At 67.8% G+C, this 107881-nt stretch carries 117 protein-coding genes and 2 pseudogenes (1 of these 119 cut by a window edge); 69 read left to right on the forward strand and 50 right to left on the reverse strand.

What is annotated here, in order from left to right:
- Nucleotides 1–1283, forward strand: the 3' portion of a protein-coding gene (locus AB0M15_RS38065) for a phospholipase D-like domain-containing protein (protein ID WP_363830642.1). 229 nt of this gene lie to the left of the window's left edge; the window shows 1283 of its 1512 coding nt (coding positions 230–1512); the start codon falls outside the window, past its left edge; the stop codon is at nt 1281–1283.
- A 30-nt stretch (nt 1284–1313) separates the two neighbouring features.
- Nucleotides 1314–2258 (forward strand): aminoglycoside phosphotransferase family protein, encoded by a 945-nt coding sequence (locus tag AB0M15_RS38070; RefSeq protein ID WP_363830645.1) that lies wholly within the window; start codon nt 1314–1316, stop codon nt 2256–2258.
- Nucleotides 2259–2432: 174 nt separating this feature from the next.
- Here the strand turns inward: AB0M15_RS38070 and AB0M15_RS38075 are convergent.
- Nucleotides 2433–3107, reverse strand: a pseudogene (locus AB0M15_RS38075) (NmrA/HSCARG family protein); the annotation flags it as partial.
- Between the two features lie 76 nt (nt 3108–3183).
- Nucleotides 3184–3897 carry a nucleotidyltransferase domain-containing protein gene (locus tag AB0M15_RS38080; protein WP_363830648.1) on the reverse strand — a complete coding sequence of 238 codons (714 nt, stop codon included), beginning with the start codon at nt 3895–3897 and terminating at the stop codon, nt 3184–3186.
- Nucleotides 3898–4038: 141 nt separating this feature from the next.
- On the opposite strand from AB0M15_RS38080, the gene AB0M15_RS38085 reads away from it, so the two are divergent.
- Nucleotides 4039–6063 carry a copper-translocating P-type ATPase gene (locus tag AB0M15_RS38085; RefSeq protein WP_363830651.1) on the forward strand — a complete coding sequence of 675 codons (2025 nt, stop codon included), beginning with the start codon at nt 4039–4041 and terminating at the stop codon, nt 6061–6063.
- On the opposite strand, the gene AB0M15_RS38090 is transcribed toward AB0M15_RS38085, so the two are convergent.
- Entirely contained in the window at nt 6058–6576 is a 519-nt protein-coding gene (locus tag AB0M15_RS38090) for a DinB family protein (protein ID WP_363830654.1), read from the reverse strand. The two genes, AB0M15_RS38085 and AB0M15_RS38090, sit on opposite strands and share 6 nt — an antisense overlap.
- A gap of 33 nt (nt 6577–6609) precedes the next feature.
- On the reverse strand, nt 6610–7320 hold the full coding sequence (locus AB0M15_RS38095) for a DinB family protein (protein ID WP_363830657.1): 711 nt from the start codon (nt 7318–7320) through the stop codon (nt 6610–6612).
- Nucleotides 7321–7427: 107 nt separating this feature from the next.
- Between AB0M15_RS38095 and AB0M15_RS38100 the strand changes: the two genes are divergently transcribed.
- Nucleotides 7428–7802, forward strand: a complete 375-nt coding sequence (locus AB0M15_RS38100) for a PH domain-containing protein (protein ID WP_363830661.1) — start codon at nt 7428–7430, stop codon at nt 7800–7802.
- Between the two features lie 46 nt (nt 7803–7848).
- On the opposite strand, the gene AB0M15_RS38105 is transcribed toward AB0M15_RS38100, so the two are convergent.
- Nucleotides 7849–8847, reverse strand: a complete 999-nt coding sequence (locus AB0M15_RS38105) for a zinc-dependent alcohol dehydrogenase family protein (protein WP_363830665.1) — start codon at nt 8845–8847, stop codon at nt 7849–7851.
- 64 nt (nt 8848–8911) lie between these two features.
- Here AB0M15_RS38105 and AB0M15_RS38110 point away from each other — a divergent pair, with 64 nt between their 5' ends.
- The gene (locus AB0M15_RS38110; RefSeq protein ID WP_363830668.1) at nt 8912–9214 is read left to right on the forward strand and encodes a helix-turn-helix transcriptional regulator; all 303 of its coding nucleotides are present in this window, start codon (nt 8912–8914) and stop codon (nt 9212–9214) included.
- Here AB0M15_RS38110 and AB0M15_RS38115 read toward each other — a convergent pair.
- Nucleotides 9211–10176, reverse strand: a complete 966-nt coding sequence (locus tag AB0M15_RS38115) for an alpha/beta hydrolase (protein ID WP_363830672.1) — start codon at nt 10174–10176, stop codon at nt 9211–9213. The two genes, AB0M15_RS38110 and AB0M15_RS38115, sit on opposite strands and share 4 nt — an antisense overlap.
- Before the next feature lie 127 nt (nt 10177–10303).
- Between AB0M15_RS38115 and AB0M15_RS38120 the strand changes: the two genes are divergently transcribed.
- The 5 genes from AB0M15_RS38120 to AB0M15_RS38140 all read left to right on the forward strand — a co-directional run bounded on the left by AB0M15_RS38120 (nt 10304) and on the right by AB0M15_RS38140 (nt 15165).
- Nucleotides 10304–12325: a hypothetical protein gene (locus AB0M15_RS38120; RefSeq protein WP_363830677.1), complete on the forward strand. Its 2022-nt coding sequence runs from the start codon at nt 10304–10306 to the stop codon at nt 12323–12325.
- On the forward strand, nt 12298–13092 hold the full coding sequence (locus tag AB0M15_RS38125) for an FtsX-like permease family protein (protein WP_363830680.1): 795 nt from the start codon (nt 12298–12300) through the stop codon (nt 13090–13092). Before AB0M15_RS38120 ends, AB0M15_RS38125 begins: the two co-directional genes overlap by 28 nt.
- Before the next feature lie 5 nt (nt 13093–13097).
- Nucleotides 13098–13781 (forward strand): ABC transporter ATP-binding protein, encoded by a 684-nt coding sequence (locus AB0M15_RS38130; RefSeq protein WP_363830684.1) that lies wholly within the window; start codon nt 13098–13100, stop codon nt 13779–13781.
- 446 nt (nt 13782–14227) lie between these two features.
- On the forward strand, nt 14228–14851 hold the full coding sequence (locus AB0M15_RS38135; RefSeq protein WP_363830687.1) for a histidine phosphatase family protein: 624 nt from the start codon (nt 14228–14230) through the stop codon (nt 14849–14851).
- Nucleotides 14848–15165: a nucleoside triphosphate pyrophosphohydrolase gene (locus AB0M15_RS38140; protein WP_363830690.1), complete on the forward strand. Its 318-nt coding sequence runs from the start codon at nt 14848–14850 to the stop codon at nt 15163–15165. Before AB0M15_RS38135 ends, AB0M15_RS38140 begins: the two co-directional genes overlap by 4 nt.
- Before the next feature lie 11 nt (nt 15166–15176).
- On the opposite strand, the gene AB0M15_RS38145 is transcribed toward AB0M15_RS38140, so the two are convergent.
- Together AB0M15_RS38145 and AB0M15_RS38150 are read right to left on the reverse strand one after the other, a co-directional pair.
- Complete coding sequence (locus AB0M15_RS38145) at nt 15177–15629, reverse strand: hypothetical protein (protein ID WP_363830693.1); 453 nt, start codon at nt 15627–15629, stop codon at nt 15177–15179.
- 28 nt (nt 15630–15657) lie between these two features.
- Nucleotides 15658–15963, reverse strand: a complete 306-nt coding sequence (locus AB0M15_RS38150; protein WP_363830696.1) for a hypothetical protein — start codon at nt 15961–15963, stop codon at nt 15658–15660.
- Between the two features lie 81 nt (nt 15964–16044).
- Here AB0M15_RS38150 and AB0M15_RS38155 point away from each other — a divergent pair, with 81 nt between their 5' ends.
- Both AB0M15_RS38155 and AB0M15_RS38160 read left to right on the forward strand, forming a co-directional pair.
- A complete protein-coding gene (locus AB0M15_RS38155; RefSeq protein WP_363830698.1) occupies nt 16045–16575 on the forward strand; it encodes a DinB family protein in 531 nt (176 codons plus the stop codon).
- 31 nt (nt 16576–16606) lie between these two features.
- Nucleotides 16607–17503 (forward strand): phosphotransferase, encoded by an 897-nt coding sequence (locus AB0M15_RS38160; RefSeq protein WP_363830702.1) that lies wholly within the window; start codon nt 16607–16609, stop codon nt 17501–17503.
- Here the strand turns inward: AB0M15_RS38160 and AB0M15_RS38165 are convergent.
- From AB0M15_RS38165 to AB0M15_RS38185, 5 genes are all read right to left on the reverse strand, one after another.
- On the reverse strand, nt 17500–18516 hold the full coding sequence (locus AB0M15_RS38165) for a protein phosphatase 2C domain-containing protein (RefSeq protein WP_363830705.1): 1017 nt from the start codon (nt 18514–18516) through the stop codon (nt 17500–17502). The genes AB0M15_RS38160 and AB0M15_RS38165 overlap by 4 nt on opposite strands.
- Complete coding sequence (locus AB0M15_RS38170) at nt 18513–19193, reverse strand: VWA domain-containing protein (RefSeq protein ID WP_363830709.1); 681 nt, start codon at nt 19191–19193, stop codon at nt 18513–18515. Before AB0M15_RS38170 ends, AB0M15_RS38165 begins: the two co-directional genes overlap by 4 nt.
- A gap of 13 nt (nt 19194–19206) precedes the next feature.
- Complete coding sequence (locus AB0M15_RS38175; protein WP_363830712.1) at nt 19207–20601, reverse strand: phosphotransferase; 1395 nt, start codon at nt 20599–20601, stop codon at nt 19207–19209.
- 10 nt (nt 20602–20611) lie between these two features.
- Complete coding sequence (locus AB0M15_RS38180; RefSeq protein WP_363830715.1) at nt 20612–20965, reverse strand: hypothetical protein; 354 nt, start codon at nt 20963–20965, stop codon at nt 20612–20614.
- 165 nt (nt 20966–21130) lie between these two features.
- A complete protein-coding gene (locus AB0M15_RS38185; protein ID WP_363830718.1) occupies nt 21131–21508 on the reverse strand; it encodes a YciI family protein in 378 nt (125 codons plus the stop codon).
- A gap of 170 nt (nt 21509–21678) precedes the next feature.
- On the opposite strand from AB0M15_RS38185, the gene AB0M15_RS38190 reads away from it, so the two are divergent.
- Nucleotides 21679–21879: a hypothetical protein gene (locus AB0M15_RS38190; RefSeq protein WP_363830721.1), complete on the forward strand. Its 201-nt coding sequence runs from the start codon at nt 21679–21681 to the stop codon at nt 21877–21879.
- 54 nt (nt 21880–21933) lie between these two features.
- Here AB0M15_RS38190 and msrA read toward each other — a convergent pair whose 3' ends face one another.
- A complete protein-coding gene (gene msrA, locus AB0M15_RS38195) occupies nt 21934–22578 on the reverse strand; it encodes a peptide-methionine (S)-S-oxide reductase MsrA (protein ID WP_363830725.1) in 645 nt (214 codons plus the stop codon).
- An 87-nt stretch (nt 22579–22665) separates the two neighbouring features.
- Entirely contained in the window at nt 22666–24105 is a 1440-nt protein-coding gene (locus AB0M15_RS38200) for a PLP-dependent aminotransferase family protein (protein ID WP_363830728.1), read from the reverse strand.
- Between the two features lie 62 nt (nt 24106–24167).
- Between AB0M15_RS38200 and AB0M15_RS38205 the strand changes: the two genes are divergently transcribed.
- Nucleotides 24168–24857, forward strand: coding sequence for a hypothetical protein (locus AB0M15_RS38205; RefSeq protein WP_363830731.1), 690 nt, complete (start codon nt 24168–24170; stop codon nt 24855–24857).
- A 185-nt stretch (nt 24858–25042) separates the two neighbouring features.
- On the opposite strand, the gene AB0M15_RS38210 is transcribed toward AB0M15_RS38205, so the two are convergent.
- Nucleotides 25043–25300 carry an MMPL family transporter gene (locus tag AB0M15_RS38210; protein WP_363831010.1) on the reverse strand — a complete coding sequence of 86 codons (258 nt, stop codon included), beginning with the start codon at nt 25298–25300 and terminating at the stop codon, nt 25043–25045.
- A gap of 88 nt (nt 25301–25388) precedes the next feature.
- Between AB0M15_RS38210 and AB0M15_RS38215 the strand changes: the two genes are divergently transcribed.
- Nucleotides 25389–25973 carry a helix-turn-helix domain-containing protein gene (locus AB0M15_RS38215; protein WP_363830734.1) on the forward strand — a complete coding sequence of 195 codons (585 nt, stop codon included), beginning with the start codon at nt 25389–25391 and terminating at the stop codon, nt 25971–25973.
- A gap of 16 nt (nt 25974–25989) precedes the next feature.
- Here the strand turns inward: AB0M15_RS38215 and AB0M15_RS38220 are convergent, their stop codons facing one another.
- Nucleotides 25990–27051 (reverse strand): hypothetical protein, encoded by a 1062-nt coding sequence (locus tag AB0M15_RS38220; protein WP_363830737.1) that lies wholly within the window; start codon nt 27049–27051, stop codon nt 25990–25992.
- Between the two features lie 8 nt (nt 27052–27059).
- On the reverse strand, nt 27060–27641 hold the full coding sequence (locus tag AB0M15_RS38225; protein ID WP_363830740.1) for a hypothetical protein: 582 nt from the start codon (nt 27639–27641) through the stop codon (nt 27060–27062).
- Nucleotides 27642–27794: 153 nt separating this feature from the next.
- On the opposite strand from AB0M15_RS38225, the gene AB0M15_RS38230 reads away from it, so the two are divergent.
- From AB0M15_RS38230 to AB0M15_RS38240, 3 genes are read left to right on the forward strand one after another with little or no spacing between them, the layout of a single operon-like run.
- Nucleotides 27795–28949: a cystathionine gamma-synthase gene (locus AB0M15_RS38230; protein WP_363830743.1), complete on the forward strand. Its 1155-nt coding sequence runs from the start codon at nt 27795–27797 to the stop codon at nt 28947–28949.
- Nucleotides 28946–30316, forward strand: coding sequence for a glutamate mutase L (locus AB0M15_RS38235; RefSeq protein ID WP_363830746.1), 1371 nt, complete (start codon nt 28946–28948; stop codon nt 30314–30316). The genes AB0M15_RS38230 and AB0M15_RS38235 overlap by 4 nt, the downstream gene beginning before the upstream one ends.
- Nucleotides 30317–30347: 31 nt before the next feature.
- Nucleotides 30348–31619: an AI-2E family transporter gene (locus tag AB0M15_RS38240; RefSeq protein WP_363830749.1), complete on the forward strand. Its 1272-nt coding sequence runs from the start codon at nt 30348–30350 to the stop codon at nt 31617–31619.
- Here AB0M15_RS38240 and AB0M15_RS38245 read toward each other — a convergent pair.
- From AB0M15_RS38245 to AB0M15_RS38255, 3 genes and pseudogenes are all read right to left on the reverse strand, one after another.
- Nucleotides 31612–31956 (reverse strand): annotated as a pseudogene (locus AB0M15_RS38245) (hemerythrin domain-containing protein); the annotation flags it as partial. The gene AB0M15_RS38240 and the pseudogene AB0M15_RS38245 overlap by 8 nt on opposite strands.
- 78 nt (nt 31957–32034) lie before the next feature.
- Complete coding sequence (locus tag AB0M15_RS38250; protein ID WP_363830752.1) at nt 32035–33636, reverse strand: MDR family MFS transporter; 1602 nt, start codon at nt 33634–33636, stop codon at nt 32035–32037.
- Nucleotides 33633–34172, reverse strand: a complete 540-nt coding sequence (locus AB0M15_RS38255) for a MarR family transcriptional regulator (RefSeq protein ID WP_363830755.1) — start codon at nt 34170–34172, stop codon at nt 33633–33635. The genes AB0M15_RS38250 and AB0M15_RS38255 overlap by 4 nt, the downstream gene beginning before the upstream one ends.
- Before the next feature lie 151 nt (nt 34173–34323).
- Between AB0M15_RS38255 and AB0M15_RS38260 the strand changes: the two genes are divergently transcribed.
- Complete coding sequence (locus AB0M15_RS38260; RefSeq protein ID WP_363830758.1) at nt 34324–35076, forward strand: SDR family oxidoreductase; 753 nt, start codon at nt 34324–34326, stop codon at nt 35074–35076.
- 6 nt (nt 35077–35082) lie between these two features.
- Here the strand turns inward: AB0M15_RS38260 and AB0M15_RS38265 are convergent, their stop codons facing one another.
- Complete coding sequence (locus tag AB0M15_RS38265) at nt 35083–36990, reverse strand: alpha/beta fold hydrolase (RefSeq protein WP_363830761.1); 1908 nt, start codon at nt 36988–36990, stop codon at nt 35083–35085.
- A gap of 129 nt (nt 36991–37119) precedes the next feature.
- Here AB0M15_RS38265 and AB0M15_RS38270 point away from each other — a divergent pair, with 129 nt between their 5' ends.
- Genes AB0M15_RS38270 through AB0M15_RS38295 form a run of 6 tightly spaced genes read left to right on the forward strand, consistent with a single transcriptional unit; the run spans nt 37120 to nt 42426 of the window.
- Nucleotides 37120–37482, forward strand: a complete 363-nt coding sequence (locus AB0M15_RS38270; protein ID WP_363830764.1) for a response regulator transcription factor — start codon at nt 37120–37122, stop codon at nt 37480–37482.
- Nucleotides 37479–39194, forward strand: coding sequence for a histidine kinase (locus AB0M15_RS38275; RefSeq protein ID WP_363830767.1), 1716 nt, complete (start codon nt 37479–37481; stop codon nt 39192–39194). Before AB0M15_RS38270 ends, AB0M15_RS38275 begins: the two co-directional genes overlap by 4 nt.
- Nucleotides 39182–39838: a response regulator transcription factor gene (locus AB0M15_RS38280; RefSeq protein ID WP_363830770.1), complete on the forward strand. Its 657-nt coding sequence runs from the start codon at nt 39182–39184 to the stop codon at nt 39836–39838. The genes AB0M15_RS38275 and AB0M15_RS38280 overlap by 13 nt, the downstream gene beginning before the upstream one ends.
- Before the next feature lie 50 nt (nt 39839–39888).
- On the forward strand, nt 39889–40836 hold the full coding sequence (locus AB0M15_RS38285) for an ABC transporter ATP-binding protein (RefSeq protein ID WP_363830774.1): 948 nt from the start codon (nt 39889–39891) through the stop codon (nt 40834–40836).
- A gap of 1 nt (nt 40837) precedes the next feature.
- The gene (locus tag AB0M15_RS38290) at nt 40838–41623 is read left to right on the forward strand and encodes an ABC transporter permease (protein WP_363830778.1); all 786 of its coding nucleotides are present in this window, start codon (nt 40838–40840) and stop codon (nt 41621–41623) included.
- Nucleotides 41623–42426 (forward strand): ABC transporter permease, encoded by an 804-nt coding sequence (locus AB0M15_RS38295; RefSeq protein WP_363830782.1) that lies wholly within the window; start codon nt 41623–41625, stop codon nt 42424–42426. Before AB0M15_RS38290 ends, AB0M15_RS38295 begins: the two co-directional genes overlap by 1 nt.
- Here the strand turns inward: AB0M15_RS38295 and dhaL are convergent.
- Both dhaL and AB0M15_RS38305 read right to left on the reverse strand, forming a co-directional pair.
- Nucleotides 42419–43051, reverse strand: coding sequence for a dihydroxyacetone kinase subunit DhaL (gene dhaL, locus AB0M15_RS38300; RefSeq protein WP_363830785.1), 633 nt, complete (start codon nt 43049–43051; stop codon nt 42419–42421). The genes AB0M15_RS38295 and dhaL overlap by 8 nt on opposite strands.
- Nucleotides 43048–43782: an MIP/aquaporin family protein gene (locus AB0M15_RS38305; RefSeq protein WP_363830788.1), complete on the reverse strand. Its 735-nt coding sequence runs from the start codon at nt 43780–43782 to the stop codon at nt 43048–43050. The genes dhaL and AB0M15_RS38305 overlap by 4 nt, the downstream gene beginning before the upstream one ends.
- Before the next feature lie 135 nt (nt 43783–43917).
- Here AB0M15_RS38305 and AB0M15_RS38310 point away from each other — a divergent pair, with 135 nt between their 5' ends.
- On the forward strand, nt 43918–44670 hold the full coding sequence (locus tag AB0M15_RS38310; protein WP_363830792.1) for an IclR family transcriptional regulator: 753 nt from the start codon (nt 43918–43920) through the stop codon (nt 44668–44670).
- A gap of 97 nt (nt 44671–44767) precedes the next feature.
- Nucleotides 44768–46432: a dihydroxyacetone kinase family protein gene (locus AB0M15_RS38315; protein WP_363830795.1), complete on the forward strand. Its 1665-nt coding sequence runs from the start codon at nt 44768–44770 to the stop codon at nt 46430–46432.
- Here the strand turns inward: AB0M15_RS38315 and AB0M15_RS38320 are convergent.
- Nucleotides 46425–47702 (reverse strand): aminoglycoside phosphotransferase family protein, encoded by a 1278-nt coding sequence (locus AB0M15_RS38320; protein ID WP_363830798.1) that lies wholly within the window; start codon nt 47700–47702, stop codon nt 46425–46427. The genes AB0M15_RS38315 and AB0M15_RS38320 overlap by 8 nt on opposite strands.
- Nucleotides 47703–47839: 137 nt before the next feature.
- Between AB0M15_RS38320 and AB0M15_RS38325 the strand changes: the two genes are divergently transcribed.
- Genes AB0M15_RS38325 through AB0M15_RS38345 form a run of 5 tightly spaced genes read left to right on the forward strand, consistent with a single transcriptional unit; the run spans nt 47840 to nt 52881 of the window.
- Complete coding sequence (locus tag AB0M15_RS38325; protein WP_363830800.1) at nt 47840–48610, forward strand: hypothetical protein; 771 nt, start codon at nt 47840–47842, stop codon at nt 48608–48610.
- A 37-nt stretch (nt 48611–48647) separates the two neighbouring features.
- Nucleotides 48648–49853, forward strand: coding sequence for a threonine ammonia-lyase (ilvA, locus tag AB0M15_RS38330; protein ID WP_363830803.1), 1206 nt, complete (start codon nt 48648–48650; stop codon nt 49851–49853).
- 12 nt (nt 49854–49865) lie between these two features.
- Nucleotides 49866–51203 (forward strand): extracellular solute-binding protein, encoded by a 1338-nt coding sequence (locus AB0M15_RS38335; protein ID WP_363830806.1) that lies wholly within the window; start codon nt 49866–49868, stop codon nt 51201–51203.
- The gene (locus AB0M15_RS38340) at nt 51200–52078 is read left to right on the forward strand and encodes a sugar ABC transporter permease (protein WP_363830810.1); all 879 of its coding nucleotides are present in this window, start codon (nt 51200–51202) and stop codon (nt 52076–52078) included. The genes AB0M15_RS38335 and AB0M15_RS38340 overlap by 4 nt, the downstream gene beginning before the upstream one ends.
- A complete protein-coding gene (locus tag AB0M15_RS38345; RefSeq protein ID WP_363830813.1) occupies nt 52075–52881 on the forward strand; it encodes a carbohydrate ABC transporter permease in 807 nt (268 codons plus the stop codon). The genes AB0M15_RS38340 and AB0M15_RS38345 overlap by 4 nt, the downstream gene beginning before the upstream one ends.
- A gap of 14 nt (nt 52882–52895) precedes the next feature.
- Here the strand turns inward: AB0M15_RS38345 and AB0M15_RS38350 are convergent, their stop codons facing one another.
- Nucleotides 52896–53321 (reverse strand): MarR family transcriptional regulator, encoded by a 426-nt coding sequence (locus AB0M15_RS38350; RefSeq protein WP_363830816.1) that lies wholly within the window; start codon nt 53319–53321, stop codon nt 52896–52898.
- A gap of 88 nt (nt 53322–53409) precedes the next feature.
- Here AB0M15_RS38350 and AB0M15_RS38355 point away from each other — a divergent pair, with 88 nt between their 5' ends.
- The 3 genes from AB0M15_RS38355 to AB0M15_RS38365 all read left to right on the forward strand — a co-directional run bounded on the left by AB0M15_RS38355 (nt 53410) and on the right by AB0M15_RS38365 (nt 58279).
- Nucleotides 53410–54912, forward strand: coding sequence for an MFS transporter (locus AB0M15_RS38355; RefSeq protein ID WP_363830819.1), 1503 nt, complete (start codon nt 53410–53412; stop codon nt 54910–54912).
- Nucleotides 54913–55023: 111 nt separating this feature from the next.
- Entirely contained in the window at nt 55024–57102 is a 2079-nt protein-coding gene (locus AB0M15_RS38360; RefSeq protein ID WP_363830822.1) for a serine/threonine-protein kinase, read from the forward strand.
- A gap of 91 nt (nt 57103–57193) precedes the next feature.
- Nucleotides 57194–58279: a hypothetical protein gene (locus tag AB0M15_RS38365; protein ID WP_363830827.1), complete on the forward strand. Its 1086-nt coding sequence runs from the start codon at nt 57194–57196 to the stop codon at nt 58277–58279.
- A gap of 44 nt (nt 58280–58323) precedes the next feature.
- Here AB0M15_RS38365 and AB0M15_RS38370 read toward each other — a convergent pair whose 3' ends face one another.
- Nucleotides 58324–59565, reverse strand: a complete 1242-nt coding sequence (locus AB0M15_RS38370) for an MFS transporter (RefSeq protein WP_363830830.1) — start codon at nt 59563–59565, stop codon at nt 58324–58326.
- A 157-nt stretch (nt 59566–59722) separates the two neighbouring features.
- Here AB0M15_RS38370 and AB0M15_RS38375 point away from each other — a divergent pair, with 157 nt between their 5' ends.
- Nucleotides 59723–60745, forward strand: a complete 1023-nt coding sequence (locus AB0M15_RS38375; RefSeq protein ID WP_363830834.1) for an ATP-binding cassette domain-containing protein — start codon at nt 59723–59725, stop codon at nt 60743–60745.
- Nucleotides 60742–61581, forward strand: a complete 840-nt coding sequence (locus AB0M15_RS38380) for an ABC transporter permease (protein WP_363830838.1) — start codon at nt 60742–60744, stop codon at nt 61579–61581. Before AB0M15_RS38375 ends, AB0M15_RS38380 begins: the two co-directional genes overlap by 4 nt.
- 99 nt (nt 61582–61680) lie before the next feature.
- Here AB0M15_RS38380 and greA read toward each other — a convergent pair whose 3' ends face one another.
- Nucleotides 61681–62193 carry a transcription elongation factor GreA gene (gene greA, locus AB0M15_RS38385; RefSeq protein ID WP_343982280.1) on the reverse strand — a complete coding sequence of 171 codons (513 nt, stop codon included), beginning with the start codon at nt 62191–62193 and terminating at the stop codon, nt 61681–61683.
- A 190-nt stretch (nt 62194–62383) separates the two neighbouring features.
- On the reverse strand, nt 62384–62872 hold the full coding sequence (locus AB0M15_RS38390) for a DUF4307 domain-containing protein (protein WP_363830842.1): 489 nt from the start codon (nt 62870–62872) through the stop codon (nt 62384–62386).
- Nucleotides 62873–62907: 35 nt separating this feature from the next.
- On the opposite strand from AB0M15_RS38390, the gene mca reads away from it, so the two are divergent.
- From mca to AB0M15_RS38405, 3 genes are all read left to right on the forward strand, one after another.
- Nucleotides 62908–63771, forward strand: a complete 864-nt coding sequence (gene mca / locus AB0M15_RS38395) for a mycothiol conjugate amidase Mca (RefSeq protein WP_363830845.1) — start codon at nt 62908–62910, stop codon at nt 63769–63771.
- A gap of 40 nt (nt 63772–63811) precedes the next feature.
- On the forward strand, nt 63812–64105 hold the full coding sequence (locus AB0M15_RS38400; RefSeq protein WP_363830849.1) for a hypothetical protein: 294 nt from the start codon (nt 63812–63814) through the stop codon (nt 64103–64105).
- A gap of 233 nt (nt 64106–64338) precedes the next feature.
- Nucleotides 64339–65379, forward strand: a complete 1041-nt coding sequence (locus tag AB0M15_RS38405; RefSeq protein WP_363830852.1) for a CopD family protein — start codon at nt 64339–64341, stop codon at nt 65377–65379.
- A gap of 12 nt (nt 65380–65391) precedes the next feature.
- Here the strand turns inward: AB0M15_RS38405 and AB0M15_RS38410 are convergent, their stop codons facing one another.
- On the reverse strand, nt 65392–65928 hold the full coding sequence (locus tag AB0M15_RS38410) for a Uma2 family endonuclease (protein ID WP_363830855.1): 537 nt from the start codon (nt 65926–65928) through the stop codon (nt 65392–65394).
- 17 nt (nt 65929–65945) lie between these two features.
- On the opposite strand from AB0M15_RS38410, the gene AB0M15_RS38415 reads away from it, so the two are divergent.
- From AB0M15_RS38415 to AB0M15_RS38430, 4 genes are all read left to right on the forward strand, one after another.
- Complete coding sequence (locus tag AB0M15_RS38415) at nt 65946–67955, forward strand: thioredoxin domain-containing protein (RefSeq protein ID WP_363830858.1); 2010 nt, start codon at nt 65946–65948, stop codon at nt 67953–67955.
- A gap of 223 nt (nt 67956–68178) precedes the next feature.
- Nucleotides 68179–70242, forward strand: a complete 2064-nt coding sequence (locus AB0M15_RS38420; protein WP_363830860.1) for a M4 family metallopeptidase — start codon at nt 68179–68181, stop codon at nt 70240–70242.
- A gap of 176 nt (nt 70243–70418) precedes the next feature.
- Nucleotides 70419–72008, forward strand: coding sequence for a M4 family metallopeptidase (locus AB0M15_RS38425; RefSeq protein ID WP_363830863.1), 1590 nt, complete (start codon nt 70419–70421; stop codon nt 72006–72008).
- Nucleotides 72009–72083: 75 nt separating this feature from the next.
- Nucleotides 72084–73514, forward strand: coding sequence for a M28 family peptidase (locus tag AB0M15_RS38430; protein ID WP_363830866.1), 1431 nt, complete (start codon nt 72084–72086; stop codon nt 73512–73514).
- A 1-nt stretch (nt 73515) separates the two neighbouring features.
- Here AB0M15_RS38430 and AB0M15_RS38435 read toward each other — a convergent pair whose 3' ends face one another.
- Nucleotides 73516–74019: a hypothetical protein gene (locus AB0M15_RS38435; protein WP_363830869.1), complete on the reverse strand. Its 504-nt coding sequence runs from the start codon at nt 74017–74019 to the stop codon at nt 73516–73518.
- Nucleotides 74020–74063: 44 nt separating this feature from the next.
- Between AB0M15_RS38435 and AB0M15_RS38440 the strand changes: the two genes are divergently transcribed.
- On the forward strand, nt 74064–74534 hold the full coding sequence (locus AB0M15_RS38440; RefSeq protein ID WP_363830872.1) for a nitroreductase family deazaflavin-dependent oxidoreductase: 471 nt from the start codon (nt 74064–74066) through the stop codon (nt 74532–74534).
- Here AB0M15_RS38440 and AB0M15_RS38445 read toward each other — a convergent pair.
- Complete coding sequence (locus AB0M15_RS38445; RefSeq protein WP_363830875.1) at nt 74527–75711, reverse strand: phosphotransferase; 1185 nt, start codon at nt 75709–75711, stop codon at nt 74527–74529. The genes AB0M15_RS38440 and AB0M15_RS38445 overlap by 8 nt on opposite strands.
- A gap of 118 nt (nt 75712–75829) precedes the next feature.
- On the opposite strand from AB0M15_RS38445, the gene AB0M15_RS38450 reads away from it, so the two are divergent.
- Nucleotides 75830–76315 (forward strand): MarR family winged helix-turn-helix transcriptional regulator, encoded by a 486-nt coding sequence (locus tag AB0M15_RS38450; protein WP_363830879.1) that lies wholly within the window; start codon nt 75830–75832, stop codon nt 76313–76315.
- Here the strand turns inward: AB0M15_RS38450 and AB0M15_RS38455 are convergent.
- Complete coding sequence (locus AB0M15_RS38455) at nt 76312–77022, reverse strand: hemolysin III family protein (RefSeq protein WP_363830883.1); 711 nt, start codon at nt 77020–77022, stop codon at nt 76312–76314. The genes AB0M15_RS38450 and AB0M15_RS38455 overlap by 4 nt on opposite strands.
- 222 nt (nt 77023–77244) lie before the next feature.
- Here AB0M15_RS38455 and AB0M15_RS38460 point away from each other — a divergent pair, with 222 nt between their 5' ends.
- A complete protein-coding gene (locus AB0M15_RS38460; protein WP_363830886.1) occupies nt 77245–78024 on the forward strand; it encodes an isoprenyl transferase in 780 nt (259 codons plus the stop codon).
- Here AB0M15_RS38460 and AB0M15_RS38465 read toward each other — a convergent pair.
- On the reverse strand, nt 77981–79066 hold the full coding sequence (locus tag AB0M15_RS38465) for an NYN domain-containing protein (protein ID WP_363830889.1): 1086 nt from the start codon (nt 79064–79066) through the stop codon (nt 77981–77983). The genes AB0M15_RS38460 and AB0M15_RS38465 overlap by 44 nt on opposite strands.
- A gap of 399 nt (nt 79067–79465) precedes the next feature.
- On the opposite strand from AB0M15_RS38465, the gene AB0M15_RS38470 reads away from it, so the two are divergent.
- From AB0M15_RS38470 to AB0M15_RS38515, 10 genes are all read left to right on the forward strand, one after another.
- On the forward strand, nt 79466–80800 hold the full coding sequence (locus AB0M15_RS38470; protein WP_328328195.1) for a PhoH family protein: 1335 nt from the start codon (nt 79466–79468) through the stop codon (nt 80798–80800).
- Between the two features lie 161 nt (nt 80801–80961).
- On the forward strand, nt 80962–81660 hold the full coding sequence (locus AB0M15_RS38475; protein ID WP_363830894.1) for a hypothetical protein: 699 nt from the start codon (nt 80962–80964) through the stop codon (nt 81658–81660).
- Nucleotides 81661–81668: 8 nt separating this feature from the next.
- Nucleotides 81669–82313 carry a hypothetical protein gene (locus AB0M15_RS38480; protein WP_363830896.1) on the forward strand — a complete coding sequence of 215 codons (645 nt, stop codon included), beginning with the start codon at nt 81669–81671 and terminating at the stop codon, nt 82311–82313.
- A gap of 20 nt (nt 82314–82333) precedes the next feature.
- Complete coding sequence (locus tag AB0M15_RS38485) at nt 82334–83737, forward strand: class II fumarate hydratase (RefSeq protein ID WP_363830899.1); 1404 nt, start codon at nt 82334–82336, stop codon at nt 83735–83737.
- Nucleotides 83734–84423, forward strand: coding sequence for a DUF402 domain-containing protein (locus AB0M15_RS38490; RefSeq protein WP_363830902.1), 690 nt, complete (start codon nt 83734–83736; stop codon nt 84421–84423). Before AB0M15_RS38485 ends, AB0M15_RS38490 begins: the two co-directional genes overlap by 4 nt.
- 383 nt (nt 84424–84806) lie before the next feature.
- Entirely contained in the window at nt 84807–84971 is a 165-nt protein-coding gene (locus tag AB0M15_RS38495) for a hypothetical protein (RefSeq protein ID WP_363830906.1), read from the forward strand.
- 14 nt (nt 84972–84985) lie between these two features.
- The gene (locus AB0M15_RS38500; protein WP_363830909.1) at nt 84986–85354 is read left to right on the forward strand and encodes a hypothetical protein; all 369 of its coding nucleotides are present in this window, start codon (nt 84986–84988) and stop codon (nt 85352–85354) included.
- Nucleotides 85355–85429: 75 nt separating this feature from the next.
- Entirely contained in the window at nt 85430–86461 is a 1032-nt protein-coding gene (locus tag AB0M15_RS38505; RefSeq protein WP_363830911.1) for a hypothetical protein, read from the forward strand.
- Between the two features lie 48 nt (nt 86462–86509).
- A complete protein-coding gene (locus AB0M15_RS38510; protein ID WP_363830914.1) occupies nt 86510–86971 on the forward strand; it encodes a hypothetical protein in 462 nt (153 codons plus the stop codon).
- A gap of 72 nt (nt 86972–87043) precedes the next feature.
- Nucleotides 87044–87208 carry a hypothetical protein gene (locus tag AB0M15_RS38515; protein WP_363830917.1) on the forward strand — a complete coding sequence of 55 codons (165 nt, stop codon included), beginning with the start codon at nt 87044–87046 and terminating at the stop codon, nt 87206–87208.
- 28 nt (nt 87209–87236) lie between these two features.
- Here the strand turns inward: AB0M15_RS38515 and AB0M15_RS38520 are convergent, their stop codons facing one another.
- On the reverse strand, nt 87237–87449 hold the full coding sequence (locus AB0M15_RS38520; RefSeq protein WP_363830920.1) for a hypothetical protein: 213 nt from the start codon (nt 87447–87449) through the stop codon (nt 87237–87239).
- 1 nt (nt 87450) lies between these two features.
- Nucleotides 87451–89121: a fumarate hydratase gene (locus AB0M15_RS38525; RefSeq protein WP_363830923.1), complete on the reverse strand. Its 1671-nt coding sequence runs from the start codon at nt 89119–89121 to the stop codon at nt 87451–87453.
- A gap of 254 nt (nt 89122–89375) precedes the next feature.
- Here AB0M15_RS38525 and AB0M15_RS38530 point away from each other — a divergent pair, with 254 nt between their 5' ends.
- The 3 genes from AB0M15_RS38530 to AB0M15_RS38540 all read left to right on the forward strand — a co-directional run bounded on the left by AB0M15_RS38530 (nt 89376) and on the right by AB0M15_RS38540 (nt 90820).
- Nucleotides 89376–90080, forward strand: a complete 705-nt coding sequence (locus tag AB0M15_RS38530; protein WP_363830926.1) for a DUF1707 domain-containing protein — start codon at nt 89376–89378, stop codon at nt 90078–90080.
- 204 nt (nt 90081–90284) lie between these two features.
- The gene (locus AB0M15_RS38535; protein WP_363830929.1) at nt 90285–90692 is read left to right on the forward strand and encodes a type II toxin-antitoxin system RelE/ParE family toxin; all 408 of its coding nucleotides are present in this window, start codon (nt 90285–90287) and stop codon (nt 90690–90692) included.
- On the forward strand, nt 90638–90820 hold the full coding sequence (locus AB0M15_RS38540; protein ID WP_363830932.1) for a helix-turn-helix transcriptional regulator: 183 nt from the start codon (nt 90638–90640) through the stop codon (nt 90818–90820). Before AB0M15_RS38535 ends, AB0M15_RS38540 begins: the two co-directional genes overlap by 55 nt.
- A 42-nt stretch (nt 90821–90862) precedes the next feature.
- Here the strand turns inward: AB0M15_RS38540 and AB0M15_RS38545 are convergent, their stop codons facing one another.
- From AB0M15_RS38545 to glpX, 3 genes are all read right to left on the reverse strand, one after another.
- Nucleotides 90863–91207, reverse strand: a complete 345-nt coding sequence (locus AB0M15_RS38545) for a hypothetical protein (RefSeq protein ID WP_363830935.1) — start codon at nt 91205–91207, stop codon at nt 90863–90865.
- Between the two features lie 158 nt (nt 91208–91365).
- Nucleotides 91366–92316, reverse strand: coding sequence for a carbohydrate kinase (locus AB0M15_RS38550; protein ID WP_363830939.1), 951 nt, complete (start codon nt 92314–92316; stop codon nt 91366–91368).
- On the reverse strand, nt 92313–93344 hold the full coding sequence (glpX, locus tag AB0M15_RS38555; protein ID WP_363830943.1) for a class II fructose-bisphosphatase: 1032 nt from the start codon (nt 93342–93344) through the stop codon (nt 92313–92315). Before glpX ends, AB0M15_RS38550 begins: the two co-directional genes overlap by 4 nt.
- A 62-nt stretch (nt 93345–93406) precedes the next feature.
- Between glpX and AB0M15_RS38560 the strand changes: the two genes are divergently transcribed.
- Nucleotides 93407–94024, forward strand: a complete 618-nt coding sequence (locus AB0M15_RS38560; RefSeq protein WP_363830946.1) for a DUF4245 domain-containing protein — start codon at nt 93407–93409, stop codon at nt 94022–94024.
- 120 nt (nt 94025–94144) lie between these two features.
- Nucleotides 94145–94819 carry a nucleotidyltransferase family protein gene (locus tag AB0M15_RS38565; RefSeq protein ID WP_363830949.1) on the forward strand — a complete coding sequence of 225 codons (675 nt, stop codon included), beginning with the start codon at nt 94145–94147 and terminating at the stop codon, nt 94817–94819.
- Here the strand turns inward: AB0M15_RS38565 and AB0M15_RS38570 are convergent.
- Nucleotides 94816–95136, reverse strand: a complete 321-nt coding sequence (locus AB0M15_RS38570; RefSeq protein WP_363830952.1) for a multidrug efflux SMR transporter — start codon at nt 95134–95136, stop codon at nt 94816–94818. The two genes, AB0M15_RS38565 and AB0M15_RS38570, sit on opposite strands and share 4 nt — an antisense overlap.
- Complete coding sequence (locus AB0M15_RS38575) at nt 95136–95735, reverse strand: flavodoxin family protein (protein WP_363830955.1); 600 nt, start codon at nt 95733–95735, stop codon at nt 95136–95138. The genes AB0M15_RS38570 and AB0M15_RS38575 overlap by 1 nt, the downstream gene beginning before the upstream one ends.
- Before the next feature lie 92 nt (nt 95736–95827).
- Between AB0M15_RS38575 and AB0M15_RS38580 the strand changes: the two genes are divergently transcribed.
- Nucleotides 95828–96403, forward strand: coding sequence for a helix-turn-helix domain-containing protein (locus tag AB0M15_RS38580; protein WP_363830958.1), 576 nt, complete (start codon nt 95828–95830; stop codon nt 96401–96403).
- Here the strand turns inward: AB0M15_RS38580 and AB0M15_RS38585 are convergent.
- Together AB0M15_RS38585 and xseA are read right to left on the reverse strand one after the other, a co-directional pair.
- Complete coding sequence (locus AB0M15_RS38585) at nt 96400–96630, reverse strand: exodeoxyribonuclease VII small subunit (protein ID WP_363830961.1); 231 nt, start codon at nt 96628–96630, stop codon at nt 96400–96402. The two genes, AB0M15_RS38580 and AB0M15_RS38585, sit on opposite strands and share 4 nt — an antisense overlap.
- Complete coding sequence (xseA, locus tag AB0M15_RS38590) at nt 96627–97841, reverse strand: exodeoxyribonuclease VII large subunit (protein WP_363830964.1); 1215 nt, start codon at nt 97839–97841, stop codon at nt 96627–96629. The genes AB0M15_RS38585 and xseA overlap by 4 nt, the downstream gene beginning before the upstream one ends.
- 59 nt (nt 97842–97900) lie before the next feature.
- Between xseA and AB0M15_RS38595 the strand changes: the two genes are divergently transcribed.
- From AB0M15_RS38595 to AB0M15_RS38615, 5 genes are all read left to right on the forward strand, one after another.
- Complete coding sequence (locus tag AB0M15_RS38595) at nt 97901–98407, forward strand: HAD domain-containing protein (protein WP_363830967.1); 507 nt, start codon at nt 97901–97903, stop codon at nt 98405–98407.
- Nucleotides 98408–98628: 221 nt separating this feature from the next.
- On the forward strand, nt 98629–99036 hold the full coding sequence (locus AB0M15_RS38600) for a hypothetical protein (protein WP_363830970.1): 408 nt from the start codon (nt 98629–98631) through the stop codon (nt 99034–99036).
- Between the two features lie 10 nt (nt 99037–99046).
- A complete protein-coding gene (locus tag AB0M15_RS38605) occupies nt 99047–100252 on the forward strand; it encodes a sensor histidine kinase (RefSeq protein WP_363830973.1) in 1206 nt (401 codons plus the stop codon).
- On the forward strand, nt 100249–100884 hold the full coding sequence (locus AB0M15_RS38610; protein ID WP_363830977.1) for a response regulator transcription factor: 636 nt from the start codon (nt 100249–100251) through the stop codon (nt 100882–100884). Before AB0M15_RS38605 ends, AB0M15_RS38610 begins: the two co-directional genes overlap by 4 nt.
- Before the next feature lie 42 nt (nt 100885–100926).
- Nucleotides 100927–101958, forward strand: coding sequence for a 4-hydroxy-3-methylbut-2-enyl diphosphate reductase (locus AB0M15_RS38615; RefSeq protein ID WP_363830980.1), 1032 nt, complete (start codon nt 100927–100929; stop codon nt 101956–101958).
- Here AB0M15_RS38615 and AB0M15_RS38620 read toward each other — a convergent pair.
- The 3 genes from AB0M15_RS38620 to AB0M15_RS38630 form a co-directional block, all read right to left on the reverse strand.
- Nucleotides 101955–102584, reverse strand: a complete 630-nt coding sequence (locus AB0M15_RS38620) for a hypothetical protein (protein ID WP_363830985.1) — start codon at nt 102582–102584, stop codon at nt 101955–101957. The genes AB0M15_RS38615 and AB0M15_RS38620 overlap by 4 nt on opposite strands.
- Nucleotides 102574–103143 carry a SigE family RNA polymerase sigma factor gene (locus AB0M15_RS38625; protein ID WP_363830988.1) on the reverse strand — a complete coding sequence of 190 codons (570 nt, stop codon included), beginning with the start codon at nt 103141–103143 and terminating at the stop codon, nt 102574–102576. The genes AB0M15_RS38620 and AB0M15_RS38625 overlap by 11 nt, the downstream gene beginning before the upstream one ends.
- Before the next feature lie 78 nt (nt 103144–103221).
- Complete coding sequence (locus tag AB0M15_RS38630) at nt 103222–103620, reverse strand: helix-turn-helix domain-containing protein (protein ID WP_363830991.1); 399 nt, start codon at nt 103618–103620, stop codon at nt 103222–103224.
- 87 nt (nt 103621–103707) lie between these two features.
- On the opposite strand from AB0M15_RS38630, the gene AB0M15_RS38635 reads away from it, so the two are divergent.
- Complete coding sequence (locus AB0M15_RS38635) at nt 103708–104316, forward strand: NAD(P)H-binding protein (protein WP_363830994.1); 609 nt, start codon at nt 103708–103710, stop codon at nt 104314–104316.
- A gap of 5 nt (nt 104317–104321) precedes the next feature.
- Here AB0M15_RS38635 and AB0M15_RS38640 read toward each other — a convergent pair whose 3' ends face one another.
- The 4 genes from AB0M15_RS38640 to AB0M15_RS38655 form a co-directional block, all read right to left on the reverse strand.
- Entirely contained in the window at nt 104322–105437 is a 1116-nt protein-coding gene (locus AB0M15_RS38640; protein WP_363830997.1) for an aromatic ring-hydroxylating dioxygenase subunit alpha, read from the reverse strand.
- Between the two features lie 7 nt (nt 105438–105444).
- A complete protein-coding gene (locus AB0M15_RS38645; RefSeq protein WP_363831000.1) occupies nt 105445–105882 on the reverse strand; it encodes an SRPBCC domain-containing protein in 438 nt (145 codons plus the stop codon).
- Entirely contained in the window at nt 105879–106205 is a 327-nt protein-coding gene (locus AB0M15_RS38650; RefSeq protein ID WP_363831003.1) for a metalloregulator ArsR/SmtB family transcription factor, read from the reverse strand. The genes AB0M15_RS38645 and AB0M15_RS38650 overlap by 4 nt, the downstream gene beginning before the upstream one ends.
- Nucleotides 106206–106316: 111 nt before the next feature.
- Nucleotides 106317–107507 (reverse strand): glycoside hydrolase family 64 protein, encoded by a 1191-nt coding sequence (locus AB0M15_RS38655; protein ID WP_363831006.1) that lies wholly within the window; start codon nt 107505–107507, stop codon nt 106317–106319.
- Between the last annotated feature and the right edge of the window lie 374 nt (nt 107508–107881).

Here is a 107881-nt window from a genome sequence, read left to right on the forward strand (position 1 = left end):
TGCTCTGCGATCTGGCGAAGTCCGGGGTCGAGGTCCGGGGGTTGTTGTGGCGGTCGCACTCGGATCATGTGCAGTTCAATGCTCAGGAGAACCAGCGGCTTGGCACCGAGCTGAATGAGGCCGGGGCTGAGGTGTTGCTGGATCAGCGGGTGCGGCGGCTGGCTTCGCACCACCAGAAGCTGTTCGTGATCCGTCATCGGGGTGCGGCGGCGAAGGATGTCGCGTATGTGGGTGGGATCGATCTGAGTCACCAGCGGCGCGATGACGCTCAGCATCTGGGTGATCCGCAGCAGGCGCCGATGGATCCCCGGTACGGGAAGCAGACGCCCTGGCACGACGCGACGCTCGAGCTTCGCGGGCCGGTGGTCGGGGACGTACTGCGTACTTTCGTCGAGCGCTGGGACGATCCGCACCCGCTCGATCGGCGTACGCCGTACCGGATGTTCGTGCAGCGGAAGGCGGAGATGCCGCGGCATCCGTCGAAGCTGCCGGAGAGGTTTCCGGATCCGCCGGCGGCCGGGCCGCACGCGGTCCAGGTGTTGCGGACGTTCGGGCACAAGCATCCGCCGTTCCGGTTTGCGCCGAAGGGGGAGTACAGCATCGCGCGGGCTTATCGGAAGGCGTTCGGGCGGGCGCGGCGGCTGATCTATCTGGAGGACCAATACCTGTGGTCGTCGGTGGTGGCCGAGGGCTTGTGTGAGGCGCTGGAGCGGTCGCCGGAATTGCGGGTGATCGCGGTCGTGCCGCGGTACCCGGATGCGGACGGGCGGATCAGCGGACCGCCGGCGCGGTACGGGCAACTGCAGGCGCTCGACCTGTTGCACTCCGTGGCGCCGGATCGGTTCGCCGTGTACGACCTGGAGAACGCGGCCGGTACGCCGATCTACGTGCACGCGAAGGTCTGCGTGGTGGATGACGAGTGGTTGACGTGTGGGTCGGACAACTTCAACCGGCGCTCGTGGACGAATGACAGCGAGCTGACGTGTGCCGTGGTCGGCGACGGGCTGGCGCGGTCGGTACGGGCCGAGCTGTGGTCGGAGCATCTGGGGGTCGAGCCCGAACTTGACCCGGTAAAGGGTTTTGAGCAGTGGCGGGAGGCGGCGCAGGCGTTGGACTCCTGGCACGCGGGTGGAGAGGCTGGGCCGCGGCCGGCGGGGCAGCTTCGGCGGCATGATCCGGTGCCGGTCGGGCGGCTGGCGAGGGTGTGGGCGCGACCGCTCTACGACCATGTCTACGACCCGGACGGGCGGCCGCGGCGGATGCGGCGGCGAAACTCGTTCTGAGATTCGCGCCGGCTGGGCTTGGATGACGGTATGGGCCGGATGCATGCGAACGAGGCGTTGATCGACGGCGAGCTGGTACTGCGACTGGTGGCGGGCCAGTTCCCGCAGTGGGTCGGCTTGCCGGTCGCCGAGATCCCGTCGAGCGGGACGGTCAATGCGATGTACCGGCTGGGGGATTCGCTGACTGTGCGGTTGCCGCGGATCGCGGGTGGGGTGTCTGACATCGAGAAGGAGTTCGAGTGGTTGACCAGGCTCGCGCCGTTGCTGCCGGTGCGGATCCCGACGCCGGTCGCGTTGGGGGAGCCGGCTGACGGGTACCCATGGCCCTGGCTGGTGCAGGAGTGGATTCCGGGGGCCATCGCGGTTGCTGGGGAGGTACGGGATCCGGTCGGGCTGGCCGGGGATCTGGCTTCCTTTGTGCGTGCGTTCCGGGCGATCGAGATTCCTGACGGGCCGGCGGCGTACCGGGGCGGGGCGTTGTCGTCGCAGGACGAGGAGACGCGGAAGGCGCTCTTGCAGCTCGATGGGTGGATCGATACGGCGACCGCGTCGGCTGCTTGGGAGTCTGCGTTGGCTGCGGCCCCGGCGAACTCGCCGTGCTGGGTGCATGCCGATCTGATGCCGTCCAACCTGTTGGTGACCGATGGCGGAAGGCTGGCGGCGGTGCTCGACTTCGCCACCGCGGGGATCGGTGATCCGGCCTGCGACCTGATCCCGGCGTGGAATCTGCTTCCTGCGGTTGGACGCGCTGCCTACCGCGAGGCACTGGGTGTTGACGACGAGGCGTGGGTACGCGGTCGCGGCCGGGCGTTGTCGATGGCTCTGATCCAACTCCCGTACTACCGCGACACGAACCCAGGCATCGCCGCCAACGCCCAACACGTGATCGACGAGGTCCTCGCCGACTTCAGCGCGCGATGTGGCTGTCAGCCACTTGGTGAAGTCGAGCAGTTCGGGCAGGAGATTCCGGGTTGAGGCTGGAGTTCGTTCGGCGCAGTACTCGGTGTTGAAGAGGCGCTTGTAGAGCATCGTGTTCGCGCCGTCCTCGCCGGCGAATCCCCAACTGCGCAAGGTGTCCGGCGGCAGATCGACGTACCGGACGGGTTCGCCGAAGGCGGTGCTCATCGCGGCCGCCATTTCGGCCGGGGTGAGTTGGTCGCCGGAGACTCGGAGTACTTCGCCGTCGTTCGGGCCGCGGTCGAAGATCACCTGCACGATCCGCCCGATGTCGTCGACCGCGATGCCCGGCAGCCGCGCGTCGCCGAGCGGGAGAGGGTAGGTCAGTACGCCGTCCGCGTTGCGCTGGAGGGAGCGGGGATCCATCAGGTTCTCCCAGTAGTACGGCAGGACCAGGTACGTCGTCGCGACGCCGGAGGACGCGAAGAAGCGATCCGCGTCGGCCTTGGCGTCGCAGTGCGGGACCTTGTAGCGGTCGAGCAGCGTCGGGATCCGGTCGTCGTCCAGCGGCACGCGACGGCGGGTGTCGTCCAGGGTCGACCAGATCGCGTGGTCGACGCCTGCCCGGCCGACGGCTTCGGCGAGGTTGCGGCCGTGCCGGGTCTCGCGAGCAGGGTCGAGGTGTTCCCAGAAATTGGTGACGCAGAAGGCCAGTTGGGCACCGTCGAACGCCTTGACCAGGCTGTCGGGATCGTCGAGGTCGGCGGCGACCACCTCCGCGCCTTGGCTGCGGAGCCGGGTCGCTGCCTCGCTGTCCGGGTGGCGGGTCACCGCGCGGACGGAGTACCGGTCCTGGTCGAGCAATGCTTTGACGACGGCGCCGCCTTGGGCTCCGGTCGCACCGATCACTGTGGCTAGTTGGTTCATGCTTCGACGATCGCCGCGGCCGACGGGTCCTGTCGTCGGTAGGTTCTGCCCAGATCAGCCTTCGGGGTTGCCTGGATTAGTCGCCGGATAGGCGATAGCCGTCGAAGAGGCGGCCGCCGTAGAGGTTGAGGATGGTGTCGGTGGTGGCGATCAGCGCTTTCGGGTCGCCGGTGGTGGCGGCGCGGACAGCTGCGGGTAGGGCCGTTGCGTAGTCGGTGGTCTGGGTTGCGTCGTAGTTGGCCAGTTCGCGGAGGAGGCCCTTGCCGGTGCCGCTCCAGTGGCCGGCGCCGGTCAAGAGGAGAGTGGCGGCGTCCTGCCAGAGGACGGAGGCGACGACGGTCCGAACGTCGTTGCTGTCGGCACCGATCAGGTCTTCGAGCAGATCGGTGATCTTGTACCTGAGCATGTCGATGTCCTGGGGCGGCAGGGGCGGTGGGCCGGCCAGGAGTTGGGCGTTGCCGCCGGCTTGGAACGCGGCGCCGGAGCCGTCGGTGTCGAGCAGGATGATCGTCTCGCCGATCAGGCGCATCATCGACGGTTGGCGGCGCTGGCGGTCCTTTTCGCAGTAGTGGTCGAGGGATTCCTCGGTGTGGACGAAGAGTTCGACCGGCCAGTCGGCGTACCGGAGGGATTCGCGCAGGGGCGCGGGCGGGCCGGGCAGGAGGACGGTGACGTCGAGGTCCGAGGTCGCGGTCGCGGTGCCTCGGGCAACACTTCCGCCGAGCCAGGCGGCGCGTGCCTGTGGGTAACGCTCGTTGACCAGTTGCCGGGCTATCTCTACCGCTTCCATCCGGTCAGTCTCGCGGGTGGTGGGGGTGGATCTCCAGCCAATTTGCCGTGAGCGGGAATAGGCCGGTGGGGTGGTGGGTTGCCGCGTTCATACCCCATGGGGGTATGGTTGAGAGGTGCTGGAGAACCGATGGAGGTCAAGATGAGCCACGAGCACGCGGGGCAGCATGAGCACGGCGGGCACGCCGGGCATGGGGATCATGCGGCGCAGTTCAAGGATCGGTTCTGGGTCAGTCTGGGGCTGGCTGTGCCGGTGGTGTTCTTCAGTGAGATGTTCGCGGACCTGCTGGGCTACAACCGGCCGGACTTCGCGGGATCGGAGCTGATCGCGCCGATCGTCGGCACGGTCATCTTCCTGTACGGCGGGCAGCCGTTCCTGCGGGGTGGATGGAGCGAGATCAGGTCCCGGCAGCCGGGGATGATGTTGCTGATCTCGATGGCGATCTCGGTCGCGTTCGTGGCGTCGTGGGTGACGACGCTCGGGATCGGTGGGTTCGACCTGGACTTCTGGTGGGAGCTCGCGCTGCTGATCGTGATCATGCTGCTCGGGCACTGGCTGGAGATGCGGGCGCTCGGCGCCGCCTCCGGTGCGCTCGACGCGCTGGCCGCGCTGCTGCCCGACACCGCCGAGAAGGTCACCGCCGACGGCGTGGTCGAAGTTGCCCTGAGCAACCTCTCCGAGGGTGACGTCGTCCTGGTCCGCTCCGGCGGCCGGGTGCCCGCCGACGGGCAGGTGGTGGACGGCCAGGCCGAGGTCGACGAATCGATGATCACCGGCGAATCCCGCCCGGTACCACGCGCCGTCGGCGACCAGGTCGTCGCCGGTACGGTCGCCACCGACAGCGCCCTGCGGGTCGAGATCACCGCCGTCGGCGAAAACACCGCCCTGGCAGGCATTCAGCGTCTGGTCGCCGAAGCGCAAGCGTCCTCGTCCCGAGCTCAGGCGCTCGCCGATCGCGCGGCCGCGTTCCTGTTCTACTTCGCCTCCAGCGCAGGCGTCATCACCTTCCTGGTCTGGAGCCTGCTGGGCAAGGTGGACGAGGCGGTCACCCGGACCGTCACGGTGCTGGTGATCGCCTGCCCGCACGCCCTCGGGCTCGCCATCCCGCTGGTGATCGCGATCTCGACCGAGCGCGCGGCGAAGGCCGGCGTCCTGGTCAAGAATCGGTTGGCGCTGGAGCGGATGCGGACGATCGACGTGGTCCTGTTCGACAAGACCGGGACGCTGACCAAGGGTGAGCCGGCTGTCACGGGCGTCGCGACGGTCTCCGTTGCTGACAACGAGTTGCTGGCGATTGCGGCGGCGGTCGAGTCGGATAGTGAGCACCCGTTGGCGAAGGCGATCGTGCGGGCGGCAGCGGAGGCTGGTGCGGAGAGCTTGAAGGCGTCCGATTTCAGGTCGCTGACCGGGCGTGGGGTCGAGGCGGTTGTCGACGGCGCTCACGTATCGGTCGGCGGGCCGGCTTTGCTGCGCGAGTCCGGAGTACAGGTTCCTCCTGAGTTGGATGCGGCGATCGGCGAGTGGAAGGCGCGTGGGGCGGCGGTTCTGCAGGTGGTTCGGGATGGTCAGGTGCTGGGGGCGGTCGCGTTGGAGGATGAGGTCCGGCACGAGTCGCGGCAGGCTGTCGATGCGCTCCACAAGCGTGGGGTGAAGGTCGCGATGATCACTGGGGACGCGCATCAGGTGGCCGACGCGGTGGCGGCTGAGTTGGGGATCGACGAGGTGTTCTCGGAGGTACTGCCGCATGACAAGGACGCCAAGGTGGCTGAGTTGCAGGCGCGCGGGTTGAAGGTGGCGATGGTCGGTGACGGCGTGAACGATGCGCCGGCGCTGGCTCGGGCCGAGGTCGGGATCGCGATCGGCGCCGGTACGGATGTCGCGATCGAGTCGGCGGGCGTCGTGCTGGCTGCTGACGATCCGCGGGCGGTGTTGTCGGTGATCGACCTGTCGAAGGCGAGCTACCGGAAGATGTGGCAGAACCTGGTCTGGGCGACCGGATACAACATCATCGCGGTACCGCTGGCGGCCGGAGTCCTGGCCTTCGCCGGGATCGTCCTGTCGCCCGCGGCAGGCGCGGTACTGATGTCGCTGTCGACGATCGTCGTCGCGCTCAACGCCCAGCTGCTGCGTCGCTTGAACCTGTCGCCCGACCGGCTGGCGTCATAGCGGGTCCTGGCCCAGGGCGGTCCTCCCGTCGATCAGCTCGCGGGCGGCGTCGAGGTGGCCGAGGTGGCGGGCGGTCTCCTCGATCAGGTGCAGCACGATGAAACGCAGGTCGGTGATCTGGCTGGTGTCCCCCTGGCCGTGATCACCGACCGGCGGCGTGTCCCAGGGGACCGTCGCCAGTACTTCGTTCGCGCGGGCGATCTGATCGCGATAGAACCCGAAGACCGCCTCGGGGGAGCGCCCGCTGGTGAACGCGTCGTCGTCGCCCGAGTCGCCCGAGTTGTCCGCGTCAGCCGGGTCGTCCGGCCAGGGCAGCGGATCCGCAGCGCCCAGCGCGACCTGCTGGAACCAGTGCCGCTCGGCGCCCCCGAGATGCTCGATCATCCCGAGCACCGTCCACCCCGACGGCAGCACGGACCTCGTGAGCTGCTCAGTGCTGAGTCCTTCGACAACCTCGAACACCCGGGCTCGTTGCGCTTCCAGAAACGAATGCAGTAGCTGGTCCATGCCCATAGGTCGAAGCATGCCGGACCCGATCGACATTTCTCAGCGGGCGGCGAGGACGGCCAGGTCGCGTTCGGCGTACAGGCGGTGCATGTACTCCTCGTTGAGGAGGAGCAGCAGGACCTCGCGCACCGGGTAGCTGATCGGCCGGGGCCAGCCTTGGGATGTGCTGATCGGTGTGGTGTCGCCGGCTAGTTGCTCGTCGGTGAGTTGGTCGACGTACTGGCGGAGGCCGGCCATTCGGTCCTCGCGGAGGGCCAGCGCTTCGTCGAGGGACGGGCGGGCGGCGCGGTCGCGCGGGATGCCGGGGGTGTCGGCCATCTCGTCCCAGGGCAGGTCCAGTGGGTGCCAAGGGGTGGGGTCGCCGAGGATCACGCGGCGGATCCAGGCGTCGGTGGCGAAGGAGAGGTGGCGAAGCGTCTCGATGAACGACCACTCGCCGTCGACGCTCTCGTGCAACAGCTCCGGTGGGAGAGCCCGCGCCTTGGCAACGGTCTCGCCCCAGCGTTGCTCGAGCAGCTCCCAGGCGGCGCGTACCCCGTCGGAGTCGGTCGGGCGCATCTTGGGCCGGTCGGGGTCGCGCCGATCGAGCTCGGCCTCGATCAGCCCTGCGACCTCGACTCCGTTGACGGTCAGGTTCTGGATGTCGCCAGTGATCTCGACGTCGCAGAGCTCCGCGCCGATCAGCCGCACCTTGCGCAGGAAGGCTCCGCGCAGCTGAACGTCCTCCAGCACCAAAGCATCCTCGGTCATACCTCGCACGTTAGAGCACGACCCGGACAATCCCCGTCCGCGAATCAGTGCGAGACGCCACCGCGAGGTGAGCGAAGTACAAGACCCGCCTGTGATTGCCTGGCGGGATGATCGACTTCTCGAACGGTTCTGTTTTCAAGCTCAGTCCGGCCGCGACCGGCGACCTCGGTCCGATGGTGGCTCCCTTGCTGATCCCAGGCGAACAGCTGGTGTCGTGCTTCAAGGCGGTCCGGGACTTCGTCGTGTTCACCGACAAGCGTCTGATCGCCGTGAACGTGCAGGGGATGACCGGACGGAAGCGGGACTTCACCTCGCTGCCCTACAAGAAGATCCAGGCGTTTTCGGTCGAGACCGCCGGCACCTTCGACCTTGACGCCGAGCTGGACCTGTGGTTCAGCGGGCTGGGCAAGGTTCGCCTCGAGTTCAAGGGGACCTCGGACATCCGGCAGCTCGGCCAGATGATCGCGAGCTATGTGCTCTGAGTGCATTGCGTCTGCAAGGCACTCGCGGGCGGCGTAGCTGACCAGATCAGTGCGAGACGGTGACGACTAGTTTGCCGATGTGGGTGTTGGATTCGAGGTGTTCGTGGGCCTCGATGATGTTGTCGAGGGTGAAGAGGCGGTCGACGGTGGGTTTGAAGGCGCCGGTGCGGAGGCCGCTGGTGACGAAGGCTGTTGCGCGGCGTAGGCGTTCCGGGTTTCGGGTGATCTCGTGGACGGTGTAGGTGCGGAGGTTGAGAGCCGGCATGCCGAGGTCGAAGCCCGGGTACGGCGTTGGGTGGCCGCTGGCTGCTCCCCAGAGGAAGAGGGTGCCGTCGGGGGCGACGGCTCGGGCCAGGTCGGTGACTCCGGGGCCGGCCACGGCGTCGAAGATGTACTCGGCGCCGCGGTGGTTTGTGAGGTTGAGGATGCGGTTCGCGACATCGTCCTCGGTGGAGACGATGACCTCGGCGGCGCCTTCGTCGAGGAGGCGTTGGCGTTTGGGGGTGGTTCGGGTGATGGCGATGGGGGTTGCGCCTAGGCGGTTGGCGGTGTGGATTGCGGCTAGGCCGACGCTGCTGGAGGCGGCGTTGATGACCACGACGTCGCCGGGGCGGACGTGGGCGATCTCGACCATGGCGCCATAGGCGGTCAGATAGGGCATCCAGACGGCCGCGCCCGACACGGCGTCGTCGGAGTCGGGGCGGGGGATGAGGGCGGTGACGGGGGCCAGTGCGCGTTCGGCGTACAGGGGGTAGTCGTTCTGGGAGAAGTTGGGGATGACGCTGACCGGTTGGCCGACGGTGAAGCCGGTGACGCCGGGGCCGAGTGCTTCGATCACGCCCGCCGCCTCGCTGCCGAGGCCGGCCGGGAACTGCTTGACCGACTCGATGTAGTTGCCGCTGCGGAACAGGATGTCCGCGCGGTTGAGGCCGATCGCGTCGATCCTCAGCAGCACCTCGCCGGTGCCCGGCTCGCCCGGGTCGAGGTCGTGCAGGCGTAGAACGTCCGCCCCGCCTGTTTCATGGAACCGCACGGTCATCGTCATGCGCTCACTCAACCTCGAAGTATGACTACTGTCAAACTATGGCGAGTGTCGTACTATCAGGCTCATGGCACGTGCGCCGCAGCATCCCGAGGTGTCCGAGTTCGAGCTTCAGCAGGTGCTGGAGGCGATCGTCGACCCGGTCCGCCGGAGCATCGTCCAGCAGCTCGACGCCGCGGGGCACGACATCAAGTGCGGTGACTTCGACATCGCGGTGCACAAGTCGACGGCGACGCATCACTTCAAGGTGCTGCGCGAGGCGGGACTGATCCGGCAGTACTACGTCGGCACGTCCCGCCTCAACGCACTTCGTCGCGACGATCTCGACAAGGCCTTCCCAGGGCTGTTGGACGCCTTGGCCGTCGGCTAGCCGAGGAAGGCGGTCAGCTCGCTGATCACGGCCTGCGGGTTCTCCTCGGCGAGGAAGTGCCCGGTGCCGGGGACCTTGTGGACCCGTACGTCGGTGCCCTGGCCGGACCAGACGGCCAGGTTGGACTCGTAGCTGTACTCCGAGGTCAGCCCGAGGAACGGCGCGGTGATCTTGCCGTAGCCGGCGAAGTCGACGACGTCCTGATGGAAGCCCTGGTACCACGCGTTGCCGGCCCGGATCGCGTCCGGACCGGCGTACGCGTGGGCGTAGACCCGCCGGGACAGCTCGTCGATGGCGGACGGGTCGGGCGGGAAAGCGTCCATGAAGTAGTCGACGATGTGCCGCGACCGGCCGGTGATCAGCTTCTCGGGCAGACTCTGCACCTGGTTGAACGCGAACCACCACAGGCTGAAGCCCTGCCCGGGGCGGACCAGCAGCGGCAGGTCGTACAGCGACGGGTCGGGGTGGCCGACATCCATCAGTACGAGCTTGCGGGTCGCCGCACGGTGGTTGACGGCGAAGCTGTGCGCGACCATCGCGCCGATGTCGTGTCCGGCGATGTTGACCGAGTCGTAGCCGAGGTGGCGGACCAGCGCATGGACATCGGCTGCCATCGTCTTCTTGTCGTAGCCGTCGGCGGGCTTGGCTGATCCGCCCATGCCGCGCAGGTCGACGGCGATCACCGTGTAGCGCTTCGCCAGTGCGGGCAGGATTTTGTTGAACGACCACCAGGTCTGCGGCCAGCCGGGCAGCAGTACCAGCGGTTCACCGTGACCGCCGATGACGTAGTGCTGGCCTTTCGCGTACTTGCTCCGCAGCCCCAGCTTGCGGGCCAGCGCAGCATCCGACGGTACGCCGCCGCCTGCGCTAGTTGCTTGTGCCGTGGTCGCCGACCCGGTGACACCAGCAGCCACAGCCGCCCCGGCCCCCAGCGCGAGCAACCGCCTCCGGTCCATGTCCATCTCGCCCACCCCTCACCAGGCAGCACCGCGGATCGACGCCGCCGTGCAGGCACAGTAGATGCCCTATGGGTCAGGTGACCTGGTGTGGCGGCATGATGCGAGCTGGGTAGCCGGCCGGGGAGGCTTGATGTTGGGGTTTGTGCTTGCTCAGTTGAGGGGGCGGCTTCGGCGTACCGTCGCGTTGCTGGTGGCGGTGATGGCGGCGACGAGTGGGTTCGTGGTGCTGAGCGGGGCGGCTGAGACGTCGCAGTTGCGGACGACGGGGACGGTGGAGGCCAACTACCGGTCGGCGTACGACGTACTGGTGCGGCCGAAGGGTGCTCGGTCCGAGCTCGAGCAGGAACGCAACCTGGTACGGCCGAACTACTTGTCGGGCGTTTTCGGCGGGATCACGACGGCGCAGCTGGATCAGGTCCGAGCGGTGCGGAACGTCGAGGTCGCGGCGCCGATCGCGATGCTCGGCTTCACCTACGCCATGGTGGAACAGTCGGTGGATCTCACCGATCAGGTCGATCCGGCGGCGGAGCAGCAGGTGTTCCGGCTGACGCCGTCGTGGATCGCGGACCGTGGCCTCACGGTGATCGATGACGCACCGCAGTACGTCTATCTGAGCCGGAACGCCTTGTATCGCGAGAAGATCATCGTCGGGCTGCAGCCGCCGGGCCCGGTCTTCGCCAACGGGACCGCGCTGCCGCGCTCGCCTTTCGTCAACTGTGGTTTCAGCGTTCTCGAGGTCTCCGCGGCCGGCCGGCAGACGCCGCTGTGCGCGGACGCGATGATCGTCGAGAACGCGAACGGCACCACCCCGCTGGAGCGGACCGGGCTGATGATCTGGCAACGGTCCACGAACGGCCGGTACTCCGATGTGCTCGCCCTGCCGCGGACCAGTACCGACCGGCTGGTGGTGAAGGTCAGCTGGAAGGTGATGATGCTGGCCGCGGCGATCGACCCACCGGCCGAGGCCGCGCTGGTCGGGCTGGACAAAGCGATGATCGGCGGCCGGTACCTGTCGGCCCGGGACCAGCCGGCGGTGGCCGGCCAGAATCATCCCAAGCAGGGCATCGATGATCGCTACCTGAGTGTGCCGACGATGATGGCGGACAAGTCGTACGTCGACGAGCAGGTCCAGGTCGGTGTCGAGCGGCTCGCGCCTGGCGCGGCGTCTGCCCTGGTGGGACACGAGTACGCCGACGCGCTACCGCTGCTCGCCCGCACGTCGGGTACGCCGGTTGGTGCTCCGATCCGATCCAGTGCTGCGCCGGATCTGAGCAGGACGCAGGCGCGTCTCTCGGAGCCGTACCGGCCGGGCGCACCGGCGTACCGGGTGGACTCGGCTGGGCGGCTGACACCGCAGGCGATCGCGATTGACCCGCACACCTGGACGAGTGACGGAGCTCAGTACGACCAACCGCCGGCGTTCGTCTTCGACACCGGGTTCCGGCCGCTCGGGCCATCGAACACGCCACAGTTGATCGGGATGTCCCTGCCCATCGGCGACGTGGTCGGTCGCTTCGACCCGGGCCGGCTGGCGGGCTTCTCCCCGTTGTCGGAGGTGCCGCTCGAGACCTATCAAGCACCGGGGCTCGAAGGAGCGGACGAGCGGTCCCGGAAACTGCTGGGCGATCGGCCGCTGCTGCCGACCAGCAGTCCGACCGGGTACCTGTCGACGCCACCGCTCATCCTGACCAATCTTGCGGCACTCGACCGGATCCCGCTGGCCGACTCGTTCGCACCGCTGAGCGCGATCCGGGTTCGGGTGGCGGGCGTCGGCGGGATGGATGAGTTGAGTCAGGAGCGGGTTCGTTTGGTGGCGGCTGACATCGCTGCTGCGACGGGGCTTGATGTCGACATCACGATCGGATCTTCGCCGTCGCTGCAGGCCGTGACGTTGCCGGCGGGGAAGTACGGGCGTCCGGAGCTCGCGCTGGTCGAGAAGTGGTCGCGGAAGGGGGTGGCGGTGACGATCCTCGCGGCGGCGGATCGGAAGAGCTTGCTGCTTTCCGTGCTGATTCTTGCCGAATGTGCTGTGTTTCTTGGGAATGCGGTGGCTGCGTCTGTGCGGTCGCGGCGGCGGGAGCTGGCAGTATGGCCTGTCTTGGCTGGCCTCCGGGGCGGTTGGCCGTGGGGCTGCTGGGTGAGGTGGCGGTGATCGGGTTGGCGGGTGGAGTGCTGGCTGCCGCTCTCTCGACGCCGCTTGCGCAGTTGGCCGGGCTTGCTGTGCCTTGGTGGCGGGCGGCGTTGGCTGTGCCGATCGGGCTTGGGCTGGCGCTGGTCGCGGCGGCTCTGCCTACGCTGTCGGCGATCCGGGCGACTCCGGCTGAGGCGGTCATGCCTGCTGTTCGGTCTGTACGCCGGGGTCGGCATCATCGGACTGTGTTTGGGACTGCGCTTTCGAACTTGGCGCGGGTGCCGATGCGTTCGCTGCTTGCTGTTTTGGCTTTGACTGTTGGGGTTGCGGCGGTGACGTTGCTGGCGGCGGTGCTTGTCGTCTACCGCAATCAGGTCGTCGGCTCGATGCTTGGCGACGCGGTCACGTTGCAGGTCAGGCCGGTGGATCTGGCGGCTACTGCTGCGACGGTGTTGCTTGGGGTTGTTGCTGTGGCTGATGTTCTTTATCTCAATGTGCGCGAGCGGGCGGGGGAGATCGCTGCGTTGTGGGCGGCGGGGTGGACTGACTCGGCGTTGCTGCGGTTGGTCGTTTACGAGGGGCTCGGGATCGGGGTGGGTGGTGCGGTCGTTGGGGCGGGGTTGGGGTTGATGGGTGTCGGGTTGTTTGTCGGTGGCGTCTCGGCGGGGTTGGTTGCCGTCGCGGCGGCGACCGCGGGTGGGGCGGTTCTGTTGGCTGGGTTGTGTGCGGTCGTACCGGCCCTGTTGCTGCGGCGGCTACCGCTGGCCGCGTTGCTGGCTGAGGAGTGAACGCTGTGGATGATGCCGTTCCTGGTGGTTCGGTGGTGGAGGTCAGTGGGCTCGTGAAGGGGTTCGGCGCGGGGACCAATCGGCTGGTGGCGGTCGATGAGGTGTCGGTGCGGATCGAGCCGGGGAGTGTGGTCGCTTTGACTGGGCCGAGTGGGTCGGGGAAGTCGACGTTGCTGCATTTGATCGGCGCGATCGAACACGCCGACGGCGGGTCGGTACAGGTGGACGGCTCCGAGGTGACGACGCTTGGGAGGCGTGGGCTTGCGGCGTACCGGCGGTCTGTTGGTTTCGTCTTCCAGCGCTATCACTTGCTGCCTGCTCTGACCGCGGAGGACAACGTCGCTGCGCCTCTCCTGCCTTTCCGCGTCGACTTCGACAAGCGAGCCCGCGCTCGCGAACTGCTGGACGTCGTAGGCATCGGCGACCGCCGCACCGCCCTGCCGTCCCAGCTTTCCGGCGGCCAACAACAACGCGTCGCCATCGCCCGCGCCCTCGTCGCCAGCCCGCGCCTCCTATTGGCCGACGAACCAACCGGCAACCTCGACTCAGCCCGCACCACCGAAATCATCGACCTGCTCTTAGCTCTCCGCGACTCCCGAGGCATGACAGTCATCATCGCCACCCACGAACCCGACGTCGCCACCCGCTGCGACCGAGTAATCCACCTCCAAGACGGCCGAATCCAATAACCCCACGCGCCCGCCGCCGCTCGCTCCTTCGTCGCTTCCGCTCTGGGTGCTCCCGCCCACCCGTGCAGGCGCTCCTGCGTCGCGCGGTGCGACCACGACGGTGGTCGGTCTGATGCGGTGGACGCCAAGTCGTTGGGTTCAACCCGCCGGTGTGCTCGCGCCCTCACCGGACTCGCATCCGCGCCCGGCTCGCATCCGCGCCGGCTGGCCTCGACGCAGGGCTCGCGCCCGCGCTGGGCTCCCGTCCACGCTGGGCTCGCGTCCGCGCCGGGCTCGCGTCCGGCGTCGGCCGGGGTCAGCTTGATGCGTTAGCCGTGCTTGTTCGACGTCGATCTCGTCCTGGCGTGCTTGTGTCGAAACACAGAGTCAACCAGCTCTGCGTTCTCGTCGTCTGGTCGTGTGAGGATCGATGGAGCGATCCTCGTACCCAGCTGGAGGAGATCGGAATGGCTGCTACTCGGTATCTGTATCTTGCTCGGCATGGGGAGGCGGTGGCAGATCAGAGTGGGTTGACGGGGAAGGGGCGTCGGCAGGCGGAGTTGCTTGGGAAGCGGCTGCGGGACGTGCCGTTCTCGGGGTTTCATCACAGTCCGTTGGCCCGGGCGGTGGAGACGGCTGGGGTGGTTGGTGGGCAGTTGCGGGCGGGGGTTCCGCCGGAGGTTTCGCAGGCGGCCGGCGACTACCTGCCGGCGGCGCCCGCGGCTGGCGAAGTACCGGCTGAGTACGCCGACTTTGTGCGCAACGTGCTGGCGCAGTTCACGCCTGATGAGCTGCAGGACGGCCCTCCGCTGGCACGCCAGGCACTTGATCTCTTCACTGGTCCGGCCGACGGGCCTGAGGATCAGCATGAGCTGCTCATCACTCACAACTTCCTGGTCGGGTACCTCGTCACCCAGGCCTTGGGTGCACCCGGCTGGCGTTGGCTCACCCTCAACCATTGCAACGCCGCCCTCACCGTCCTCCGCTACAGCCCCGGTCGCCCGGCCACAGCCCTTATCTACAACGACATGCGCCACCTCCCCGCGACCCACCGCTGGACCGGCTTCCCCAAGCCGGAGCCGGGTATATGAGCGCCGACGGCAAGCTGGTCAGAGATCGCATCCCGGACCTCATCCGCGCCAACGGCGAAGACCCGATCACGTACGTCGCCGCGCCGGCCGAGTACCGCCAACGACTCCGCGACAAGCTGCTCGAAGAGGTCGACGAGTTCCTGACCGCCGACTCCACCGCAGCTGTCGAGGAACTGGCGGACGTACTGGAAGTCGTCTACGCCCTGGCCGCCGACCTCGGCACCGACCGCCCAACGCTGGAACAGATCCGCGAAGCCAAAGCAACAGAAAGAGGTGCCTTCACCAACCGCTTGATATGGCTCGGCTCCCGCTGACCTGATCGCGGCTAACCCCGTTCCGGCAGGATGAGCTGGTCGCCGTCGTACCAGCCGACTGAGTCGACCTGGGTCAGGACGCCAGGCCATCTCTCGAGGAAGGTGATGACCTGGTTGGCGGCGCCCACCGATTCGTCGTACCGGGACGGCAGTATCTGCAGGCCCACCACAGCAGTCGCGCTAGCCAGGTGCGACTCCACTGTCGCGCGTGCTGTGGGCAAGCCATCGTGGTCGTCCAGGAACTCAACTAGCTCGGATAGCTCCTCGCGTACATCCTCCCCGAGCGTCAGGTCCGCAGCCAGCACGGTTGCCCCGTCCGCATCGTGCACCTGGAAATCCGGCCAGCCGGCGTCGTCCGTCGAAACGACGACAAGCCCGTCACCTTGCTCGCCAACAAAGCTCACGAGGTCAGCGAAAGGCGGATTCGGCCAGCTGCCGATGACAGCACGCATGTAGAGAGCCATGTCGCGCATGATGCCAGCTGGCTATGGGCTATCGGTTGGCTTTCCAGGATTGCCAGCGGGGGCGGAGGTCGGGGAGGAGGGCTCTCAGGTACGCCTCGGCCTCTGCGTCGGTGGTCAGTGGCAGGGGTAGTTGGACTGCGTAGGTGCCCCAGCGGCCGTTCGGGTCGGGGGCGATCAGTTCTTTGAAGTACGAGGGCGATCCGGTCTCCCAGACCAGTGTTCCGACGCTTTTGTCGGGGGCTGTCACCCAGGCGTCTCCGCAGTCGTCGTAGCTCACGTACATGCCCATGGTGAAGCCGTCGGCCGCCGCCTCCGGATACCCGTACTCGTCCACGAGCGCAATGTATCGAGGATCTGGCTGAACTGGATGGAGTAGAGGTCAGAAGCTGACCGCTACCGTCCCTAGGGTGGAGGTATGACTACGAAGGAGCGGATCGTGACCGGTGAGCGGGACGACATTCTGGACTTTCTCGGTAAGCATCGGTACTTCCTGCGGCACACCGCCGAGGGGCTGACCGACGAGCAGGCGAACACCCGCAGTACGGTCAGCGAGTTGACCGTCGGTGGGTTGATCAAGCACGTGACGGCGGTCGAGCAGAACTGGGCCGACTTCGCGCGGAACGGTGGTGGCAAGGAGGTACCGGCGGAGGTCGAGTTCACGCCGGAGATGATCGCCGAGTGGGAGAACCAGTTCCGGCTGGCCGAGGGGCAGACGCTGGCCGACGTACTGGCCGAGTACGAGAAGGTCGCGGCTGCCACGGACGATCTCGTCCGCACCCTCGACCTCAACGCCAGCTACGAACTCCCGGCCGCACCCTGGCAGCCGCCGGGTGTCTTCTGGACGGTCCGCCGCGTCTTCCTCCACATCACCGCCGAAACCGCCCAACACGCCGGCCACGCCGACATCATCCGCGAAACCATCGACGGCCAGAAAACGATGGGCTGAAAGGCCTCTCCCGGCAGTAGCCTCGGCGAGCATGAGGTGGTTGGAGTCGCCTGTGATGCTCGCTGAGGCGTTGAGGGAGGTCGCGCCCGGGTTGGCGGAGTACCCGATCGCGGTGCGCGAATCACGGGATGAGGGCGACCCGGTGTGGTGGTCGGCGAGTGCGGTCGTGGGTGATCAGTACGTCGTGAAGTACGCGTGGCCGGAAGTAGCGGCGCTCCGGCTGGCGCATGAGATCGCGATGCTGGATGCCTTGGCGATTCCGTATCTGCCGGAGGTCGTTGCCAAGAGCGCCGATCCGGTGCTCTTGGTGACCAGGTTGGTGCCGGGACGAGCGTTGTTCGATGTGGTGGACTCGCTCGACCTGGATCAGGCCGGTCGGCAGCTCGCCCGGTTCTTGAGTGAGCTGCACGGTTCGGTAGGTCGGGTTGGCGATCTTCCTCCGGCGTCGCTGCAACCAGTTTCGGCGGACGTACTGCGTGCGCGGTTCGGGAAGTGGGTTCGCCCGGAGCAGCGGCCTACTGTCATTCGGTGGTGCGACTGGGCGGACGAAGTACTGGCGACACCGGGGCCGAGCGTGCTGGTGCATGGCGATCTGCACGGCGGCAATCAGATCTGGGAGGACGGCCAACTCCGCGCAGTGGTCGACTTCGAGACTGCGGGCCTCGCGGAGGCGGAGTACGACCTGCGTTGCTTGCCTGGTACGGGACCGAGCGTAGAGCTACTGACCGCCACCCGGCGCCACTACGACCAGATCACCGGCCGCGAGCTGTCTATGGCGCGAGTGATGGCCTGGCACCTCCGTACCATCCTCAGCGACGCCCTCTGGCGCAGCGAAGCCGGCGTCCCCCTACCGGATCACCGAACCCCGCCTGCCTGGATTGACGACCTAACCGAACGCTTCACAGCCCTCGGCATCAACCCGCTCTAGTCAGGGACGACCTTGTGATCTGCGGACGTGCCGTCAGCTGGGTCATCTGCGGTATCTGTGCAGGGCTGCTCGTCAGTCGGGCGGTCGGTGGTCGTGTCGGCGGGAGTCCACACGACTACCGCGGTTCGGTCGTCGTGGGAGCCTTGGCGGCGGTAGCGGAGGGTGTTGGCCATGGCGTAGGGGCCTAGGGGGAGGCGCCATTCGTGGGCGAGCCAATCGCGGAGTTTGGCGGAGTTGCGGAGGTCTGTTGCCAGGCCGTCGGTGGTTAAGACGATCTGGGTGTCGCCGCTGGTGTGGGTCTCCTCGGGTACGGGGGCGTGGGTGCTCGGTAGCTGGGCGGGCACGATGTTCAGGGCTGCTTCGTCGTGGTGGAACAGTTCGGTGAAGGAACCGTCGGCGGTCAGGGCGAACGCGGAGACGTCGCCGACGCGCGCGATGTCGATGGTGTCCTCGGTGAAGACGGCGACGGCTCCTACGAAGGAGATGTCGTCGTTGTGGAGGCCGTAGGTGTCCTCTGCGGTTGCGCCGGTTTGGGCGGCTGCCTGGACGAGGTACTCCGTTGCGGTGCAGTCCGTCGTACCGGCGAGCGTCGTCACCTGCTCGCAGAAGATCCGGGCTCCGACCTGCGACGCCGGGCGCGAGCCGAGGCCGTCGACGATCGCCACGACCAGCCGGCCGGTGGGTGTGAGGACGAAGTCGTACGAGTCTTGGCGCGGCTCGCCCTTGATGAGATGGGCGGTGCCGGCCTGGGATGCCGCCGCGACATGGAAGGGGCCGACGCTCAGGCCGTCGAGAGCCACCGTCGGCGTGCGATGGGTCACCCCGACTCGGACGTGGAGCGGGGGGAGCGGTCGCACCTTGCCGATGACCGGTGCGGACGTGGGTAGGTCAGAGGGTTCAGGCTCAGGGTCGGGCGGCGCCGGCGATTCTGTCGCCTCGATCGACGGCGCGATGTCCGGTTGATCCAGCGGTTCGGGCGCCGACTCGATCCGCTCGTCCTGGCCGGCGGTCACAGCGACATCTTCGGTAGCGGCGTGAAGAGGTCGCTCGGCGCGTCGATGTGCAGGCCGTCGGCCTGGTTCGGATCGTGGAAGCTTCGCGAGGTGGTACGGATGCTGCTGATCAGCGCGTTGATGATCTCCTTGACCGCGGCGGCCGGGTTGACGTCCTTCGACATGAAGGCGAAGCGGGTCGCGATCTCCTGCAGGGTCTCCTTCCTGGCGTCGCCCAGACCGAAGGAGACCACCTCCGGGGCGAGCTTCCAGTTCGGGTCCTTCAACTCCGCCAAAGCCTGCCGGTAGTCCTCCCGGGCGATGTGCTCACCGTCGCTCATGAAGAACACCACCGGCCGGTAGAACGGCGTCCCCTTCGGCAGTGAGCGCAGACCGCTGTCGATCGCCGACTTGGCCTCGCGGAAGCCGGCCGCGAAGTTCGTGCCGCTCTCGACCATGACCTCGGGGATACTCGCCTCTGCCAGATCGCAGAGCGGCACGACGGTCCGGGCGACGTCCGAGAACGTCACCAGCGCGACCCGCGCGATCTCGCCGACGGTCGGATCCGAGAGCATCGCCTTCTGGACCTCGGGCATGGCGGCGTTCAGGGCCTCGATCGGTCCGCCCGCCATGGACGCGCTGACGTCCACGAGCAGGAAGATCGGAAAGATTGTGTAGGACTCCGAGTTTTCATTCATGGTGTTCTCTTTCTCAAACGGTCGACAAATAGCTCAGGACGAAGAGCGCCGCGAATCCGCCGTAGACCCCGAGGCTGATCCGTGCTCGCGTCACTCCGGGGTACCGGGAATCGACCCGCATCAGTTGCAGGAGCCCGATGACGCAATAGACCAGCGCCACCGGCGAAGCCAGCAAAACCGCGAGCACACCCTTCAGGTACCAGGCCACTCCGCCGGCCAGAGCTCGTCTGGCCACGCCGCCGGTGGGACCGGAGACGACTTCGTACTGGCCGTAGTAAGGGCCAGTAGCGACCGGGCGTTGGTACGGGGAGGGTGGCGGCGCCGGCGACCAAGGCCGGGGAGTGACCGGTGGTGGTGACCACGGCTGAGGCTGCGTCGGAGTTGGCTGCGGAGGACGTGGCGCGGGCTGAGGTGGCGGCTGCCGGACCGGGGGAGTCGGTGGCGCCGGATCCCAGGTGGTCTTCGGCAACGGGACGAACGGGGTCGGCTTCGACTTGGGCTTCGTGATGGCGTCGATTGCTCGCAGCGCCTTCAGGTCGAAGTTCCCACCCGGCACATAGGCACGGAGCAACGCATCGACCCACTCCTTGGGCTGCGGCCGAACACCAGGATCCAGCGGTGACAGGCCGCGCCGGATGAGGGCGGCGACCTCTTTGTCGAGCTGGGCCGGGATGTTGCCGGGTTCCGGCCAGGTACCGTCGGCAGCCCGGTCGAGGCGGCCCGGGGTGAGCAGCAGGCCGCGGTACATCGCTAGCGCGAGGCAGTACCGGTCGCTGTAGTGGTCGTGCGCCTTGATCGCCCTGGTCACCACCCGCGGATCGGTCCAGCCGGCCGCCGCGACGCCGACCTGGGGTGGCGGATCCCGCAGCACCATTCCGTCGCAGTCGATCAGGTACATGATCGGTTCCGGGGTCAGCGTCCAGGCGAGGTTCTTGGCGTTGAGATCGCCGTGGACGAGCTGCTGCGCGTCGACGAACGCCAGGATCTCGGCCATCCGGAGCAGCAGCGCCATCCGTTCCTTGGCCTGCGGCGGCCGGGCCCGGGACATGATCAGGAAGTCGAGGGTGCGGACGTTGCCCAGGTCGGCGTTGAACAACTCGCCGGGGATCGCGGGCAGTACGACGGCGCTGACAGCGCCGGACCGGTCGAGTACGTAGTCGACCGGCCAGTTCACCGAGGACTCCGGGGTGTCGCCGGGGCGCTTCCCGCGGGTGACCAGTACCTCTCGGCCCACCTTCACCAGCGGATCGAGTTGCGCCAGGCTCGGCGCCTTGGCCGGGTTGAAGTAGCGCTTGAAGACGAAGCGCGGATCGTCGGTACGGTGGATCGAACCCACCCCGCCCTTGGCCAAGGTGTCCTGGTTCACCGTGTATGCGCCGAACTGGCCGCGTTCCAGGTCGAATCCCATCGCCCGCTCCTCAGCTGCTGCCGGTCGTCGATACGGACTTGATCTCGCCGGTCACCGGGCCGCGGTTGCCGCAGGTCGGGCAGTTGAAGTCCGGCCAGCTGTTGTCCCAGCAGCCCATGCTCTGGCAGCCGCCACACTGGACGAAGCTGTCGGCCCCGCAGCTCGGACAGCCGGTGTACGTCGACGCGCAGGCGAACCCACCCGACTGTGTACGCCGTTCAGCAGCAACCGGATTGCTCTCAGGCCGCTGCCGCGACGCCCCGACGAGCACCCACTGCTCGCCCATCCGCTCGAACCTGGCCACGCCGGGATGGCGGGTCGAGCTGCAGGTGAAGCTCACGAAGAACGGCTGTTCGCTCACCATTCGCCCCACCCCGACCGCGCGCGAAACTCCTCCATCTGCACCCCTCCACGCCCCTGAACGTCCGCCGCGCCGCAGGACAGCTACAGCCGCGAGCACGACCTCGACGTCGTACACCTGTCACTGACGGACAGGCGTACGACGTCTGGGGTAAGCGGGGTCGGGTTTTCAGAAGATGTGGATCTGGCGGAGCTCGATGGTTTCGCCGGGACCTGCGAAGGTCTGGGCTACGGCGTCGGCGCGTTCCGGGGTGTCGACGTCGATGAGGAAGAAGCCGGCCAGGTGTTCCTTCGCCTCGGAGTACGGGCCGTCGGTGACGACCGGGCGGCGACCCGAGTAGCGATAGAGACGGGACTTGGCCGGATCGCCCAGCGCCTCGCCGCCGAGCAGTTCGCCACTGGCCTGAAGGTCGCCCAGGAGTTTCTCGAACTCCGAGTTCAACCGCTCACGCTCGGCCTTCGGAAGGGCCTGATGCTCGGCCACGGTATCGCCGGTCGGATGGCCCCACGGCTGCGGGTTGGAGTGGATCAGTACGACGTACTTCATCAGACATCCCTAACGTCGGAGCAGCCGCCGATCGGCCCTCTCGAAGCTACATCGAGACCGACCCCCAACTCTCGACATTTCGCGGAGCCCCGTCTGCCGAGACCTGGATCGACGCCGGCATCCTGGCGATACTTGGCCAGCCGGTCGTGTCTCAGGTGGAGGTGGTTGGCGTGTCCTCGGATCAGGACGCACGAAGCCCGCTCGCCGACGAGAACGGCCGGGTGGTGCTCGATGAAGACGGAAACCCAGTGATGATCCCGGTCGCTCCGCCTGATGGCGGCGTCGGCGTCCTGCCGCCTGGTGCAACCCGCCGAACCGTGCAGAACCCGGACGGTTCGGTGACCGAAGAGGTCACCATCGCCTTCGACTAGCCAGCAATACAAGTCGGTCCCGAGGATTCCTCGGGACCGACCTCACTTCATCCGCTATGCGTCGGCGGGGAACTTGGCGCCGGTGTTGCTGTGGCAGCGGTAGCCGTTGGGGTTTTTGGCCAGGTACTGCTGGTGGTAGCCCTCGGCGTAGTAGTGGGAGTTGAGGGGGGCGATCTCGGTGGTGATGTCGCCGTAGCCGAGGGGCTTGATGACCGGGGCGTAGAGGTCGCGGGTGCGTTCTGCCTCGGCCTTCTGGGCATCGGTGGTGTAGTAGATCGCTGAGCGGTACTGGGAGCCGAGGTCGTTGCCCTGGCGCATGCCCTGTGTCGGGTCGTGGGTCTCCCAGAAGACCTTCAGTAGGTTGGTGAAGGTGGTCTTGGTGGGGTCGTAGACCACGCGGACCGCCTCGGTCTGGCCGGTGCGGCCGGAGCAGACCTCTTCGTACGTCGGGTTGGGGGTGTAGCCGCCGGCGTAGCCGACCGCGGTCGTGTAGACCCCGGGCTGCTGCCAGAAGATCTCCTCGGTACCCCAGAAACAACCGGTGCCGAACCAGACTTCCTCGAAACCCTCGGGAGCGGGTGCGGTCTGCGGCGTACCGAGCACGATGTTGTCCGCCGGTACGGCGAAGGTGGGCTCTGGGCGGCCGGGCAGCGCGCGCTCGGGCTCGACCAGGGCTGTGTTGCGGTTGAAGAACGACATCTCACGCCTCTCGCAGAGTGACTCTCATAGTGTCTCAACGCGACGCCGGGAGTGAACCTTCCCCGGTCCGATTACGGGGCGTTTACGTCAAGCGATCATCGCGGCGGCACGCCGGAGCGGTGGTCCCGCCGTCAATGACTCGTACGACGCCGCCAACCGCGAAACAGCGTCACGGAGCGTATCCGGATCCAGCGTGTACGGCAGCCGCAAGAACGACTCCAACCCACCATCCGGCGAGAACCGCGACCCAGCCACCAGCAGTACTCCGTTCCGCTGGGCCACCCCCACCAGGCTCGACCCCACCGGCTCGGGCAGCTCGCACCACATCGACAGCCCACCCCCGGGCAAGGTGAACCGCCAGGACGGCAGCTCGGTACGAAGCGCCGAGGCGAGCGTGTCCCGCCGCAGCGCCAACGCGGCCCGCCGCTCGGGGAGTACCGACCTGTACGAACGCAGCAGCCGAGTCACGACCAGCTGCTCGAGCACCGGCGCCCCCAGGTCCAGCGACGCCCGCGCATCGAGGATCCGGGCGACCAGCGTCTCCGGCACCCGCAGCCACCCGATCCGCAGACCGCCCCAGAACGACTTGCTCACCGACCCCAGCGTGATCACCCCCTGCGGATCGAACGACGCGAACGGCGGCGGCATCTCCTGCCCGTCCAGCGGCAGCTCGTACAGCGTCTCGTCGATGATCGCGGTCGTCCTGGCCCGCGCGAACGCCCGGGCAAGCCGTTGCCGATCCGCCGCAGACATCAACCGCCCGGTCGGATTCTGGAAGTCCACCACCATCCACGCGGCCCGCGGCGCCGACTGCCGAATCGTTGCCTCCAGCAACGGAAGGTCCCAGCCGTCAGGACCCATCGGTACGCCGACCACCCGGCACCCACTCCGCCGGATCGTGTCGACCGAGTTGGGATGCGTCGGGCTCTCGGTCAGCACCCGGTCGCCGATCTGCGTCATCGCCCGGATCGCGATCGCGGTCGCGGCCAGCGCACCGGCCGTCACGATGATCTGGTCCGCCGTCGTCGGCAGCCCGCGGGCCCGGTACGACGCGGCGATCTCCTCCCGCAACTCGGGCAGTCCCTGCGGGTGGTACCCGGGCGTCGTCAGGTGCAGCGGCAGATCCTCGACAGCCTCGGCGACCGCGCTGTTGATCCCCGGTACGGACGGCGAGGCCGCGCAAGTGAAGTCGTAGAGCCCGACCGTGTCGATCCACGGCGCGTGATGGCGCCCGAGCTCCGGCTCGACCTTCGACGGCAGCGAGGTGACGCTCCCCGAACCCCGCCTGCTCACCAGATAGCCGCGGTCGCGCAGTTCCCGGTACGCCGAAGCGACAGTCGTCCGGCTCACCCCCAGCGCGTCGGTCAGTTCGCGCTCCGACGGCACCCGCGCGCCGGGCATGATCCGCCCGTCCGCGATCAGCAACCGCAGCCGCTCGGCCAGGCTCCGGTACGCCGGTCCAGAGTCGTCCGACCAGGTACCGAGCAGGCCGGCCAGAGTGCTTGCGGGGAGCTGTTGCCCTGTCATGCAGTCCACTATTGCCCAAGTGGCTATCGAACACCAAGCCAATCGGCCGCAAACTGGTTCCTGTGACCGCCACTTCGGAAGCCCCTGCCGCCAAACCAGTCCGAGGCCGCCAGCTGGCCGCGCTGAACCCGATCGAGCAACTCAAGGCCGGTCACCTCCCGCGCCGCCTGGTCCAGCTGTACCTCGGGCTGCTCCTGTACGGCGGTTCGATGGGCCTGATGGTCCAGGGCAACCTCGGCCTCGACCCTTGGGACGTCCTGCACTCCGGCCTCACCAAGCACGTCAACCTCAGCTTCGGCACGATCGCGATCGTGGTCAGCTTCATCGTGTTGCTGGCCTGGATCCCGCTGCGGCAGTGGCCCGGTCTCGGCACGATCAGCAACGCCATCGTGATCGGCCTGGCCGTCGACCTGACCATCGCTCTGGTGGATCGGCCGGACCAGCTGTGGCTGCGGATCCTGTTCATGGTGGCCGGCATCGTGGTGAACGCCCTGGCGGGTGCGCTCTACATCGGCGCCCAGCTCGGCCCCGGCCCGCGCGACGGCATGATGACCGGACTTGTCCGGCGTACAGGGAAGAGCGTGCGGCTGGTCCGGACGAGCATCGAGGTCACCGTGCTCGCGGTCGGCTGGCTGCTCGGTGGCGTGGTCGGCATCGGGACCGTCGCCTATGCGCTGGCGATCGGACCGCTGGTCCACATCCTGCTTCCGCTCTTCACGGTCAAGCTCAAGACCGAAGCAGCGGCGAAGTAAGCTGCGGCTGCCGGACCAGGGGCCCGGCAGCCGCACACCACAGGACCCCTCAGCCTGTGGAGCCCACTGTCTCGAGAGTGCGATCCTCGGTCCTCTCGGTCGGTACGTCTTTGAGCCGGCGTGGCGAGGATCAGCTTCGCGTGAATCGGTACCGCGTTCGGCCTCCTCGCGTAGTCGCGCGATCATCAGGATGTCGTAGTCGGTGCCGATGGCAACGACAAAGAGGTCAGCACCACCGCGAGCATCAGGACCAGCGGCGACAGCAGGCTGCGCAGCAGGAGGGCCAGGATGATCGCGATCAGCCCGCCCGCGACGGGGAAGATGACCTTGAGATCGCGGCTGTTCGCGTCGCGGATGTCGGTGTAGCTCGCACTGACTCCGCCGAGCAGGGTCGTCGTGTTGGCCGGCTTTTCGGCGTACGACGTGAGGGTGGCGGGGCTCAGCGGCGTACCGTCCGTGCTCTTGACGCGACCACCCTGGCGGCGAGGCTACCTGCCGCATGGTAGGTAAGAGAAGTGAGAGGGTGGTCACGTGCAGCATGAGAGCGGAGCGCGCGACAGGGCTCGCGACACCAAGGCGGAGATCCACCGGGCGGCGCTCGAGCTGTTCTCGAGCCGCGGCTACGAGAAGACCAGCCTGCGGGAGATCGCCGAACAGGTCGGCATCACCAAGGCGTCGCTGTACTACCACTACTCGTCGAAACAGGATCTCCTGCAGGCGATCATCGGTACCTTCTTCGACGACATCAAAACCGTCTTCGCGCAGGTCGGCGAGCAGCCGTGGTCGCCGGAGCGCGAGCGCGAACTGCTCGCTGCGTACCTCGACGTCGTCATCAAGCACCGCAGCACCGGCCCGACCGTACTGCGCGACATCACCGCCGTACTGGCCGCCTTCGACGACCAGTTGGACGACCTCATCGCCCAGAGCCGCGCCTTCCAACTCTGGCTGGCCGGCCCCGACCCAACCCCCACCGACCGAGTGCTGGCGGCTGCTGCGGTCGAGGTGGTCGGCGCGGTCCTCTCAACCGGCCTGGACGAGCGCGACGTCTCGGACGCCGAACTGAAATCCATCCTCCTCGACGCAGCCGCCGCGGTGCTCTCCCGCAAAACCAACTGACAACGCGCGGGCGGGTCTAGCGTTCTTGGCCTTCGGGTTTGCGGTGTTTGTTGTGGGCGGGGACGGCTTCGCCTTGGCCGGCGGTTGCTTGTTGGGCCGCAGTTTTGGGGGCTACGGCGCCGTTGGCGGGGGCTATGCCGTCGAAGGCGGCGGCTGCTTCTGGTGCGCGGTGGCGGCCGGTGCCGGTTTCAGCCGCCTGGGCAGTCGCTTCGGGGGCTTGGGCGGTTGCTTCAGGCGTTGGCATGGTGTTGTTGAGGCCGGCGTGGACGGCCTTGGCTTGGGCGGCCTTGTCGGCGGCCAGGTTCGCAGGTTGCGGAGCATTCTGGGCCGCGGCGGTCGGGGCGGTCTGGGCGGGGGCACTGCGGCCGGTGGGGTTTTGGCGGCGTTCGTTGTAGTCGGCGCGGAACTTCTCTGCCTTGGCGATCGCGCCGTTCGCGCCGTCGCGGACCGCGTTCTTCCAGCGGGAGGCTGTGTTCACCGCGTTCGCGACTCGCTGGCCCGCGGATTGGCGGGGTGCGGCAGCGGCGGTGGCGGCGATGGATGCGGCAATGCGCGCCTGCGTTTGGTGGTGTTGCGCGGCCCGGTTGATGCCTGCGCGCACAGGTGCGTCCAGTTGGGCGATCGAGAGGTCGGCCAGGTCCCGTTTGCTGACCCGGGAGTGGCCGATGCCTTGCCGGACGGCCGGGTCGATCCGCTTCACCTCGCTCTTGGCCTGGGCGTAGGCCATCTGGAGGGTCTGCTTGCCGTGGCGGATGTCCTTGCGGTTCTGATTCCAGTTCGAGAGTTGCTTGAACGGGTTGCGGGTGCGCTGGGACGCCGGAGACGTCGCCTGGACCTGGGCCGCGGCGTGCGCGTTGAGTTGCTGGGCGAAGCGCTCGTGGTTCGAGCCGTACAGGCCGTTGATGTTGGCGTGGGCCAGGTGCTTGAGGTCCTGGCTGTTCATCTTCGAACGGCCGACGGCGGCCAGCACGGCCGGGTCCATCCGCTTCACGTCGCGTTGCGCCTGGGCGTACGCGGCCTTGAGCGTCCGGGTGCCTCGCCGGGTCATCCGGCGCGGGGACGGGTTCGAGAGGCTCATCGGAGCTCCTAGTCGATGTAGACGGCGTAGTTGACCCCGACCGCAGTCACCAGGGGATCCTTACCCGGCCTGGTGCTGTACAGCCGGTACTGCGCTCCCGGCCGCACCCAGACCGCCAGATGCCGGAAGCCCGCACCGGCGCCCGGCTCCCACTCGTCGTCGAAGCCCTCGGCGCTGTCGTCGTTGACGTAGTCGGGCAGACCCCAGTGCTTGATCGCCAACGTGAGGTGATCCGGCCAATGCTCATCCAGCCCGGCCTCGGCCGCGGCCAGGTCGTCGGGACCGATCTCGTACGCCGACCAGCCGCTGTCCGGACAGTCCGGGAAGGCCAGCCCGGCGAAGACGACCATCGTGATGCCGCGGCCGGTGGTGAATCCCCAGGAGATCATCTCGTCGTCGATCGTCTCGCCCGGCTCCAGCGGCCACGGCTTCCAGGGGGTCGACGCCATCACCCGGTGGACCAGCGCGCGGACCACTGCCTCGCCCGACTCGTCGTCGTCGGGTCCGGCGATCGGGGTCCAGTCGGTGATCTCGGCGAGGTCGGCCATCGCCAGGCTGTCCTCGTCCAGCGACCTGTCCTGCGTCTTCATCCGGCGGATTCCTTCCGTCTGTCGTCAGCCAGCGAAACTCTAGGCCCATCCCAGGTGCACCCACCGATCGTTGTCCACAGGCCCACCACGAGGCCTGTCTCGTGGCTGGGACGGGATTCAAGGGTGGATGGGACCAGGCCGTACGCTGGTCCGGTGAACTCTGAACACTCCTACGGCTTCGAGACGCTTGCGATCCACGCCGGAAACGAGCCCGACCCGACCACCGGCGCGGTGGTACCGCCGATCTACGCGACCAGCACCTACAAGCAGGACGGTGTCGGCGGGCTGCGCAACGGTTACGAGTACTCCCGGTCGGCCAACCCGACCCGGACGGCGCTGGAGGAGTGTCTGGCGGCGATCGAGGCGGGCACCCGCGGCTTCGCGTTCGCGAGCGGGCTGGCGGCCGAGGACACCCTGATCCGGTCGCTGTGCGTACCGGGCGACCACGTCGTCTTCCCCGACGACGCGTACGGCGGCACCTTCCGGCTGTTCTCCAAGGTGCTCGGCGCCTGGGGCGTCGAGATGACCCCGGCGGCCGTGACGCACCCGGAGGCGATCCGGGCCGCGATCCGCCCGGGCAAGACCAAGGTGGTCTGGCTGGAGACGCCGACCAACCCGCTGCTGAACGTCGCCGACATCGCGATCGTCGCGCAGATTGCGCACGACGCCGGCGCCGTCCTGGTCGTCGACAACACCTTCGCCTCGCCGTACCTGCAGCAGCCGCTGGAGCTCGGTGCCGATGTGGTGGTGCACTCGACCACGAAGTACATGGGCGGGCACTCCGACGTGATCGGCGGCGCGCTGATCGTCCGCGACGCCGAACTGGCCGAGAAGATCGCCTTCCACCAGAACGCGATCGGCGCCGTCGCGAGCCCGTTCGACTCGTTCCTGGTCCTGCGTGGCATCAAGACCCTCGGGGTCCGGATGGACCGGCACAGCGACAACGCGGAGAAGGTCGTCGACTTCCTGCAGCGGCACAACGGCGTCACCTCGGTGCTCTACCCGGGCGTCGACGGCCACCCCGGCCACGAGACCGCGGCCAAGCAGATGAAGCGGTTCGGCGGCATCGTGTCGTTCCGGGTCACCGGTGGCGAGCAGCACGCGCTGGACATCTGCAACAAGGCCGAGGTCTTCACGCTGGGTGAGTCGCTCGGCGGGGTCGAGTCGCTGATCGAGCACCCGGGCAAGATGACGCACGCCTCGGTCGCCGGTACGCCGCTGGAGGTGCCGGCCGACCTGATCCGGCTCAGTGTCGGCATCGAGACGATCGACGACCTGCTCCAGGACCTCGACCGCGCGATGTCATGAGCCTGTGGGTGGCGGTCGACTTCGGGTCGACCTTCACCAAGGCGATCGCGGTGGACGCCGGCTCGGGTGACCTGGTCGCCCGGGCCGAACACCGCACCACCGTCGACAGCGACGTGATGGACGGCTGGCACGCCTGCCGTACCGCGTTGCTGGCGGCGGACTCCGGTGTCGCCGCGGCGGAGGTACTGGCCTGTTCGAGCGCGGGCGGCGGCCTGCGCATCGGTGTCGTCGGCAACGAGGAGCTCGTCACCGCGGAAGCGGGCCGGCGGGTCGCGTTGTCGAGCGGCGGCCGGGTGGTTGCCGTCGTCAACGGTGGGCTCACGGCAACCTCGCTCAAGGCGCTCAGGGCCGAGCGGCCGGACGTGGTGCTGCTGTTGGGTGGTACCGACGGCGGCAACTCGGCGGTGATCACCAACGCGGCCGCGGTGCTGGCGAAGTACAAGTGGCGGCGGCCGGTGGTTGCTGCGGGCAACGTTGATGCGCAGCCGGCGATTCGTGAGTTGTTGTCGGAGGCGAATGTTCCGCATGTGATCGCGGACAATGTCGTGCCGGAGATCGGGGTGTTCGCGCCGGACAGTGCGCGGGCGGCGATCCGGGAGATGTTCCTCGCCCATGTGATCGGTGGCAAGAATCTGTCCCGCGATCCGGAGTTCGCCAAGATGGTCCGGGCGGCGACGCCGGATGTCGTACTCCGCGGAGTCGAGGTGCTCGCCGCTTTGCACGGCGACGTCGCCGTCGTCGACATCGGTGGGGCGACGACGGATGTGCACTCGGTGATCGAGCTCGATCCCGAGGACGCGAACCTCGGGCGAGAGGTGGTCGCGACGCATCCGGTGACGCGCACGGTCGAAGGCGATCTGGGGATGCGCTGGAGCGCAGTACCGGTCGTCGGCGCCGGTGTGGAGTCGGGGTTGCTCGAGGCCGGTACTGCGCTCGAGGCGGCGTCTGTGCGTCGGCATGAGGACCCGTCGTTCCTGCCGGGTGATGCGGTCGAGGCGTCGTACGACGAGACGCTTGCCCGGGTGGCGGCCACGGTGGCGCTCCGGCGGCATGCGGGACGGCAGCGGATCGTCTTCGGGCCGGGTGGACGGGTGATCGAGCGGTCCGGGAAGGATCTGCGCGAGGTCGATCTGCTCGTCGGGTCCGGGGGAGTGCTGCGGCACAACGGGCCGGAGGTCGCGGCGCGGATCCTCGGTGGGATCTCGGTCGGGGCGCAGGAGGAGGGCTGGCTGGTACCGACCGCTGCGCGCACGTGCGTCGACTCCGACTATGTGCTGGCGGGTGTGGGATTGCTTGCCGAGCTCGATCCGAAGGCGGCCGAAGGACTGGCCGCCCATATTCATGGAACCGCCGAAGCCGGGCACTAGTCTCAGTGAGACTTGAGACCCCGGAGGTGTCATGAGCAAGCCGGACGAGCCGGTAGGGCGGGACGACTCGACCGACGTCCCCGAGGTTGGGCGCGACGAAGAGAGTCCGGTGGCGGACAATTCCGTGGCCGACAAGGTCAGTGCGACGGTGGTGCCGGATGATGAGCAGCATCTGACGGTGGCCTCCAGCAAGGGGACGATCGACACCGGGGTGACGCCGGGGATGCAGATCGCGAGTGCTTGGTCGTGGCGGTTCCTGGTGATCGTCGCGGCTGTGCTCGTGATCGCGTACGGGATGCGGTACCTGTCCGAGGTCGTCGTACCTGTGACCGTCGGCATCCTGCTCACCGCGCTGCTCGTGCCGGTGACCAACGCGCTCAGCCGGCTCAAGCTGCCGCGCGGAGCCGCCGCCGGGATCACCGTGATCGGCACGATCGTGCTGGTCGCGGGGCTGCTGACTCTGGTCGGGACGCAGATCGCGGGCCAGTTCGATCAGTTGTCCAGCCAGGTAGGCGAAGGCTGGCAGCAGCTGCGCGATCTGCTCCGGCTCAACTTCGGGCTGACCGAGAAGGACATCACCGACTCGCTGAACAAGCTCCGCGAAACTGTGATGAACGGAGGCGGGATCGGTCAGCGGGCAGCCGAGGTCGGGACCACCGCCACGCATGTCGTGGCCGGCTTGTTCATCGCGCTGTTCTGCCTGTTCTTCTTCCTGTACCAGGGCCCGCAGATCTGGGCCTGGGTGGTCCGGCTGTTCCCGCGGCACGCGCGCGAGAAGGCCGACTCGTCCGGTCGCAAGGCGTGGGTCTCGCTGACCGCGTTCGTCCGGGCGACCATCATCGTGGCCGCGGTCGACGCGGTCGGTATCTCGCTCGGCGCCGCGATCCTCGGGCTGCCGCTGGTGAGCGCGATCGGCATCCTGGTCTTCGTCGGCGCGTTCGTGCCGGTGGTCGGCGCCCTCGTCAGCGGCATCGTCGCCGTCCTGGTCGCGCTGGTCGCCAAGGGACCGATCGTGGCGATCGTCATGCTCGGTGTCGTGATCGCCGTCCAGCAGCTGGAGGCGCACGTCCTGCAGCCGTTCCTGCTCGGCCGCGCGGTCAACGTCCACCCACTGGCGGTCATCCTCTCGATCGCCACCGGCGTGATCATCGCCGGAATCGTCGGCGCCCTGCTGGCCGTCCCGACTGCCGCCGTCCTCAGCACCATCGTCAACCACCTGGCCGGCCACGACGTGGACCCGGAACCACCCCGCCCGATCCCACGCCGCCGCCCCCCAACCCCCAAACCCGAACCGACTAGCTAACGCCGGTACGCCGGAACGGCAGCGCCAGCCGGTAATGATCGGCCGGCGTGAGCCCGCTCAACCCGTTGAACGCGTCGAGCAACTTGCGCTCCTCGTAGGTGAAGTGGGTCTCGAGCAGTGCCGCCACCGTCGCGAGCTCCTGCTCCTGCGCGGCCGGCTCGAGCTGGTCGAGCACCTCGATCCGGCGCAGTGCACTGGCGACCAGGTAATGATCCTGCTTGAGCTCAGCCAGCACCGGCCGAAGCTCTGGATAGTGCTCGGCCAGCACCGTGAATGCGCCGTCGTCCTCGCCGGTGTGGTGGCTGGTGACGGCCTGGCAGAAGGTCAGGCAGTGTGCGCGGAGGTCGAGTCCACCGACGCCGGCCGCCCCTGCGGGGACGGCCGGCGTCGGCGGTTGTGGAAGGTGAGCTGGTGCTCAGTGCATTGCGGCGGCGGCTGAGGCTTCGAGGTTTTCGTCCTCGGGCTTCGGGGCGCCGTCGGTGCGGCCGGCCAGGCGCTGCTCCGGCGTGATGATCGCGATCACCAGGGCGATCGCCAGGAAGGGCAGCGAGACCAGGAACACGTCGTCCATCGCGCTGACCAGACCGTTCAGGGCCCAGCCCTTCATCGGCTCCTGCAGGGCGTGCAGCACCGGCACGCTGTTGGCTGCCTTGGACAGCGGCTCGACCATGTTCTGCTGAGCGGCCGGCACGATGTCGTGCAGGTGGTCCTTCAGCCGGCTGGTCAGTACCGCGCCGTAGACGGCCGTACCGATCGCTCCACCCATCGAGCGGAAGAAGGTCATCGTCGAGGTCGCGGTGCCCATGTGCTGCCGGGGCACGCTGTTCTGTGCCGCGGTGACGGTGATCTGCATCGACAGGCCCAGCCCGGCGCCCATCACGAACATGTAGATCGCCAGGTGCCAGTACGGCGTGTTCATGCCGATCGTGGACAGCAGCACCATCGCGCCGCCGACCAGGACCGCCGAGATGATCGGGTAGATCTTGTACCGGCCGGTCTTGCTCATCAGCTGGCCGCTCGGGATCGAGGCGGAGAAGATACCGACGATCATCGGCAGCAGCGCCAGACCCGACCGGGTCGGGGACAGGTCCTTGACGGCCTGCAGGTACAGCGGCAGGAAGATCAGCGCGCCGAACATCGCGAAGCCGAGCAGGAAGGCGTAGCCGGCGTATCCGGAGAAGATCCGGCCCTTGAACAGGTCCATCGGGATGATCGGCTCGGAGACCCGCAGCTCGACCAGGACGAAGGCGACGGCCAGCACGACCGCACCGATCAGCAGGGCGAGCGTGGTGCCGTTGCCCCAGCCGTTCGACGGGCCGGACCAGGAGACGGCCAGCAGCAGCGCGGTCACCGCGCCGGTCACGATCGAGGCGCCGAGGTAGTCGATCTTGTGGCTGCGCTTCACGTGCGGCAGCTTCAGGACGGCGGCGACGATGCCCAGGGCGACCAGGCCGATCGGCAGGTTGATCCAGAAGATCCAGCGCCAGCCGGGACCGTCGGTGAGCAGACCGCCGAGCAGCGGGCCGGCCACCGAGGAGAGGCCGAAGACGGCACCGAAGTACCCCATGTACTTACCGCGCTCACGCGGCGGGATCACGTCGCCGATGGTGGCGAAGGCGAGCGACATCAGACCGCCGGCGCCCAGACCCTGGACGGCGCGGAAGCCGATCAGCTGCTCGATGTTCTGCGACAGCGCGGACAGCACCGAGCCGCCGAGGAAGGTGAGGATCGCCGCGATGAACAGCGGGCGGCGGCCGTAGAGGTCGGAGATCTTGCCCCACAGCGGAGTGGAGGCGGTCGAGGTCAGCAGGTAGGCCGTGACCACCCAGGACAGCTTGTCCAGGCTGTTGAACTCGCTGACGATCTGCGGCAGCGCGGTACCGACGATGCTCTGGTCGAGTGCGGCCAGGAACATGCCGGCCATCAGGCCGCCCAGAATCACCAGGATGTTGCGGTGAGACAGATAGTTCGGTGCATTGCCATCAGGCGCCGCGACCGCGGGCTCAGTCGTGCTCATTGATTGTTCTCCACGTTCTGTACGTCGTTACGGTGCGCGGCGGCCGCAGCGGCCCACCCCTTGTCGGCCCATGCCTTGCCGGCGTCGCGCTCGTCGACGAGGTTGATCACCCCGTCGGCAAATCTGGTCATCAACTTCTCGAAGGTCTCGATGTCCGACTGCGTCCAGCCGTCCATCGCCTGGGAGAGCAGCTGCATCCGGCGCTTGGCCGCGGCCTCCCACTCGGCGATGCCCTGCTCGGTCAGCTCGACCCGGAAGGCCCGGCCGTCGTCGGGATCGGCCGAGCGCTGGAGCAGTCCCGCCTGCTCGAGCGCCCGGACATGGCGGCTGGCGGTGGAGGCGTCGATCTCCATCTTGGCCGCCAGGTCGGAGAGCCGCAGTGCCCCGTTGCACCGCAGCACGAACAGCACCAGGTGGGCGCTGTGGTCGATCGTGTCGCCGGCTTGCTTCGACTTCAACCGGCGGCCGATCCGGGTGAAGGCGTGCAGAACGCCCTCCACCGGCGTCTCCGGCACCCATCCCTCATTTACATGCATGGTGCAAGCATATACATGCTTGCGTGATACACGCAAATGAGTTTCCGGATCCGATTGGGAAGTCGCAAGTTGTTAACTTCCGGTCATCGAGTGGTCACACAGAGGTAACCAGTGAGAATGAGGCCATCCGGCGACAGGTGTGGAGGACGGCATGCAGCAGGTGGCAGTGGTGACCGGCGGGGGTTCGGGGCTCGGGCGGGAGATGGCTCTGGCACTCGCGGCAGCCGGCTTCCAGGTGACGGTGACCGGGCGCACCGAGGCGAAACTCCAGGAGACGGCCGACGCCGCTGGGACTGCCGTCGGCCCGGCGGGTGTGGGAGAGGTACGGACCGCAGTACTGGACGTCTGCGACGGCGCCGCGGTGTCGGCCTTCTTCGGTGGGCTGGAGCGGATCGACCTGCTGGTGAACAACGCGGGGACCGGGGCGCCGGCGGCCGCAGTACAGGATGTGACGGAGGAGGACTGGCGGCGGGTCGTCGACACCAACCTGACCGGGTCGTTCCTGTGTGCGCAGGCCGCCTTCGCACTGATGTTGCGGCAGGAGCCGTCGGGTGGGCGGATCATCAACAACGGGTCGATCTCGGCCCACGTCCCGCGCCCGCAGGCGATCGCGTACACGGCGTCCAAGCACGCGATCAGCGGGCTGACGAAGGCGCTGGAGCTGGAGGGCCGCCCGCACGGGATCACCTGCGGCCAGATCGACATCGGCAACGCGGCCACCTCGATGACCGCCAAGATGGGTGCCGGCGTCCTGCAGCCCAACGGCTCGATCGAGGTCGAGCCCACCTTCGATCCCAAGGTCGTCGCCGACTTCGTGGTCCAGATCGCCCAGCTCCCGACCGACGTCGCCGTCCCGACCCTGATGGTGATGGCCGCCGGCATGCCGTACGCCGGCCGCGGCTAGGACGACTCAGTGGGACGGAACTGAGAAGCTCCGGCCCAGCAAGGTGATGGTCAGCGCGGCGCCGTAGATCCGGTACGGACCGTGTACCGTGCCGGTCGCGGTCGAGCCGTTCGGCAGCTTGACCGTGAACTCGCCATCGACATCCTTGCCCTCCCAGGCGAGTGCACCGGTGACCGAGAGATCACGCGTGAACCGGGCCCGGTCGAAACGGAACGGCGGATCCTGCCCGTCCTCGTAGGTCACCGCACCGCCCCGCAGACCGGCCGAGGTCACGCCCTGGATCGAGGCCATCTCCTGGAGGCCGTCCATCAAGGTCCACCCGATCACCGTCGCCGCCCTGCGCAGGTCGGTCGAGGCGGCCAGGCCATGTGTTTGCCGAGCCGGCGGAGCGGCGGCGGTGGTGACCGGGAAGCTGCCGGGCAGCCAGACCGGCGACTCCGGCGCCCGGGCGCAGGACGCATCGCCGAGCTCATGCGTGAGGATGAACCGCTGCATGACGTCGGCCGCGCAATCGGACCAGAGCCAGGGGATGTGGCCCGAGCCGGCGACCGTGAGCTGCTGGGCGCCGACCAGGGAGTCGGCCGCCAGCCGCACGACGGACGGCGGGAGGCCGAAGTCGAGTTCGCCGGCCATCACCAGAGCGGGGACACCGGTGATCTTGGTGCCGACCGGGAAGTTCGGCCGATCCTCCCATGTGGACGCGATACACGGCAGCGGTTGGTATCCGGCGTACCCGGGCGTCGCCCAAGCCCCCTTGCTGATTGGCCCATACATGGCCGGCTCTGCTCTGTACGCCGCCGAGTACTGCCGTTGCCGCGTCGCAGCGGGCGCGCCCTTGTCCCACTGGACCGGCTGATCCACACACGTCCTCGCCAGCCAGTGGCCCCGCGACTCCTCGCGTGGAGAACCGCTGTCGTGTGGGCCGTTGGCCGGGTCGACGTTGGCGGCCAGCCTGAGGAGCGGTACCGGATCCCCCTTGCGCAAAGCCGTAGCTGCTTGGATGACCTCGGACGGGCCCACATAGTCGGCGTAGAAGATGATGCCGTTGGCCAGCAGGTTCTCGGTCACAGTGAGCTTGTGTGGCTCGCCGTGCGAGTCGATGCCGGTGCCCTTCAGCGGCTTGCTCCGTAGCCGGGCGGCCAGCCAGTACAGGGTTTCTGCTGGGTCTGGGTTCGCAGCGTCGCAGGCAGGCGTGCGGCGGCAGAGTGTGGTGAGCATGCCGGCCCAGGCCTTCGGTGGATAGGCATAGAACGGATCGGTGCCCACTGTCGCCGCAGGAGAGCCGATCACGATCGACCGGACGTTGCCGGTCCAGCGGGCCGTGTAGGTGAGCATGTCGTTGCCTGCGTACGAAGGACCGAGCAGGTCGATCTTGCCGTAGCCCAGGGCGCGCCGGACGTCCTCGAGGTCGTCGGCGACATCGATGGTGCTGTAGAAGTTCGCGGTGTCACCCAGCTGGTCGTGGCACTGGGCAGCGGAGGCGTAGAACGGCCCACCGTGCTGCCAGGCATCGCAGTTGATCGCTGCGGACAGTCCTACACCGCGCTGGTCGATGAAGGCAACGTCGCGAGTCTTGCTGACCTCTGCCAGGAGAGTGGGGCCTTGGTAGTGCTGCCCGCCGACCGTGATCGAGGCGCCGGGACCGCCCTCGCTGGTGAAGACGGCGCCGTCGGCGATCGGCCCGGTGTGGGGGAAGACCTCTACGTGCAGCGGAATCGTCCGCCCGTCCGGATGCCGCCGGTTCAGCGGGACCGGCAGCGTCCCGCACTTGAACGTCGGCTCGTCCGGGCACGGCGACAAGGTGAGTGCCGGTACCGGCGTCCCTTTCACCACCGGCACCGCCGCGGTGGTGACGACCGGGCTCAGTGCCAGCGTCAGGCTGGCGACGACGGCCACGGCACTCGCAATCCTCATAGCAGGCCCCTTCCCCTCGCCTACCAGCTCATCAGCCGCTGCCGCCGAGCACATCCACGCCCGCACCACACTGGGAGTGAGGGCTGGCACCGATTGACGGATCACCCGGCGGACTCCGACCATTCAGGAGTGCGGGCGCGAATCCTGATCGTGGACGACTATGTGCTCTTCCGCAGTTCGGCACGCCGGATGCTCGAATCCCAGGGCCTGCAGGTGGTGGGCGAGGCCGGCGACGGGGCTGCGGCGATCGCTGCTGTCCGGGAGCTGCGTCCGGACGTCGTCCTGCTGGATCTGCAGTTGCCCGACATGGACGGCTTCGAGGTGGCCCGCCTGCTCGCCGCCGAGCCCGATCCGCCGGCCGTGGTACTGACCTCGATCCGGGCGGCGTCCGACTACGGCGCCCGGTTGACCGCCGCCGCGGCCCGGGGCTTCGTCCCGAAGGTCGAGTTGTCCGGGGCAACGATCTCCGCCGTACTCGGGGAGCCGGGATGATCGTCGTCGCGGGGATCGCCGCCACGCTGGCGTACGGCTGGCTCGCGCTGACCGCGGATGCGATCGGCTGGCAGTTCAGCGCGATCCCCTGGCTGTATGTGATGGCCGGGCTGATCGCGCTGCAGCGGCGGGCTGGGGTCCGGATCGGGCTGCTGCTGGGACTGACCGGGCTCGCCTACACGATGCTGCCGTTGCAGTCGTCCCGGATCCCGGCGGTGTGGACGACTGCGATGGCGCTGGACCTGGCGATCATCCCCGCCCTGGCGCTGCTGTTGCTGGCCTTCCCCGACGGCCGGCTGAAGCGCCGCTGGGAGCGCGCTTTCGTGCTCGCCACTGTGATCGCGCTGGTCTGCTGGACAGTGATTCCGATGGCCTGGCTCCAGCCGAACGCCTACGGCTGCACCGACTGCCCGAGCGGCCTCAACCTGCTGGAGATCGACGACCCCCTGCTCGGCCTGCGGCACATCTACGAGATCTTGCCCAACCGGGTCTACTTCCTGGCACCGATGCTCCTGCTGCTGGCCGCGGTCTGTGTACTGCGCTGGGTCCGGGCGAGCCGCGCCCGCAAGCGAATCACCGGCGTGGTGCTCCTCGCTGCGATTCCATTGCTCTTAGCAATGACTACGCAGATCATCTACTTCTCCTTCAAGCTCTACGACCAGTACCCGGGCTTCGTCGACCCGCTCTACCAAATCGCCATGTATGCCGGTCTGGCCCACCCCGTCGCCTACCTGCTCAGCCTGTGGTGGCTCTGGAGCCGCAAGGCGAAGGTCAGTGGGCTGGTACTGGAGCTTGCCGGTCAGCCATCGCCGGAACTGCTCGAGCGTGCCGTCGGGAAGGCACTCGGCGATCCGACCCTGGTGGTCGGCCGATGGGACGGCGAGCGCTACGTGACCGCCGATGGGTGCACGCTGGAGCCAGCGTCCGAGGGGACTCGGCGGACGACCTACTTGGAGAGCGAAGGCAAGCCGTTGGCTGTGGTGGTGCATGACTCAGCTCTGCTCGACGATGGCGCGCTACTGAACTCGGTAGGCGCGGTGACCCGGCTGGCGGTCGACAACGAGCGCCTGCAGGCCGAGTTGACCGCGCAGTTGGAGGAGGTCCGGGCGTCGCGCTCACGGATCGTTGCGGCGACTGATGGTGAGCGGCGACGGCTGGAGCGGGATCTGCACGACGGTGCGCAGCAGCGGCTGGTCACGCTCACCTTGGACGCTCGACTGGCGGCGGCGAGCTCCAGCGACCCGGCCGTGCGGCAGTCGGTGGCTGCGATCGCTGATGGTCTGACAGTGGCGCTTGCCGAGCTACGGGAGCTTGCCCGGGGCATTCATCCGTCGATGCTCGGGGAGAACGGGTTGGGGTCTTGCCTCCAGACGTTGGCGGAGCGTTCCGCAGTACCGGTGCGGTTGGTTGGAGTGTCTGAGCGGCGGTATCCGGCAGCGGTCGAGACGGCGGCGTACTTCGTGGTGTCCGAGGCGCTGGCCAATGCGGCCAAGCATGCGATGGCTAGTGAGGTCGTGGTGTCGCTAGCGGAGACCGGTGGTCGGCTGGTCGTCGAGGTCGCCGACGACGGAGTTGGTGGTGCCGACCCGGCTGCTGGGTCGGGGTTGGGCGGGCTGGCGGACCGGGTGGCGTCGGTCGATGGCGTACTGCGAGTGGAGAGCGCGCCTGGTTGCGGTACGCGGGTAGTTGCGGAGTTCCCATGCGTGTCGTGATCGCGGACGACTCGCTGCTGTTCCGGGAGGGGCTGGCTCGCGTACTGGTGGATGCGGGCTTCGAGGTCGCGGGACAGGTCGCGGATGCCGATGAGTTGCAGCGGTGTGTGGATCGTGAGTTGCCGGACGTGGTGATCGTCGACATCCGGATGCCACCGGGGTACTCGACCGAGGGGCTGGTGGCTGCGCAGAGTATTCGCGAGCGGCACCCGGGTACCGGCGTACTGGTGCTGTCGCAGTACGTCGAACCGCAGTACGCGATGTCGCTGCTGTCCTCGGGGGCGACTGCGGCGGGTTATCTGCTGAAGGACCGGGTTGCAGAGCTGACGGAGTTCGCCGAGGCGGTCCGCCGGGTGGCCCGCGGTGAGCTGCTGATCGACCCGGCGGTGGTGCGGCAACTGCTCGACCGGCGGCGCAAGCACAATCCGATCGACCAGCTCACCGAACGTGAGCGCGACGTGCTCGCCCTGATGGCCCAGGGCCGTTCCAACCAGTCGATCACCGACACGCTCGTGCTCAGCCCGAAGACGGTCGAGGCGCACGTCCGGGCGATCTTCCGCAAGCTCGAACTGCAGCAGACGGCCGACGATCACCGCCGGGTGCTCGCGGTCCTGGCCTACCTCCGGTCCGAACCCGCCGGGTGATTGCCCAAATCCACAAGAGCATTGTCGGCGGGCCGGTTTAGGGTCTTGGTGTGGAGGAACAGCGGGAGTCGTTGGTGCGGGCGCGGGGGTTGCGGAAGTCCTATGGGGATTTCGAGGCCGTCGCGGGGATCGACCTGGACGTCTGGAAAGGGGAGGCCTTCGGGTTTCTCGGGCCGAACGGCGCGGGCAAGTCGTCGACGATGCGGATGATCGGGGCGGTGTCTCCGGTCAGCGGCGGGGAGCTGCGGATCCTCGGGATGGATCCGGGGACCGAGGGACCGGCGATCCGGGCCCGGCTGGGCGTGTGCCCGCAGGACGACACGCTCGACGTCGAGCTGTCCGTGCACGAGAACCTGACCGTCTACGGCCGGTACTTCGGGCTGAGTCGCGCCGAGTGCCGGGACCGGGCCGACGAGCTGCTCGAGTTCGTCGCGCTGACCGAGAAGGCCAAGGTCAAGGTCGACGAGCTGTCGGGTGGGATGAAGCGGCGGCTGACGATCGCCCGGTCCCTGGTGAGCAAGCCCGATCTGCTGCTGCTCGACGAGCCGACGACCGGGCTCGACCCGCAAGCGCGGCACCTGCTCTGGGACAAGCTGTTCCGGCTCAAGCAGGACGGCGTCACGCTCATCATCACCACGCACTACATGGACGAGGCCGAGCAATTGTGCGACCGGCTGGTCGTGATGGACGCGGGCAAGATCGCGGCCGAGGGGTCGCCGGCCGAGCTGATCCGGGACTACTCGACCCGTGAGGTGACCGAGTTGCGGTTCGGGCCCGAGGTGATGATGGCGGATCACGATGCGCTCGCAGGCAAGGTGGAGGACCTCGCGCAGCGGATCGAAGTACTGCCTGACCGTCTGTTGCTCTACACCGATGACGGGGAGGGTGCGGTCGCGGCCGTGCACGAGCGCGGGTTGCAGCCGGCCGCGGTACTGGTCCGCCGGTCAACGCTGGAGGACGTGTTCCTGCGGCTCACCGGCCGGACGTTGGTCGACTGAGATGACCGTGCTCGTGGTGGAGAACGGCCGTCGCCAGTTCGACTACTGGCTGACGGTCTACAAGCGCACCTGGAAGGGCAGCCTGGTCAGCAGCTTCCTGCTGCCGCTGCTCTACCTGGCCGCGATGGGGATCGGGCTCGGCTCGTTCGTCGACGACAACGGGACCGGCGCGCTCGGCGGGGTCAGCTATCTGCAGTTCATCGCGCCCGGACTGCTCGCGGCGACCGCGTTGCAGATCGGCGTGGCCGAGTCGACCTATCCGGTGATGGGCGGGATCAGGTGGCATAAGACCTACTTCTCGATGATCGCGACGCCGCTGCGGCCGGCCGACGTGATGTACGGGCAGTTGGCATTCATTGCCTTCCGGGTGGTCACGACGTGCGCGGTGTTCGTCGCAGTCATCGCTGCCTTCGGTGGGTTGAAGACAGGCTGGGGAGTGCTCGGCTTGCCGGTCGCTCTCCTGGTCGGGCTGGCCGTGTCGGCGCCGGTCTGCGCATACGCTGCGACGCTCGACAACGACTCGGGCTTCGCGATGGTCTTCCGGTTCGGCGTCATCCCGGCGTTCCTGTTCTCGGGCGCTTTCTTCCCGGTCTCCCAGCTGCCGAACTGGATCGAGTGGCTCGCGTACCTGAGCCCGTTGTGGCACGGCGTCGAGCTGTCGCGTGACCTCAGCCTGGGCACGGTCGAGCTACTGCCCGCGCTCGGCAACGTCGCCTATCTGCTGGCGTGGTTCACCATCGGCAGCTGGCTCGCCGTGCGCACCCTGACCCGGAGGTTGATCAGCTGATGGCCACTCTGACCGCCCGGGTCGTCCCGCTGCCGATCAAGCCCGGCAACGGCCGCACCTTGGTCGAGCGCAACTTCCTGGTCTACCGGCGATCCTGGGTCGTCTTCCTCTCCGGTTTCTTCGAGCCGGTCTTCTACCTGCTCTCGATCGGCATCGGTGTCGCCCAGCTGGTCGGCGACTTCACCCTCGCCGACGGCACAAAGATCGGGTACGCCGCGTTCGTCGCGCCGGCGATGCTGGCCAGTTCCGCGATGAACGGCGCCATCTTCGACTCGACGTACAACATCTTCTTCCGGATGAAGTACGCCCGGCTCTACGACTCGATGCTCGCGACCCCGCTCAGACCGTGGGACGTCGCGACCGGTGAAGTCACCTGGGCCTTGCTCCGGGGTGCCTGCTACTCGGCGATGTTCATCCTGGTGATGCTCGTGCTCGGGCTGATCCGGTCGTGGTGGGCGTTGCTCGCGCTGCCGGTCTCGGTGCTGCTCGGCTATGCGTTCGCGGGCGCCGGGATGGCGCTGACGACGTTCATGCGGAGCTGGCAGGACTTCGAGTTCGTCCAGCTCGCGACGATGCCGATGTTCCTGTTCTCGGCGACCTTCTACCCGGTCGAGACCTACCCGGGCTACATCCGCTGGCTCGTCGAGATCACCCCGCTCTACCAAGGCGTCGCGCTCGAACGTGCGCTCACCACTGGCGCGGTCAGCTGGACCCTGCTCATCAACGCCTTGTACCTCGCGGTGATGGGCACCGCGGGGATGTACGTCGCCTCCCGTCGCCTGGGAAAGCTCCTGCTCAAGTAAGGGCCAGCGTGGCTGCCGTGAAGAGCAAGCAGGCCGAGGCGGCGCCCGGATCCAGGTGACCGACGCTGCGTTCGCCCAGATAGCTGGCACGGCCTTTGCGAGCAAGCATGTCGACGGTCGAATCGCGGCCGGCCGAAGCGGCGAGCAGGCCGGCGTGGAAGACATCAGGCAGGTCGTACTGTGCGGAGGCCGCGGCGTCGATCGCGTCGACCGCCGGTGCGAGTACGTCGTACAGGGTCTTGTCGCCGGCCTCGGCGCGACCGCGGGCGACGACTCCGGCCACACCGGCCCGCAAGCCGAGTACGAATCGGCGTGCGTCCAGGTCCGGATCGTTGCCGACGGCATCACCAAGGCGGAGGAAGAAAGTGCCGAAGAGCGGACCAGCGGCGCCACCGACATTGCTCACGACGGTCTGGCCGACGTGGCTCAACAGCTCGCCCGGCAGTTGCGGTGCGGCCGGCAGGCCGGCCGCGACCACGGTGAAGCCACGGTCGAGATTGGTGCCGTGGTCGGCGTCGCCGATCGCCGCATCGAGTGCGTTGAGCCGGTCGTGATGAACGCCGACCAGCCCGCTGAACTCGTGCACCCAGCGGGCGAGCAGTTCCGCCGTGATGCGGTCGCTCATACCTGTACCTCCTCGCGCCTCGCTGCCCTCGTGCGGGACAGCGCGGCGAAGGTGAGCCCGGCCAGTACTCCGGCGCTGAGCTCGGCGAGCAGGTAGACGGGGAGCTGGGCGAAGTGCACCTGGCCGCCGGCAAGCTGCTGGATCAGCATCGGCCCGACCGTACGGGCCGGGTTGATCGAGGCGCCGGTGATCGGGGCGACCGGGATGATCGCGCCGAAGACGACCAGCCCGATGGCGAGCCCGGCGAACCCGGGGGCAGCCTTGCGATGCGTCGCCCCGAAGACCGTGAGGACCAGGATGAAGGTCCCGACGAACTCGGCCGTGAACGCCTGGACGTTGCCGACACCCGTGCCGTAGGTCGCGATGCCGAGCCCGAGGTCGCTCGCCTTGGACCCGAGTACGCCGAGAATCGCGGCCGCGCCGACGACGGCTCCGGCCAGTTGGGCGCCGACGTACGCCGGCACCAGGGGCCACGGGAACTTGCCCGTCGCGGCCAGGCCGACCGTGACGGCGGGGTTGATGTGGTTGCCGGAGATCGGGCCGAGCGCGTACACGGTGGCGACCACCGCGGCCGCGAAGGCGAGCGAGATCATCCCGAGGTCGGCCATCGTGAACGGTGCCGAGCCGTTCACGATCAGCGTCGCGGGGACGGCGCCGACCCCGACGAACACCAGGATCGCGGTACCGATCAGTTCGCCGGCCAGGCGCTGGGGCAGGGAGTTTTCGTCCATGGGAAGTCCTTCCGGGAGGTTCCGGAGTACAGGATGGGGATCTGAAACTCATTCGGCATTGTCGAATGGTTCTCGGAACATACGCCTGTGGTTCACTGCTGTAAAGATGTGTTCGATCCACTGAGGGGAACTGGGATGATCCAGTCCGTCGACCGGGCGATCCGGATCCTCGGAGTGCTGCAGGGTGCCCGCCGGCTGAGCCTGTCGGAGGTCGCGAGCCGGCTCGACCTGCCGCCGTCGACCGTGCACGGGATCCTCAAGACGCTGCAGGCGCACGGCATGGTGGTGCAGGATCGTGACTCGAACCGGTACCAGCTCGGCCCGGCGGTGCTCAAGCTCGGCAACGTCTACCTGGACACCCTGGAGCTCCGCTCCCGTGCGGTGACCTGGTCGGAGGAGCTCGCCCGGCGCAGCGGGCACGCGGTCCGGACCGGGGTGCTCACCTTCGACGAGGTGGTGATCATCCACCACGAACCCAGGCCCGACGGCAGTCGCCAGATGCCCGAGGTCGGCATCGTCATCCCTGCCCATGCAAGCGCGCTGGGCAAGGCGCTGCTCGCCTTCCTGCCGGAGCAGGTGGACGAGCTGACCGGCGGCAAGCTGCGCAGCATGACGTCGGAGACGCTGGTCGATCCGGCCGTACTGCGCGCGCAGCTGGCCGAGGTCGCCAAGGAGGCGCTGGCCACCGAGCGGGAAGAAGCGGTCCTCGGCGAGGCGGGGATCGCGGCGCCGATCTTCGATGCGTCCGGAGTGGCGGTCGGTGCCATCGGCATCGTCCTCCCGGCCGCCGACTGGCCGCCGGCGGAGTCGAGCTTCACCGCTGTCCGTGAGGCGGCCCGCAACATCTCGCGGGAGCTGGGCGCTCCGCGCTGGCCCGTTCCCGCCTGACGATCGGCTGATCTTTACAGGCAGATGAACGCGACCTATGGTGTGAAATCCATTCGACATTATCGAATGCAGTTCACAAGCCGAGAGGGTTGCCGCCGTGAAGAAGCTCATCAACGCACCGGTCGATGTGGTTCCCGAGATGCTGCGCGGGTTCGCGCTCGCCAATCCCGCGCTGGTGCTCCTGGGGGACGGCGTAGCGGCCCGTGCCGATGCCGGGGAGTTGAAGGCTGCCGGGCAGGTCGCGCTGATCTCCGGTGGCGGGGCCGGCCACGAGCCGGCGCACGCCGGGTATGTCGGTCGCGGGATGCTGACGGCAGCCGTGGCCGGTGACGTCTTCAGCTCGCCGTCGGCGGATGCCGTCCTGACCGCGATCCGCGCTGTCGGCGGTCCGGCGGGTGTGCTGCTGATCGTGAAGAACTACACGGGGGACCGGCTGAACTTCGGGCTCGCCGCGGAGATCGCCCGCGGTGAAGGGATCCCGGTCGAGGTCGTCGTGGTCGCGGATGACGCCGCGCTCGCGGACAGCGATGAGAACGCGGGGCGGCGCGGTCTCGCCGGTACGGTCCTCGTGCACAAGATCGCCGGTGCGGCGGCCGAAGCCGGCCAGTCGCTCGACGACGTCGCCCGGCTCGCCCGGGCGGCAGCCGGTTCGGTGGCGACGATGGGGGTCGCGTTGACCGGTTGCACGGTGCCCACGGCCGGCAAGCCCGGCCTCGACCTCGGCCCGGACGAGATCGAGTGGGGTCTCGGCATCCACGGCGAACCAGGGGTCGAGCGCGGCCAGATCCCGACCGCCGACGAGATCGTCGACCGCCTGCTCGGCCGGCTGAGCGCCGATCTCGAACTGGCCGAGGGCGATCGCGTCGTCCTGCTGGTCAACAACCTCGGCGGCACACCGGCGATGGAGCTGGGCATCATCGCCCACCGAGCCGTCGACCACCTGGCCGCCCGCGGCATCGTTCTGGAACGCCTCTGGGTAGGCACCTTCCTCACCGCCCTCGAAATGGCCGGCTGCTCCTTGTCCGTGGCCCGGGTAGGCGACCAGGCGCTGGCTCTGCTGGATTCCCCTACGCAGACCGCAGCCTGGCCGGCGGCGCATCTCGGCCGACTCTCGTCAAACCCTGAAACACGTCCGGTTCCTTCGGAACCAGGCGAACTGAAGCCGGCTGTCGATGAGTCGCTCTGGCGTTCGGTCACGGTCGTCTGCAACGCTTTGATCGCCGTCGAGCAGCAGCTCACCGATCTCGACCAGCTCGTCGGCGACGGCGACCTCGGGATCAGCCTCGCCCGCGGCGCACAAGCCGTCCTCGCCGCCAAGCCCGACTACGACGGCACCGATCACGCGTCCACCCTCCGGGGGATCGCGGCCACCATCCGCCGGACCGTCGGCGGTACCTCCGGTCCGCTCTACGCGGCCCTTGTACTGCGAACCGCAACCGCCCTCACCGCGGGCCGTTCCTGGCCTGAGGCCTTCGAGCAAGGCGTCGGCGCCGTCGCCGAACTCGGTGGCGCCGCACTCGGCGACCGCACCATGCTCGACGCGTTGATCCCAGCGGCGGCCGCGCTGCGTACCGGCGTACTGGCCGACGCAGTAGTTGCTGCACGCAACGGTACCGACAGGACGGCCGACATCCAGGCGCGACGTGGCCGCTCGAGCTATCTCGGCGACCGTGCGCTCGGCACCGTCGACCCCGGCGCCGAGGCCGTCGTCATCTGGCTGGACGCGCTCGCCACCGAGAAAGCTCCCGAAGCGATCAGCTGATCAATCCGCGCAGCCACCACGTCGCACCACGGACCATGGCCTCGGCGCTCGGACCGGACAGGTGGTCGGGTAGGTACAGCGAGGTCATGGTCTGGTGGAGCGCGCCCAACTCCTCGGCCAACTTGAGCGCCCGACGCAACGCCTCCGGTGAGGCGTAGGCCTCCCACTCGGCGAGGTAGGCGTCCTTCACCCGCTGGTCGGTCGACAGCGGCGACCGCTTCTCGACGAACGTCACCAGGTCGAGGAACGGATGCGACACCGCCGCGTCGGTCCAGTCGAACGCGAGCACCTTGCCGTCTCGTACGGCGAGGTTGCGCGGATGCAGATCCCCGTGCAGCAACGTCTCCGGTACGCCGATAGCCGACAGCTCAGCAATAGCCGCCCGCAACTCGTCCGCCCGCCGCGGCAGCTTCACACGCTCAGCCCGCTCGAGCTGCTCGGTCGCCGGGTTGGGCCCGAAGAGCTGGTCGATGGCGCCGTCGAGCACCGCGAGCCGGCGATCGACACAGGTGAAGGACAGCAACCGGTCCGGCTGATCCGCGAAGCTGCGCTGCAACCGTGCATGCCCGCGCAACGACTCGATCCACACCGCCACCTCGGGTTCGCGAGCCAACGGCGGACCTAGATCTGGGAGCAGCATCCAAGCGCGCTGCTCGTCGATCGCCAGCGGTGCCGGGACCTCGCCCGGCCGCGCCTCGGAGAGCCGCTGCAACAGCACCGGCTCATGCGCGAACAACAGCGGCAACGCGTCGGGGCGAGCCGGGCGGATCGTGCTCGAATGCGCGAGCGCCTTGAAGTACACGTCGCCCTTGCTCGTCGGCAGCCGCAGGACGTTCGACAAACCCCACGACCGCACTTGGGCCGGTATGCCCGTCCGCGGAGTGCCGGCCGCGGCTAGTTGCTCGTCGATCCACGGCAGCGCCTCGGCGTACCAGCCGGGTCTGGTCCAGGCCGGCGTGACCGGGGAGTCCGGTGGCAAGGCGAGCTGCTCGCGGGCAACTGAGACCAGCGGGTCGTCGAAGGACGACACCCAGGAAGCGTCGGCGGGAACCGAGCCCACACTCACCATCAGGTACGAGGTCTCACCCGGCCGGGCGTCGAGGCAGGTCAGCACGCACGCCTCGATCCCCAGCTCGGAGCGCAACGCCCGGACCGGAGCGTCGACATCGGGGAACCAGAACTCGTCCGCGATTGATACCCGTGGGAGTCCGGAAGGCAGCACCAGCAGGGATTCGTCGTCCGGATGCACCACTACGGCCGTGACTTTCACAGCACCTCCTGTCACCGTCCGCAGCGTAGCTGGCGGGTGCTGAACGGCCCACTGATTTAACGCCCGGCAGTAGCTGGCTGCAACCGATCAGGCACGGCGTGCGTCCGATCAGGATGTTCAGAGCTTTCAGAGCGCGGATGCGCCGGATCAAGGATCAGCTGGCCTTGCTGGAGCAGCTGAGAGTGCCGCTGGAAGACCTGCCCGGCGGGCAGGATCAGTGGATCGAGGACTCGATGGAGTGGTTCATCGAGCAGATCGGGTCCGACGTCTTCAACCGTCCGATCGTGCGGCCGTCCACCTTCGTCCCTGCCACCTACGACGGTTCGGAGGCGGCCGCCAGGAGGTTGTTCGAGAAGGTCCGGGAGCGGATGGGCGTACCACCCGGCCGGCTCGTGGTGCGGTTCGACCTGGACGACCTCGACCCGGCGTCGATCCGGACCAGGGCACAGCGGGAGCTGGCCGGCGCGACCAGGCTGCGGTTCGGCCTGTGGGTGCCGGGGCGCAACCGGAACACCGTCTACACCAGCGCGCGGCTGCTCGGTGAGCCGTCCGTGCTGGTCGCGAACTTCGCCCACGAGATCGGTCACGAGCTGCTGATCGGCGGTGGCCGGATCACGGCCGACCGGCCCGACCAGGAGTCGCTGACCGATCTGCTCGCGGTCTTCCAGGGCTTCGGCATCTTCGTCGCCAACGCCTCCTTCGGCCGGCTGCCCGGCGGCGGGCGCAACGCCACGATGGCGATGTTCTACCTCCGCGAGCGCGCCCTCACCGACGCCCTCGCCTACTACGCCTTCCGCCGCGGCACCCGTGGTGTCCCACCCTGGGAGGACGAGCTCGACCGCCCGGTCCGCTCCGGCCTGGTCGCCCGCCTCAAGCAACTACAAGACGCGGCCCAGCCCGGTAAATAAGCACCCCGGACGCTCTGTCGCATCTAGTGTGGGAAGGGTGAGCATCACTGCGGCTGAGATTGCCAGGGCAGCGGATCTGCTGCACGACGTGGTGGCCCCGACCCCGTTGGAGTACTCGCGGTGGTTGAGCGACCTGGTCGGCGGCGACGTGTTCCTCAAGTGCGAGAACCTGCAGCGGACCGGGTCGTTCAAACTGCGCGGCGCGTACGTCCGGATGGCGCGGCTGTCCAAGAAGGAGCGGGCGCTCGGCGTCGTCGCGGCCAGCGCGGGCAACCACGCGCAGGGCGTCGCGCTCGCGGCCCAGTTGCTCGGCATCAAGGCGACGGTGTTCATGCCGCACGGCGCACCGATCCCCAAGGAGAAGGCCACCCGGGCGTACGGCGCGGAGATCCGCTTCGTCGGCACCTCGATCGACGACTGCCTGATCGCGGCGCGGGCGTTCGAGGCGGAGACCGGTGCGATCCTGATCCACCCGTTCGACCACCGCGACATCGTCGCCGGGCAGGCGACCACCGGGCTGGAGATCGTCGAACAGTGCCCGCAGGTGCGGACGGTCGTCGTACCGACGGGAGGCGGCGGCCTGATCGCGGGGATCGCGCTCGCGATGCAGCGCGATGGGATGCCGATCGAGGTCGTCGGCGTCCAGGCGAAGGGCGCAGCGGCGTACCCGGCCTCGCTTGCAGCCGGTATGCCGGTGCAGCTCGACAAGATGGCGACCATGGCCGACGGGATCGCCGTCGGGCTGCCGGGGACCGTCCCGTTCGCGGCGATCCAGCAGTACGTGAGCGGCGTACTGACTGTCGATGAGGACTCGTTGTCGAAGGCACTCCTGCTGGTGCTCGAGCGCGCCAAGCTGGTCGTCGAGCCGGCCGGTGCTGCCGCCGTGGCCGCGGTACTGGACGACCCCAAGCGGTTCAAGCCGCCGCTCGTGGTGGTGCTGTCCGGCGGCAACATCGACCCGTTGCTGTTGATGCGGGTGATCCGGCACGGCATGGCGGCCGCCGGCCGCTACCTGTCCTTGCGGGTCCGCATCCCCGATACCCCAGGCGGGCTGGCGACGTTGCTCGGCCGGCTCGCCGAGGTGGACGCCAACATCATCGAGGTGCTGCACGAGCGCATCTCGGAAACGCTCAGCCTGGACGAGGTCGAGGTCGCGTTGCAGCTCGAGACCCGCGGTGAGGACCACCGCGAGCGGGTACTGGCGAGCTTGAGCACCAACGGATACACGTACACGCTCAACTAGAAGGAGCCCCCGGTGAAGGTCATCGCACTGGCTACAGCAGCTTTGTTGCTCACGGCAGCCTGTACTCCGGGCTCCGACAACCCGAGTGGCGGTGCGAGCGCGCCGAGCTCGGTGAAGACCGACGCGGGCGCGCTGGGGGACGTGTCGCTGACCGTCTGGGACCAGGAGGTGCGCGGTGGGCAGGCGGCCCAGATGGCCGAGCTCAACAAGCAGTTCCAGGCGAAGTACCCGAACATCAAGCTCAAGCGGGTCTCGCGGTCCTTCGACGATCTCAAGACCACGTTGCGGCTCGCGCTGACCGGTAACGACGCGCCGGACGTCGTCCAGGCGAACAACGGCCGCTCGGACATGGGCGAGTTCGTCAAGGCCGGACAGCTCGTGCCGCTGGACAAGTGGGCGGAGGCGTACAGCTGGAAGAGCCGGTATCCGGCCTCGGTACTGCAGTATTCGCGGTACTCGGCGGACGGCAAGACCTTCGGCGAGGGCAACCTCTACGGGATGCCGCAGGTCGGCGAGGTCGTCGGCATCTACTACAACATGACCAAGCTGGCCGCGCTCGGGGTGGAGCCGCCCAAGACCTGGGCCGACTTCGAGGACGCGCTGGGCAAGGCGAAGGCGGCCGGCGAGGTGCCGATGCAGTTCGGCAACCTCGACAAGTGGCCGGCCATCCACGTCTTCGGCACGGTGCAGGACAAGAACGTGCCGGCCGAGCAGATCACCACGCTCGCCTTCGGGCGCGCGGGGGCCTCGTGGAAGACGGCGGAGAACACCAAGGCCGCCGAGACGCTGGTGTCGTGGGTCGACAAGGGCTACTTCAACCAGGGCTTCAACGGGCAGGGGTACGACCCGGCCTGGCAGGACTTCGGCAAGGGCAAGGGTGTCTTCCTGATCGCCGGTACCTGGTTGCAGGCCGATCTGCAGAAGGCGCTCGGCGACAAGGTCGGCTTCATGCTCCCGCCGGGTGCGGCGGCCGACGAGAAGCCGGTCGTGACCGGTGGTACGGGGTTGCCGTTTGCCGTTACGAACAAGGCGAAGAACCCGGATGCGGCGGCGGCGTACATCAACTTCATCACCAGCCCGGATGCGATGAAGGTGCTGACCAGCACGGGCAACTTGCCGATCGCGGATACGTCGGCGCAGCAGGCACCTGCTGGGCTCGCGGCTGACATCTTCAATGCCTTCGGGACGGCGGTCGGCAAGGAAGGGCTCGTCCCGTATCTCGACTACGCGACGCCGACGATGTACGACACGCTCGGGGCGGCACTGCAGGACCTGCTGGCGAAGAAGGCGACTCCGGCGCAGTTCGTCGACAAGCTCGAGGCCGACTACAGCAAGTTCGCCGGCAAGTGAGTTCACCTCCTGGCGAGCCGCGCAAGATCGGCTACCTCTACATCCTGCCCGCTTTTCTCGTCTATGCGGCGTTCCTGCTCTATCCGCTCGCGCGGGCCGTGCATCTGTCCTTGTTCGAGTGGGACGGGATCACGCTCGGGAAATTCGTTGGCCTGAGCAACTACGCGGACGTGATCGCGGACGGCGGGCTGCGCGCAGCCTTCGGGCACGCGCTGGTGCTGATCGTCTTCTATTCGGTACTTCCGGTGGTGATCGGGCTGGCGCTGGCGTCGGTGCTGCAGCGGGCTCGTGTTCGCGGGCTCGGGTTCTTCCGGACCATCGTGTTCCTGCCGCAGGTGATCGCGATGGTTGTCGTCGCGGTGTCGTGGCGGCACATCTACGCGCCGGACGGGCCACTGAACGACGTACTGCGCTTTGTCGGGCTCGACTCGGTTGCCCGCGGGTGGCTGGGGGACTATACGTTCGCGTTGCCGGCCGTCGGGGTGATCGGGACGTGGTTCGAGACCGGGTTGGTGACGGTGCTGTTGCTGGCGGGGATGGCGCGGATTCCGGCTGAGCGGTATGAGGCGGCGCGGCTGGACGGGGCGGGGGCAGTGGCCGAGTTCTTCGCGGTGGTGCTGCCGGCGGTACGGGGTGAGATCGCGGTCGCGGTGACGTTGACGGTAATCGCGGCGTTGCGGACCTTCGACCTCGTCTACGTGACGACGAGTGGGGGACCGGGGAACTCGACCAGCGTTCCGTCGTACGAGGTGTATCACCGGGCGTTCGAGCTGGGGCAGGTCGGTTCGGCGGCAGCGGTAGGGGTGTGCCTGACGGTGCTGATCTTCGTGATCACGCTGGGGGTCAATCGGTTGGCGGATCGGAGTACGGAGTGAGGGCGCCGCTGGCCGAGCGGGTCGGCAACTACCTGCTGCTGACGGTCTTCGGGCTGTTCGCGCTCGGGCCGATTGTGACGATCGTGGTGTCAGCTCTGGGGCCGGACGACGGCGGTGGTGGGTCCAGCGGCTTTGCGAACTTCGGGAAGGCCTGGGAGATCGGCCACTTCGGCAGCTACCTGCGGACCAGCGTGCTGGTGTCGGTCTTCGTCGTGCTGGTGAGCGTCCTGCTGTCGATCTTGAGCGGCTATGCGTTCGGCACGATGCGGTTCCGCGGCGCCGGGGTGCTGTTCTACCTGTTCCTGCTCGGCATCATGATGCCGACCGAGGCGATCGTGGTTCCGCTGTACTTCGATCTGCGCACGCTCGGGTTGACCGACACGTTCTGGGCCGTCGCGCTGCCACAGGTCGCGCAATCGGTTGCCTTCGGCACCTTTTGGATGCGGGCGTACTTCCGGTCGTCGAGCCGGTCCCTGGTGGAGGCGGCGCGGCTCGACGGTGCGGGGCATTGGCGGACGCTGTGGGCGGTACTGGTGCCGCCCGCGCGTCCTGCCCTGGTGACGTTGATCGTGCTGGTGTTCATGTGGACGTGGAACGAGTTCCTGATCCCGCTGGTGATGGTGACGAGCGAGTCGCTGCGGACCGCGCCGCTGGGGTTGGCGTTCTTCTCCGGGCAGTACACGTCCGGGTTCACGCTGCTCGCAGCGGGCGCGGTCATCGTCGGTACGCCGGTCGTGCTCGTCTATGCGTTCCTGCAGCGCCACTTCATCGCGGGGATGTTGGAGGGCGCCCTACGGGAATGACACTGCGGGAGTAGTTAGAGCGGGTCGCACGACTTGAGCAGCGGGGAGTGCAGGCGCTCGGCCAGCACTCGGCGGTGCGTGGGTGCTGCCTCGGTCTGCCGGAGCAGGCCTTCGTCCGTGAGCTTCACGTTGACCGCGCGGCGGTCCTCGTGGCACATCAACCGCTCGACCAGGCCGGCGGTCTCCAGCCGGCCGATCACGCGGGACAACGCGCTCTGGCTCAGGTGGACCGACTTGGCGATCGTCTGGACCTTCGCGGACTGCTCTGGGAGCTCGGCCAGCCGCTCGAGCACCTCGTACTCGCTCATGCCCAGCCCGTGCTGCTGCAGTTCGCGATCGAGCGCACAGCCGATATCGGCGTGTCGAGCTAGCAGCTCGCGCCAAATGCGGACATCGGCGCTGACTTCACCAGTCTCAGCGCTGACCTTCGTCTCGGTCATGGAGGCGACGTTATCATGCAACTGCATTCAATGCAAGCGCAATTAATGAGTAGACATTAGATGCAAGTGCATGCAATGCTCTCTTCTCGTGACACAAACAACAACGCACACCACCACTCCGGATCGCCTGACCTGGGACGCGCGCCTCTGGGGCGCACTCCTCGTGGTCTGCGGCGTGATCTTCCTCGACGGCCTGGACGTGTCCATGGTCGGTATGTCGCTGCCCTCCATCGGCGCCGACCTCGGCGTCTCGCTCTCCTCCCTGCAGTGGGTCGTCACCGGCTACGTGCTCGGGTACGGCGGGTTCCTGCTGCTCGGTGGCCGTACCGCCGACCTGCTCGGCCGTCGCCGGGTCTTCCTGGTCGCGCTCGCCGTCTTCGCCGTGGTCTCGATGCTGAGCTCACTGGCCACCAACCCCGAACTGCTCATCGCCGCGCGGTTCGTGAAGGGCATCGCCGCCGCGTTCACCGCGCCGGCCGCGCTCTCGATCATCACCACCACCTTCCACGAGGGCCCGGATCGCAACCGCGCCCTCAGTGTCTTCACCACCTGCGCCGCCAGCGGCTTCTCGATGGGCCTGATCCTCGGTGGCCTGCTGACCGAGGTCGGCTGGCGCTGGACCTTCCTGATGCCTGGCCCGGTCGCGCTGATCGTGCTGCTGTTCGCGCTCAAGCTGATCCCGAACAGCCCGCGGGACGAGAGCGCCGGCGGGTACGACGTACCTGGTGCCGTCACCGTCACTGCGGGCATGTTGTCGCTGGTCTTCGCCGTCGTCGGCGCCGAAGGGGCGGGCTGGGTTTCCTTCCGCACCATCGGGCTGTTCGTGCTCTCCGCTGTTCTGCTGGCGTCATTCGTGTTGATCGAGCTGAAGACCAAGCACCCGCTGGTCCGGCTCGGCATCTTCAAGCAGGCCAACCTGCGGAACGCGAACCTCGCGATCATGACGGTGTTCGGGGCGTACGTCTCCTTCCAGTTCATCGGCACGCTGTACCTGCAGAACCTGCTCGGCTGGTCGTCGCTGGAGACGGCCCTGGGCTTCCTGCCGGCCGGCCTGATCGTCGCCTTCCTCTCACCGAACGCCGGCAAGGTGGCCGACCGGATCGGTACCGAGCGGATGGTCGCGGCGGGCATGCTGCTCTTCGTCGTCGGGTACGCGCTGTTCCTGCGGATCGGGCCGTCGTCGGACTACGTGGCCACCGTGCTGCCGACGATCGTGCTGATCGGCCTGGGCTTCGCGATCACCTTCCCGGCGCTGAACATGCAGGCGACCAACGGGGTCGGCGACAACGAGCAGGGGCTCGCGTCGGGTCTGTTCAACACGTCGGCGCAGGTCGGCGGGGCGATCGTGCTGGCCATCACCACCGCGGTGATCGGCAGCCAGTCGCACGGCGTCACGGTGCCGAGCGGGATGCTCTCGGCGTACAAGCCGGCGCTGGTCGTCGTCACGGGGATCACGATCCTCGGCACGCTGATCGGGTTCCTCGGTCTGCGCGGGCTGGGGGCCCGGCGGGCGGCTGAGGCTGCTGAGTTGGCCGAGCTGGACGCAGTACAGAAAGAACTGGCGGACGAGGAGATGACTCCGGCCGCCTGAACCACATATGGGCAGTACCGCAGCGCGGGTTCCGGGCTACTCCGCCGGGGCCCGCACTGCTGTGCTCGATGCCTGTTGGTTGTGCTCGGTCGGGCTGGGCACCGGTAGCGGATGCGCACTGAAGAGCCGGAAGGTCGTCTGCTGGCTGGGCGGTACCGGCTGCTCGGCATCTTGGGTCGAGGCGGTATGGGTGTGGTCTGGCATGCCCGGGACGAGGTTCTCGGCCGCGAGGTGGCGGTCAAGGAGATTGTGCTGCCGCCCGGACTCGCCGATGAGCAACGCGCCATCCTCCGTCGCCGGACCCTCCGGGAGGCCCGCTCGGCCGCCAGACTCAGTGACCCGAACGTCGTCGCCGTCTACGACGTGGTGGAGGAGGAGGGGCGGCCGTGGATCGTGATGGAGTTCGTCAAGTCCCGGACGTTGGCTGACGCTGTCCGGCAGGACGGACCGTTACCGTTCCGGCAGGTGGCGAAGATCGGGCTGCAGGTGCTCGGTGCACTGGAGGCGGCGCATCCGGCCGGAGTACTGCATCGCGATGTGAAGCCGAGCAACGTGCTGCTCGCTGACGACGGCCGAGTCGTCCTGACCGACTTCGGCATCGCGACCCTGGAGGGTGAAACGGCCCTCACCCAGTCGGGGACGTTGGTGGGCTCTCCGGCGTACATCGCGCCCGAGCGGGTGCAGGCACGAGGTGCTGGCCCTGAGTCGGACCTGTGGTCGCTAGGCGCCACCCTCTACACGGCAGTCGAGGGTCGCCCACCCCATGACCGCGACACTCCACTGACCACCCTGACCGCCGCAGTGACCGAGCCCCCGGACCCGCCGAAGTTGGCCGGACCGCTCTGGCCGGCTCTGGAAGGCCTACTACGCAAGGACCCAGCCGAGCGGATAGACGCCCCCACGGCCCGCCGCCTGCTCCTACAAGCCGCCACGCCACTCCCCAAGCCCCCCACCCTCACCCCCAAACCACCCCCCACCCCGGCTGCTCCCACCCCGGTTGCTCCCACCCCGGTTGCTCCCACCCCGGTTGCTCCTACACCGGTTGCTTCTCTAGCCGCAGGTCCTATGGCCGCTGCTCCGCCACCCGCAGGTACTACCTCCGCTGCTCCAGCAGCCGATGCCCGTGCGGCCGATGCTCCTGCAGCCGCTGATCCTGCGGTCGCTGCTCCTCGGCAGTCGGCGGCGGCGTCTGACCACGGGCAGGCGACTCGTGTGCTTTCTGTGCCAGCTGTCTCGGAGTCACCGGCGTCCGCCGGAGCTTCCACGCCCAGCTCACCAGTCGCGCCGGCGTCTACCTCGCCGCCCGCCGTGCCCCCGGCCCCGCCGCCTGCCACCCCAGCTGCTGAGCCGGCTGGCGCGACCCCTGCCCCACCGGCTGCCGCGTCCACTGCCGCACCGGCTGCTGCCCTGGCTGCCACGCCCCCGGCCGCCCCGGCTGTCCGCACGGAGTCGTCGGGCCGGCGGGGAACCAAGGCGCTGATGGCGTTGGCGGTTTGTGTGGTGATAGCGGCCGGGCTTGGAGCGTGGGCCGTGTTCGGGCCGGACGACGACCCTGGGCAGAGCCAGAAGCCGGGCGCGTCGCCGACGGTGGTTGGCAGCACGTCGGTGCCACGTAGTACGCCGACAGCCTCCACGAAGAGCAGCAAACCGCAGAGCAGTGCGCCCTCGGCATCTTCGGTTCCGCCCAGCCGTACCGCCCAGCCGACGACTCAGCCGACCACCCAGCCGACGACTCAGCCGAGCGCCGGGGCGGCGGTACCGGCCGGCTATGAGCGGCACAAGGATTCGACGGGCTTCTCGGTGGCGGTACCGCGCAACTGGACTGTGCGACGCGAGGGCGGACGCGTGTACTTCCGCGAGCCCGGGGGATCGCGCTTTCTCCTCATCGACCAGACCGACCGGCCGAAGGCCGATCCGGTGGCCGACTGGCGTCAGCAGGAGGAGGCACGGCGCGACGGCTATCCGGAGTACCGGCGGATCCGGCTCGAGGCGGTCGACTACTTCGAGAAGGCTGCTGACTGGGAGTTCACCTATGCGGTTCGAGACGGGCGGCAGCACGTACTGAACCGCGGGGTCGTCACCAGCCCGCACCAGGCGTACGGGATCTATTGGTCCACCCCAGACGGTCAGTGGGCGGCCAGTCAGACCATGTTGCGCACCATCACGGACAGCTTCCGCCCGGCCTCCTGACCTCGATCGGCACCCCGCTCAGGGCCCGGGCGGGGGAGTTGGGGGCGATCCCCGATTGGTTTCGGACCTTCCGGGTGCTGGACTGGGGTACATGAGCGATCAGAGCAATCAGAGCGACTACGACCGACGGGTCCGAACCATCCTCGACCGAGTCGCCGCCGGCCACCTCACCACCGAAGAAGCCGCGACCCTGATCGCTGCCCTCCCCACCGACCCAGCAGCCCCCACCTCGACAGCCCCCACCTCGACAGCGCCTGCCGACTCAGCGCCCGCCGATTCACCGGCCTCCGCCCATGAGGCGGCTGCGGATGACTCGCCTTCGCCGTCTGTGTGGGCCGAGGTTGTCGACACTCCCACCCCCAATGGCGCCCCGAAGCACGCGGCCGAGCCGGCCACTGCCTCCGAGGGCGAGGAGAGTGTGGTGGACGACGCCGCCGCAGTACCGGAGGCGCCCGAGCCCGAGCCCGCGCCCGCAGCTGAGCCGGTGCATGCGCCTACTGCTGAGCCGGTGGTTGAGGAAGAGGCTTTGCACAGTGATCTTGTGGTGCCTTCGGGCGTGCGGCGGGTGACTATCCGGGCGATCGGGCGGCGAGTGCGGTTGATCGGGGAGCCTGCGGTGACCGGGGTTGCCGTTGACGGGCCGCACGTGATCAAGCGCGACGGGGACACGCTGGCGATCAACAGCGAAGGCGACATGGGTGTCTCGATCGACGGGCTGAGCATGTTGCGCAACCCGACGGACCTCAAGTCGCACGTGAACGGCTTCGCCAAGGAGCTGTCCATCCGGGTCAACCCGATGCTCCAGGTGGAGATCGAGGTGACCGGCGGCAGCGTCACCGCCGAACGCCTCCCCGGCCTGTCCAGGGTCCGCGTCACCGCCGGTACTGCGAAGGTCACCGACGTCGACGGCCCGATCGACCTCCTCGTCCAGGCCGGCACCGCCACCCTCGACGCCCAGATCACCAAGGGCCGCTCCCGCGTCCGCGTCGAGTCCGGCTCCGCCAACGTCACCCTCCGCCGAGGCTCCGACGTCCGCGTCCACACCGAAGCCCAGCTGGGCCGGGTCTCCTGGACCGGCGCAGTCTCCGGCCAATCCAAAGACGTAGAAATAGGCCGAGGCAGAGCCGCCCTAGACGTAGAGGTCCTAGTCGGCTCCGCCCAAATCACCTCCGACTAACCCGCGTGGCCCCGCCCTCCGGGCGGGACAACGCGGTGGGGGAGCTAGCTGTCGGCGTGGACGGGCGCTGGGAACGAGCGGAGGTTGCGTAGCGGAAGCAGCCAGCTTGAGCCGAGCAACGTGGCTATGCCGGCTAGGAGGAGGGTGGGGCGGAGGCCGATGGCTGTGGCTGTCAGGCCTCCGAGCAGGCTGCCTATGGGGGCGGCGCCCCAGCTGACGAAGGACATGGTGGCGCTTACCCGGCCTTGGAGGTCGGGTGGGCAGAGGCGTTGGCGGGCGCTGATCGCCAGGATGTAGCTGACGATGATGCCGATGGCGGCCAGGAGAGTGCCTAGGACGTACCAGGCCAGCCCCCAGCCGGGGGTGGTCAGCGCCTGCAGGGTGAAGGCGACTCCTATTGCTACTGAGCCGAGTACTAGCGCCCGGGCGTCGCCGATTCGGGTGCTGAGGCGTTCGGTGAACCAGGAGGCGGCCAGTGCGCCCAGTAGGCCGGTCATGCTGAGTAGGCCGATCAGGCTGGGCGACAGATGGATCTCCCGGACCAGGAACACGATCATCACCGCGCCGCTGGCCGCCTGGAACAGCATCGTCGTGGTCTGGTTCAGCGCGATCGGCCGCAGCAGGGGATGCGTGAACACGTACCGCAGCCCCTCGCCGATCTCCCGCCGCAGGTTCGGCCGCTCGGGCGGCACCGGCCGCGATTCCGGCGTACGGATCGAGCGGAGCCAGATCGCCGACCAGACGAAGCTGAGCGCATCGAGCCCGAGCGTGACGGCCGCACTCAGCCACTGGACGAGGAACCCGCCCGCACCCGCTCCCACCACGGCAGCGACCGAATGGTTGGCGGCCAGCTTCGCATTGCCCGGCAGCAGTTGCTCCGGCGCGAGCAACCGCGGGGGATAAGAGCTGTGCGCCACGTCGAACAGCACGGTCAACAGCCCGGCCAGCGCCAGTACGACGTACAGCTGAGTGAGAGTCAGTACTCCGAACCAGGCGGCGACCGGAATCGACCCGAGCAGCACTGCCCGCCCCAGATCCGCAGCAACGAGCACTGGCAGGCAGCGGACGCGGTCGACCCAGGCACCGGCGAACAGCCCGAGTAGTAGCCAGGCGGCCGTCTCGCTGGTGCGCAGGAGCGACACCTGCAGCGTGGAGGCGTCCAGGGTGAGGACGGCCAGCAGGGGAGCGGCCATCATGCCGAGGCGGCTGCCGAGCTGGCTCAGCAGGTCCGCGATCCAGAGGCGGCGGAAGTCGGGGTGGCTGAGGATGCCTGGACTCGAGCTCATCTGGCGACGGTAGAACGCAGACTTGAGCCTTGTCGACTCAATGTCAACAAAGTTGAGCCTGCTCGACTCAAGGTTATGTCAGGCGCTAAACCCCTCGAATTTTGTCGGCGAGCTCCGACAGGATGACCTGCATCACATTTGGGAAGGAGCGGCTGCGATGGCTGCAATCGAGGCGACAGGCCTCGTGAAGACGTTCAAGTCCCGCAAGAACACGGTCAAAGCGCTCGACGGCATCGACCTCGAGGTCCCCGAAGGCAGCGTGCTCGGGCTGCTCGGCCCGAACGGCGCGGGCAAGACCACGACGGTTCGCGTGCTGACCACCCTGATGCGGCCGGACGCGGGCAGCGCGCGGGTGCTCGGTCATGACGTGGTCAAGGAGGCCGACACCGTCCGCGGCCTGGTCGGGCTCTCGGGTCAGTACGCCGCGGTCGACGAGCTGCTCACCGGCCGGGAGAACCTGTGGATGTTCGGCCGGCTGTACCGGCTGAGCAGCCAGCAGGCCAAGCAACGGGCCGAGGAGCTGCTCGACATCTTCGACCTGACCGAGGCGGCCGACCGGATCCTGAAGACGTACTCCGGCGGGATGCGCCGCCGGCTGGACCTGGCCGGTTCGCTGATCGCGCATCCGAAGGTGCTGTTCCTGGATGAGCCCACGACCGGGCTCGATCCGCGCAGCCGGCTCGACTTGTGGCAGATCATCCGCGACCGGGTCAGCGAAGGAGTGACGATCCTGCTGACCACGCAGTACCTGGAAGAGGCCGACGAACTGGCCGACAGCATCGCGGTCGTCGACCAAGGCTCGGTGATCGCCCGCGGGACCGCCGACGAGCTGAAGGCGAAGGTGGGCGGCGAGCGGATCGAGGTCGTCGTGCACGAGCCGGACGAGACCTACCGGGCGCTCGAGCTGCTGACCGCGGCGCTGGAGATCACCGATCCGGAGTCGACCACGCTCGACAAGCACAGCAAGCGGCTGACGATGCCGGCGCCGGGTGGTTCGGAGGCACTGGTCGGGGTGATCCGCACGCTCGACGGCGCCGGGATCCGGATCGCCGACATCGGATTGCGCCGGCCGACGCTGGATGACGTGTTCCTCAGCCTGACCGGGCACGCGACCGAAGAGGACGGCCGGCCAACGGACGAGGCGGTCGGTAGTACCGATCCGAAGAAGGTGAAGGCATGAGCACGACCGGTACGCCGGTGAAGGTGAGCCCGATCGGCCGGGCGGTGACGGACGCGGGCATCCTCGCCTGGCGCAGCCTGAAGCGGATCCCGCGGACGCCGGACATGCTGATCTACGCGACGATCCAGCCGATCATGTTCGTGCTGCTGTTCGCGTACGTCTTCGGCAACGCGATCCCGATCCCCGGCTTCCCGGGCGCGCGGGCGTATCGCGAGTTCCTGATGTCCGGGATCTTCGCCCAGACGATGGCGTTCGCGGTCGCGTCGGCGAGCGTCGGGCTGGCCGACGACATGTCGAAGGGGCTGATCGACCGGTTCCGGTCGCTGCCGATGGCGCGCTCGGGGGTGATCGCCGGGCGGGTGATCGGCGACGTCGTCTTCAACGCGTTCGTCATGCTGATCATGGTGATCTGCGGCTTCATCGTCGGCTGGCGCTGGCACAACGGCATCGGCAACGCCCTGGCGGCGTTCGCGATCCTGCTGCTGTTCGCCTTCGCCATGCTCTGGGTGGGCGCCTTGATCGGCCTGTCGGTCGGCGGTCCCGAGGTCGCTGCGTCAGCCGGCCTGATCTGGCTCTTCCCCCTGACGTTCTTGTCGAACGCCTTCGTCCCCACCCCCAACCTCCCCAGCGGCCTGCAACCGGTCGCCGAATGGAACCCGATCTCCTCGATCGTCGCCGCCTGCCGTCACCTCTTCGGCAACCCCAGCCCCTTCGCCAGCCCCGACGGCTTCCCGGCCCAGCACCCGGTCTGGCTCTCCCTGATCTGGTGCACCGCCATCATCGCCGTCTTCGCCCCACTCGCAGTCAACAAGTACCGCCGCGCAACCGGCCACTGACCCGCCAGAACTGGCGACCTCGAACATGAAGCGGCGACCTTGAACAAGAAATAACCTGTTCAAGGTCGCCGCTGGGTGTTCAAGCCCACTACATGTGGGTCAGCCCTTGAAGGGGACGGCCGCGACGATTTCTACCGTGACCGGCTTGCCGTTGGGGGCTTCGTAGGTGGCCTTTTCGCCCTTTTTCTTGCCCAGGATGGCTGAGCCGAGGGGGGACTGCGGCGAGTAGACGTCGATGTCCACCGAGGAGTCCAGGGCGAGCAGTTCGCGGGAGCCGAGCAGGAACGTCTCGACGTCGTCGTCACCGGCGAACTTGATCGAGACCTTCATCCCGGGCTCGACCTTGCCGCCGGCCTTCGGGGTCTCGCCGACCCGGGCGCGGCGCAGCATGTCCTCGAGCTGCCGGATCCGAGCCTCCATCTTGCCCTGCTCGTCCTTGGCGGCGTGGTACCCGCCGTTCTCCTTCAGGTCGCCTTCGTCGCGGGCGTCGCTGATCCGCTGGGTGATCTCGGTCCGGCCCGGACCCTTCAGCTCCTCCAGTTCGGCCTTCAGCTGGTCGTAACCATCCTGGGTCAGCCAGACAACGCTGTCCTCGTCGATCTTCTGCGTCATGGCTGCTCCTTTGTCGATGGGATGGGGTGAGAAAAGGCTGAGGCCGCCGTCGTCGACGGCGACCAATCCACTGAGCGTAGCAAGACAGCGCTCAGAACCCCACAGTTCTTCGCTTTCCCAAACACTTGGCAAGCGCTTACCGTAGCTACCGAGGCAACCGTTTACCTCGCCTGGGAAACGGGTATACGAATTAATTCGGCCGATGTGCGTCAGCGGTCGTGCAACCGACCAGTACGACGGCGGTCGCGGCCCGCTGCGTCGTCAGGGTGGCGTCGATCGTCTGCTGCCGGGCGGAGTCCGGCGCGACCGTCACGGTCAGCTCGCCGACGATGGAGAAGTCGGCCGCTTTGGCCTGCAACCGGCACTGCGCCTCGACCGATTTGCTCCGGTCGACCTGGAACGTCGCGGTCGCCGTGGTCGCCGACTCGATCTTGAAACCGATCATCCGCGACGACACCGGCGGGTTCGACGCGATGAACGCGGCCCACAGCAACCACACCAGCCCGATCACGGCGACCACGGCCACGCCGCCGATCACCAGACGCCGGCGGCTGCGACCTGTCCGGCCGTACCTGGCATCCAGAACGGCGCTCGTACCGACGGCGGCATCCGCGCTCGAACTGGCGGTCGTACCGGCGGTGGTACCGGCGCTCGTACCGGCAGGTCGTGGGTCGGTCACTGGTTCTCCTCGGGCTTGGAGGACCATTGTGTCTTGTGACTGAAGATCTTCGCCTACTGCATGTCCACGCACACCCTGATGACGAGTCCAGCAAGGGCGCCGCATCGACCGCCAAGTACGTCGCCGAGGGCGTCGACGTGATGGTCGCGACCTGTACCGGCGGGGAACGCGGCTCGATCCTCAACCCCAAGATGGATCGGCCGGAGGTCCTGGCGAACATCACCGAGATCCGCCGCCAGGAGATGGACGCGGCCCGCGAGATCCTCGGCATCAGGCAGGAGTGGCTGGGCTGGGTCGACTCGGGCTTCCCCGAGGGCGACCCGCTGCCGCCGCTGCCGGAGGGCTGCTTCGCGTCGCTCAAGGTCGAGGACGCCGCGGCCCCGCTGGTGAAGCTGATCCGCGAGTTCCGGCCGCAGGTCGTCACGACGTACGACGAGAACGGTGGCTACCCGCACCCCGACCACGTGATGTGCCACCAGATCACGGTCGCGGCGTTCGAGGCGGCCGGCGACCCGGACGCGTACCCAGAGCTCGGTACGCCGTACCAGCCGCTGAAGCTCTACTACCACCACACCTTTCACCGCGAGCGGATGAAGGCGCTGCACGACGCGATGGTCGCGCGCGGCCTCGAGTCGCCGTACGCCGACCGGCTGAAGGACTGGAAGCCGGACCCGGAGAACGAGAAGCGGATCACCACCCGGGTCGAGTGCGCCGAGTACTTCGAGATCCGCGACCGCGCCCTGCTCGCGCACGCGACCCAGATCGACCCCGACGGCGGCTGGTTCACCGTACCGTTGGAGGTGCACCAGCAGGCCTGGCCGACCGAGGACTACGAGCTGGCGCGCAGTCTGGTGGACTCCGAACTGCCCGAGGACGACCTCTTCGCGGGGTTGCGCTGAGGGCGGGGACAGCCGGTGAGAGACTACAGAGGTGACAGCGATGACCCGACTTCTGACCATCAGCCCGCCGATGACCGAGATCGATCCGAACTCGGTCAAGCCCGGCTGGGTCGCGCTGCTGATCGTCCTGGTACTTGGTGGCGCCACCGTCCTGCTCTGGCGCAACATGGGCAAGCAGCTGAAGCGGATCGACTTCGACCCGGACGCGGGTGCGCGCGACCGAGCACCGTCCGACGTCCCGCCGACCACGGGCAACTCAGTGGCCCCGGGTGGCGCTGCCGGGCCGGCGGCGACGACGACGACGAATGCTGCGGCCGAGACGCCGGATAAGTAGGCGCGCCGCAGCCGATCGGTAACGCCGGGTAAGGGGCTTCGCGGGTAGATGCCTCTGGCAACGGGTTGGCTGCTTCGCGGGGTGCCGGCGGGGCGCCGCGATCGCCGAAAGTCACGGCTGGGCAACCGTTTGGACCTGGCTGGTCACGAGATGGTGTCATGCGGGGACTCTGTTAGATAGCTCACCTATAGTGTGCGCGTGTCCATCCATGGTGCCGAGGGCGGGAACGCTCGGTGACGACGACCCGCGCCACGCGCGTCGCCCGGCATCGCGTGCCTGGCGGCCGGCTGGTCGCGGGAGGCACGCTCGCGGTCGGCGTCGCGGCCGTGACGATGGTGATCGCCCTGTACTCCGCCGGCAGCGAACCGAAAACCGCCGATGACGGGCTCGGCGGTCCAGGACTCCTGGTCGAGTGGCTGCTGCCGTTCTTCCGGTTGCTCGCCACGATGGCGACCGTCGGCTGCGCTGGCGCGCTGCTGGCCGCGGTCGTGTTGCTTCGTACTGACGGTGGCCCGCTCGGAATGCAAGGCAGGCGGGCGATCCGGGACGCCAGCAACGCCGCGATCATCTGGGCCGTCAGCTCCTTCGCCGGCGCGATCCTCACCGCGGCGATCCTGCTGGCCACCCCAATCAACTTGCTGCGCCTGCGGTTGGACGACGCGCTCGCCGTCCCCGAGGTGAAATCGCTGCTGATCACCGGCATCCTCGTCGTCGCGCTCGCAGTCGGCATCCGCCGCGCCGAGACCGCATCGGGCGCAGGCCTCGGCGTACTGGTCGCGATCGCCGCCCTGGTCCCCAACGCACTGACCGCCTTCCCCCGCAACGAGTCGTACGTCGTCCTCGCGGGCGCGGCCCTCGTCATCCACGTGATCGCCGCAACCACTTGGGTAGGCGGCCTCGCGGGCCTGGTCCGCTACGGCCGAGCCAGCCGCGCCGGCCTCCCACTAGTCCTGGAACGCTTCAGCCAGGTAGCCCTGCTGTCCTCGATCGCCGTCCTACTCAGCGGCCTGATCAGCGCCGCCGGCCGCCTAGCAGCCAAGGGCGGCGGCTTCGACAAAGTCCTCGACGTCCTAACCTCAGACGCCTATGGCGCCCTCCTCCTGGCCAAAACCGTCGCCTTCCTCATCCTGATCATCGGCGGCTGGTTCCACCGCCGCCACACCATCGGCGACATCGACGCCACCGGCAGCCGCTTCTGGCAACTGATAGCCGGCGAACTCTTCATCATGGCCGTTGCCATAGGCCTCTCCATCGCCCTGGCCCAGACCATCTGAACCGCTGGTAGGTCAGAGGGTGCCGAGGTCGATTTCCACCTCGAATGGCACCGCCGCCTTGACGACGTCAGTGAAGACGTCGCCATCGCGGTACGAACCGGTAGCCGGATCGAGCACGTACGTGTACACCAGCGGGACACCGGTCGCAGCCTGCTCGACCCGCCAGTAGAAGGCGATGCCGGCCTTGGCGTACTGATCCATCTTGACGATTCGGTCGGTGGTCTCCGAGCCGGGCGACACCACCTCGACGACAAGCAATACATGTTCCGGCCGGGTGGGTGCGATATCGATCGTGTCGGCCCGATAGACGACAACGTCTGGGCGCCTGTTGGTCAGTGGGACGTCCTGGAGCCGGACATCGAAGTCCGTGTCCGCGTTCCAGTCCGGCCCGGCCGCCAGGTCCAGCCCGTTCGCCAGGAGCCGCGCCAGCCGGTTGTGCCGGATGGAAGTGCTTGGGGCGACAACGACCATCCCGTCGACGACCTCGATGCCAGCGCACTGCTCGGCGGACCAGGAGTCGTACTGCTCCGCGGTGATCTGGGTGTGCATCCACCTAGTGTGGGGGCATGGCCTCCAACGAGCTCGCCAAGTCCACTTCGCCCTATCTGTGGCAGCATGCTGACAACCCTGTGCACTGGCGGGAGTGGTCTGAGGGGGTGTTCGAGGAGGCTCGGGAGCGGGACGTGCCGGTGTTCTTGTCGGTGGGGTATTCGGCTTGTCACTGGTGTCATGTGATGGCGCATGAGTCGTTCGAGGACGAGGTGACGGCTGCTTATCTGAACGAGAACTTCGTTTGTGTGAAGGTGGATCGGGAAGAGCGGCCGGATGTGGATGCGATCTACATGCAGGCGACTGTCGCGATGACCGGGCAGGGTGGGTGGCCGATGTCGGTGTTTCTGACGCCGGGGGCCGAGCCGTTCTTCTGTGGGACGTACTTTCCGAGTGAGCCGCGGCATGGGATGGCGACCTTCCGGCAGGTGCTGGAGTCGTTGGTCAATGCGTGGCAGACCAAGCGGGCGGACATCGACAAGGTCGGGCGGTCGGTGGTCGAGCAGCTTGGGGCGCGTGGGGCGGTGGCTGAGGGGGCGCTCGACGAGGCCACGCTGGAGCGTGCGGTCGCGTTGCTGAAGGTGGATTTCGATCCGGTGGATGCGGGGTTCGGGCGGGCGCCGAAGTTTCCGCCGTCGATGGTGCTCGACTTCTTGTTGCGCAATCATCGGCGGACCGGTTCCACGGAGGCGCTGGAGATGGTCGCGCGGACGTGTGAGCGGATGGCGCGAGGTGGGATGTACGACCAGCTGGCCGGTGGGTTCGCGCGGTACAGCGTCGATGGGCAGTGGGTCGTCCCGCACTTCGAGAAGATGCTCTACGACAACGCGCTGCTGCTGGACGTCTACACGCAATGGTGGGCGATCACGGAGGAGCCGCTGGCCGAGCGGATCGCTGTCGAGACGGCTCACTTCCTGCTTGCTGAGTTGCGTACGCCGGAGGGTGGGTTCGCTTCGGCGCTCGACGCTGACACCGAGGGGGAGGAGGGCCGGTACTACGTATGGTCGCCCGCCGAGCTGCGGGAGTTGCTCGGTGGGGACGCCGACTGGGTGATCGACCTCTGCGATGTCACGGGCACCTTCGAGCAGGGAACGTCTGTACTGCAGCTCCGGCAGGACCCGGACGATCTGGGTCGGTGGCAGAAGGTGCAGGCGGTACTACGGGACGCGCGGCGCGGGCGGACGTATCCCGGCCGCGACGACAAGGTGGTGGCGGCGTGGAACGGGCTGGCGATCACTGGGCTTGCGCGGGCGGGCGTCGTACTGGGGAGGCCGGTGTATGTCGAGGCTGCTCTCGCCGCGGCTGAATTGGTCCGGGACGTGCATCTGGACCAGGCCGGAATCCTGCGGCGGACGTCGCGTGATGGGGTGGCGGGGTCGGCGCACGGGGTGCTGGAGGACTATGCGGCGTATGCGCAGGCGTGTCTGACCTTGCTGGGCGTCACGGGGAATCCATCGTGGCTGGAGCTCGCGCAAACCCTGCTGGACCGGGTGCTTGAGCAGTTTGTTGCCGATGGCATCTTCTACGACACGGCCGCTGATGCGGAGACGCTGGTCTGGCGCCCGCAGGACGCCACCGACAATGCCAGCCCTTCCGGAGTCTCCCTCGCGGCCGAAGCCTTCACCACGCTGGCTTCGGTGACCGGATCGGCCCGCTACGAAGCCGCCGCCCAGCAAGCACTCCAACTGTCCGCAGCCATCGCGGGCAGGGCGCCCCGCTTCGCGGGCCGGGCACTTGCGGTGGCGGAAACGATCGCCGCAGGCCCCCTGGAGATCGCCATCATCCGCGGCGTCGATGGAAGGGAAGGCGAGGAGGGCGACTTCGCCGGGCTCTTGCGGGTGGCGGTGAGGGAGTCGCCTTGGGGGACCGCTGTGGCTAGTGGTCTGGTCGGGTCCGTAGTGCCGTTGCTTGAGGGGCGGGGGCTGGTGGGCGGGCAGGCGGCTGCGTTCGTGTGTCAGCGGTTTACCTGTCGGCTGCCTGTTGTGTTGCCGGAAGACCTTCGGCGTGAGTTGAACGCCACTCGGTGAACCCTTGCAGAAGTGCGGGTTTTCCCTGTCATTTCGGCAGAATCGCTTGACTCCTGCTCCGGCGGAGGACAGAGTCCTCCCTCAGTCGGATGTAACAGAACTCGCATGTGCTGACACACAGTGTCACAAGTAGGCAGTGGCACTGCTGGGTCAACATCCGGTCCGCCCAAATGAAATTGGTCGTTGCGCCCAAACAGCGACCACACCGTGAGGAGATGTTGTCTTGAAACGACTGACATCAGCAGGGGCGGTGGTCATCGTCGCAGCCGCGGGGCTGGCGATGTCGCCCGCAGGAGCCGCCAACCGTACGGCCCCGCTTCCGGCATCCGGCTTCAACCAGCCGGCCGCTGTCCAGGCAGAGTCCGCGCTGACCGCGCAGACCGCCACCGCTCTCGGCCTGGCCGGCGGTGAGGTTCTCAAGGTTCGCGACGTCGTCAAGGACGCCGACGGCACCGAGTACGTCCGGTACGACCGGACCTTCAACGGCCTCAAGGTGGTCGGCGGCGACCTGATCGTGAAGCGCGACGGCTCCGCGATCAGCCACGTCACCTACAACCGTGGCGCGAAGGCCGTCGGGGTCGCCTCGACCAAGCCGACGCTGTCGCAGGCCGCCGCCCTGGCCAAGGGGTCGAAGTCCGTCGATTTCAAGGCCACCAGCAACAAGGGGACGCTGGTCGTCTTCGTCACGCCGACCAAGCCGGTGCTGGCCTACGAGGTCGTCACCAGCGGGGTCAAGGCCGACCAGACGCCGTCGGTCCTGCACTCCTTCATCGACGCCAAGACCGGCGCGGTGCTGGACCAGGACGACGAGGTGAAGACCGGTACCGGTAACTCGATGTACTCCGGCACCGTCACCATCGGCACGTCCGGCAGCTCGGGCAACTACTCGATGACCGACACCGGCCGTGGTGGCAACTGGACCACGGACCTCAACGGTGCGACCTCGGGCAACGGCACCACCTTCACCGACCCCGACGACACCTGGGGCAGCGGCACCACCGCGAACCGGCAGACCGCCGGCGTCGACGCCCACTACGGCACGCAGCTGACCTGGGACTACTACAAGAACGTCTACGGCCGCAACGGCATCTTCAACAACGGCCAGGGTTCGCGGTCCCGCGTCCACTACGGCAACGCGTACGTGAACGCGTTCTGGGACGGCACCCAGATGACCTACGGCGACGGTTCGGGCAACACCCGGCCGCTGACCTCCATCGACGTGGCCGGCCACGAGATGAGCCACGGTGTCACCGAGGCGACCGCCAACCTGAACTACTCGGGCGACGCGGGCGGCCTGAACGAGGCCACCTCCGACATCTTCGGCACCTCGGTCGAGTTCTATGCCAACAACGCGTCCGACGTCGGTGACTACCTCATCGGCGAGAAGATCAACATCAACGGCAACGGCACGCCGCTGCGTTACATGGACAAGCCGTCGAAGGACGGTGCCAGCAAGGACTGCTGGACGACCAGCACCGGTGGGCTCGACCCGCACTACTCGTCCGGCCCGCTGAACCACTGGTTCTACCTGGCCTCCGAGGGCTCCGGCGCCAAGACGATCAACGGCGTCTCGTACAACAGCACCACCTGCGACGGCGGGACCGTCACCGGTGTCACCCGCGAGGTGGCGGCCAAGGTCTGGTACCAGACCCTGACCACCAAGCTGACCTCCGGCAGCACCTACAAGGACGCCCGTGAAGGCGCGATCTCCGTCGCCAAGGCCCTGTACGGCGCCAACTCGTTGCAGTGCCTCGGCATCCAGGCCGCGTTCAACGGCATCACGGTCCCGGCCGGTGCCGAGACCTGTGGCGCGGTCATCCCGCCGACCGGCTCCGAGCGCCTCGTGAACGGTGGCTTCGAGTCCGGCACCGCCAGCTGGACCGGTACCGCCGGTGTCATCGTCAACGGTGGCACCAAGCCGGCTCACGGCGGTACCTGGAAGGCCGTTCTCGGCAACAAGGGCACCACGTCCACGCAGAACATCGGCCAGTCGGTCGCCATTCCGGCCGGCAACTCCTCGGCGCAGCTGTCGCTGTGGCTGCGGATCGACACCGCTGAGACCACCACCTCGACGGTGTACGACAAGCTCCAGGTACAGATCGTGGACGGCTCGACCACCACGACGCTGGCCACGTACTCGAACCTGAACAAGAACACGACGTACACGCAGAAGACCTTCAACGTCGGCGCCTACTCCGGCAAGACGGTCACCGTGAAGTTCCTCGAGAACGAGGACTCCTCGCTGCAGACCAGCTTCGTCGTCGACGACGTGTCGCTGATCGGCTAGTCAGCACTCTGCTGGTCCCGAGTCATCGGCCCGGGGGAGGACGCCGCTCTGATCCTCCCCCGGTCCGACCCCGCTTTCCTCCCGTTGTGCGGGAGTGATCCCTGCCGCGAAGCACGTGTACCAAGCGAAAACGATCGCTGCGCCCATTCAGCGACGAAACCGTGAGGAGTGCTGTTGTGAAGAGATTGACATCTGTAGGGGCAGTTGCCGTTCTGGCGGCCGCGGGCCTGGCGATCGCGCCGGCCGGCGCGTCTGTCCGCTCCGCCCCGTTGCCCGCTTCCGGCTTCGACCAGCCGGCCGCCGTCCAGTCCGAGCAGACGCTGTCCGCGAAGACCGCGGCCGCGCTCGGGCTGGGCAAGGGTGAGGTTCTCCAGGTCAAGGATGTGGTGAAAGATGCCGACGGCACCGAGTTCGTCCGGTACGAGCGGACGTTCAACGGCCTGAAGGTGGCCGGCGGCGACCTGATCGTGAAGCGCACCGGCGCCGGCGCGATCAGCAGCGTCACCTACAACCGCAACGCGACCGGGGTCGGCGTCAAGTCGACCAAGCCCACGCTGTCGCAGTCCGCGGCGCTGGCCAAGGGTGCGAAGGCGGCCGGCTTCAAGGCCACCGGCAACCAGGGCACGCTGGTCGTCTACGTGACCCCAGCCAAGCCGGTACTGGCCTACGAGGTCGTCACCACCGGGGTCAAGGCCGACCAGACCCCGTCGGTGCTGCACTCGTTCATCGACGCGAACACCGGCGCGTTGCTGGCCTCCGACGACGAGGTCAAGACCGGCACCGGAAAGTCCATGTACGCCGGTACCGTGACGATCGGTACGTCGGGCAGCGCGCCCAACTTCGTCATGAAGGACACCTCCCGTGGCGGCAACTACACCACGGACCTGAACGGTGGATCGTCCGGCGCCGGCACCACCTTCACCGACGCGGACAACATCTGGGGCACCGGTGCCGCTTCGAACCGGCAGACCGCCGGCGTCGACGCGCACTACGGCTCCCAGTTGACCTGGGACTACTACAAGAACGTGCACGGCCGGAACGGCATCTTCAACAACGGCCAGGGCGCGCGCTCCCGGGTTCACTACGGCAACAGCTACGTGAACGCGTTCTGGGACGGCACCCAGATGACGTACGGCGACGGGTCGGGCAACACGCACCCGTTGACCGCGATCGACGTGGCCGGTCACGAGATGAGCCACGGTGTCACCGAGGCGACCGCCAACCTGAACTACTCGGGCGACGCGGGCGGCCTGAACGAGGCCACCAGCGACATCTTCGGCACCATGGTGGAGTTCTACGCCAACAACGCCAGCGACGTCGGTGACTACTTGATCGGCGAGAAGATCAACATCAACGGCAACGGCACGCCGCTGCGTTACATGGACAAGCCGTCCAAGGACGGTCGCAGCAAGGACTGCTGGACGACCAGCACCGGCGGGCTCGACCCGCACTACTCCTCCGGCCCGCTGAACCACTGGTTCTACCTGGCCTCCGAGGGCACTGGCGCCAAGACGATCAACGGCGTCAACTACAACAGCACCTCCTGCAACGGCACCACGTTCGCCGGCGTTGGCCGGGATGTTGCCGCCAAGGTCTGGTACCGCACGCTGAGCACCAAGCTCAGCTCGGGCTCGACCTACAAGGACGCCCGCAACGGCGCGATCACCTCCGCCAAGGAGCTGTACGGCGCTGGTTCCGCTCAGTGCAAGGGCGTTCAGGCCGCATTCAGCGGCATTTCGGTTCCGGCAGGCTCAGCTGCCTGCTGACACCTGATTCCGGCGCGGGTCTCATCAAGGCCCGCGCCGGGGTCGTTCCTTTGTGAGGCAAAGGAGTATCCGCCCATGCTCAAGTCCCCCCTGAAACCAAGCCTGTACGGCGTACTCGGCGTCGCTCTCGTCGCCACCGCGATCCTCGTCCCGGGATCTGCCGCCAACGCCGTCGACTCACCCGACATCTCCGTCACCAACACCAAGGCGCACCTGGACCAGCTCCAGTCGATCGCCACCGCGAACAGCGGCAACCGCTACACCGGCCGCCCCGGCTATCTGGCCTCGGCCAACTGGGTGAAGTCGAAGCTCGACGCGGCCGGCTTCACCACCACGCTGCAGTCGTTCTCGACCTCGGCCGGTACGTCGTACAACGTGATCGCCGAATGGCCGCAAGGCGACGCCAACCACGTCGTGATGACCGGCTCGCACCTGGACAGCGTCAGCGCCGGCCCGGGTATCAACGACAACGGCAGCGGCAGCGCGGGTGTCCTGGAGACCGCACTGGCGTACGCCGCGAGCGGCCAGGTACCCAAGAACAGACTGCGCTTCGGCTTCTGGGGAGCTGAGGAGCTCGGCCTGCTCGGGTCGAAGTACTACGTCAACAACCTGCCGTCGGCCGAGCGCGCCAAGGTCGAGCTGTACATGAACTACGACATGATCGCGTCGCCGAACCCGGGTTACTTCATCTACGACGACAACCCGGCCGGCAACGGCGCCCGCGACGACCTGAAGGCCTACTTCACCGGCAAGAGCATCCAGACCGAGTACATCGACGTCCAGGGCCGGTCCGACCACGCTGCGTTCCGGTCGCTCGGCATCCCGACCGCCGGGACCTTCTCCGGCGCCGAGGAGATCAAGACGTCGGCCCAGGCGACCAAGTGGGGCGGTACGGCGAACACCGCGTTCGACGCCTGCTACCACCGCTCCTGCGACACCATCAACAACCTCAACCTGACCTCGCTCGACCGGCAGATCGACGCGATCGGTCACATGGTCTGGAACTACGCGCAGAAGGACTACGGCGGCACCGTTCCGCCGACCGGCCCGAACCTGATCCAGAACCCGGGCTTCGAGTCGGGCGCGGTGAACTGGACCGGTACCACCGGTGTCATCACCAACAGCAGTTCGAAGCCCGCGCACGCCGGGACCTACAAGGCCTGGCTGCAGGGCAACGGCAACACCAGCAGCGAGAACATCGGCCAGTCGGTGGCCATCCCGTCGACCGCGACCGCGGCGGCGCTGTCGTTGTGGATCCGGATCGACACCGCCGAGACGACCAGCTCGACGGTGTACGACACGGTGAAGGTGCAGGTGGTCGACGGATCGACGACGACCACGCTGGCGACGTACTCGAACCTGAACAAGAATACGACGTACACCCAGAAGACGTTCAACGTCCTTGCCTACAAGGGCAAAACGATCACCGTCAAGTTCCTCGGCCAGGAGGACTCGTCGTTGCAGACGAGCTTCGTGGTCGACGACGTGGCGCTCACCACCAGCTGAGTCAGACCGGCTTGCACAGATTGCCGGGTTTGGTGGCTTCGGTGAGCAGCGTGCCCACCGGGGCCACCAGCGGCTTCAGCTTCGGGTCGTCGAGCCGGGCCAGCCCGCCGCTCGCGGAGACCGCGATGATCATGTCGTCCGGGTGCCGGATGGTGGGCTTGGTGACACCGACGGAGGCCCAGTCGACCTGCTTCACCGCGTCGGTCAGGGTGTTGAGGAAGCCGGTTTCCAGCTTGCACTTGCCGGCCTTGCCCATCGAGCTGACGCTCGCGATGCCGTCGGTACCGACCACGACCTGATCGTTGAACCCGGCGAACCCACCGGTCCGGCTGACCGTCAGCGGGAGGCCGGTCCCGGTCGTGGTGCTCGGCGACGGCAGGCTGGCGATCGGGGTGCTCGGGTTGTTGGAGGCGGACGGCGTGCCGCCCGCGCCGGAGTCATCACCGCATCCGGTCAGAATCAGACCGGCGGCGGCTGCCAGTAGTACGAACCGAATGTTTTTCACACCCCATGCATACCCAACTTTGCCGGTGACGGCAGACTTCGTGCATGGGCTGGTACACGAATGTCATCCGCTCGTTAGGGCATCGGCAGTGGTTCGCGGTGGCCGGCCGCAACTTGGTACCAATAGACCGTTGGCTGCAACGAAAGACGAACAGCCGGATCACCATTCTCGGCCGATCCGCCTTGCCTACTTTGCTTCTGACGACCAAGGGCCGGAAGTCCGGACTGCCCCGGACGGTGCCGCTGATCTATGCGCCGGACGGTGACAGCTTCGTCGTCACCGCCTCGAACTGGGGGCAGGAACACCACCCGGCCTGGTCGGGCAACCTACTCGCCGCCGGCGAGGCGACCATCTCCCTCGAAGGTGACCGGGACATCCCGGTCCGCGCCGTCCTCGCGGAAGGAGCGGAGCGGGACCGGGTCTGGCCACTCGTCACCAAGGTCTGGCCTGCCTACGACACGTACGTCGAACGCAGCGGCCGGGCGATCCGCGTTTTCGTACTGACGCCTAGCTGATGGTGGAGACCAGGTTCACCAGCGTGCGGGTGAGCCGGACACGTTGCTCGAAGAGCTCGATCCCGCACTCAGTGGTCTTGCCGAGCTGCTCCAAAGGCAGTGCCGTGAAGGTCGCGCGGGCCATCAGCGAGCCGAGGTAGCCGTACCGCACCTCTTCCTCGGACACCGTCATCCCCTCCGCGGCCACGCCCTCCAGGAACGCCGCGAGGATGACCGTATGGATGGTCGGCAGCTCCTCCGCCGCGAGCTCGCCGGCGTGCGCGAGGCCGACCAGGAGCTGGCCGAGGTCGAACCCGATCGCCTGCGGGCAGTCGAAGCCCCAGTCGATCACGACGAACTCGTCCTGCTTGTCCTCCGGCACCAGCAGGTTCTGCGGACTCGCGTCCCCGTGCTGGTACGTCTGAGGCAACGTGTCCAAGCGATCCAGTACTCCGGGCAGCCGGTTCGCCAACTCGAGTAGCTCGTCCCGGAGACCGTGGTCGCCGGTCGAGCAGATCGCCTGGGCCAGCAACGGGTGCTGCCAGGTCTGGTCGTCGGCGAGCAGCGGGATCGCGCTGGTCAGGACGCGGCCGCCGGTGTAGTACCGGAGACCGACTCCCGGGACGTGGACGTTGCCGCGGGGGAACAGCGGCTCGACCAGGTGGACCTGGCGGCGGGCCGACAGCCTGCCGAGCAGGTTCGCGGCGTGTTCGAAACGGCCCAGCGACCAGCGGCCGGGGGCCTGGTGGACGTTTTCCATCCACAGGGTCGCGCGGTCGTCGTCGTACTCGTCGGCGCGGTACAGCATCGGCAGCCGGAGGCCGTCCGGGAGCACGGTCGCGATGTCGCTGTGGTGGACCTTGACTTCGAGCTGCCAGGGGAGGTTCTGGATGAACGCCTCCCGGAACGGTTCCGGGACCAGGTGGATCATCGGCCAGTGCCGGACCGATGCGAGCTTCTTGACGAAGACGGACCATTCGACCGTCTCGCCGGAGTGGAGCTCGGCGGTGCCGAGGACGCGCAGTAGGGCCTCGGTGCTCGGCGTACCGATCTCGTAGTCGACCGGCTCGACCCGCGTCGAGGTCGGTACGGCGCCCGGCAGGCCGGTCACCTCGCGGACGAGGCAGGCGAGCGCGCGCTCGTCGGGTGCGTCCCGGCCGAGCTCGGCCAGTCCGTCGCTGACAGTGGTGGTGTTCATAGGTCCCCCCGGCATTCGGTAGTGCTTCGATGCTGCCGCCGAGTCTTCAGCTCACCTTAAAGATCCGCCGCGCCAAAGAAGTAAAGCAGCCTTACTACCGAGATAGTAAAGTTGCCTTATGACTTCCGTCAACGCCCTTTCGGGCCATGCTGAGGGACTCCGTGGGCTGCACATCGCCGGGCTGCTCGGGCTGGCGCTCAAGCGGTTGCGCGAGGAGATCCTGGTTGACGGCGAGGAACAGTTCCCCGGGTTGCGGGTGTCCCACTTCCGGTTGCTGGAGCTGATCCCGGACAGCGGGGCGCGGATCACCGACCTGGCCGAGATCGCCGGGATGACCAAGCAGGGGCTCGGGCAACACGTCGACTACCTGCAGGAACGCGGGTACGCCGAATCCGAACGGGTGGCCGGGGATCGGCGGGTGCGGCTGGTCCGGCGTACCGCTGAAGGCGACCGGGCGATGGAGTTCAGCCGGGCGTCGATCGACCGGGTCGAGCAGGAGTGGAAGCGACGGCTCGGCGAGGAGAAGTTCGAGCTGCTCCGGGAGGCGCTGGTCGAGGTCTGCGGCCCGCTGGACGAAGAGCTGGAGTGGCTTTCCAGGCCCTAGCTGCGGTACGTCGCGATGCTGACCGCGATGTAGTGGCAGATGAAGGCCGCGACCGTGCAGGCGTGGAAGATCTCGTGGAAGCCGAACCACAGGGGTGACGGGTTCGGCCGCTTGGTGCCGTAGATGACCGCGCCGATCGAGTAGAGCCCGCCGCCGACCGCCAGCAGTGCCACCACGGACGCGCCGCCCAGGTGGTAGAAGTCGCCCATCCAGAAGATCGCGACCCAGCCCAGGGCCAGGTAGATCGGGGTGTAGAGCCAGCGCGGGGCGCCGACCCAGAAGATCCGGAACAGGATGCCGATCAGTGCGCCGCCCCAGGCCAGGCTGAGTAGCAGGATCCGGTCGTCGCCGCGCAGCAGCACCACCCCCAGTGGGGTGTAGGTGCCGGCGATCAGCAAGAAGATGTTGCTGTGGTCGAGCCGGCGCAGGATCGCCTCGCCGGTCGGGCCCCAGTAGAACCGGTGGTACAGCGCGGAGATGCCGAACAGCAGCATCGAGCCCATCGTGTAGACGGCGGCGGCCCAGCGAGCGCTCGTGCTCGGCGCCAGGCAGATCAGCACGATGCCGGCCGCGGTCGCGAACGGGAAGGTGCCGGCGTGCAGCCAGCCGCGCAGCTTCGGCTTCAGTGGGGCGAGCCGTTCGGTCAGTGTGTGCCCGTGCTCGTGCGGAGCTGCGCTGGTCGAAGTGGGGGCGGTCCTGGCCGTCATCGGCGTCCTCTCGCATGGGGGCGTCGGTCTACTTACCCAACCGTACCTACGCAACCGTAGGTTCAGTCATCAATCAGCATGAAATGTAGGCCAGATCACCGCAGCGAACCGGTTCCCGGAGTGTCCGACGCCCAAACTCCGGGAAAAGTTCGATCACTCTACGGAAGCGGAAATCTCGGCTAGCCTCAGAAGCCGGAGAGCTTCTGAGGAGAGCACCTGCCCATGCGGACACCTGGCAAAGCAAAGCTGCGCGACGTGGTCTACGGGCTGTACGAGCGCCGGCTGGCGCGATCGCTGTCACCGGACCGGATGCCCCGCCACATCGGCGTGATCATCGACGGCAACCGGCGCTGGGCCCGGGCGACGGGCGATCCGGTGGCGCGCGGCCACGAGGCCGGTGCGACCAAGATCACCGAGTTCCTGCACTGGTGCGACGAGGTCGGCGTCAAGGTCGTCACGGTCTGGATGCTGTCCACCGACAACCTGACCCGGCCGGCCGAGGAGCTCGGGCCGCTGCTGCGGATCATCGAGTCGACCGTCGAGGAGCTGACCACGATCGGCCAGTGGCGGCTCCATCCGGTCGGCGCGCTCGACCTGCTGCCGGCGGCGACAGCCGAAGTACTGAAGGGTGCTGAGACCGCCACCCAGAACGTCGACGGCATGCTGGTCAACGTGGCCGTCGGCTATGGCGGCCGCCGCGAACTGGCCGACGCGGTCAGGTCGCTGCTGCTCGAGGAAGCCGCGAAGGGCATCTCGATCGAGGAGCTGGCCGAGCGGGTCGACGTCGAGCACATCGCCGAGCACCTCTACACCAAGGGTCAGCCCGACCCGGACCTGGTGATCCGGACGTCGGGGGAGCAGCGCCTGGGCGGCTTCCTTCTCTGGCAGAGCGCCCTGAGCGAGTTCTACTTCTGCGAAGCCCTCTGGCCGGACTTCCGCCACGTCGACTTCCTGCGCGCTATTCGGAGCTACGCCCAACGAGAGCGCCGCTTCGGGACGTGAGTACCGCGGCCTCTGGCGCACCCCGGCCACAGCGGCGGCACGTAGTACGGCGTCTGAGGTAGTAGGCGTAGGTGGCAGCGCCTAGGCCTGCTCCCCAGACGACCCAGAGGGTGCCGGGTAGGGCCAGACCCCACTCGGAGCCTGCGTTGTCGCCGGGGAGGCGGATGTTCATCAGGCCGGCGGGGATCAAGACGACCGCCACCATCGACGCGGGGACGATGGCTAGCAGGGGTGGGACGCGGCGGCCGGCCTTGAACCAGATCCAGCGGGGGCAGACCTCACCCCAGCGGTGCACGAGGCCGTGGGTGAGGATGCTGCCGCCGATGCCCATGGCGGCCATCCCGAGGCCCATCTCGAGCATGCCGGGCGTGTCGGCCATCATCTGGTGGAAATCGTGGGTGATGCCGAGTTCCCAGCCGAAGTACCAGGCGACCCGGGTGAACTCGTAGGGGATGTTGGCGACGACCGCGATGAGTACCGCACGGCGTCCCCACCGCAGGGCGCCCTCAGGGGTCTGCCAGGCCTTGAGTGGACTGTCGTCGCGTCCGCAGCTCTGGCAGGCATTGCGGAGCCGCCGGTGGTAGCTGACGGCCGTAGCGGCCCACAGGAGGCCGCCGACGAACATGATCAGGATGTTCGCCCGGTGCCAGTACAGGATGTCGCCGACCCCGTCCTGTGCGCCGGGCACGCCGGTGAAGGCGAAGACGAGCAGCGCGGGGGACAGGGCGAGCATGGCCAGCGGCGTGTAGTCGGGGATGACGAGCGCCAGCAGGACGGCCATCACCACGGCGTACGGGAGCAGTAAGCGGTTGCTGCGGGCATGGGTCATCAGTAGTGCGACCACTGCCCCGAGGAGGCCGAGTACGGCCATCACCGGGGCGACCACGCTCGCTGGCGTGCCTTCCAAGATCGAGGCGGTCGCGTGGTCGTCGTCGACTCGTGCGAAGGGGTAGCCGGAGCCGCCTGCGGCCCAGTAGATGCCCAGGACCCCAGAGGCCAGCGACCACAGGGCGGTGGCGTGACCGAGCGTGGTTTTCAGCATGCGAACAGCGTGCGGCGGCGGACCTTCGCACAGCCTCACCCTGCCGGGTGAACGGCGTCGCCCGGTAGGGGGAAACGTGTAACAAGCCGTTAACCCCGTGGCCGGGCGTGTCGGGCTGCGGCGTTTGCGCGACAGACCTACAGTCCTTAGTGACGGTCGGAGGGGAAGCCGGCTGTCCGGGAGGCCCGATCAGATGAGACGTAATTGCTCAGCGGTAGCCCCATGAGGCGCCGAACGGAGTGCCCGAGACCCACGGTCTCACTCTCACTGATTTCCGGTTCCGCGCGTGCTGCGGGACGGAGGGGGTCTGCACCAGACCTCCGGGTCCGGACCCGGTCCAACACCTAACCACTGGTGGGCCGGGCGTGGTGCACGCTGCGGTCCGAGAGGACGTGCGACATGGCTGCCACCCACGCCAAGGCGTCAAACCCCTCATCCACGCCGGACCAGCGCACTTTCGTGCTGGACACCTCCGTGCTTCTCTCCGACCCGCACGCGATGCTGCGGTTCGACGAGCACGAGGTGGTCATCCCGGTTGTCGTCGTCACCGAACTGGAGGCAAAACGGCATCACCCTGAGCTCGGCTACTTCGCACGGACCGCGTTGCGGTTGATGGACGAGCTCAGGATCCAGCACGGACGATTGGACGCGCCCCTGCCAGTGGGCGAGAAGGGTGGAATGCTCCGGGTCGAGCTGAATCACACCGATCCCGAGAGCCTGCCGGCCGGTTTCCGGCTCGGCGACAACGACAGCCGGATCCTCGCGGTGGCCTGCAACTTCCAGGCCGAGGGCCGCGACGTCACGCTGGTCTCCAAGGACCTGCCGATGCGGGTCAAGGCCTCGGCCTGCGGCCTGGACGCGGAGGAGTACCGCGCCGAGCTGACGCTGGAGTCCGGCTGGACCGGGATGGACGAGATCGAGGTGCCGACCAGCGACGTCGACTCGCTCTACGAGGACGGCGTACTGGACATCCCCGAGGGGCGGGACTTCCCCACCCACACCGGGCTGGTGCTGCTGTCGGAGCGTGGCAGCGCGCTGGGCCGGGTGATGCCGGACAAGCGGATCCGGCTGGTCCGCGGCGACCGGGAGGCCTTCGGGCTCCGCGGCCGTTCGGCCGAGCAGCGGGTCGCACTGGATCTGCTGCTGGACCCGGACGTCGGGATCATCTCGCTCGGCGGGCGCGCTGGTACCGGTAAGTCGGCACTGGCCCTGTGCGCCGGGCTCGAAGCGGTGATGGAGCGGCGCCAGCACAAGAAGGTCGTCGTCTTCCGGCCGCTGTTCGCGGTCGGCGGCCAGGAGCTCGGCTACCTGCCCGGCTCGGAGTCGGAGAAGATGGCGCCCTGGGCGCAGGCGGTGCACGACACGCTGGGCGCGCTGACCAGTCCGGACGTGATCGACGAGGTGATGGACCGCGGCATGCTCGAAGTGATGCCGCTGACCCACATCCGCGGCCGGTCGCTGCACGACGCGTTCGTGATCGTCGACGAGGCCCAGTCGCTGGAGCGCAACGTGCTGCTCACGGTGCTGTCCCGGATCGGCGCGAACTCGCGGGTGGTGCTCACCCACGACGTCGCGCAGCGCGACAACCTGCGGGTCGGCCGGCACGACGGCGTGGTCGCGGTGGTCGAGAAGTTGAAGGGCCACCCACTTTTCGCCCACGTCACGCTGACCCGGTCGGAGCGCTCGCCGATCGCCGCGCTGGTGACCGAGATGCTGGAGGACGTCCAGCTCTAGCAGCCCGTCTGTAAAACGAAAGTAAGACTTTCGCGGTACCCGGTGCGGCCACACGCCATGTGGCCGCACCGTTCATTGTGACGTTGTTGTGATCACGCTCTGATTAGGCCAGAGTATGTTCCTGTTGCAGCCGACGGGGGTCGGGTAATTCGGAAGGACAGATGAAAGCCAAGCGCTCCGTCGCGATCCTCGCAGTCACCGGGATCGCCGTCGTCTCCGTTGTCGCAGGCCTCGACCTCTTCGCCTCCCCTGGGAGCGCGACCGCGTCCGACCCGGTCTCCGGGCGCGCCGAGATGGCCGTGCTGAACAGTGAGCGCGCCCAGGCGGCCAAGTCGCCGAAGCCGAAGGAACTGACTCCCGCGGAGCAGGCCCAGGAGGTCATTCAGCTCCGCAACCAGATCGAGGCCGTCGAGTCGGCCCGCAAGGCCGCGCAGGACCAGTCGGACCTGCGGCAGAAGGCCAAGAACACCGCGATGGCCCGGTACAAGGCGCTCCAGAAGACGCAGCGCAGCTCCAGCGAGGAGCGCGCCAGCCGCGACGCAGAGCGGAAGAAGTTCGAGGGCACGCCGAAGCAGATCGCGAAGAACCTGCTCGCCGACCACGGCTGGAAGGACAGCCAGTTCGGCTGCCTGGAGAGCCTGTGGAACAAGGAGTCGCGCTGGCGGGTCGACGCCGACAATCCTTCGTCGAGCGCTTACGGCATTCCGCAAGCGCTGCCCGGCAACCGGATGGCGGCGTACGGCAAGGACTGGCGCACCAACCCGGTCACCCAGATCAAGTGGGGCCTGGACTACATCGACAACACCTACGGCTCCCCCTGCAGCGCGTGGTCGCACTCGCAGAACAAGGGCTGGTACTGAGCTCAAGCGTGGGCGAGGTGGCACGGGCGGTCAGCGAGCGGGGTGAACTCCTGCTCCGCCGCCGTACGGACGGGGCGCTGGAACTGCGGGTCAACGGCGTCTTCGTGATGGACGACGTGGAGACGTCCAGCGAGGAGTTGCTGGCGTCCGCTGCGCTGGATGCCGTACTACGGCCCGCGCGGGTGCTGGTGGGCGGGCTGGGGCTCGGGTACACCGTGCGTGCCCTGTTGACCGATACGCGGGTGTCGACGGTCCTGGTGGCTGAGATCGAGCCGGCTGTGGTCGAGTGGATGCGGTCGGGGCTGGTGCCGTCGGTGCTCGACGACGCGCGGGTCTCGGTGGTGGTGGGGGATGTACGCGACGTCGTACTGGCTCAGCCGTCGGCGTCGTTGGACGGGCTGCTGCTCGATGTGGACAATGGGCCGGACTTCCTTGTCTACAACGAGAATTCGGCGCTCTATGAGAGTGAATTCCTCGCCGAGTGCCGCGGGCGGCTGGCTCCGGGTGGGGTGTTGACGGTGTGGTCGTCGTCGGCGTCTTCCGCTTTGGAGGCGGCGATGCGTGAGGTCTTCGGCGAGTGTGTGGTGCGGCCCGTTCCCGTCGCCCTGCAAGGACGGTCCGAGACGTACTACGTCTATCAGGGTGGCTCCTAGTCTCCACGTACTCTGCAGGTATGGGAGACAACGTGGAATTCAGGATCGAGCACGACACGATGGGCGAGGTCAAGGTGCCGCGCGACGCGTTGTGGCGGGCGCAGACCCAGCGCGCGGTGGAGAACTTCCCGATCTCCGGCCAGCCGCTGGCGCCGGCTCTCGTGCACGCGCTCGCCCAGATCAAGGCGTCGGCCGCGGTGGTGAACGCCGAGCTGGGCGTGGTGGACGGCAAGCTTGCCGACGGCATCGTCGCGGCGGCGGACCGGGTGACGGCGGGGGAGTTCGACGCCGAGTTCCCGATCGACGTGTTCCAGACCGGGTCCGGTACGTCGACGAACATGAACGTGAACGAGGTGCTGGCCACGCTCGCGACCCGTTCTTTGGACGCTGAGGTGCACCCGAACGATCACGTGAACGCCAGCCAGTCGAGCAACGACACCTTCCCGTCGGCGATCCACGTCGCGGCGACGGCGGGGGTCGTGCAGGATCTGTTGCCGGCGCTGGAGCACCTGGTGGAATCCCTGTCTCGTAAGGGATCTGAGTTCGCGTCGGTGGTGAAGTCGGGGCGGACGCACTTGATGGACGCGACGCCGGTGACGCTGGGGCAGGAGTTCAACGGGTATGCGGCGCAGATCAGCCGGGGTGCGGACCGGGTTCGGGCGACGCTGCCGCGGGTGACCGAGTTGCCGCTCGGTGGGACCGCTGTCGGGACGGGGATCAACACGCCGGCCGGGTTTGCGGGGAAGGTGATCGCTGAGCTGAATCGGCGTACCGGGCTGGAGCTTCGTGAGGCTGCTGACCATTTCGAGGCGCAGGGTGCTCGCGACGCTTTGGTGGAGTTGTCGGGGCAGTTGAAGACGATCGCGGTCAGCCTGACGAAGATCTGCAATGACCTGCGTTGGATGGGGTCTGGGCCGCGCGCGGGACTTGGCGAGATCGCGTTGCCGGACCTGCAACCGGGGTCGAGCATCATGCCGGGCAAGGTCAACCCGGTGATCTGTGAGGCGACGCTGATGGTCGCCGCCCAGGTGATCGGCAACGACACCACCATCACGGTGGCCGGGGCCGGGGGCAACTTCGAGCTGAACGTGATGCTGCCGGTGATCGCGCGCAATCTGCTCGAGTCGATCCAGCTGCTGAGCAACACGTCTCGCCTGCTGGCCGACCGCTGCGTGGACGGCATCACCGCTCACGTTGAGCATGCCCGCGCACTGGCCGAGTCGTCGCCGTCGATCGTCACGCCGCTGAACAAGTACATCGGCTACGAGAACGCGGCTGCCGTCGCGAAGAGCGCGCTGAAGCAGGGCAAGTCGATCCGGGAGGTCGTGATCGAGAACGGTCACGTCAGCAACGGCGACCTGACCGAGGAACAGCTCGACGCGGCGCTCGACGTGCTCTCGATGACGCGGCCGGCCGGGTCGTGACGGCCGAGACGACGACCGGGGTCGAGCTGTACTGGGCGCCCGGCACGAGGATCGAGTGGGTCTACGAGGAGCAGGGCCGGTTCAGCGAGCTGCCGAACGTGCGGCCGATGACGGTGGTGCGGGACGACGAGGACGGGCTGGTCGCCTGGCTGGCGCCCGGGACGCCGGTGATCAAGCCCGTGCTGCTCGACGGGCGCGAGATGCGGCACGCGGGTCCGTTCGGCATGTTCACCGAGGACCGGGTGCTCAAGCTCGACATCTGGCACGGCACCGGCATCCTGCTGGTCTCGCCGACCGGCAAGCCCTGGTCCGTGTGGCATTTCTGGTCCGCCGACGAGACGTTCCTCGGCTGGTACGTGAACCTTGAGTCCGAGCACCAGCGTGATGTGGAGGCGAAGCGCACCACCTCCGAGGACTACGTCCTGGACCTCTGGATCCACCCTGACCGCCGGATCGAATGGAAAGACGAAGACGAGTTGGAGGGCGCCGTAGCCGCCGGCCGCTACACCCAGGCGGAGGCCGACCGGATCACCGCAAGCGCCCACATCGCCATCCAGGACATCGAAGCCTGGACCACCCCCTTCTCCGAAGACTGGCAATCCTGGCGCCCAGACCCACATCTACGCCTCCCCGAAGCCCCCACCGGCCACGCCGTAACCCACATAGCCAAAGAACTCCTCGGCTGACCGATCCAGGCCCTCGGGTGAGGGCCTGGTGTGCTGCGAAGGCTGTCGTGGTTGAGGGGTTGCTCCGGCAAGGACGGCCGTGGTGCGCGGTCTGTGCCCCGCCCGCGGAGGGGTCTGGGCCGATGGGTCACCTTGGCGAGGCGGCTTGTGCGGCGGGGCCGCGATCACCGGGATGGCTGAGGTTGGTGGCCGAGGGCAACGGGCGGACCGCCGGCCCATCAAAGCCCGAGGGAGCAACGTCTGGCTCGGCGTGTCGGGATGGTTTGCGGGCGTCTGATGGTGTGGCGGTCCGTCCGGCGCTCGGGCCGGTCCGCCGATGCACACCCAAACCCGCTCGGCAAGCGCTTACCTCGGCGTGTCGAGGTCGGGGGCTGGGGTTGTGTATGCGTGGCGGTCCGGCTGGGCTGGGGGAGCGGATCGGCATCGAGCGACTGGGGATGGAGGAGCTTGCCGGGAGTGAGCGGCGGTTCGATCTGATCTGGTGTCGTGAGGTGGTGCCGCAGTTGGCGGATCTGCGGGGAGCCTTGGCGGGGTTGCATCCGTACTGAATGCCGATGGGCGGATGGTCGTCTTCACCCAGACGGCGACGGAACTGCTGACGACCGGTGAGGCGGAGATGATGAGCCGGCATCTTGGCAACGTCATCGCCAACCTGAACGAGACGACGCTGGAGACCGCCTTCGCCGACGCCGGGTTGGTGATCGACGAGAAGGACGTGATCGGCACGGAGTGGCGGGAGTACGCCGAGGAGCGGACACAACCCGTCTCCCGGGCGCTCCTGCGGCTGGCGCGACTCCGGCGTACCAGGAAAGCGGTCGTCGCCGAGCACGGCGAGGACATCTACCACCATGTCGAGGCAAACCTGCACTGGGAGGCGTACCAGTTCCTCGGAAAACTCCGCCCGACGGTCTACACCCTCAAACGCGGCTAGCCCTGGTTGAGCGCGCCGTGGCGTAGTGTGCTCCCGTTCCGGCGGGGTACGACTTTCGCGATGCGAGGAAACCAAATGCTGCGTGTTCTGCTTGCTGTGTCGCTGGTGGGTGCGGCGCTCGGCCCCGCCCCGATGGCGCACGCGAAGGCTGACTCGGGCCTGACGATCACCACGGTCAGGCTGAGCAGGACGAATCTGGCGGTGACGGGGCTCAACACCGTGCCGGTCACGGTGGAGGCCGAGGGCGGCTACGACTCCGCGACCGCCGACCCGAACCTGAAGCTACGCGCCGGCCTGGGACGGGACAGTGGTGCAGGGCAGGCGCAGGAGCTCTATTCGACCGCGATGACGCGGTACTCGGGGACGACCCAGCACGGTAAGTGGCGCGGCGTCATCCATGTCCCGTCCACCGCCAACGGCGTCTTCTTCGTCTACGGAATGGGCACGGGCTTCAAGCCCAACGGGGAACTGATCGACTTCACGCAGGTCAGCAGCGGGCCCAAGCTCGCGGTGAAAGGGACGAACCAGCCGAGGTTGAGCGGCCGGGTCACTCCGGCGGTCGTACCGGTCGGCAAGCCGTACACGGTCAACTGGCGGGTCATCAACTACGCGACCAACCAGCCGTACGGCGCCAAGCTGAAGGCCGTGGTGGGCGTCGGCGCCGGCTGCGCACGGCAACAGGGCCGGCAGGTCATCAGCGACGTCCTGGGCAACTTCTCCCAGCCTCTCGCGGCCGGTTCGGTGGGCCAGCTGCACTGCTTGATCGTGCCGAATGATCCGTTCCCGATCGCCAGGATGGAGTTCTATCCCCGGCGCCTGGGCGTCGTCGCGGCCGCGCCGCTCAAGGCTGCTGTCCCGGCCGGCGCGAGCGTGCCCGTCAACGGAACGATCACTGGTGCGCCCTACCCGTGCTCTGTGCAGTTGCAGCGCTTGCAAGGCAGTGGGCAATGGCGGACAGCCAGTACCGGGCTGACACGGTCGAGTGGTCGGTTCACCGTCACGGCTCCGCCGGTGTCCAAGGGATCGGGGACGTACCGGGTCTCGTTCTCGGCTTGCGCGAACTTCGCCGCGGCGGTCAGCAAAACCTTTCCGATCCGGGGTGTCTGACTGCGCCGGGGCGTCCTCAAATGGGGAGATCGCTTCTAATCTGGGCAGATGGCGATCATGGATACCGGCTGCCGGGCGTTGTTGATCAACGGTGGCGGGGGAGCCGGCAAGACGGCTGTCGGGCAGGCGATTGGGCGGATCCTCACCGATCGGTTGCTGCCGACGGCCGTGATCGACCTGGATGCGCTGGCGCAGTACGGGCCGGCGCCGGCGAATCAGCGCGGATTCCACGATCGGCTGAAGGTGCGGAACCTCGAGGGTGTCTGGGCGACCTACCGAGCAGCCGGGGCGCGGTTCGTGGTCGTCAGTGGGGTTGTCGAGACGCGTGATCTGAGGCAGTCGTACGAGGGGTGTCTGACCGGCTGCGACGTACAGATGGTGCGGCTGGAGCGGGCGCGGGTGGAGTATGACGGGCATGCCGAGGTCGAGGACTTCACCGTGGTGAACGACCGCAAGCTGCCCAAGGTCGCCAACGAGATCCTGGAGATCGCCGGCTGGCCGACCAGCTGACCGCGGCCGCCTGACGCAACGGCTCGATCACGACCGGCGCTTTCTGCGACCAGCGGGTTTACCGTGAAAAACATGCACACCATCGAACTGAACGACGAGGAGCTCCGGCTGGTGCGATCCGCCCTGCGCTCCTACCTCCAGGCCTTCGGCCACAACGAAGCAGACCTGCTCCGCGCCGCCAAGCACCTGATGATCAAACTCCCCGACCCAGCCACCACCACCGCCAACGCCAGCTAGCGCGCCGCTGATCTGCACCTCCGCCGGCTCAGTCGGCGAAGGACAGGCCGTTCTCCTGCAGTGCGGCTTCTAGGAGTCGGACGGCCTTCGGGCCGACGCCGTGCATGGCGAGTAGGTCGCGGCGGGTTAGCGTGGCGACCTGTGCCAGGGTGGTGATTCCGGCTGCCATCAGTGCGCTGGTGGCTGGGCGGCCGATTGTTGGTAGGTCGCCGATCTGGGCCGGGCCGTCCTTGGTGCTCATGTCAGCTGCGGGGGCGGACGGTGAGGGGGACCGGCTTGCGGGTGTCGGTGAAGAAGTCGTTGCCTTTGTCATCGACTACGACGAAGGCGGGGAAGTCCTCGACCTCGATCTTCCAGACGGCTTCCATCCCGAGCTCGGCGTACTCGATTACGTCGACCGACTTGATGCAGTCCTGGGCGAGGCGGGCGGCGGGGCCACCGATGGAGCCCAGGTAGAAACCGCCGTGCTCCTTGCACGCTGCCGTGACCTTGGCCGAGCGGTTGCCCTTGGCAAGCATCACGAAGGAGCCGCCGGCCGCCTGGAACTGATCGACGTACGCGTCCATCCGGCCGGCCGTCGTCGGTCCGAAGGAGCCGGAGGCGTAGCCCTCGGGGGTCTTCGCGGGGCCGGCGTAGTACACGGCGTGGTCCTTCAGGTACTGCGGCATCGGCTCGCCCGCGTCGAGGCGCTCCTTGATCTTCGCGTGCGCGATGTCGCGGGCCACCACCAGCGGCCCGTTCAGCGACAGTCGCGTCTTGACCGGCAGCTTCGACAGTTCGGTGCGGATCTCCGCCATCGGCCGGTTCAGATCGATCCGTACCACCTCGGCATCATCCGACAGGTGTTCGTCAGTGGTGTCCGGCAGGAAGCGGGCCGGGTCGCGCTCGAGCTGCTCCAGGAAGACGCCCTCGGGGGTGATCTTCGCCAGCGCCTGCCGGTCCGCCGAGCAGGAGACCGCGATCGCGACCGGGCAGGACGCGCCGTGCCGCGGCAGCCGGATCACCCGGACGTCATGGCAGAAGTACTTGCCGCCGAACTGCGCGCCGATCCCGAACTCCTGGGTCAGCTCGAAGACCTTCTCCTCCAGCTCCAGATCGCGGAACCCGTTGCCCAGCGGCGATCCGGTCGTCGGCAGCGCGTCGAGGTAGTGCGCCGACGCGTACTTCGCCGTCTTCAGCGCGTACTCCGCGGAGGTGCCGCCGACGACGATCGCCAGGTGGTACGGCGGGCAGGCGGCGGTACCGAGCGAGCGGATCTTCTCGTCCAGGAACTTCATCATCCCGTCCGGGTTGAGCACCGCCTTGGTCTCCTGGAACAGGAACGACTTGTTCGCAGAGCCGCCGCCCTTGGCCATGAAGAGGAACTTGTACGCCGGATCCGCGGCGGCCGAGCCGGGCGTCGAGTACAGCTCGATCTGGGCCGGCAGGTTCGAACCGGTGTTCTTCTCGTCCCACATGGTCAGCGGCGCCATCTGCGAGTAGCGCAGGTTGAGCTTGGTGTACGCGTCGTACACGCCCCGGCTGATCCACTCCTCGTCGACCGCGCCGGTCAGCACGCCCTCGGACTTCTTGCCCATCACGATCGCGGTGCCGGTGTCCTGGCACATCGGCAGCACGCCGCCGGCCGAGATGTTCGCGTTCTTCAGCAGGTCGAGCGCGACGAACCGGTCGTTCCCGGACGCCTCCGGGTCGTCGATGATGCGGCGGAGCTGGGTGAGGTGCGCAGTACGGAGGTAGTGCGAGATGTCGTGCATCGCCTCGGCGGTGAGCTGCTGCAGCACCTCCGGCTCCACCTGCAGGAAGGTGCGGCCGCCCGCGGTGAACGTGCTCACCCCTTCGGTGGTGAGGAGCCGGTACTCCGTGTCGTCGGCACCCAGCGGGAGCAGTTCGGAGTAGTTGAAGTCGGCGGACACCGGTCGTACCTCCAGGGCAAGTGGTCTCAGAACCCCATAAGCCTAGAGCGGCAGGCCCAGCCTCGCTTCCTCCGGGTGGATGGTGTTCCGCTCGACAGGAGGTGGTGCCCGATTTCCGGGAGTCCGGGGCGAAGTTGAGCGGGAAGCGGGAGGCAAAGCCGGAGTACCTCCTGTCGAGCGGGACAGGATCCTCAGGGATCGGCCGGGGTCATTCCTTATCTGCGGGTCGGCTGGTGCGGACGTAGAGTTTTGCTGTGGCCGACAACGAGTTCTCCCAGCCGAACCGTCCGCAGGACACGCCTCGCCAGGACAGCGCGGCGGCCCCGACCGGTGATGAGCTGGCGCTGCGCAGACGGGTGTCGGATCTCGAGCGGGAAGAGGTCGCCGACGTACTGCGGGAGGCCGCGGGTGAGGGCCGGCTGAGCTACACCGAGCTCGAGGACCGGCTGGAGACCTTGTACTCCGCCAAGACGTACGGCGAGCTGGTCGAGATCGCCTCCGACCTGCCCAACGGCCCGACCCTCGAAGCAGGCGCGGCCGCCGTCGCGCCGGTCGGCCGGCCGAGTGCGGGGATGACCGTGCATGCGCCGACCATCAACGTCTTCCTGTCCGACCAGAAGCGCATCGGCAACTGGATCGCACCGCAGCGCCAGGAGGTCAACGCGGTCCTCGGCGACGTCACGCTGGACTACACGGAGGCGCACGTCCCGTACAACGAGATCTTCATCGACGTGAAGTCGATCCTGGCCGACGTGAAGATCCGCGTACCCCGCAACGCGATCGTGCACCTCGACAGCAACCCGATCCTCGGCTCGGTCAGCGAACAGGACTCCGTCCTCGGCGCCGTCGAAGAACCACCGTCGGCCCCCAAGGTCTTCCACATCCGCGGCACCGCCATCCTCGGCGAGATCAAGATCAAACGCGGCCCCCGCCTCAGCAAACGCCTCGGCCTGACCTGACTCACACCAGCCGCTTGATCTCCTCGACCACCGCGGAGTGGATCCCGACGGAACTCTCCCGCAGGTACACCTTCCGGTGCTCGGCCGCGTCCTGGTAGTCCTCTGGACTGTCTGGCACGGCCTGGTCTCCCTGCTGCATCCAGTCGATTACCAGGAGTGACCGAAGCGTTATAGCATCTCTGCTATGAACTGGAGTACGGACCGTTGCTCGGTGAGCCATACACGAAGCAACTCGACGGCAAACTCCGCGAGCTGCGGTTCTGGCTTGAACAGGATGCGATGCGGATCAGCTACTGGATCGCTACCGATCGGCGGGTCGTGCTGCTGACGGTGTTCCGTAAATCGAGGATGCGAGAGACTCGCGAGGTCGACCGGGCTCGGCGAGCCATCGGCGGTGTGTCGAGGAGTCGCACGAGGTTTCGACGGCTGAGGAGGTTTGAGATGGCAGGGCGGCAGAGCTGGGACGAGGTTCGGGCTGAGCGGATGGCTGAGCCGGGAGCTGAGCGGCTTACGACGCTGCTCGGCGCGCGTTTGAGTTGGGCGCCGCCGTGCGGCAAATGCGTGAGGGCCGTGGGTGGACTCAGAGTCGGTTGGCGGAGGCCGCGGGGATGACGCAGTCGGCGCTGGCCAGATTCGAGGCCGGTGGGACCGTACCGACCCTCGCGTTGCTCGAGCGGATCGCCCAGGCTCTCGACACGAACCTGGTGGTCAAGTTCGATCAGGACCACTCGGCGGCGTAGGCGGTCGAGGCACCACCTCAACCAGCCTCGTACCTCCAGTAGTCAGCCGTCGGTGGGGTGGGATTGTTGGGTGTGGAGGGTGCGGAGCCAGGCGGCCAGGTTTATCAGGTCGAGGGCGTACTCGTGGGTGATGGCCAGGGCTCTGGAGCCGTAGCGGTCGACGGGCTGGAGCTGGATGCTGCGGGAGCCGGGGACGAAGGTGCCGATGGGCGGGTCGTCGATTCGGGCGATCTGCGGCCAGGCGATGGAGGTCTTGCCGATCTGGACGCCCGTGCGGCTGACCGTCATCGTCGGGCGGCGGGTGATGAGTTGCCACCCGGTCAGGACGAGGAAGTAGGCGAAGGCGCCGAGCGAGGTGATTCGCAGTACGGCGATTATGCCGCCCATGTCGTCGGCGCGGATGTGGGCGATCAGCGACCAGAGCGAGTTGCCGAAGAAGAAGGCCGCGACTACCGCGCGGATCCAGAGGCGTCCGCGGCGTTGGAGGAAGACGACCTGGCCGGAGGATTCGAACTCGGCCGACCAGGTGTCTGCGGTGGTCAGGGTCAGCCCCAGGTGGCGGTGTGTTCGGCGGCGGTTGGTGGGTCGGCGCCGTGGCGGGTGCAGGTGATCGCGGCGGCCTTCACCGCGTAGTCGACGACGTCGTGGAGGGTTTGTTCGTCAAGGCCTTCGAGGCGTACTTCGCCGAGCAGGCCGCGTGCTTGCAGGCCGGCGATCAGGGCTGACATGAAGGAGTCGCCGGCGCCGACGGTGTCGACGACCTTGATCGCCGGCGCGGTCACCTCGACCCGCGCTGAGCGGCTGATCCCGATCGCGCCTTCCCCGCCGCGGGTGATCACCACGCAGCGAGTCCGGTCGACCGACAGCAGTTCGGCCGCGATCTCGTCCGGCGACATCCCGGGTCGCAGGAACTCGCAGTCCTCGTCGCTGAGCTTCACCAGATCCGCCGACGCCGCCAACTCCCGGACGGCGGTCCAGGTGCTCTCCGGATCCGGAGTGATCGTCGGGCGCGCGTTCGGATCGAGCGTCACTGTGACGGGCTGATCCGCCAATGAGGCGAGGAACGTCCGGATCGCTGCCGCGCCCGGCTCGAGCACCGTCGCGATCGAGCCGGTATGCACGGCAGGGCAGCCGCGTCGCAGCGACAGCGCCGGCGGCTCCCAGGTGATGTCGAACCGGTACGACGCAACGCCCGCGGCGTCGAGCGTGGCCGTCGCAGTACTGGTCCGGAACGTCGGGTCGACCGAGCCGGGGGAGAGCTGGACTCCGTTGCCGAACAAGTGAGCGCCGAGCTGATCGCCGTACGGGTCTGTGCCGAAGCGGGTGACGAGCTCGGTCGGCAACCCGAGCCGCGCCAACCCGACCGCCACGTTGGCCGGTGATCCACCGGGCGTCGCCTTCGACCCGTTCTTCCCGTTCCGGCCGGAGCCGTTGCCGTTCCCGCTCGACACGATGTCGACCAGCGCCTCGCCGACGACGAGTACGGGTGCCGTCATCGGGCGTGCTCGAAGTCGATGGCGGAGTACGCGCGCAGCTTGGACAACTGGTGCTCGCTCTCGATGCTGCGGATCGTGCCGCTGCGCGAGCGCATCACCAGCGAGTGGGTGCGCGCGATCGAGCTGCGGTAGCGGACACCGCGGAGCAGTTCGCCGTCGGTGATACCGGTGGCGACGAAGAAGCAGTCGTCACCGCTGACCAGGTCGTCGGTCGACAGCACCCGGTCGAGGTCGTGGCCGGCGTCCAGGGCCCTCTGCCTTTCGTCGTCGTCCTTCGGCCAGAGCTTGCCCTGGATCATCCCGCCCATGCATTTCATCGCGCAGGCCGCGATGATGCCTTCCGGCGTACCACCGATGCCGATCAGCATGTCCAGGCCGGTGTCCGGCCGGGCCGCCTCGACGGCGCCAGCGACGTCACCGTCGCTGATGAACTTGATCCGCGCGCCGGTCGCCCGGATCTGCGTGGCCAGGTCGTCGTGCCGCGGCCGGTCGAGCAGGACGACGGTGACGTCGTCGACCGACGAGCCCTTCGCCTTCGCGACCAGGCGGATGTTCTCGGCGACGGGCAGCCGGATGTCGACCACGTCGGCGGCCTCGGGGCCGACCACGAGCTTCTCCATGTAGAAGACGGCGGACGGGTCGTACATCGTGTGGCGCGGCGCCACCGCCATCACGGCGATCCCGTTCGCCATCCCCTTGGCGACCAGCGTCGTACCGTCCACCGGGTCGACCGCGACGTCGCACTCCGGGCCATCGCCGGAGCCGACCTGCTCGCCGTTGTAGAGCATCGGGGCGTTGTCCTTCTCGCCCTCGCCGATCACCACCACGCCGTTCATCCCGACGGTGCCGATCAGGGTCCGCATCGCGTTCACGGCCGCGCCGTCGGCGCCGTTCTTGTCGCCGCGGCCGACCCACCGGCCCGCGGCCATCGCGGCCGCCTCGGTGACCCGGACCAGCTCCAGGGCCAGGTTGCGGTCGGGGGCGTGCTCGTCGACCTCGAGATGGGCAGGGGGAGCGGACAGGTCCATGCCACGGATCGTAGCCAACGACCGGTGTCGGCGAGTTGGCGGTCTCGGGGGACACTGGTGCCATGAGTTCGACGAGTGAAGGGCCGACACGCGAGCAGGCACTGGCCCAGGCGGAGAAGGCGCTGGCCCGCGAGGAGGCGCTGGCCTACCGTGCGCAGAACAAGGTCGACCGGGCCAAGGCGCGGACGCTGACCAACATGTTCTGGGCACTGCTGGCCTGCTTCATCGTGGTCGCGTTCCTGATGATCGTCACCTGGCGGCCGAAGGCGGAGAAGGTCCGCGAGGTCGAGTACACGGCCCAGCTGGCCGACGCCCGCAAGGCCGCCTCCTGGATCCGCGGGCCGGAGCCGATGCCGGCCGGCTGGAAGGCGACCAGCGTCGAATTCCGGGCGCCCCAGCAAAGCCCGATCAGCTGGCACCTCGGAATTGTCACCGACCAGAAGAAATACGTCGGGCTGGAGCAGTCCAACGTGACCAGCAAAGGTTTTCCGGCGGACAAACTCGGCCGGACCGCCGACGACGGTACGTCCACCGTCGACGGCGTGGTGTGGCAGCGCAAAACGCTGACCGATCGCGAGGGCGAGCAGGCCCTGCTGCTGGTCGGCTCCGGGGTCACCACGATCGTCACCGGAAATGCCGGATATCAAGCACTTGAAACGTTCGCCGCCACCTTGAAGTGAATTCACCGAAGTTATTCACCCGTTGACAGAGCGTTCCCTCGCGTTGTGCAATCGTCGGATTGGCGTCGGCGAAGGGACCTGGGATGAGTTCGTTGTGCCAGGTCGAGGGTTGAGGCGGCGATGTTCGTCACCGGTCTGGTGCTCGCCGCCGAGGGGTCGCCGCGGCTCGGCGTACCCAAGCAACTGCTCGCGTACCAGGGTGAGACGCTGCTCGCCGCGTCGCTGGAGACGGCGCGCGAGTGTGGGTTCGACCAGCTGATCGTGACGCTGGGGACCGCTTCGGAGCAGGTCCGCGAGCGCGTCGATCTGGAGGGCGCGCGGGTGGTCGAGTCGCCGCATGCCGACACGGGCAGTTCGTCGATCGTGCCCGCGCTGGACGTGGTGGACCGGCGTACCGACGGCCTGGTGATCATGCTCGGTGATCAACCCGGAGTGACCTCGGCCACTGTCTGGTCGCTGGTCGCGGAGGTGGCCGGGCCGTCGACGCCGATCGGGGTGAGCCGGTACGAGAACGGCCGCGGCAATCCGTGCTGGTTCGGGCGGGAGCTGTTCGGCGAGCTGCGGCAGCTGCGCAACGACCAGGACATCTGGTCGGTGATCGGCACCGGCAACCATCCGGTCACCGATGTCGATGCCGTCGGCAACATTCCGCTGCGGGTGGACAGCTGGGACGACTACCAGTCCCTGGTCGCCCAGCCGGACTCCCTCGGCGTCGAGCCCCCGGTCGTCCCACCCGCCGCCGTCCCCACCCGAGGCAGAATCACCCGCCGCTCCCTCCGCCGCCGCCGCGTCTAGTCGGCGCCGGCGAGGCGGAGGCCGACTACGCCCGCCACGATGAGGGCGATGCAGGCTAGCCGGGTGGGGGTGATCGGTTCGTGGAAGAACAGCACGCCGAGGGTGACAACGCCTAGAGAGCCGAGGCCGGTCCAGACGGCGTACGCCGTGCCTACTGGTAGGCGGTCCAGGGTTTTCGAGAGCAGGACCACCGAGATGACGCCGAAGACGAGCACGCCGGCCGTTGGCCAGAACCGGCTGAAGCCGTCGCTCGGCTTCAGGCTCAACGCGAACGCGATCTCGAACGCGGCCGCCGCGACCAGTACGAGCCAGGCCATCAGGCCGCCAGCGAACCGCGCTGGTGCCGCAGGGTGACGGTGGCGACCCGGGCGCCGAGGGCTGCGGCGGTACGGAGGTCCGTCTCCGGCGGCGCCTTCTCCGCGGACAGGTCGGCGTCGGACTGCGCCATCGCGCCCAGCCAGCTGCCGAGCCGGTTGAGGTCCTCGATGCTAGCGGTCGACTCGGCCCAGCCCGGGTAGATGTCCAGACCGACCCAGATCATCCCGTGCTGCGCGGCGAACACGGCCAGGTCGACGATGCTGTTCAGCTTGTCGCCCGACATCGCCTTCGAGTTGGTGAAGCCGGCGGCGATCTTGTCCCGCCAGCCCAGGTCGGCGGCCCAGACCTTCACGCTGGCCTCGGCGAACGCCTTGAAGACGGCGCTCGGGCTGCCCATGTACGTCGGTGTGCCGAAGATGATCGCGTCGGCGGCGTCGAGCCGCTCCCACACCTCATCGGTCAGCTCGTCGAGCGGGACGAGCTCGGCGACGGCTCCCGGTACTGCGGCCGCGCCCGCCGCGACAGCCTCGGCCTGCCGAGCGGTGTGGCCCATGCCGGAGTGGTACGCGACCGCGATCCGGGCGGTGGTGTTGCTCATGGTGCTTCCTCCAAGGTCTTGAGCGGACTACAGTCCGTCTTATGAACGACCATAACGGACCACGGTCCGTTTCTCAACAGAGTCTGCCGATCGTGGGTGAGCCGCGCCCGGAGCGCGCCGACGCCCGGCGCAACCGCTTGAAGGTGCTGGAGGCGGCGGAGCGGCTGTTCGCCGAGCACGGCGTGAAGAACGTGTCGGTGGACGCGATCGCGCTCGAGGCGGGCGTCGGCAAGGGCACCGTCTTCCGGCGCTTCGGCGACCGGGCTGGGTTGGCGGTGGCGCTGCTCGACGAGCGGGAGGTCGAGCTGCAGGGCAAGTTGCTGAGCGGTCCGCCGCCGCTAGGCCCCGGCGCCCCAGCCATCGACCGGGTGACCGCCTTCCTGACGGCTTACACCGAGCTACTGGACCGCCACGTAGAACTCTTCGCCGACAGCGAGAACGCGTCAGACGGCGCGCGGTACCGCATCGGCTCGTACCGCCTGTGGCACCGCCACATCGCAATACTGGTCGAGGAGGCCCGCCCCGACCTGGACGCCGACTACACGGCCCACGTCATCCTCGCGCCACTAGCCGCCGACCTCCACCAAGCCCTCCGCGAAGAAGGCTTTGACCTGCCGCGGATGCAGGCAGGGTTGGTCGCTGCGGTTACAGCTTTGCTGACCGCCTAGTTGGACTTCTCTTCGTGCGCCGCCTGGGCTTCGGCGAGGCGTTTGCGGGCGCCGTCGAGCCATTGCTGGCAGGTGCTGGCGAGGGTCTCGCCGCGTTCCCACAGCGCCAGGGACTCTTCGAGGGTCGTGCCGCCCGCTTCCAGCTTGCGGACCACCTCGACCAGTTCCTCGCGGGCCTGTTCGTAGGAGAGCTCGGGGCGGGCTGCCGGCTCGGCGTTCTTGGTCATTTGCTTTCCTTTACCTCTACGTCGAAGCGGCCGTCGCTGACCCGGGCGTTGAGGACATCGCCGGCAGATATCTGGGCGATCTCCCGTACTGCGGTGCCGTCGGCCAGTTGGAGCACGGAGTAGCCGCGCTCGAGAGTTGCCTTGGGGGACAGGGCCCGTACGCTCGCCAGGCGATGAGCCAGGTCGTCGCCGGCCCGGTCGAGCCGATGGGTCAGCGTGCGGCGGCTGCGGTCGACCAGGGCGGCGATCTCGTCCGCTCGGCGTTGCAGGTCCGTCGTCGGTGCGGCCAGCGACGGGCGGCTGCGGATGGCGGCCAGCGCGTGCGTCTCGCGGTCGAGCCAGCCGCGGATGGCGCGCAGCCCGCGCTCGCGCAGGAGCCGTACGCCGTCGAGCTCTTCCCGTACGTCCGGCACGATCCGTTTGGCGGCGTCGGTCGGGGTCGACGCGCGAAGGTCGGCGACCAGGTCGAGCAGCGGCGAATCGGGCTCGTGGCCGATGGCGCTGACGATCGGAGTACTGGCCTGGGAGACCGCTCGGATCAGACCCTCGTCGGAGAACGGCAGCAGGTCCTCGAGGGAGCCGCCGCCGCGGGCGATCACGATCACCTCGACCGACTCGTCGCCGTCGAGCTTGCGGAGTGCCTGCATCACCTCGCCGGCCGCGGCGGGTCCTTGCACCGACGCGTACTCGATCCGGAAGGCGACGGCCGGCCAGCGGCGCTTCGCGTTCTCCAGTACGTCGCGCTCCGCGGCCGAGTCGCGTCCGCAGATCAGGCCGATCGTGTGCGGGAGGAACGGCAGCTTCTTCTTCCGGTACGCCTCGAAGAGCCCTTCGGCGGCGAGCAACTGCTTCAGCCGCTCGATCCGGGCGAGCAGCTCGCCGATGCCGACGTGCCGGATCTCGCTGACCGCGAGCGCGAGGGTGCCGCGGCGGGCGAAGAAGTTGGGCTTGGCGTTCACCACCACGCGGGAGCCGTCGGTGACGGGCGGGTCGACCGCCTCGAAGACGCGCCGGTTGCAGGTGAAGCGCAGCGAGATGTCGGCGTCGGTGTCCCGCAAGGTGCCGAACACGGTCGTCGTCCCGCGCCCGATCGAGACGTCCGTCAGCTGCCCCTCGACCCAGACGGCGCCGAGCTGGTTGATCCAGCCGGCAATGCCGTTCGCGATCGTGCGAACGGCTGCAGGCGCTTCCGGCGAGGTTTCCAATGCCACCCGGCGACTCTACGGTGCCCGACCGACAATCCCCGCCAACCCCCAGTACATTGCGTGACATGCCCCGCCCGTACCTCCTTCTGGACGTCGACGGCCCCCTCAACCCGTACCGCGCGAAGACGATCCCGCCGGGTTATCGGTTGGAGGAGATCGAGGAGGGCGAGAAGACTTGGCGGTTGCTGCTCAACCAGCAGCATGGGGTCGAGCTGGCTGCGCTGGCAGACATCTTCGAGCTGGTCTGGGCGACGACCTGGGAGGACGGCGCCAATCGGCTCATCGCACCGAGGATCGGGCTGCCCGACGACCTTCCCGTCATCCGCTGGCCGTCTGACGCACGGGACGGCGCCGGGCGCAGCCGCCGGTCGTGGAAGACCCCTCACGTCGCGCGCTGGGTCGGCAGCCGGCCGTTCGTCTGGATCGACGACGAGATCAACCGGTACGACCGGATGTTCCTCGAGTCGAGGCCGGGGCTGGGTGCTTTCCGGGTGCATCGGGTCGAGGCCGTCCGTGGACTGGTACCGGCGGACTTCGCCGTGATCAGGGCGTGGGCCGAGGTCAACCTGTGAGCGGCGTAAATCCTTTGCGTGGAAGGTTGACGAGGCGCATTCTTGGGGGGTGTGAACACCTCCTTGAAAGGAGTCGCCCGGACAGGGCGGGCGACTCCTTTTACTTGCTGTAGGCAATGAACCGACCGATCGGCTGATCCGGACCCTCAGCCGGTCGGTTGGCCTGCGATGCAACGCTTTGGGCGATGCGCTGAGCCTGCGGTGGCTGCGAGGCTCGGGGTATGAATACAGAGCTTGCGGCTGGGCACAACGCCGCGTTCCGGATTGTCAGGGTGTTGATCGGCGGGTATCTGGCATTGAGTGTGGCGACGATGGTGGCGGTCGTCGTTCTGCGGCATCACGCGTCGATCGTGACCGATGCCGTCTGGGTGCGGACTGTCATCGTTGTCGGGAGTGCCGCGCTGATGACCAGTTTCGCGGCCAGGGCGGCGCGGGGGCACGGGCGGTCGTTCCTGCGGCTGCGTCTCGTCTCGGCGATCATGCTGGTGGCGATCGCGGTCATCATCGCGATCCCCGGCGACTTCCCGGTCTGGCTGAAGGTCGAGCAGGGAGCTTGCGGTTTGCTGCTGCTCGGGGTCGCGCTTGTTGTCAACGGCAAGCACCTGCGCAGTGCCTTCGGCCGCGGGTAAGGTGCGAAGAGTGGAGGAACGTCGCTGGCCAGCGTTGGTCACCGTCGTGCCCTATGTCCTGCTGGCCGTGCTGATGCTCGGCACGGTGGTCATCAAACACTCCGAGCCGCGCTCGCTCGCGATCGATCTCGGGCTCTGTGCGCTGGCCGCGCTCTGGATGCTGGGCGTCTTCACCCTGCATCCGCAGTGGCGGGACCGTACGCCGCACATGCTGGTCTTCGTCGCCGGCCTGCTGGTCATCATCGCGATCCTGGTCCACCGCGATCCCTGGTTCGGCTTCTTCAGCCCGGCCGCCTACTTCTACGCCTTCGGCGTCCTGCCCTGGCCCTGGGAGTTGCTCGGAGTGGCCGCGGTGGCGGCTGTCGCAGGCAGCGCGCAAGCCTCCACGGTCGACAAGACGACGGCGGCCGGCCTCGCGATCTTCTGCGCCGTGCTGCTCGCCAACATCCTGCCGATGACCGGGTTCGCCTGGCTCAACCGGCAGCAGGATCAACGCAACGACGCCCGCAAGCACGCCCTGCAAGACGTCAGCGAGGCGAACCGCCGGCTCGAGGCGACGCTGGCCGAGAACGCGAAACTCCACCAGCAACTGCTCGAGCAGGCCCGCGAGGCCGGCGTACTGGACGAGCGACAGCGGATGGCCCGCGAGATCCACGACACCCTCGCGCAGGGCCTGACCGGGATCATCACCCAGCTGCAGGCGGCCGAGAACGAGCCGAGCCGGCACGTCGAGGCGGCGATCACCTTGGCCAGGGAAAGCCTCAACGAGGCAAGGCGATCCGTGCACGCGCTCCGCCCCGGCTCACTCGACAGCGCCCGCCTCAGCGATGCCTTGGCCGATGTCGCCAAACGCTGGACAGCACTGCACAACATCGAAGTACAGGTCACTACGACCGGTACGACGCTCCCGCTACCGCCCGACGCCGAGCTGGCCTTGCTACGTACTGCGCAGGAGGCGCTCGCCAACGTCGCCAAGCATGCGCGGGCGAGCCGGGTCGGCCTGACACTGTCCTACCTGGAGGACAAGATCGCCTTGGACGTCCGCGACGATGGCAAGGGATTCGTGGCCGGTGAGGTCGACGGGGAAGGTGGGTTCGGGTTGATCGCGATGCGGCAGCGGATCGAGGCGCTGGACGGATCCCTCCAGATCGAGTCGGAGCCGGGCGCCGGTACTGCGATCTCCGCGAGCGTCCCGGTAGCGGGGGGCGACCGATGAGCGGGCCGATCAAGCTGCTCATCGCGGACGATCACCCGGTCGTGCGCGACGGGTTGAGCGGCATGTTCGCGCGCGACCCCGATTTCGAAGTACTGGGTGAGGCCGCTGATGGAGCCGAGGCGCTCGCGCTGGCCAGGGAGCTTCAGCCGGACGTGATCCTGATGGATCTGCGGATGCCGGGGATGGACGGGCTGACCGCGATCACCGAGCTGGCCAAGCAGGGGAGCGTGGCGCGGGTCCTGGTGCTGACGACCTATGACACCGACACGTACGTGGTACCGGCGATCGAGGCCGGCGCGACCGGGTATCTGTTGAAGGACGCGCCTCGTGATGAGCTGCTGCGCGCAGTACGGGCGGCTGCGGCGGGGGAGTCCGTGTTGTCGCCGAGTGTGGCGAGCAGGCTGGTCAGCCGGGTCCGTACGCCGGTCGCAGGGCCGCTCACCCAGCGTGAGATCGAGGTGCTGGAGCTGGTTGCGGCGGGCAACACGAACCGCGAGATCGCGGTCAAATTGTTCATCAGCGAGGCGACTGTGAAGAGTCACCTGCTGAATCTCTACCTCAAGCTCGGCGTCAACGACCGTGCTGCCGCGGTGGCTGAGGGCTTCAAGCGGGGCCTGCTGTCCGGATCGTGATGTCCACCACGGCGGGTGGGGTGTTCAGCTACGCCCCGTACGATGGGGGCCGTGACTGCCCAGCCTGAGAACACCGGAACGCCCACCGCCGTGAAGACCAAGCGCGTGCTGCTCGCGGCCCCGCGAGGCTACTGCGCCGGAGTGGACCGGGCTGTCGTGGCAGTGGAGAAGGCGCTCGATCTGTACGGGCCGCCGGTCTACGTGCGCAAGGAGATCGTGCACAACAAGCACGTCGTCTCCACGCTGCAGGCGCGCGGTGCGATCTTCGTCGACGAGACCGACGAGGTGCCCGAGGGCGAGACGGTGATCTTCTCGGCACACGGCGTCGCGCCGATCGTGCACGAGGAGGCGGCCGCGCGACAGCTCAAGACGATCGACGCGACCTGCCCGCTGGTCACCAAGGTGCATCACGAGGCCAAGCGGTTCGCCGCGGTCGACTACGACATCCTGCTGATCGGCCACGACGGGCACGAGGAAGTGATCGGTACCGCCGGTGAGGCGCCCGAGCACGTGCATCTGGTGGACGGCCCGGGCGACGTGCCGAACATCGAGGTCCGCGACCCGGAGAAGGTGGTCTGGCTGTCCCAGACCACGCTCTCGGTCGACGAGACGATGGAGACCGTACGCCGGTTGCGCGAGCGGTTCCCCAAACTGCAGAACCCGCCGAGCGACGACATCTGCTACGCCACCCAGAACCGCCAGGTCGCGGTGAAGAAGATGGCGCCGGACGTCGACCTGATGATCGTGGTCGGCTCGCGCAACTCCTCGAACTCGGTCCGGCTGGTCGAGGTCGCACTCGAGCACGGAGCGCAGGCCGGTCACCTGGTCGACTATGCGGCCGAGATCGACGAGGCCTGGCTGGAGGGTGTCGACACGGTCGGCGTCACCAGCGGGGCGAGCGTGCCTGAGCTGCTGGTGCGCGATGTGCTGAGCTGGCTGGCGGAGCGTGGGTACGGCGAGGTGCAGGAGGTCACGACGGCGGAGGAGAGCCTGGTGTTCTCCCTGCCGCGCGAGCTTCGTGCCGACCTCAAGGCCGCCGGGATGGCGACGACGGGCACGTCCGACCACGCCTAGCTGACGACGATCGGCACGCTCTTCTCGACCTTGAAGGCACCCTTCGGGCCGCAGTAGTGGATCCGGTAGACGAACTTGAAGGTCCCGGCCTTCGTGAAGGTGTGGGGCGCGGTCAGCAGCGTGTAGGTCTCGGTGCCGGTTCTGCGCGTCTTGGCGCCGTCGCAGGTCATGGCGCCGCCGTCCGATCCGCCGCGTAGGGTGCCGTCGCCGTAGCCTTCCTCGGTTCGCAGGCTCAGGTTGACGAAGCTCGTGTCCTTGGGCGCGTCGGCGCCGCTCTCCGGGTCCTTGGGAGCGAGGACGGTTCCGGAGACGGTCACCTTCATCGTCAGGGTGCGGCCCTTGAGGGTCGGGACGAGGGCGACGGTCGCGCCGATCTGGGCGATCGCCGGGGTGGTGATCGTGGGGCTCGGCGGGTTCGAGATCGGCGGGTTGGAGTGGATGTCGGTCAGGTTGCCGGCGACGACCGCGACGACGGCTACCGCTGCGGCGGCGAGTACGGCGACTCCCGTAGTACGGCGGCGGCGGACCGTACGGACCCGGGCGAAGACTGCCTCGCTCGGAACCGCGGTCGGTGGCGGCGGGTCGGCGACCAGTTGCTGGAAGCGTTCCTTGAGTTCATCGGTCATCGGACAGCCCTCCTCGCGGGCCGGGGCGGTCAGGGGATGTGGCGATCAGGGGGTCGGTGAAGAGTCTGTGCTCGCGCAGCTTGGCCAGGCCGCGCGAGATGTTGGCCTTCACCGTGCCGGTCGAGCAGCCCATGATGTGGGCGATCTCGGCTTCCGGCAGGTCTTCGAAGTACCGCAGGACGAGCGTCGCCCGGGTTCGTCGGGGGAGCGTGGCGAGGGCGCGGAGTAGGAGGTCGCGGTCGTCGATCGTGCCGAACTCGGACGTGGTGCTCTTCTCGGTCGCGGCGGCCGGTTCGGGGAGTTCCTCGGTGGGGGTCTCGCCCTTCCACTTGCGGCGCCACCATTGGGAGCTCGTGTTCACCATCGTGGTCCGGGTGTACGACTCCAGCGCGGCGCTGCTGCGCAGGGACTTGCGGTGGAACCAGACCTTGGTGAGCGAGGTCTGCACCAGGTCCTCGGCCAGGTGCCACTCGCCGGTCAGCAGGTAGCCGAACCTCTGCAGGGCGGTGAACCGCCCGTCCACGAATGCCGCGAACTCCGCGTCCAGCCCTGGATCCATCGTCTCGCCCCCAGCGAAGGTGTTTCGTACTCGGTCAGCATTGTGATGACCGGGTGGGGGCGAAAGGTTGAGTCGAGATCAGGCGTTGTCGAGGTCGTAACTGTTCTGCGCGGCGCTGATGGCCGGAACGTGCTCCTCGGCCCAGTCGCTGACCGCCCGGATCGGGACGATCAGGGACTCGCCCATCGGGGTCAGCGTGTAGACGACGCGGGGCGGGACCTCGGCGAAGACCTCGCGGGTGATCAGGCCGTCGCGCTCGAGGCGGCGGAGGGTCTGGGTCAGCACCTTGGGCGCGACCCTTTTGATGCCGTCACGGAGCTCGGTGAATCTGAGCGGGCCGTTGCTGAGCAGGAGCACGGCGAGCACGGTCCACTTGTCGCCGATCCGGTCCAGGATCAGCCGGGTCGGGCAGTCCGGATCGAACAGGTTGCCGCGCTCGAAGAACTTGGCGACCAGGTGCTCTCCATTAGTAACCACAAGGTACTTATAGCACGTTGAAGTAGCCAGTTACCAATGGTTACTGTCGGCTGGGTAGAGATTGCTGCCGATGTTGGGAGACTTGTTGTGAAGATCGCGGTATATGGCGCCAGCGGGATGATCGGGAGCCGGATCGCTGCCGAGGCGGTCGGTCGTGGGCATGAGGTTGTCGGCATCACCCGGTCCGGTGGGGCTCAGCCGGCCGGTGTGCGGGCTGTGGTCGGGTCGGCGAACGATGCCGCGTCGGTGAAGGAGGTCGCGTCCTCGGTCGACGTGCTGGTGTCGGCGATGGGGCCGAGCCGCACTGGCGGGGATCCGCAGGACTTCGTGGACGCGATCGACACGCTGATCGCGGCGGCCGGTGGGACTCGGCTGGTGGTGGTCGGTGGGGCGGGCAGTCTGCTTGCCGGTGGTCAGCGGCTGGTGGACTCGCCGGACTTCCCGGAGATCTACAAGGCCGAGGCGCTGGTCGTCGCCGGGGTGCTCGACACCCTGCGTGCGACGCCCGCGGACGTCGACTGGACGCTCCTGTCGCCGGCTCCGGTAATCGCCCCGGGCGAGCGCACTGGGGTTTTCAAGCTGGGCCTGGATGAGCCGGTCGGCGGCGAGGTTTCGGCTGAGGACTACGCCGTCGCGCTGGTGGACGAACTCGAGCAGCCGGCCCACCGTCGTGGCCGGTTCACGGTCGCGAACTGATTTCTTTACTGGGTAAGACTTTTTCCTAGGTAACCCCTGGCCAGCATGGTGACCCATTGGTAGACGGCGTCCTCGGCCGGAGCCAGGGGGCCGGGGCGGAAGTGCGGGGAGTCGGCGCCGCGTTGGACCGACTCGCAGGCCGACCAGTCCTCGCGGTTGGTGACGTCCCAGAACTCGACGGCGTACGACGGGTCCTCCACCTCCGCCGGGAAGTACCAGGAGCACTCGATCGCCGTCAGGCGCGGAGTACGGGGTTCCAGGCGATGGGTCATCACGTAGTCGGGGTGCAGGGAGATGAGCAGGTTGGGGAACAGGCCGACGTAGTTGACGGTCCGTGGATCGACGCCGGGCAAGGGGATTCCGTGGGACTTGCCGTCGAGGGACATCGTCTCGGCGTCGGGGCGGAGGTCCATCAGGCCGCCGACCCAGGCGCCGGGCAGGTTCCAGTTGTCGCCGGAGGTCGGGGGCGAGACCTTGCAGAGCTCCGGGTGGATCAGCGGGCAGTGGTAGCACTCGTGGTAGTTCTCCACGATCGTCTTCCAGTTCGACGCGACGTCGTAGCTGTGCCGCGCCTTGAGAGTCAACGCCTCCGGCCGATACGGCGCGACGAGGTCCGCGAGGCCGCCGAGGTGCTCGCTGAAGGCTGGGGCGGTACCGAGCGCGTTGACGAACAGCCAGCCCTGCCAGACCTCGGTGGGTAGCTCAGTGAGTCCGTACGGCGCGGGGTCGAAGGTGTCGCCCATGCGTGGGGCTGCCTTGACTGCGCCATCCAGGTCGTAGGACCAGCCGTGGTACGGGCAGACGACGGCTCTGCGTTCGCTGGAGTCGCCTTGCGGGAGTAGCTCATGGCCGCGATGCCTGCAGGTGTTGGCGAATGCGCGCGGCTTGTCTGCATAGGTTAGGAGGACGCCGACGTCGCCGACTGTTGTCGCGCTGTGCGTAGTACCGGCTGCTAGTTCTTCTGCTCGGCCCAGGCAGGTCCAGGTGCCGGCGAAGAAGTTGCGCCGCTCCCAGGCCAGTACTGCGGGGTCTGTGTACGCCGCCTGCGGCAGCATCACGGACTCGCCGTGCGGGCGGAGTGAGGCGGCTAGGGCAGTGGGGTCGACCGGAGCGTTCGCCATCCGCCCACTATCGGCTGTGGCTCACGTAGAAGTCGAGCACGTAGTCCCAGCCGGTGTTGTAGCCCTCGCGGGCCTCGGCGCCGTCGGGGCGGCGCTCCCAGCCGCTGTGGACCAGTTCGACCGCTGTGCCGTCGTCTAGTGGGGTGAAGCTGACGGTGATGCTGCCGGCCTGTTTCGGGTCGCTGCCGGGGTGCCAGGTGAAGGAGAGGCTGTTCGGCGGATCCCAGTCCGACACCGTGCCCCAGTAGCCGAGTGGGCCGTCTTCGCCGTACTCGACGATGCGGCCGCCGACGGCGCCCTCGAGCTCGACTGTGGTCGCTTTGTCCTCGCCGATCGAGTGGGACTTCAGCGGCCACCAGGCGCCGAGATGCTTGGTGAACAAGTCGAAAGCGCGTTCCTGGGTGGTCTGGACGACCACCCGCTTCACCACCGGTGCGATGCTCATCGTTGCTCCCCTTCGGTCCGTCGTACGTACTCCGCGAACGCGTCCAGCGCATCGCCCCAGAACTGGTCGAGCCAGTCCCGTACTTCGTCGAGGCCGGCGCGGTCCAGGCGGTAGATGTTGCGGGTGCCCTGAGCCTCGTGGTCGACGAGGCCGGCTTTGCCCAGGACCTTGAGGTGCTGGGAGATGGCGGGGCGGCTGACCGGGACGCGCTCGGCCAGGCCGGCGACCGAACTGGGCCCGGTGCGGCGCAGGGTCTCCAGGATCGCGCGCCTGGTCGGATCGCCGAGGGCGTCGAGGACGGCGCCGGCTTGGTAAGTACCCACGAACGGTAAGCTGCCACTAACCATTACCTGGTGTCAAGACATGGGACACCCCGGGTTCCCCGCGGGCAGCTGCGGGAACCCGGGGTGGGTCTCTTGGTTACTGCTCTTCGATCAGTTGAAGGGGTCGAGGGTGATGTAGGCCTGCTGCGGGTTGCCGTCGTGGACGAGGGCCTCGTGGTTGCCGACGTCGTCGAAGGCGAAGCCGTAGGCCTTGCCGTCGGCCATCTGCGCGTGGATCTTGCGGGAGTAGTGGTTGGTGACGTTGTCGAGGTAGAAGCCCGAGTTGTTCGGGTCGGGCTGGTTCGGGTTGCTGATCAGCGTCGACCGGTTGTAGCCGGCGCACAGGGTGCGCGAGATCGGGCCGCGGACCAGGTCGTTGGGAGCGTCGAGCAGGCCGGCGCAGCCGAAGATGCTGGCCGAGTTGGGCTTCTGGAAGCTGGTGACGACCTGGCCGGAGGTGTTGGTGAAGTTCATGACGTTGCCGGAGACGCGACCGAAGTACTTGATGTTCGGCTGGTCGCCGAACGGGGTGACGGTGAGCGTCTGCGAGCTGTACTTCGACCAGACCCGGTTGACGTAGTCGTCCATCACGTTCGACGGCAGCGCGCCGGTCTCGACGCCGTATGTCGGCGCGAGCGCGCGGAGTACCGAGCCGTTGGGTGCTGTCTGGATCAGGTTCGCCCAGCCGCCCGGTTGGCCGCGGAGCGCGTTGAAGAAGTTGTTGTAGCCGCCTGGCTTGAGGTGGCCGGTGGTGAGCACGTTGCCGTTGCCCTGCTGGACGCCGACCGCGTACGGGACCGAGAACATGTCGACCTGGGTGCTGTTGATCCACAGGCCGGAGTCGTTCAGCGTGTACTCGGTCCAGCTGAACAGGATGTTGCGGTTGGGGTCGCTCGGGTTCTGGACCGCGGGCTGCACCAGTCCGCCGGTGGTCAGCTTGAAGACCAGCTTCTGCCCGTACGAGAAGTAGACCCGGCCCGAGAACTTCGGCATCCGGATGGTGATCGACCCACCGTTGCCGGGGCCGGCGATGGAGGCGTCGGGCGCCGGGGTCGGCGGGTTGCCGCCGGCCGGCCAGGCGTGGAAGTTGCCTGCCGCATCGGCCCAGCCCTGCTGGCCGGTCTGCAGGTTCGTACCGAGGTTGTAGATGTAGACCGCGTCGCCGCGGCCGGAACTGTTGGTGATCTTCAACGGAATGGTTGCCGGCACCGCTTGAGCCGGCATCGCAACGCTCGCGACCAGCCCGGTGGCAACGGTACTCGCGGCGGCCAGAACCGCCAGCAGCTTGTGTTTGATGCGCACAACTCCTCCTCAGGTTTGTCCCGTGCGAGAGAAGGCGGAGCACCGGACGACCACGAAGAGACTGCGATACCAGGACACAGTCACCGCTGGGGGCGAGCGGCACCCACTGCTCATCCGACGAGGGACGGTGAACCACCGGATGAGTGAGAGCGCTCTCATACTTGGCCGCCCCTCCACTCCTGTCAACACCTGACCCCTGGCGGCTTTCCGACGCTTGATATGCCCACCCCACCCGAACATGCCAACCAACTCACCGGCCAACCGGACCGCCGCCGCCCCAACAAGAACAAGAACAAGAACAAGAACAAGAACAAGAACAAGAACAAGAACAAGAACAAGAACAAGAACAAGAACAAGAACAAGAACAAGAACAA

It is taken from the genome of Kribbella sp. NPDC051718 (assembly GCF_040681515.1).
GTDB lineage: Bacteria > Actinomycetota > Actinomycetes > Propionibacteriales > Kribbellaceae > Kribbella.

Bases quoted from the DNA above. Each gene is read 5' to 3' on its own strand.
- AB0M15_RS38180 (WP_363830715.1), bottom strand. From the start codon at position 20,965: ATGGTGAGCGAACAGCCGTTCTTCGTGAGCTTCACCTGCAGCTCGACC.
- AB0M15_RS38070 (WP_363830645.1), top strand. From the start codon at position 1,314: ATGGGCCGGATGCATGCGAACGAGGCGTTGATCGACGGCGAGCTGGTA.
- msrA (WP_363830725.1), bottom strand. From the start codon at position 22,578: ATGTCGTTCTTCAACCGCAACACAGCCCTGGTCGAGCCCGAGCGCGCG.
- AB0M15_RS38145 (WP_363830693.1), bottom strand. From the start codon at position 15,629: ATGGCTCTCTACATGCGTGCTGTCATCGGCAGCTGGCCGAATCCGCCT.
- AB0M15_RS38265 (WP_363830761.1), bottom strand. From the start codon at position 36,990: ATGAGGATTGCGAGTGCCGTGGCCGTCGTCGCCAGCCTGACGCTGGCA.
- AB0M15_RS38255 (WP_363830755.1), bottom strand. From the start codon at position 34,172: ATGCATGTAAATGAGGGATGGGTGCCGGAGACGCCGGTGGAGGGCGTT.
- AB0M15_RS38360 (WP_363830822.1), top strand. From the start codon at position 55,024: ATGCGCACTGAAGAGCCGGAAGGTCGTCTGCTGGCTGGGCGGTACCGG.
- AB0M15_RS38105 (WP_363830665.1), bottom strand. From the start codon at position 8,847: ATGACGATGACCGTGCGGTTCCATGAAACAGGCGGGGCGGACGTTCTA.
- AB0M15_RS38310 (WP_363830792.1), top strand. From the start codon at position 43,918: ATGATCCAGTCCGTCGACCGGGCGATCCGGATCCTCGGAGTGCTGCAG.
- AB0M15_RS38570 (WP_363830952.1), bottom strand. From the start codon at position 95,136: ATGGCCTGGCTCGTACTGGTCGCGGCGGCCGCGTTCGAGATCGCGTTC.
- AB0M15_RS38475 (WP_363830894.1), top strand. From the start codon at position 80,962: ATGAAAGCCAAGCGCTCCGTCGCGATCCTCGCAGTCACCGGGATCGCC.
- AB0M15_RS38510 (WP_363830914.1), top strand. From the start codon at position 86,510: ATGGCGATCATGGATACCGGCTGCCGGGCGTTGTTGATCAACGGTGGC.
- AB0M15_RS38620 (WP_363830985.1), bottom strand. From the start codon at position 102,584: ATGACCGATGAACTCAAGGAACGCTTCCAGCAACTGGTCGCCGACCCG.
- AB0M15_RS38505 (WP_363830911.1), top strand. From the start codon at position 85,430: ATGCTGCGTGTTCTGCTTGCTGTGTCGCTGGTGGGTGCGGCGCTCGGC.
- AB0M15_RS38095 (WP_363830657.1), bottom strand. From the start codon at position 7,320: ATGACCGAGGATGCTTTGGTGCTGGAGGACGTTCAGCTGCGCGGAGCC.
- AB0M15_RS38155 (WP_363830698.1), top strand. From the start codon at position 16,045: ATGACTACGAAGGAGCGGATCGTGACCGGTGAGCGGGACGACATTCTG.
- AB0M15_RS38325 (WP_363830800.1), top strand. From the start codon at position 47,840: ATGCGCCGGATCAAGGATCAGCTGGCCTTGCTGGAGCAGCTGAGAGTG.
- AB0M15_RS38540 (WP_363830932.1), top strand. From the start codon at position 90,638: ATGCGTGAGGGCCGTGGGTGGACTCAGAGTCGGTTGGCGGAGGCCGCG.
- AB0M15_RS38465 (WP_363830889.1), bottom strand. From the start codon at position 79,066: ATGCTGAAAACCACGCTCGGTCACGCCACCGCCCTGTGGTCGCTGGCC.
- AB0M15_RS38240 (WP_363830749.1), top strand. From the start codon at position 30,348: ATGAGCAAGCCGGACGAGCCGGTAGGGCGGGACGACTCGACCGACGTC.
- AB0M15_RS38080 (WP_363830648.1), bottom strand. From the start codon at position 3,897: ATGGAAGCGGTAGAGATAGCCCGGCAACTGGTCAACGAGCGTTACCCA.
- AB0M15_RS38115 (WP_363830672.1), bottom strand. From the start codon at position 10,176: ATGGACATGGACCGGAGGCGGTTGCTCGCGCTGGGGGCCGGGGCGGCT.
- AB0M15_RS38545 (WP_363830935.1), bottom strand. From the start codon at position 91,207: ATGGGCGGCATAATCGCCGTACTGCGAATCACCTCGCTCGGCGCCTTC.
- AB0M15_RS38415 (WP_363830858.1), top strand. From the start codon at position 65,946: ATGGCCTCCAACGAGCTCGCCAAGTCCACTTCGCCCTATCTGTGGCAG.
- AB0M15_RS38295 (WP_363830782.1), top strand. From the start codon at position 41,623: ATGGCCACTCTGACCGCCCGGGTCGTCCCGCTGCCGATCAAGCCCGGC.
- AB0M15_RS38200 (WP_363830728.1), bottom strand. From the start codon at position 24,105: ATGACAGGGCAACAGCTCCCCGCAAGCACTCTGGCCGGCCTGCTCGGT.
- AB0M15_RS38645 (WP_363831000.1), bottom strand. From the start codon at position 105,882: ATGAGCATCGCACCGGTGGTGAAGCGGGTGGTCGTCCAGACCACCCAG.
- AB0M15_RS38260 (WP_363830758.1), top strand. From the start codon at position 34,324: ATGCAGCAGGTGGCAGTGGTGACCGGCGGGGGTTCGGGGCTCGGGCGG.
- AB0M15_RS38585 (WP_363830961.1), bottom strand. From the start codon at position 96,630: ATGACCAAGAACGCCGAGCCGGCAGCCCGCCCCGAGCTCTCCTACGAA.
- AB0M15_RS38400 (WP_363830849.1), top strand. From the start codon at position 63,812: ATGACCCGACTTCTGACCATCAGCCCGCCGATGACCGAGATCGATCCG.
- AB0M15_RS38120 (WP_363830677.1), top strand. From the start codon at position 10,304: ATGTTGGGGTTTGTGCTTGCTCAGTTGAGGGGGCGGCTTCGGCGTACC.
- AB0M15_RS38290 (WP_363830778.1), top strand. From the start codon at position 40,838: ATGACCGTGCTCGTGGTGGAGAACGGCCGTCGCCAGTTCGACTACTGG.
- AB0M15_RS38185 (WP_363830718.1), bottom strand. From the start codon at position 21,508: ATGAAGTACGTCGTACTGATCCACTCCAACCCGCAGCCGTGGGGCCAT.
- AB0M15_RS38275 (WP_363830767.1), top strand. From the start codon at position 37,479: ATGATCGTCGTCGCGGGGATCGCCGCCACGCTGGCGTACGGCTGGCTC.
- AB0M15_RS38410 (WP_363830855.1), bottom strand. From the start codon at position 65,928: ATGCACACCCAGATCACCGCGGAGCAGTACGACTCCTGGTCCGCCGAG.
- AB0M15_RS38455 (WP_363830883.1), bottom strand. From the start codon at position 77,022: ATGACGGCCAGGACCGCCCCCACTTCGACCAGCGCAGCTCCGCACGAG.
- AB0M15_RS38305 (WP_363830788.1), bottom strand. From the start codon at position 43,782: ATGGACGAAAACTCCCTGCCCCAGCGCCTGGCCGGCGAACTGATCGGT.
- AB0M15_RS38375 (WP_363830834.1), top strand. From the start codon at position 59,723: ATGGCTGCAATCGAGGCGACAGGCCTCGTGAAGACGTTCAAGTCCCGC.
- AB0M15_RS38380 (WP_363830838.1), top strand. From the start codon at position 60,742: ATGAGCACGACCGGTACGCCGGTGAAGGTGAGCCCGATCGGCCGGGCG.
- dhaL (WP_363830785.1), bottom strand. From the start codon at position 43,051: ATGAGCGACCGCATCACGGCGGAACTGCTCGCCCGCTGGGTGCACGAG.
- AB0M15_RS38470 (WP_328328195.1), top strand. From the start codon at position 79,466: ATGGCTGCCACCCACGCCAAGGCGTCAAACCCCTCATCCACGCCGGAC.
- AB0M15_RS38515 (WP_363830917.1), top strand. From the start codon at position 87,044: ATGCACACCATCGAACTGAACGACGAGGAGCTCCGGCTGGTGCGATCC.
- AB0M15_RS38225 (WP_363830740.1), bottom strand. From the start codon at position 27,641: ATGAAGACGCAGGACAGGTCGCTGGACGAGGACAGCCTGGCGATGGCC.
- AB0M15_RS38595 (WP_363830967.1), top strand. From the start codon at position 97,901: ATGCCCCGCCCGTACCTCCTTCTGGACGTCGACGGCCCCCTCAACCCG.
- AB0M15_RS38175 (WP_363830712.1), bottom strand. From the start codon at position 20,601: ATGGGATTCGACCTGGAACGCGGCCAGTTCGGCGCATACACGGTGAAC.
- AB0M15_RS38235 (WP_363830746.1), top strand. From the start codon at position 28,946: ATGAGCCTGTGGGTGGCGGTCGACTTCGGGTCGACCTTCACCAAGGCG.
- AB0M15_RS38520 (WP_363830920.1), bottom strand. From the start codon at position 87,449: ATGAGCACCAAGGACGGCCCGGCCCAGATCGGCGACCTACCAACAATC.
- AB0M15_RS38440 (WP_363830872.1), top strand. From the start codon at position 74,064: ATGGGCTGGTACACGAATGTCATCCGCTCGTTAGGGCATCGGCAGTGG.
- AB0M15_RS38350 (WP_363830816.1), bottom strand. From the start codon at position 53,321: ATGACCGAGACGAAGGTCAGCGCTGAGACTGGTGAAGTCAGCGCCGAT.
- AB0M15_RS38600 (WP_363830970.1), top strand. From the start codon at position 98,629: ATGAATACAGAGCTTGCGGCTGGGCACAACGCCGCGTTCCGGATTGTC.
- AB0M15_RS38485 (WP_363830899.1), top strand. From the start codon at position 82,334: ATGGGAGACAACGTGGAATTCAGGATCGAGCACGACACGATGGGCGAG.
- AB0M15_RS38110 (WP_363830668.1), top strand. From the start codon at position 8,912: ATGGCACGTGCGCCGCAGCATCCCGAGGTGTCCGAGTTCGAGCTTCAG.
- AB0M15_RS38500 (WP_363830909.1), top strand. From the start codon at position 84,986: ATGGTCGTCTTCACCCAGACGGCGACGGAACTGCTGACGACCGGTGAG.
- AB0M15_RS38220 (WP_363830737.1), bottom strand. From the start codon at position 27,051: ATGAGCCTCTCGAACCCGTCCCCGCGCCGGATGACCCGGCGAGGCACC.
- AB0M15_RS38610 (WP_363830977.1), top strand. From the start codon at position 100,249: ATGAGCGGGCCGATCAAGCTGCTCATCGCGGACGATCACCCGGTCGTG.
- AB0M15_RS38160 (WP_363830702.1), top strand. From the start codon at position 16,607: ATGAGGTGGTTGGAGTCGCCTGTGATGCTCGCTGAGGCGTTGAGGGAG.
- AB0M15_RS38140 (WP_363830690.1), top strand. From the start codon at position 14,848: ATGAGCGCCGACGGCAAGCTGGTCAGAGATCGCATCCCGGACCTCATC.
- AB0M15_RS38280 (WP_363830770.1), top strand. From the start codon at position 39,182: ATGCGTGTCGTGATCGCGGACGACTCGCTGCTGTTCCGGGAGGGGCTG.
- AB0M15_RS38615 (WP_363830980.1), top strand. From the start codon at position 100,927: ATGGGGGCCGTGACTGCCCAGCCTGAGAACACCGGAACGCCCACCGCC.
- AB0M15_RS38250 (WP_363830752.1), bottom strand. From the start codon at position 33,636: ATGAGCACGACTGAGCCCGCGGTCGCGGCGCCTGATGGCAATGCACCG.
- AB0M15_RS38460 (WP_363830886.1), top strand. From the start codon at position 77,245: ATGCGGACACCTGGCAAAGCAAAGCTGCGCGACGTGGTCTACGGGCTG.
- AB0M15_RS38625 (WP_363830988.1), bottom strand. From the start codon at position 103,143: ATGGATCCAGGGCTGGACGCGGAGTTCGCGGCATTCGTGGACGGGCGG.
- AB0M15_RS38170 (WP_363830709.1), bottom strand. From the start codon at position 19,193: ATGAATGAAAACTCGGAGTCCTACACAATCTTTCCGATCTTCCTGCTC.
- AB0M15_RS38430 (WP_363830866.1), top strand. From the start codon at position 72,084: ATGCTCAAGTCCCCCCTGAAACCAAGCCTGTACGGCGTACTCGGCGTC.
- AB0M15_RS38365 (WP_363830827.1), top strand. From the start codon at position 57,194: ATGAGCGATCAGAGCAATCAGAGCGACTACGACCGACGGGTCCGAACC.
- greA (WP_343982280.1), bottom strand. From the start codon at position 62,193: ATGACGCAGAAGATCGACGAGGACAGCGTTGTCTGGCTGACCCAGGAT.
- AB0M15_RS38560 (WP_363830946.1), top strand. From the start codon at position 93,407: ATGAGTTCGACGAGTGAAGGGCCGACACGCGAGCAGGCACTGGCCCAG.
- AB0M15_RS38640 (WP_363830997.1), bottom strand. From the start codon at position 105,437: ATGGCGAACGCTCCGGTCGACCCCACTGCCCTAGCCGCCTCACTCCGC.
- glpX (WP_363830943.1), bottom strand. From the start codon at position 93,344: ATGGACCTGTCCGCTCCCCCTGCCCATCTCGAGGTCGACGAGCACGCC.
- AB0M15_RS38090 (WP_363830654.1), bottom strand. From the start codon at position 6,576: ATGGGCATGGACCAGCTACTGCATTCGTTTCTGGAAGCGCAACGAGCC.
- AB0M15_RS38550 (WP_363830939.1), bottom strand. From the start codon at position 92,316: ATGACGGCACCCGTACTCGTCGTCGGCGAGGCGCTGGTCGACATCGTG.
- AB0M15_RS38495 (WP_363830906.1), top strand. From the start codon at position 84,807: ATGCGTGGCGGTCCGGCTGGGCTGGGGGAGCGGATCGGCATCGAGCGA.
- AB0M15_RS38370 (WP_363830830.1), bottom strand. From the start codon at position 59,565: ATGAGCTCGAGTCCAGGCATCCTCAGCCACCCCGACTTCCGCCGCCTC.
- AB0M15_RS38085 (WP_363830651.1), top strand. From the start codon at position 4,039: ATGAGCCACGAGCACGCGGGGCAGCATGAGCACGGCGGGCACGCCGGG.
- AB0M15_RS38450 (WP_363830879.1), top strand. From the start codon at position 75,830: ATGACTTCCGTCAACGCCCTTTCGGGCCATGCTGAGGGACTCCGTGGG.
- AB0M15_RS38575 (WP_363830955.1), bottom strand. From the start codon at position 95,735: ATGAGCAACACCACCGCCCGGATCGCGGTCGCGTACCACTCCGGCATG.
- AB0M15_RS38135 (WP_363830687.1), top strand. From the start codon at position 14,228: ATGGCTGCTACTCGGTATCTGTATCTTGCTCGGCATGGGGAGGCGGTG.
- AB0M15_RS38565 (WP_363830949.1), top strand. From the start codon at position 94,145: ATGTTCGTCACCGGTCTGGTGCTCGCCGCCGAGGGGTCGCCGCGGCTC.
- AB0M15_RS38445 (WP_363830875.1), bottom strand. From the start codon at position 75,711: ATGAACACCACCACTGTCAGCGACGGACTGGCCGAGCTCGGCCGGGAC.
- AB0M15_RS38100 (WP_363830661.1), top strand. From the start codon at position 7,428: ATGATCGACTTCTCGAACGGTTCTGTTTTCAAGCTCAGTCCGGCCGCG.